The organism is Brevundimonas sp. CEF1 (assembly GCF_051353055.1).
Lineage (GTDB): Bacteria > Pseudomonadota > Alphaproteobacteria > Caulobacterales > Caulobacteraceae > Brevundimonas.
Map to the genome: position 1 here is coordinate 2,269,335 of NZ_CP195593.1, position 113,894 is coordinate 2,383,228.

Sequence of the window (113,894 nt, forward strand, 5' to 3'; positions counted from 1 at the left end):
CGCCGCCCCGCCAGAAACCGATGTTCCAAAGCGACCCCTCGGAAATCCGGCCGTCAGGGCCTGTAAACAGGGCGTCGTCGAAACCCGCCTGTCGCGCCAGGCGCCGCGCCCGCAACAAACCGAAGGTCGCGGCGTGCTTCAGGTGGGCGGCTTCTCGCCCATAGACCTGAGGCTGCAGCCGCACGCCGCCCGCCAAGGGCGCGGGAGGCGTGAAGACGCCGACCATGACCTTGGGCGCACCGATCCAGTGGGGCTCGCGGGTCCAGACCTCGGGCGAGAACAGGCTGACACGCAGCCACGCCTCCTGCCGATCTGCAAGGACCGAGCGGATCAGGTCGCGCAAACGGCCCTCGCCTACGCCCTCCCCGAACAGCTCCAGAGCCGAGGCCTCAAGCCGCGCGAGATGGAGGTCCAGACCGCGCACCGCGCCGCCCTCGACGCCGAAGGAGGTGAAGGCGCCATAGTTGAACAGTGCGTGATAGGTCAGATCCGCCTGTGAGGCGGGCTGGCCGTCGACCCAGAGTTCATGGACGACGGCCATGCGGGCTCAGCCCTCGCCGCCCTCATCGGCCACGGCGTCGTCCGCGCCGTCATCGTCGCCGCCCGAGTCGGGCAGGCGTTCGACCGAGACGACCTTCTCGTCCTTGCCGGTGCGGAAGATGGTCACGCCCTGGCTGGAACGGCCCACGATGCGGACCTGGCCGACCGGGGTGCGGATCATCTGGCCGCCGTCGGTAACCAGCATCAGATCGTCCGACTCCTCGACCGGGAAGGCCGCAGCCAGACGCGTGCCCGCGCGGCCGCCCAGGCCATGGGCCGTCAGCCCCTGTCCGCCACGACCGGTGCGGCGATACTCATAGGCCGAGGACCGCTTGCCGAAGCCGGTTTCGGTGACCGTCAGGATGAACTGCTCGGCCGCGCCCAGTTCGGCGATGCGCTCGACGGACAGGGCGGCGTCGCCCACCTCCTCGTCGTCCGCTTCGACCACGGCGACCTCTTCGTCCGCGTCCGCGCCGGCCAGGGCCTTGCGCATGGCGTTGGCGTGCTTGACGTAGGCGGCGCGTTCTTCCGGCGAGGCGTCCACCCGGCCCAGGACGGCCATCGAGATGACCTCGTCGTCGCCTTGCAGACGGATGCCGCGCACGCCGGTCGAATCCCGGCCCTTGAAGACGCGAACATCATCGGCCTTGAAGCGGATGGCCCGGCCCAGTTGGGTCGTCAGCAGGATGTCGTCGTCAGCGTTGCAGAGGGCCACCCCGACCATGCGGTCGCCGTCTTCCAGCTTCATGGCGATCTTGCCCGCGCGGTTCACCGTGGCGAAGTCGCTGAGCTTGTTACGCCGCACGTCGCCCGACTTGGTGGCGAACATGATGTCGTAGTTGTCCCACTCGGACTCGTTCTCGGGCAGCGGCAGCACGTTCATGATGCTGTCGCCCGGCTCGATGGGCAGCAGGTTGACGAAGGCCTTGCCGCGCGACTGCGGGTTGCCCAGCGGCAGACGCCAGGTCTTCAGCTTGTAGGCCTTGCCGTTGGTGGCGAAGAACAGAACCGGCGTATGGGTCGAGGCCGAGAACACGCCCGTGATGGCGTCCTCGTCCTTCATGGTCATGCCCGACTTGCCCTTGCCGCCGCGGTGCTGGGTCCGATAGGCGTTCAGGGCCACACGCTTGACGTAGCCGCCGTGGGTGACGGTGACGACCATGTCCTCGCGCGGGATCAGGTCCTCGTCCTCCATCTCGGCGTCGCCCTCCCCGATCAGGGTGCGGCGCGGCACGGCGAACTGATCGCGCACCACCAGCAGGTCTTCGCGGATGATGGCCAGGACGTTGGCGCGATCCGACAGGATGGTCAGGTGGCCCTGGATGGTGTCGGCCAGGCCGCGCGCCTCGCCGAAGATGTCGTCGCGGCCCAGGCCGGTCAGACGCGACAGGGTCAGGGCCAGGATGGCGCGGGCCTGTTCGTCGGTCAGGCGGATCTTGTCGCCCTCGACCAGGACCGTGCGCGGATCGGCGATCAGCTCGACCAGGGCCATCATGTCCCCGACGGGCCAGGCCTTGGCCTGCAACCGCTCGCGCGCCTCGGCCGGGTCGGCCGAGCTGCGGATGATGTGGATGACCTCGTCGATATTGGCGACGGCGACGGCCAGACCGACCAGGACGTGGCCGCGGTCGCGGGCCTTGGCCAGCTCGAACTTGACGCGGCGGACGATCACTTCCTCACGGAACTCGAGGAAGAGCTCCAGCAGCTTGCGCAGTCCCATCTGCTCGGGGCGGCCGTGGTTCAGCGCCAGCATGTTGACGCCAAACGAGCTTTGCAGCGCCGTATAGCGGAACAGCTGGTTCAGGATGACGTCGCCCGAAGCGTCGCGCTTCAGCTCGATGACGATCCGCATGCCCTGACGGTCGGACTCGTCGCGGACGTCGGAAATGCCTTCCAGACGCTTTTCGCGCACCATTTCGGCGATGCGTTCGATCAGGGTCTGCTTGTTCACCTGATAGGGCAGTTCGGTGATGACGATGGCGTCGCGATCCTTGCGGATCTCCTCGACCGAAGCCTTGCCGCGCACGATGACCGAGCCGCGTCCGTCACGCAGGGCGTTGCGCGGCGCGGTGCGGCCCATGATCTCGCCGCCCGTGGGGAAGTCGGGACCGGGCACGATGTCCAGCAGGGCCTCGTCGCCCATGTCGGGGTTGTCCAGCAGCGCCACGGCCGCATCGACGACTTCGCCCAGGTTGTGCGGCGGGATGTTGGTCGCCATGCCGACGGCGATGCCGCCCGCGCCGTTGACCAGTAGGTTGGGAATCCGCGCCGGCAGGACGACGGGCTCCAGCTCCTTCTCGTCGTAGTTCGGTTGGAAATCGACCGTGTCTTTTTCGATGTCGGTCAGCAGGGCCACCGCAGCCGGGGCCATCTTGGCCTCGGTGTAACGCATGGAGGCCGGCATATCGCCGTCGACCGAGCCGAAGTTGCCCTGACCGTCGACCAGCATCAGCCCCATCGAGAAGGGCTGCGCCATCCGCACCAAAGCCATGTAGACCGAGGCGTCGCCGTGCGGGTGGAAGCGACCCAGCACGTCGCCGACGACGCGCGCGCACTTCGAATACGACCGCTCGGGCGTCATGTTCAGGTCGTGCATCGAATAGAGGATGCGACGGTGAACCGGCTTCAGACCGTCGCGCGCGTCCGGCAGGGCGCGGCTGACGATGACGCTCATGGCGTAGTCGAGGTAGGAGCGTTTCAGCTCGTCCTCGATCGTGATGATGGAGATGTCGCCGGGCGCCGAAGGTGCGGCGTTGTCGTAGCTGTCGTCGGTCAAGGAAATCAGGCTTTAAATGGCCGGAATCGGAACGTGATCCGCTGTTCCGGTTTCTAGCATCCGGGGGCCGTTGTGGCAAAGAAACGCCGCTGATATCCCCATGCCCAAAAGGATAGGAAAACCATGCGTCTGACCCTCGCCGCACTTACCGCCGTCGCCGCGACTTCGCTGCTCGCCGCCAGCGCTTCCGCACAGAGCCATGATCATGCCGCCATGGGCCACGGCGCTCATGCTCAAGCGGCCGCCGTCGACCATTCCGCCATGATCCCGCGCGCCACGCCGGGCCAGACGGGACAGGCTGTGATTATCAACGGCGCCGGCGCGGAAATCGGCAAAGCGACGCTGACGCAAGGCGCCACCGGCTTGCTGATCAAGGTCGAGGCTGCGGGCCTGACGCCCGGCTGGCACGGCATCCACATCCACGCCACGGGCCAGTGCGCCGCCCCCTTCACCTCGGCCGGCGCCCACATCAACCACACGGACCCGAAGACGCCTCATGGCCTGCTGAACGCTCAAGGCCCGGACGACGGCGACCTGCCCAACCTCTTCGCCGCCGCTGACGGCTCGGCTCACGGCGAGTTCTTCACCACCAAGGCCCGCATCAGCCAGGACGGCCCCGGCCAGTGGCTGTGGGACGCGGACGGCTCGGCCCTGGTGATCCACGCCAACCCCGACGACCACAACAGCCAGCCCATCGGCGGCGCGGGCGACCGCGTGGCCTGCGCGGTTCTCAGCGCCCACTAAGCTCGGATCAGACCTTGGCGGGGGCGCCGGCGCGCAGGCCGCGCTCCCCCAGGGCGACCGTCACCACCCCGATCAGGGCGATGGCCACACCGGTCAGGATCTGCGGCGTCAGCACGTCGCCCATCCACAGCCAGCCGATCAGGATGGATACCAGGGGCGAGCCCAGCAGATAAGGCGTCACCCGCCCCGCCTCGCGCCTCTGCACCAGCCAGAAGACCAAGCTGGTCGCGAACACCGACGAAATCAGACCGGCCCAGACCAGGGTCCCCCAGACGACGGGCGGCGCGATCTGAGCCGCCTCCCACTGTCCCGTCTCGAACACCAGCGATCCAATCGTCAGCGCGGGGAAGGCCATCAAGGCCAGCAGCCCCTGCATCTTCAGCGGCGGGATAGAGGTCGTCCGCCGCGCGATCACCGTCGTCAGCGCCCAGGCCGAGGCGCCCAAGGCCCCGACCGCAATCGCCTTCCAATCCTGCAGGGCATGCGGGTCCAGCGTCATCCACGCCACCCCGACGAAGGCGATGACTAGGCCGATGGTCGCCATCCTCGAAATCCGCTCGCCCAGCAGCAGGAAGGCGAACAGCGAGGTCAGCGGAATCCACAACTGGGTCGCCACCGTCACCGGGCTGACGTCGTGGGCCAGCCAGAAGGCCAGATAGATCAGCCCATAGTGGATCGGACCGCCCACCACGGCGATGATCAGCAGGCTCTTCCAGTTCGGGAAGGGCGGCCGCACGAACCAGACCAGACAGGCGGCGGCGATCGCAAAGCGCAAGGCCCCCACCATCAACGGCGGCATGACCTCGGTGGCGATCTTGGCGGCGGCGTTGTTGATGCCCCAGATCAGCATCACCGCGATGATGGCGCCGATCTCGAGCAGGCTGAGCGGGGAATGACGTTGGCTGGACACCGCGACCTGATGCCACAGCCGGGCGCGAAAGGCCCGTCACGTTCGATGACCGCTCTTTTCCGTCGCGCCGGCCCTAGTCTTCGCCCGACGGGATGCTATGCCCCGCCCCTTCGCGAACTCGAGGCATATCGATGACCCGCACCCTGGCCGCCCTGATGATGACCGTCGCCGCCTTCAGCGCCGCGCCCGCGCTGGCGCAGGTTGGCCGGGGGCCGACCGCCGTGGTCTCGCCTCAGCCCCTGCCCATCGACAACAGCCGCCCGCGCGTCTTCCTGGGCGGCAGCATCGACATGGGCGGCGCGCCTGACTGGCAGGCGGCGATGACCTCGGCCCTGGCCGACATGGACGTGGTGATCCTCAATCCCCGCCGCCCCGACTGGAACCCCGAGTGGCGTCCCGAGGCCGACGAACCCGAGTTCCGCCGTCAGGTCGAGTGGGAACTGGCCGCGCTGGAATCCGCCGACGTCATCGTCATGTATTTCGCGCCCGGCACCCAGAGCCCCATCAGCCTGCTGGAAATGGGCCTGCACGCGCGCGGCGGTAAGCTGATCGTCTTGGCTCCCGAGGGCTTCTGGCGCAAAGGCAACGTCGACATCACGGCCCAGGCCTATGGCGCCAAACAGGTGCAGTCCCTGCCTGAACTGACCGCCGCCGTCCGCGAGGCCCTGAGCGCCGCCGCCGCGCAGGGCCGCTTCGCCCGCTAGAATACCGGCTTGCCCACCATCAGGGCGTAGATGCCGATCACGCCCGCAAAGGCCGGCCAACCCAGGATGAACCAGGCGCGGAACAGGCGATGATAGGCGGGCGGCAGGGGCGTGCCCGCCGCCGCCGCGCCCTCGGCCAGCTTGACCATCCGCCACTGAAACCAGACCACCGGCAGCCAGCAGGCGCCGATCAGGACATAGAGGGCGTAGGCCGCCATCAACCAGGGCTCGGTCAGGCTGTAACCTTGCAGATAAATCAGGGCCAAGCCGCTGATCGGCTGGACCACCACGGCGCTGGCGGTGAAGACGAAGTCGGCCAGGACCACGATCCGCCCGACTGAAGCCACGATGCGCGGATCTTTCGTGGCGTGGGCTCTCAGCATGAAGAAGGCGATGCCCGCCCCGGTGCCGAACAGGACCGCACCCGACAGGATGTGGACGATCTTGAGGATCAGATAGGTCATCAGCGCCGCGCGTCCGTGGCCGCCACGAACAGGCATAGGGCCATCATCGGCAGCACCTTCAGCCACGGCCCCAGCGGATCAATCCAGTAGTGCGGCAGGCTGAGCGTCCCGGCGATCAGATAGCCGACCGTCGACAGGCACATGAAGAGGGCCACGCGCGCTGTCCACGGCCGCACGAACAGGGCCAGCCCCAGCACCACGTCCAGCAGCGCGCCCCACCAGGCGATCGGCCCCGCCCAGCGCCCAAAACCGCCTTCGTGCAGGATGGCCAGAGCGCCGTTCCAGCCGGGGCCGAAGCTGATCAGGCCGGTGATCAGCCAGAACAGACCCAGCGTCAGGATCGAGATCGGGCGCACGAACCACAGCCGCGCATGCCAGACGTCCTGAACCGAGGCCGGCGTCTCGGCCAGAAAGCGCGAGAAGCCGCGAGCGCTGACGCCAAGTCGTTCAGCCCAGCCGCTATCCTGGCCCGAAACGTCAAAATCCATCTGGCGAATGGCCGTGGTGCGGATCGGCGAGGACCAGCCCAGCCGCCCCAGCAGGTCGCCGATCATCAGGGCCGGCGCCGCGAGCGCGCGCGGAACCCGGACCACCGGCGCGGGCGACAGGCCCAGCCAGCCGCGATAGAGGCCGACCGTCTCGGCCATGGTCACGGCCTCGGGTCCCGGCATGTCGAAGGTTTCTCGGCTGGGCGCGCCCGGCTTCAGCGCCGCGACGACGGCGGCGCCGAGGTCGCCCAGGGCGATGGGCCGGAAGGTCTGATCGCCGCCGACGACGGGGCTGAACAGGGGAAAGGCCGCCAGCGCCCGGATCAGGCCCGTGCCGCCAAAGGCCGCGCGATCCACCACCAGCGACGGGCGCAGGATCAGCCAGTCCAAGCTGCTGGCCTCGACCAGACGCTCGGTCTCGGCCTTGGTGCGGGCATAGGCCGTGCCCGCCGTCTCATCGGCGCCCACAGCCGAAATGTGGATCAGGCGCCGGACCCCGGCCCACTCGCAGGCCTGTATCAGGGCGCGCGGCCCCTCGACATGGGCCAGACGCGTGCTGTCCCCCGCCCCGTCCTGCAAGACGCCGACGCAGTTGATCACGGCGTCCACGCCCTCCAGCAGCGGCGCCCAGGCCTCGACCGTCGTCAGCTTGGCGAAATCGGCGGAGATCCAGTCGAACGTCGGCGCGCGCCGTGACGCCTCGACGGGACGCCGGGCGCCCGCGCGAACCGACCAGCCCGCGCGCGACAGGGCCGCGGCCAGATGCGAGCCGATGAAACCATTGGCTCCCAGAACGAGAACCCGTCCCGCGTCGCTCATCCGTCTATCCCAGAATACGGTCGTTGAGATCCGCCCCTGTGGGCGGCAGGGCGCACCAGGCCCGCCCCGGAAACCGCCGCCGATGTCGGGCTACCAAGCCATAGGCGAAGTCGCGGAGCGGTCGGGGGATCAGCCGGGCCGCCACGGCTGCGCGATAGGGAAACGGCAGAGAGGCCGCCAGATGCAGCACCCCGTCCGAACGGCTGATCGCGCGTCCGTCCTCGATCACCAGCATGGTCGAGGGGTCGTCAGGCGACAGGCCGTAGTGGACCAGCAAGGCCCGGCCCAGCACCGACTGCGTCGGCGCCAGACGAAAACGCGGACCATGCTTCAGCAGGGTCCGCGCGGAATGGGAGCAGAGGGCGCAATCGCCGTCGAACAGGACCAGCGGCCGGTCGTCCGGGAAGGACGGCACGGCCGGGTCGTCGCGATAGCTGTAAGCCCCCCGGCCCACGTCAGTCTTAGAACGGGATGTCGTCGTTCAGGTCGTAGCTTTCCTTGGGACCCGAGGGCTTGTTGGCGCCGCCGGTCGAGAAGCCCGACGAGTAGTCGTCGTCGTTGCGGCCGCCGCCGTAACCGCCGCCCTGGCTACCGCCCTGGCTGTCGTTACGACCGCCCAGCATGGTCAGCTGGCCGTTGAAGCGTTGCAGCACGATCTCGGTCGAGTATTTCTCGACGCCTTGCGCGTCCGTGTATTTGCGGGTCTGCAGCGAGCCTTCGATGTAAACGGTCGAGCCCTTCTTCAGGTAGTTCTCGGCCACCTTGACGATGTTCTCATTGAAGATGACGACCGCGTGCCACTCGGTCTTTTCCTTGCGCTCGCCGGTGGCCTTGTCGCGCCATTGCTCCGAGGTGGCGATGCGCAGGTTGGCGACGCGGTCGCCGCTATTCAGCGTGCGGATTTCCGGGTCGCGGCCCAGATTGCCGATGAGGATGACCTTGTTGACGCTGCCGGCCATGACCGATGTCCTTTTATGTTCTTGCCGTCGATCCCTAGCGGATACCGACGGAATGTTCCAGTTTTGTTCACACCCTTGCGGGCGAGAATTCTAGTTGGGGGCGACGGCGACGGGGCGGCCGTCGATCTCGCGCTGGATGGCGCCCGGAATGGCCAGACGGCCGTCCCCAGTGCGTGTCAGGGCGAAGAAGCGCTGCCCCGTCAGGGTCTTGCCGAACTTCACGCCGCCTCGGTCGATGAAGATGAACTGTCCCTGATAGGCGCCGATCATGTCGCGGTTGTTGCCGCCCATGCTGAGGAAGCGCAGGCGCATTTCCTCAAGGCGCGCGGCGCAAAACTCGATCTGCGGCTGGTCGCGAGCGACGACATTGACCAGGGGCGCGGACTTGCCGTCCTCGGCCAGGACGACATGGTAGCAGACGCCCGGTTCGGTCGGCGCCTCAAGACCCTTTTGGGCGCAGGCGGCGAGCCCCAGCCCCAGCAGACCCAGCGCGGCGACGGAAACGATCTTGCGGTTCATCGGCCCAGCTCCGGGAACTGACAGTTGCGGTCCTGCTGGGCCAGGGTGCGGAAGCGGGTGTTGTCGTTCGACTGCTCGACGCGACGCGGCACCAGACGCAGGGTGGTGTCGCCCCAGCGGCCATATTGGGCTTCGCCCGGACGGACGCAGGTGCCGGCGTAGAGGGCCTGAACACAGGCCCCCAGGCTCATGCCATTGGAAATGGCGCGCCATTCCGAACCGGTGTGACGAAGGCAGGCGGTAGCCGAGGTCGAAGCCGGCGCCTGACGGACGGGTTCGGCCGGCGAAGCGGCTTCATCGGCCGGGACGACCTCGACAGTCGGTGCGGCCGGCAGGGCCGGCGGCGGAGCGAAGGCGGCGGTCGGCGCAGCGGCCAGGGCGCCGGTGGCGTCCAGGCCCACGTCCAGGGCGCTGGTGGCCACGCCATTGCGTTTGGCGCAGTCGGCCAGGGTGGCCTGACCGACGAACTGCCCATCGACGAAGCAGCGCAGCTCGCGCGCGGGCTCCAGCGTCGGGGCTTCGGCCAGATCAATGGTCAGACCGCCTTGCGACGCCGGCGGGGCCTCGGTCGGCCCGTCGCGCCCGCCGCTGAACACCAGAGCAGCCGCCACGGCGGCGACGACGGCCAGGCCGCCCCCGACGATCAGGACTGTGCGATTGTCTTTTGGAAGGGCCATGCGGGACTCGACGCCAATGATGGCCCCAATAACCCCGGCGACGCCGCATGCGTCAACCTAAAGCGGGGATCGGCGTGATCAGGCTGTGAGTCGTGCGAGCGCGGCCTGATAATTGGCGAGCTGCGCCTGCAGATAGGCCGGCGCCTCGCCCGTAACCTTGGGCTTGGCGCTTTCCGGGTACAGCGCCCGGTAAGCGGCTCTCAACGTGACCAGCGCCTCTCCCAACTTTTCATGTGCGACCTTGACCGCCGCCGCGTCGCGCAGGTTCAGCGACTTGGGCAGATCCAGTCCGAAAGTCTTGAGGTCGTCGCTCTTGGGACCGATGTAGCCCGGCGTCAGCCCCAGACCGGCCAGGGCGTCCCGCCCCGTCTCGCCCGCTCGCAGGGTCGCGCCGCCGCGGCCGTCGGTGAAGGCGATGGACAGACGCTGCACGCCGCCCGCCGTCACCTTGGTGTCGCCGTCCATGCCGGTTGTATAGTCCATGTCGGTCTTGATCGTGACCTTGAGCGAACGACCCGACGCCGTCTCGATCTTGCGCGCCAGGGTCTGCAGCGTGTCCTTGGCGTCGATCGTCACCGCCACAGACCGACCTGTGGGCGAGGTCACATAGAAACGGTCGCCCGCGCGCAAGGCCGTGGCGTCAACCAGACGCTTGGAATCCGACTGGGGAATCTCGCCCTGCGGCAGGCCCAGCTTATCCAGGACGCTAGCGCCCCCGCTGGCGACGGCAATGGTCGTCGGCGCGGCCTGGCCGTCGGCCCCGGTCCAGGTCTGTTTCCACTCCACCGCGCCGCTCAGCGGGTCGAGGCGGGCCAGATAGCCCGAGGTCGGATCGGTCGCCTTGGCGCCGATGGGGCGGTCGGACACGCCGGTCAGCCAGACCTTGCCGTCCACGATCTTCACGTCGGCGGCGGAATCATCGCCCGCGCCCCCGTGATAGGTCAGGCGGTCGGCGGCGGAGGCCGTCAGATCCTCGGAGATCACCGCGACAAAGGCGTCCATGCCCCCGGCGTGGGCCGTGTTGATCTGACCGATATCCAAGGCGCCGTTGCGGGTCGCGCCGGCCAGGATGACCTGGCCGTCGACCACCGAAAGGCCGCTGATTTCTCCGCCGCTGGCGCTGCCTAGGTCGCGAGAGGACAACAGGGTCGGCGACCCCGTGGCGTCGATCTGGAACCGGCGCACGACCATGCGACCGTTCTCGATTCCGGCGGTGTAGAGCTTGTCGCCGTCCACGGTCATGGCCTGGACGCTGTCGTCGCCGGCCGTGCCGAATTGGCTGACGCCCGTGGCGACGGCCTTGACGGGGGCCAGGGCGTGAAGCTGGGTCTCGCTGAAGGCCTGGACATAGCCGTCCCAGCCGCCAGAAGCGGTCGCGCCCGACATGGCCGACTGCGAGCGCCCCGCCACATAGATGCGACCATCCGCGCCGAACGACACCGCCGTCGCCTCATCTGCCGCCTTTGCGCCGCGACGCTGGGTCCACTGCTCCACGCCCTTGGCGTCGAAGACGGTGACGAAACTGTCGGCCACGTTGGCGACCGCGCCCGAGGCGCCAGGCTCCAGCGCGCCGATGACCGATCCCGCCACGGCCACCCGGCCGTCGTCGCTCACCGAAATCGCATAGCCGCTGGCGGTGGATGCGGCGCCCAGGGCGCGACTGAGCACCACCTGCCCCGCCGAATCCAGCTTCATCAGGACGACGTCGCCCTGCCCTTTGATCGGCTGGTTCGCGGTGCCGGCGCTGACGTCGGCGACGATCCACATGGAGCCGTCAGGCCCGACGGCGCTGGCGCGGACGGTTTCGACGCCTTCGGGCAAGCCCGACTTGCCGATCTGACCGTTGACCGCAAAGAGCTCTCCGGTCGTGTTCCCGGCGCCCTCCTGGAATTTCAGGACGTCATGGCCGCCAGCCTTGCCCGAGCCCTGCACCACATAGACGGCGTCGGCCGTGGTGACCGGAACGAAGCTGATGGTTTCAGTCGAGACGCCTTTGAGGCTCAAGGCCCATTTATCGGGGCCCTTTGGCAGGGTGATGGTCTTGTCGCCCGACTTGATGACCTTGGGCTCCTGCGGCAACATTTCACGGCTCATCCGCGTCTGAACGCCCGCTGCCTCCAGCTTGCCGTTGATGTGGGCGACCACGGACTGCATCGTGCGCGGATCGGCGCCCATCTCGGCCAGATCGATCGCGACCGTCTTCGTGCCGCCGGTCGTCTTCACATTGATGTTGAACTTCACATCGCCCTGGAAGGCCTCGACAGGGGCGTATTCCGTGCCTGTGTGGACCGCTCCGGTGACATATTTGGCCGAATCCCGCGCCACGGCGGCGCCCGTCTGGGCCTTGGTGGCGGACTCGCCCTCCACCATGCGGATGCCTTCGAACTTGGCGTCCTTGAGATAGGCCGACAGCTCCGCCATGCCGGCGTCAAAGCGCTTGGCCAGCAGAGCCGTTTCCGACGCGCTGACGCCCTTCTGGCCCGCGCGGTTGGTGATGGATTCCAGCAGGGACAGGCCCTGGTTCAATGCAAACAGCTTGCGATAGTCGCCGGACGACTTCGTCTGCACGTCCAGCGTCGTCGCGGCTTCGTTGAAGAAACGTCGGCCGCTCAGCGCCGCACGCAGCAGATCCGACTGGGCCTGCGGCTTGACCGTCGTGCTCCACGGCGCGGTCGGCTGCTTCTTGACGGTCGAGGTCCCGACCGACGTGCCCGTGCTCGTCGGCGACAGGCCGTACATTCCAAGAAGATAGCTGTTGTCGATCACAGGCCTACGCGCTCCTCACGGCATCCTGCCACGCGCGCGGTAACGAAGTGTTTAAGATCGCCTCGGAACGGCGGGCAGCACTTCACGTTAGCCGACAGTCAAGCTCACAGGTCAGGGATCAGCCCTATGCCCTACGTGCGTTGGTTGCTCATGAAGTTGGCCAGCCTCTACGGGCTGACCCCACGCCCCGCGCAGCGCAAGCCGCCGCCGATTTCACTCGGCCACGGCGCGCCCCGCTACTTCAGATAGGTCAGCCCTTGAACAGCGACAGGATGATCTGCGGCGCCTGGTTGGCGATCGACAGGGCCTGCGCGCCCAATTGCTGCTGGACCTGAAGCGCCTGCAGGCGGGCGCTTTCCTTGGCCATGTCGGCGTCCACCAGGTTGCCGATGCCGACTTCCAGCGAGTCCATCAGCTTGCTGACGAAGGTGTTGTGCTTTTCGACCTGCTTGGACTGCGCGCCCAGCTCAGCCAGCTTGGCGTTGGCCGTATCCATGGCCGCGACGACGTCGGCCAGAGCCTTTTCGGCATTAGCCTCGGTCGTCAGGTCAAAGGCGGTCACCGGCGCCGTAAAGGTCGTCGGCGCGAGCCCCAGACCGATCAGCGACATGTCCTGACGGTTCACGGTGATGGTTTCGGTGGCGTTGACGTTAGCCAGGAAATCCAGACCGGTCAGCGTGGCGGGCGGAACGGGCCGAACGCCGCCGATCTTGCCGTTCAGGATGTTCTCGCCGTCGAAGGTGGCGTTGTCGGCAAAGGACTGCAGCGACTTGAGCAGCGACTGGAACTCGTCGTTGTAAGCCTTGCGCGTCGCCGCGGTCTGCGAGGGGTCGGCGGCGGCCGTCGCCTTTTCGCGCAGCTCGATCAACAGGTCCGAGATTTGCGCGCCGGCGGCCAGCGAAACATCGGCGAGGGACGTCGCCCGGTTCATGCTGGTCTTGACGGCGTCGAGCGCGCCCGTGTCCGCCCGCTGGTTCTGGGCGATGGCCCAGGTCGCGGCGTTGTCCTTGGCGCCCTGCACCTTCAGGCCGGTGTTCACCCGGCTCTGGGTCGCGGCCAGCTTGTTGTTCGTCGAATTCAGATTCTGGAGCGCTATGAGCGCCGAGGCATTGGTGAGAACGCTGTTAGACATGGCTTCTAGCCCCAGTTTCGATTCTGGGGGCCAGTAATGCGCATGATTCCTGAGCGTATGGTTAACGCCGCAGAAACCATGATAGCGCCGCGCGGCTAGCCGGCGGCGTTGGCGATTGAGCGACCCGGTCTCAGACCCTGGTCTTGATCAACTCCCCCGGACCATAGGCCGGGCTGTGGCGCATCTTGACGACGTCCTCGCGCGGCAACTGGCGGATCACCTCGCCCGTCACGCGGTCCAGCGTCTTGTAGATGAAGCCGTCCGGCCCCTCCTCGATCGTCAGACGGTAGCGCCCGGCGTCGTTGTCCTGGATCGGCCTTTTCGGCGGCTCGGCGCCCTGGCCCATGGCCTCGGGCGTGACGAGGGTTACGCTGGGTACTCTTGCGACATTGTCTGCCATTTCCCTGATGCGCGGTCAGGCCGCGCCCTCTGTGTCTGCCGACGTGCGAACGGGGACGAGCCGCGAGGCCCGCCCCCGACCACGTCTTGTTAGCGGAACAGGCCGAGCAGCACCGAGCTCGACTGGTTCGCGATCGACAGCGCCTGCACGCCCAGCTGTTGCTTGGTTTGCAGAGCGGTCAGCTTGGCGCTTTCCTTGGCCAGGTCGGCGTCCACCAGGTTGCCGATGCCGACTTCAAGGGCGTCCTGCATCTTGCTGGTGAAGGTCAGCTGACGGTCCAGGGACTTCGACTTGGTGCCCAGGTCCGCCAGGGTCGTGGCGAAGGCCTTGACCGCCGTGTCGACGTTCGCCGCCGTATAGGCCGTCTTCTTGGCCGCGTCGGTAGCGGCCGCCGTCCAGACGCCGGCGGCGACCGTGCCGCCGAATTCCAACGCCGTGCCAGCCGATCCACTCACGCCCTTCAGCATGAACTTACCGCCCGAGGTGTTGGTGCTGACTTGGACTTCATTGCCAGCAGTCACGGCGTCGAACAGATTGACGCCGTCGAACTTGGCGCCCGCGAGAGAGGTGTGAATCTCCTTCACGATCGCTTCGTAGTCGGCGACCAGCTTTTTGCCGTTGTCGGTAAAGGCCGTCGCGCCGCCGGCGTCGTCCTGAATCGCCACAGCCAGGCTCTTCAGTTCGTTCAGGGCGTTGGTCACGGTCTCGCCGGCCGCCAGGGCGACGTCGACGATGGATTGACCGCGTTGCAGCGACTGCTTCACCGCGTCCTGGGCGCCCATTTCTGCGCGCTGCGACGTGGCGATGGCGAAGATCGCGCCGTTGTCCTTGGCCGACGAGATCTTTTGGCCCGTGTTCACGCGGTTTTGCGTGATGCTCAGGTCGCGGCTCGTCTGGTTCAGGTTCTGCAGAGCAACCAGGGCGCCTGCGTTGGTATTGATGCTGTTAGCCATTTTGGCTTTCCTTTGTCTTTGACAATTTCCGACGCCGTTTTGGCTATCGGGAGCCTTCTGCTCGGTGTTATGAGGTGATCAGGCGGCGGCCGAAGCCGCCGCCTCCATGTTCGTTAGCGGAACAGGCCGAGCAGGATCGAGCTCGACTGGTTCGCGATCGACAGAGCCTGCACGCCTAGCTGTTGCTTGGTCTGCAGAGCCGTCAGCTTGGCGCTTTCCTTGGCCAGGTCGGCGTCCACCAGGTTGCCGATGCCGACTTCAAGGGCGTCCTGCATCTTGCTGGTGAAGGTCAGCTGACGATCCAGGGACTTCGACTTGGTGCCCAGGTCAGCAAGCACCGTCGAGAAGTTGGTGATCGCGTGCTCGACATACTGCGCCGTGCGATGGGCGGTGTTCGTAAGGTCGAACGCCACCAAGGCGCCGGCTCCGTCGGGGTCGGTGCCCGCCGTCGGGTCGATTTTACCACCGGCCGCATATGCGCCGGAAGCAGTGGCGACCGTAGATTTCAGCGTAAACTTGCCGCCCGACGTATTGGTGGTCACCTCGATCGCTGCGGCGTTAGCCTTGAACAGGTTGACGCCGTCGAAGTTGGCGCCGTCCAGTGCGGTCTTGATTTCGGAAACGATGGCGGTGAAGTCAGCGTTCAGCTTGGTGGCCGTATCGCTGCCCGTCGGCGCGTCCTGAATCGCCACAGCCAGGCTCTTCAGTTCGTTCAGGGCGTTGGTCACGGTCTCGCCGGCCGCCAGGGCGACGTCGACGATGGATTGACCGCGTTGCAGCGACTGCTTGACCGCGTCCTGGGCGCCCATTTCTGCGCGCTGAGCCGTGGCAATGGCGAAGATGGCGCCATTGTCCTTGGCCGACGAGATCTTCTGGCCCGTGTTCACGCGGTTCTGCGTGGTGGCCAGATCACGGCTGGTCTGATTCAGATTTTGCAGAGCGACAAGTGCGCCTGCATTGGTATTGATGCTGTTAGCCATTTTGGCTTTTCCTTTGTCTTTAGACATTATCCGACGCCGTTTTGGCTATCGGGAGCGTTCTGCTCGGGCCTTGAAGGTGATCAGGCGGCGGCCGAAGCCGCCGCCTCCATGTTCGTTAGCGGAACAGGCCGAGCAGGATCGAGCTCGACTGGTTCGCGATGCCCAGCGCCTGAACGCCGAGTTGTTGCTTGGTCTGCAGGGCGGTCAGCTTGGCGCTTTCCTTGGCCAGGTCGGCGTCCACCAGGTTGCCGATGCCGACTTCCAGGGCGTCCTGCATCTTGCTGGTGAAGGTCAGTTGACGATCCAGCGACTTCGACTTGGTGCCCAGGTCCGCCAGGGTCGAAGCGAAATCATTGATCGCCGTTTCGACATTGGCGGCGGTATAGCCGGCCTTCTTGGTGGCGTAGTCGGCCGTGGTCGACCAGGCCTTTGTCGTCGCATCCACCGTGCCGCCGAACAGCAGATCACTGCCGGCCGAAGCCGCGCCGTTCGCCTTCAACTCGAACTTGCCGCCCGAGGTGTTGGTGGTCACATCGACCGTAGCCGCGGCGGCGTCGAACAGGTTGACCCCGTCAAACTTGGCGCCCGCCAGCGAGACGTGGATTTCCTTGGCCAGCGCTTCGAAGTCAGCGATCAACTTCTTGCCGTTGTCGCTCCAGTCCGTCGGCGGCGAAGCATTGCCGGCGTCGTCCTGAATGGCGACCGCCAGGCTCTTCAGTTCGTTCAGGGCGCTGGTGACGGTCTCGCCGGCCGCCAGGGCGACATCGACGATGGACTGACCGCGTTGCAGCGACTGCTTCACCGCGTCCTGGGCGCCCATTTCGGCGCGCTGGGCCGTGGCGATGGCGAAGATGGCGCCATTGTCCTTAGCTGAAGAGATTTTCAGACCCGTATTGACCCGGTTCTGCGTGACGTTGAGATCACGGCTCGTCTGGTTCAGGTTCTGCAGGGCAACCAGGGCGCCTGCGTTTGTGTTGATGCTGTTAGCCATAATAGTAGTCCTTTGTCTTCGACATTTCCGACGCCGTTTTGGCTGCCGAGAGCTTTCGCTCATTTACTTGAGGTGATCAGACAACGGCCTAGACCGCGCCTTCGTGTTCGTCATTTCTTTAGCTGCGGAACAGGCCCAGCAGGATCGAACCCGACTGGTTCGCGATGCCCAGCGCCTGAACGCCGAGTTGTTGCTTGGTCTGCAGGGCGGTCAGCTTGGCGCTTTCCTTGGCCAGGTCGGCGTCCACCAGGTTGCCGATGCCGACTTCCAGCGAGTCCTGCATCTTGCTGGTGAAGGTCAGCTGACGATCCAGCGACTTCGACTTGGTGCCCAGGTCCGCCAGGACCGAAGAGAAGTTGGCGATCGCGCGCTCGACGTTGGCGGCGGTGCGATCCGTCAGCGTATCCAGATCAAAAGCGGCCGCGACCGGGGCTGTGGTCGCCGCCCCTTGGGTGGGATCAACCAGGCCGCCAGCCACATAGGCGCCCGAGGCCGTCGCAACAGTGGACTTCAGGGTGAACTTGCCGCCGGAGGTATTGGTCGTCACCTCGATCGCAGCGGCGTTCGCTGCATACAGGTTGACCCCGTCGAATTTGGCGTCGGCCAGCGAGGTCTTGATTTCAGCCACCAGGGCGGAAAAATCGGCGTTGAGCTTGTTGGCCGTGTCGCTGCCGGTCGGCGCGTCCTGAATGGCGACGGCCAGGCTCTTCAGCTCATTCATGGCGTTGGTGACGGTTTCGCCCGCCGCCAGGGCGACATCGACGATGGACTGACCGCGCTGCAGCGACTGCTTTACAGCATCCTGGGCGCCCATCTCGGCGCGCTGCGCGGTGGCGATGGCGAAGATCGCGCCATTGTCCTTGGCCGAGGAAATCTTCAGGCCTGTGTTCACGCGGTTTTGCGTGACGTTGAGGTCACGGCTGGTCGCGTTGAGATTTTGCAGGGCGACAAGAGCCCCGGCATTCGTATTGATGCTGTTAGCCATTTTGGCTGTCCTTGTGTCTTCGACATGTCCGACGCCATTTTGGCTGCCGGGAGCTTTCTGCTCGGGAAGATCAGGAGCAAGGACAGGGCCATGACGACGGCGTTATGCCGATTTCTAAATCACTGATTTTTATATGTTAGGTTTGGTAAACCATGTTCAGGACTAGGCAGATTTTGCCGGTCAGCCTCGAAATCGGCAAAATATGCCGACCGCCCGGCAAAAAATGCTGCCTTCAGGGCGCCGACATCCCTCGCCGCCCCCGTTTCTGCGCCTCCATCCAGCGGTCCTGCATCGCCCGTTCGGCGCTCAGGGCCTCGACCGCCAGTCGCCGCGCGCTGTCGCAGGCGACGATCTGGGCCCCGCGCGCCAGATAGGCGGCCTCAAGATCCGCCAGACTGGGCGCCTCTGGCAGGACCGCGAGGGCGCAAGGGCGCGTCGCCGCCTCAGCCAGGACCAGACGCGGCGGCGCAGCCGTCGAGATCGGCGGCGAGCCGGCACAGTTCGCGGTCATGAGCCCGCAGGCGATCAGACCGCACAGGGTCCAGAAAGTCGTTCGCATCCGGGGCGCTCCTCGCCTGGGTGACGGCCGCGACGGTCGCCCGTTCCACGGCCAGAATCTGTCGATGATGGGTTTCAAGACGGACCGCCTGCCGGGCCCGTCCCGCCGCTTCCAGGCGCCGCGCCTCGATGTCGGTCTCGGCCTGGATCGCCCGCGCCTGGACGGTCTCCAACCGCCTTTGTTGCAGGTCGAACGGGTCCCACCTCAGCCCGACCCCGCGCCCGGCGACGGTCACAAGCAGGACCCCCGCCCCGATCACGGCCAGCCAGCCCAGCGGCGTCAGGGTCCGTGCCAGATCTCGAGCCGTCATAGATAGGCCCTCCGATCCAGTTCGAAGTGCGGGCCGTCTTTCAGACGGGTCCAATCCCCGCCCCAGGTCAGCGGGACGCCCAGATCGCGCGCCGCCGTCTTGAAGGCCTCCGCGATGCGGCCATACAGCGGCCAGTCCCAACGCACCTGCCCTTCGATCAGGGCCGCCACATCGACCGCATGGCCGGTCAGGTGGCGCGAATTGAGGGTCCGACTGGCCCCCGCCTTCACCAGCAAGGCCTGACGGGCGGAGTCACGCAGGCCCTCGGTGACCATAAAGTCCACCTCGGTCCGAGGGATCGCCGCCTCGACCACCGCGACCAGGTCGGAATGGACGCCGCGCAAGCGGGTGCGCGAGCGTTGCGACAGATGATAGGTCATGGCCGACCTCCCGCCGCCAGACGCAGGCGAAGATTGGCCAGCATGGCGATCATCTGCTGGGCCGTGGGCGCCACCAGATAGAGGACCAGCATCAGGGCGATCAGCCCCATCAGCCCTTCGGCCACGCGCGGCAGATCGGCGGGCGCCGTCCGCCCCACGGCGCGCGCCAGCAAGCACCACAGCCCTGCGCTGGCGGCGAAGACATAGAGCCTGCGCCACAGCCATCGCCCCTCGGCCAGCCCGATCTCGCTCCGGTTGCTCTCGTTCATCCTTCATCCTCCTGATCATGGGGCGCGGCGGGCCTGCGCCAGTCGCTGCCCAGGTGGTCGAAACAGTCGTCGGGGGTCAGGCGCTCGGGCGCGGCCCAGGCCTCCTCGTCCAGCAGCTCGGGTTCCAGAATGCGGTCGAAGTATCGCGTCATGGCGCTCACCCGATCGCCGTCAGCCAGACGACGCCCGCGCCGCCCGCGCCGCCCGCGCCTGGCGTCGTGATCGCCGCCCCGCCTCCGCCGCCGCCCGCGCCATAGAGACCGCCGTCCGCGCCGGCCCGACCCGTGGTCGAGGCGACTCCGCCGCCGCCTCCGCCGCCGCCGCCCGCCCAGGACAAGGCCGCCAGCGGCGAAGGCTGGCCGACCAGCCCCGCCGTCGTCCGCCCCAGTCCGCCCGCCGCGCGCACATACAGAACCGCGCCGTCGCCGCCGTTTCCGCCGCTGAAAGCGACATTGGCCGCGCTGACCCCGCCGCCCGCGCCGCCGCCGCCGGCTCCATCCGGGCGGTTAAAGGCCTGCCCCGCGCCGGCCGTGGCTGTGAGCGACGAATTGCCGCCGGCATTGGACCCGATCAAACCAGCACCGCCGATCCCGCCCAGACCCGAGGCGGTATTGCCCGCCGCGCCGCCCCTGCCGCCCTCGCCCGTCAACAGCAGGACGCCGCCGAGCGACACTGTCGAGTTGCCGCCCGGCCCGCCGCTCGAGGCGACGCCGGCGCCCGCCGCGCCGCCCGCGCCAACGACCACCGCCAATCCGCCGGACAAGACCTCGGCCGGCCAACAGGCAGCGACCGCACCGCCCGCGCCCCCGCCTCCGCCGCCATGACGCGCGGTTCCGCCCGCCCCGACCGCGCCTGCGCCGCCGCCCCCGCCGCCGCCCACGCAGACCGCTTCGATCCAACGCGCCCAGGCGGGAGGAGTCCAACCGCCGCTGTTCGTCAGGACCGCAGTTTCACGACGTGTCGCCCCCTGTGGGAACCACAGACGCCCAGTCGCCCGGTCCGCCGCAAAGGCCTCGCGCCAGGTCCCACCGTCGGCGCTGACCTTCAGCCGCAAGTCGTCATCGCCGACCAGCCCCAGTTCGGCCCGACCGCCCCAGCCGCTCTGGAACAGCAGGGACAGAACGTCCGACGCCCCCTGCTTGTTGAAGGTGAAGCGCAGATCGCCGTCGCCGCCGCTTTCGCTTTCCAGCGCCGTCCACAGGGCCTTGTTCAGCCGAGCAGCCACGACATTCGCGGCGTCGGCTTCGGTGTTCACACCCAGACGGGTCAGATTCTGCAGGACCGTCGTCGTCTCGCTTCCGCCGCTCGACAGCGGCGACCAGACGCCCCCACGACGAACCAGCACCTCATCGCTGTCCAGCACCACCGCCAGCAGGCCGTCAGGTGTGTCGAACGACAGCCAGCCGCCCGTCTCGGCGCGCATCAGGCTGCCCGCCGGCCGTCCGGCCCAGTCCGCGCCCGTCGCACCGGGCGGAAGGATGTAGAGGGCGCCATCGGCGGGCGCAGCCGGCTGCTCAGTCGTCGTGCGGCTGACCACCGCCGTCTGCGTCAGGGCGTCCAGGCGCGTCAGCGCCTCGTTCAGGGTCACATGTTTCTGCAGTTGTCCGGCCGCCAGATAGGGCAGGCCCAGCCGCGCGCTGGCGTCGTCGCTCATCGAAGATCTCCAAGGATTGGAGGATCAGTCTGCCGAGGCCCGCTGCTACGGTGCGCTGAAGGGCGCGGCGACGCCGCAAACCCGGGAAATCAAAGGGATTGGCCCGCGTGATTGTGCGCGAGGTTCCTTCTCGAGCACGCAGCGCCCCTCGACATGCGCCGCCCCGGTCGGATAGGCCAAGCAGGCGGTCCGCCGCATCAGTCTGCAAGGAAGTCCGCTTGATCTCCCCCCTGAAGGCCGCGATCCATCTGGCGGCGTTGGGCCTTCTGGCCGCGCCCGCCGCCGTCGCCCTGTCCGCCTTGACGGGCATCGGGCACAGGTGGACCGATCTTCTGGCCCAGTTCACGGCCCCGGCCCTGGCCGCGACCCTGGCTCTGACCCTGCTTTACGCCTTGATGCGGCTGCGTCCGGGCATGATCGCGGGCCTCGGCGTCACCGTCCTGCTGATCCTGGCGGTCTGGCCTCAATGGCTGCCGCGGGGAGGCGCCCTGCCCCGCGAAGGCGCGCCGACGCTGACCCTCTACTCCGCCAATCTCTGGGCTCGAAACACCGACGTCGAGGCCATCACCCGTTCCATCGCCGAAGCCAAGGCCGACATCGTGGTTCTGGTCGAACTGGGCGACGCGCCTTCGGCCCAGTTGGATCGCGTGCTGGCGGGCTATCCCCACCGCGTCCTCAACGCCCGCGTGGATCGGCCCAGCGGCGCGGCCCGCGCCGCCATCGCCTCGCGCTATCCGCTGACCGCCATCGCCGACCGGCCCGACGGCCTGGTCTCCGTCGCCGCCGTGGCCCAGACGCCGCTTGGCCCCGTCAACATCATCGGCGCCCACCTGACTCGGCCCTGGCCCTTCCAGTATCAATGGGGGCAGATCAATCAGGCCACGGCCCTGGCCGCCATCCGCCGCGACATGACCGGCCCGGTCATCGCGGCGGGCGATTTCAACAGCGTGTCCAGCGCCCGCATCGGTCGTCAGGTTCAAACCGAAGCCGGCCTGATCCCCGCCCCCGGCTGGCCCGGCACCTGGCCCTCGGCTGCACCCTCGGCAGTCGGCATGACCATCGACCAGGTCTGGCGCTCGTCCGATCTGGCCCTGCTGGAACGCAGGCTGGGCCGCAAGACCGGCTCGGACCACCGCCCGGTCATCACCCGCTTCACGCTGGCGACACCAGCGCCCTGAGCCTGTCTTCATGGCCGTGATCGGGGAAGTCGTCCGCGATCCAACTCGCCTCGAAGGCCTTGAGCACCCGCCCTGTCTCCGGCCCCGGCTTCAGCCCCAGCCGCGCCAGGTCGCGCCCGCCAACTGGCAGGGACGGTCGCGACCAGTCCTGCGCCAGGGTTAGCAGACGCCGCGCCGCTTCCGGGTCGCCTCCCGCCGCCCAAGCCCGCATGACGCGATCCTCAAAGGCCTGTCGCCCATCGCGATAGATGACCGTGCGGGCCTGCCGGTCGGTCAGTCCTGGACTCGCTTTGCCGCTGACCGCCTCGACCAGCCGGTCGCGCTGAGCGTTGGACAGGCGCAGGCGCCGCGCGACCTCGGCCACCCGCGCCGGATCGGCGGGCAGCAGGGCTGACAGGCGCAGCACAGCGTCCCCGCTGACCGCCGTCATGGCCTCGAACAGCGTCAGATCGGTCGGCGGCACGACGCGCCCCAGCACCCCCGCCTCATCCATTAGCTGCACCGCCGGGCGCGGATCGGGCGCGGCCAGCAGCTTCAACAGTTCCTTGGACACCCGCTCGGCCGACAATCGCTCGACGCCCTCGGCCAGGGCCGCACAGGCCGCCACCGCCGCCGCGTCGGGCGCGCCGCGTCCATACCAGGCATAGAAGCGATAGAAGCGCAGGATGCGCAGGTAATCCTCGCGGATGCGCCCCTCGGGCTCGCCGACAAAGACAATCCGTCCCGCCATGGCGTCGTCATATCCCCGCCCCGTCGGATCCAGAATGACGCCGTCCGCGTCAGCGTAGAGGGCGTTCAGGCGAAAATCGCGCCGCCCCGCGTCCTCGACCCAGTCGATCGTGAAGGCCACGGTGGCGCGCCGCCCATCGGTGGAGACGTCACGGCGCAGGGTGGTGATCTCGAACGGCTGATGCTCGGACAGGCCCGTCACCGTGCCGTGCTCGATGCCGGTCGGGACCGAGCGCAGGCCGGCCGCCTTCAGCGCCGCCACCACGGCGTCGGGCGTCAGGACCGTAGCGATGTCGATGTCGTCGATGGGCGCACCGATCAGGGCGTTGCGCACGCAGCCGCCGACGAAGCGGGCGCAGTCCGGCCCGCCCGCCGCCGCCAGCGCCGCCATGACCGCCCGCGTCGCCGAAGCCGTCAGCCAGTCTTGCCCTTTTAGCCGATGGCTCACGCGGCGTCCTCGGCCGCCGCCGACAGGGGCTCGACCTCGTCGCCGTACAGCCGCCCGAACAGGCCCTTCAGAATGCCCGCCGTCACGCCCCAGATGTAGCGATCCTCGAACGGCATGGCCCAGAACCAGCGACGGGGCGCCCCCTCGGGATCATAGAAGTCGCGGCGGTGATTGACCGGGTCCATCAGGAAGTCCCACGGCACCTCGAACACCTCGGCCACCTCGTCCGGCGAGGGCGCGACCTGGGGCGGGGACCTCAGCCAACCGACCACCGGCGTCACCAGAAACCCGGTTCCCGTCTCATAGGGATCGCCCAGCCCCAGCAGTTCGACCACGCCAGGGTCCAGCGCCACCTCTTCAAACGCCTCGCGCAAAGCCGCCTGCCCCGCCGTCTCGCCGGGGTCCAGCCGTCCGCCGGGAAAGGCGATCTGGCCGGTATGGCTGGCCAGACTGTCCGACCGCCGCGTCATCAGCACCGTCGGGCCGTCATCGTGCATGATGATGGGGATCAGGACCGCTGCGGGCCGCAGTTCGCGCGCCGGACGCGCCGCGCCGGGGTTCAGGTCATAGTCGGAGCGAGTGGCCGTTCGCTCGGGCGTCCATGACGCCACCGGGTCCAGCCGCGCCTCCAGCCGCTTCCTCAGACTGTCGCAGCTCATTCCACGCTCCCCAGGCAGAAGGCTTCGCCGCCGGACCGCACCGCCAGCCGCCCGTCCGCCGCCTCGGCCCGCTCGACCAGTTCATAGAAGACCGAGCGCGCGATCCGCGCCCACAGGTCGGCCCGCACATGGACGCGCGGCGACGGCTCGCCGGTCACAGCGTCGGTTTCGACCACGATGGGATGGTCCGCGCCCGCCTCGACCACGTCCCCGACGTCGGTCGTGAAGCTCAGAAGGCCCTCGCTCGCCTGCATCGTCACGGCCCGGAAGGGCAGGTCCTCGACCTTGATCTTCAGTTTCTCGACCGGCGTGACCAGGTGATAGCCGTCCGGGTCCTTTCGCAGCACCGTCGAGAACAGCCGCACCAGTTCGGCCCGACCGATGGGCGAGCCTTCGTGCATCCACACTCCATCGGCGCGGATCAGGATATCGATGTCGCCGCAATGCTCGGGGCGCCACAGATGCACCGGCGGCAGGCCGCGTCCGGGCGCCTGGCGCGCGGCTTCGGCGACGCCGGACAGGCCGGGCGGTGTCGCGGAGTTCGTCATGGGCGAACTATGGGGCGCGTCGCCCGGCAAAGGAAGCGTCGTCCGCCCTCAGGCGACGGGACGAACCGCCCCGACCGGAGCAACCTCGGTGATCGGCAGCCACATGACCCGGCGACGATCCACCGGCCCCGACAGGACGGCGTCGGGCGCAGGCAGGAAGCCGAAGCGCGAGAAATAGGGCGGATCGCCCACCAGCAGCACCCCGTCCAGCTTCATCGCCTTGGCTTCCTCGATGCAGGCCTGCACCAGATCCGCGCCCAGCCCGCCGCGACGGCTGGCGACGTCCACGGCGATGGGGCCCAGGAAGACCGAACGCGCCGCGCCGACCGTGATCGACCACAGCCGCACCGAGCCGATCAGGCGCTCGCCTTCAAAGGCGCAAAAGCCGGCCGCCAAGGCCGCAGCCTCGCGCAGCCGCTCCGCCGTCTTGGCGAAACGGCCGGGACCGAAGGCCCCCAGCACCAGGGCGTCGATGGCCGCAACATCGCCCGATCGTTCTCGCAAAATGCGGACCGGCGTTACGGCATCAACAGGAACTGGGGCGGCGACGGCGTTCATGCGCGGCGCCTAGCCCCCCTGCCCCCTCGAATCAATCGCGATTGCGAGAAATCAGCCCGCTTTGGTGAAATCCGGCGCGCGTTTCTGGCTGAAGGCCATGAAGGCCTCCATCGCCTCGGGGCTGCGCATCTGCGAGCCGAAGGCGTGGGCCTCGCGCTGCATCAGGGACCACAGGGTCTCTGCGTCGCGCATCAGGGCCTTGGTCTTGCGGATCGAGTTGGGCGCCCGCGCCGCCAGCTTGTCGGCCAGTTGACGCGCCGTCGTCTCGACCTGATCGACCGAAACCGCGCGGTTGGCCAGGCCCCAGGCCAGGGCCGTACGGCCGTCGATGGCCTCGCCCAGGGCGAACAGCTCGAAGGCCCGCTGATGGCCGATCGTGGCCGGCAGCAGCAGCGACGATGCCGCCTCGGGCGCCAGGGCCAGGTTGACGAAGGGCACCGACAGCAGGGCGTCCTCGGCCACCACCACCATGTCGCAATGCAGCAGCAGGGTCAGGCCGATGCCCACCGCCCGACCGCGCACCGCCGCCACGGCGGGCTTGTCCAGATCGGCCAGGGCCTTGAGGAAGCGGAACACCCCCATCTCGACCAGATCGCCGCTGCTCTGCGAGCCCAGGGCGATGAAGTCGGCGATGTCGTTGCCCGCCGAGAAGGAGTCGCCCTCGCTGCGGAACAGGACCACGCGCACGGCGTCGTCGGCCTTGGCCCCTTCGACGGCCTCGGCCAGGGCCGAATACATGGCCTGGGTGATGGCGTTCTTCTTGTCCGCCCGATTGAAGGCGACGGTCAGGACGCCGCCGTCCAGTTCGATCTTGATGTGTTCGCTCATTGTCCCGCCTCCACAAGGGTCCACCAGTCGACGCCCGCTTCATCGCGGTTGCGCCGGGCCCGCCCTTCGCGGACCAGATAGTTCAGATGCGCGATGGCCTCGCCCGTCGCCATGCTCAGCACGTCGTCGCCTACCGGGCGCGCGAACAGCGCGGAAAACACATCGACAGCGCGCGAGGGCGTCTTCAACGTCCGTTCCAGCCGCTTCAGCGCCACCTCATGGCCCCGGATCAGGGCCTCCAGCCGGGTGGTGACGCCATAGAAGGGCTCGCCGTGCGACGGCAGGATGAACAGGTCGCCCGGCAGCCGCGCCTTCAGCGCCTCCAGCGAGCGCAGCCATTCGCCCAAGGGATCGCCCTCCGGCTCGGTTGGCCAGACGGAGACGTTGGAGGAAATGCGCGGCAAAATCTGATCGCCCGCCAAGAAGACCCCGTCGCGTTCACGCCACAGGCAGACATGTTCCGGAGAATGGCCCTCGCCGATCACCACCCGCCAGTCGTCGTCGCCGATGCGCAACACATCGTTTTCGGCCAGACGCAGATAGGCCGAGGGCAGAGGCGCCACCGCCTTACCGAATCCGCCGTATCCGGTGCGCCAGCGGGCGATCTGTTCGTCGTTCCACCCGGCGGCGCGATAGAAGACCTCGCCCTCGTCCGGGGCCGGCTGGCCCGTATCGGCCAGCAGCATCCGCCCGGTCACATATTCCAGCCGCGACATCATCAGCGGCGCCTTGAAACGCTCGCACAGCCAGCCAGCCAGGCCGATATGATCCGGGTGCATATGGGTGCAGATGACGCGCTTGATCGGCTTGCCGCCCAGCGGCCCGGCCAGCGCCGCCTCCCAGCCCGCCTGAGACGTGCCGGTCTTCAGCCCCGTGTCCACCAGGGTCCAGCCGTCGCCGTCCGCCAGGGCGTAAACATTGATATGGTTCAGGCTCAGCGGCAGGGGCAGGCGCATCCACAGCACGCCGGGCGCGACCTCGACCGCCTGACCGACCTCCGGCGCACCGCCCAGCGGATAGGTCAGCCCCCGCTCCACGCGGCTATCTGGTCCCGGGACGCCGTCGGCCAAGTCCGTCTCCTATCGAAACCATCTCTTTATGGGGCGAATGCCGATGCGTCCATCGCCTTGACCCGGCCTCTTTGGAACGGCAGGACGTTTCCTCCCTTTGACAGGAGCGTCACCCGTGGCTCTGTATCCCCGTATTATGGCCGTGCTCGCCGCGGTCGCCCTGACTTCGACGATGGCTGCGCCTGCATTTGCGCAGCGTACTTCCCCCCAAGATCCCAATCAGCCGGAAGTTCACGAAGGCTCCACTGGCCGCACCAGCCGCGGCCGCCAGCCGCGCGCCGCGCGCGCGCCCAGCGACGCCGAGGTCCGCGCCACGGTTCAGGGTTACCTGACCACCCTCGGCAACACCTGCCAGTTGACCGAAGCCAAGCTTCTGGGTCAGGCGCCGGACAAGACTTCGGCCTATGAAGTCGCCTGCGCCACCGGCCCAGGCTACATCGTCCTGAGCACGACCCCGCCGCAAGCGACTGACTGCCTGGTTCTCGCCAACTCGGCCGCCAACGCCCGCGCACGTGACCCGCAGGCCGACGTCGGCACGGTGTGCGCCATGCCCGCCAATGACAACGGCCCGGCCGTGTTTGAAGCCTATGCGCGGGAAGCCGGCATGGACTGCGTGATCGACGGCGCAGGCATCGCCGGCGCCGCCGCCGACGGCGCCATCGTCTATGAGATCGGCTGCACCAACGCCGACGGCGCTCGCATCCAGAAATCCGCTTCGGGCTGGACGCGTTCGTCCTGCTTCGAACTGGCCTCGATCAACGCCGCCTGCAAGTTCACCACCCCGGCTGAACAGGCCGCCACGCTGAAATCCTGGCTCACTGGCAGCGAAGCCGCCGCCTGCGACGTGCAACAGGCCCGTTTCATGGGCCAGAACGCCAACGGCGTCTTTTACGAAGCGACCTGCGCCGGCGCCGACGGCGTCATCGTCCGCTTCAACGCCGAAAAGGCTGTCGCCCAGGTCTATCCCTGCGCCACGGCCCAACAGATCGGCGGCGGTTGCAAGCTGACCACGACGCCTCCGGCGGCCGCGCCGCAAGCCTAAACGACGCACCATCGCCAACGAAGCGCCGCCGGAGCGATCCGGCGGCGTCTTTGTTTTCGGCGAGCCCTTTTCGCCGAACGCGACGCGCCTTAGCCTTGGGCCATGCGCATCGCCACCTGGAACGTGAACTCGGTCAACGCCCGCCTGCCCACCGTGCTGGCCTGGCTGGAAGCCGCCAATCCTGACGTCGTCTGCTTCCAGGAAATCAAATGCGTGGACGAGAAATTCCCGCGCGAGGCCTTCGAGAGCCTGGGATACAACGTCGAGACCCACGGTCAGAAGACCTATAACGGCGTCGCCATCCTGTCGAAGTTCCCGCTGTCCGACATCCGGCGCGGCCTGCCCGGCGACGACGCAGACGAACAGGCCCGCTATCTGGAGGCCCTGATCGAGGCCCCGGTTCCGGTGCGCGTGGCGTCGATCTATCTGCCCAACGGCAATCCGCTCGGCACCGAGAAATTCCCCTACAAGCTGGCCTGGTTCCAGCGTCTGCACGACCACGCCAAGGAACTTCTGGCCTTTGAAGAGCCGCTGGCCCTGTGCGGGGACTACAACTGCATCCTGACGCCCGACGACGCCGCCAAGCCCGAGGACTGGGTCAACGACGCCCTGTTCCAGCCGGAAACGCGCGCGGCGCTGAACGCCATGAAGTGGCTGGGCCTGTCCGACGCCCATGACCTGGGCGGCGAGCCCAAGGGCACCTATACCTTCTGGGACTATCAGGCCGGCGCCTGGCAGAGGAACAACGGCATCCGCATCGACTACGCCCTGCTGTCGCCCCAGGCCACGGACCGCTTCCGGGGCATCGAGACCCATCGCGAGGCCCGCGACATGGAAAAACCCAGCGACCACGTCCCCGTGGTGGTCGACCTCGATCTGGAGGCCTGACCCATGGGCGAGACGTTCAGGGTCATCCTGCTGATCGCCCTGACCGCCGCCTTCCTGACGACCGGCGCCTTGCTGCTGTCCTGGTGGATGGAGTCCGAACGACGGCTGAAGCGGGCTTTGGTGAAGACGCTGGGGGTCAAGGCTGACACCGAGGCCCTGTCGCCCGCCGAGGGCCGCGCCGCCGGCCTGGACTTCGACGGCGGCCAGGTGGTGGTGCTGTGGCAGCGCGGATCGCAAGGCCTAGTCTACGCCTTCGATGAGGTCGAGGGCGGCGAGATCATCGTCGACGGCCATGTCGTGGCCCGCGCCCGGCGCGGCGCCTTACGCAAGGATCTGGACGTCGTCGTGCCCGAGGCCGAACAGGTGGTGCTGCGCCTGATGTTCGCCGACGCGCGCAATCCCGAGTTCGAGATGGCCCTGTGGAACGCCGACCTGCCGGCCTCGACCGGCTCGCCCACCGAGGCCCTGCGACTGGGGCGCCGCTGGTTGTCGCACGTCGAAGCCCTGATGAAGCGCTGATCGCCCTTCCCGCCTCCCTCGCGGAAGGCTAGAACCCCCGCCTCTACTGTTTACCGTGTTTCTCAGGAGCCCGCCGTGGCCCGTCTCTTCGACGCCTACATCATCGCCGACTGGACCGCCGCCGAAGGCAAGAAGTTGGGCGAGCAGACCCTGTGGGTCGGCGTCGCCAAGCGCGACGTGCGCTTCCGCCTCTATACCGAGACCCACAACGTCGCCACGCGCGCCGAGGGCGAAGCCCTGATCGCCGACCTGCTGGCCGAACACCGCAAGCGCGGCGACCGCGTTCTGGTCGGCTTCGACTTCGACTTCGGCTTCCCCGCCGGCACGGCTGCACGGCTGAAGCTGGATGGTCGTCCGTGGGACGCCATGGGCAAGTTCCTGGCCGCCAACATCGTCGACAAGGCCGACAACACCAACAACCGCTATCAGGTCGCGGCCAAGATGAACCGCCTGATGACCGATCAGCCCTGGCCCTTCTGGGGCGCGCCCGCCAGCCAGGCCCAGCGCTGGCTGACCACGACCAAGCCGCCCGAGGGCGCCGGCGCCGACATCCCCGAGTTCCGCGCCACCGAACTGGCCGCGCGCAAGGACAAGCTGCCGCCCAAGAGCGTCTGGCAGATGCACGGCGCGGGCGCCGTCGGCGGCCTGACCCTGCTGGGCGTGCCCATGCTGCGCCGCCTGCTGGACAAGCTGGGCGCCTCCGCCGCCGTCTGGCCCTTCAACACCGGCTGGCGCGAGTTGACCGAAGCCGACATCGAGCCCCTGTCGGCCGTCGTGGTCGAGGTCTGGCCCGCCCTGTTCGACGCCAAGCGTCAGGTCAGCGCCGAGGGCGTCAAGGAATACAAGACCCAGGCCCAGGTCCGCACCGCCGCCGAAGCCTTCGCCCAGATGGACGACGCCGGCACGCTGCAAAAGGCCTTCGCCCCGCCGAAGACCGCGGACGAAGCCCTGGTGGCCCAGGTCGAGAACGAAGAAGGCTGGATTCTAGGGGTCTAGGCCTCCGCCTCCTTTTACTTCCTTATTCTTCCCTTCTCCCCTTGCGGGAGAAGGTGGCCCGTTAGGGCCGGATGAGGGGTTGCGGGACGTTCAACTCGCGCCCTTGATCTGATGTAGCGAGACCCCTCATCCGTCTGCCTTCGGCAGCCACCTTCTCCCGCAAGGGGAGAAGGAACAGACTCAACCGATCAGCACCCGCGCCGCCGCCCGCGCCTCGTCGGTGATCTCGGCGCCCGACAGCATGCGGGCGATTTCTTCCTGACGAGGATAAGGCTCTAGAACGTCGATGGAGGTGCGGGTATGGCCATCCACGTCGGCCTTGCGGACCTTCCAGTGGGCGTGGCCGCGTGAGGCGACCTGAGGGCTGTGGGTCACAACCAGGACCTGGGCGCCGTTCGACAGACGCTGCAGGCGCCCGCCCACAGCCTCGGCCACGGCGCCGCCGACACCCTGATCGACCTCGTCGAAGATCATGACGGGCTGGCGCTGATCTTCGCGACTGGCCAGAGCCGCCTTCATGGCCAGGGCGAACCGGGCCAGTTCCCCGCCCGAAGCCACGGTATCCAGCGGGCCGAAGGGCGTGCCCGCATTGGTGGCGACCTCGAAACGGACCGTCTCCACGCCCAGCGGCCCGCGACGGCCCTCGATGGGCTCCAGGGTCACGCGGAAACGGGCGCGATCCAGCTTGAGCGGCCCCAGTTCGCCCATGACGGCGGCGACCAGACGATCCCCCGCCGCCTCGCGCGCCGAGGTCAGCAGCATGGCGGCCACGTCATAGGCCTCGATCGCCACGGCGACGTCGCGGCGGGCGTTGGTCAGGGCCTCGGCCCCGTCCTCGATCAGGCGAAGTTGCTCGCGCAGGCGAATGCGCAGGCCCGGCAGGGCGTCGACCGTGGTGTTCAGCTTGCGGGCGGCCGCGCGCAGGCTGAACAGGCGCTCCTCGGCCTTGTCCAGACGACCCGGCTCGAAGTCGAAGGCGTCAGCGGCGGCGTCCACGGCGGCCACGGCCTCAGTCGCCTCGACCAAGGCGCGGTCCACGGCCTCGGCGGCCAGGCCCAGCTTGATGATGATGAGGTTGTCGCCCTCGGCGCCCGCCTGAACGGCGCGCTGGCGGGCGTGTTCAACGGCGCGAAGGGCCGAAGCCAGTCGCTGGCTCAGCTTGTCCCCGCCCAGCAGGTTGCGGGCGTCGGCCAGATCAGCCACGGCCTTTTCCGCCGCGCCCAGAATAGCGCGCTCGCCGGCCAGTTCGGTTTCCTCGTCCGGCTGCGGGTCCAAGGCGTCGAGTTCCGACAGGTTGAGCGCGATCTCCTCGGCCTTGGCGGCGGCCTCGGCGGCCGAGGCCTCCAACTGGTCCAGATGCGCTTGCGCCGCCTTCAGCCGTTCGGCGGCGGCGGCCACGCCCGACAGCTGGGGCTGCAGTCCGCCATAGTTGTCCAGAAGCGCGCGGTGGGTCTTCCAGTCCAACAGGCCGACCGTCTCGTGCTGGCCATGCACCTCGACCAGCAGGGCGCCGATCTCGCGCAGGGCGGTGACGCCCGCCGGCTGATCATTGACATAGGCCCGGCTGCGGCCGTCCGCCGAGACGACGCGGCGCAGGATCAGTTCCTCGCCCGGCGCGACCTCGAAGCCGCGCTCGGCCAGAAGGGCGATCAGGGCCTCGTCGTCGGGAGCGGTGAAGACGGCGGTGGCTACGGCCTGCTTGGCGCCGGAACGCACCAGGCCCGCGTCGCCGCGCGCCCCCAAGGCCAGACCCAGGGCGTCGAGAATGATGGACTTGCCGGCCCCGGTCTCGCCGGTCAGCACGGTCAGCCCCTGCCCGACCTCCAGGTCGAGGGCGTCGACGAGGACGACGTCACGGATCGAGAGAGTGGTCAGCATGGGCCAGCTTGATTCGACTTTACGCCCCACTGTAGCCGGAAACAGAAAGGGAACGCAGCGTCTTTCAGCATGCGTTCCCTCTATTGCCCCCTATGGCCCTGTCAGGCCAGCTTAGCCGGGGATGATGCGCTGCAGCCAGCTTTCGCGCTTGGCTTCCGGTTGGACATCGGGGCGGGCGCCGCGCTCGGTCAGCAGGGCGTAGGCCTCGGCGTACCAGGGGCTGCCCGGATAGTTGTGGCCCAGGACGGCGGCGTTGCGCGTGGCCTCTTCTGTCAGGCCCAGGGCGACGTTGACCTCGACCAGGCGATAGAGGGCCTCGGGCGTGTGCGAGCTGCGCTGGAAGGCTTCGTTGTTGATCACGGCCTTGTAGCGGTTCAACGCCGCCAGCGGCTGGTTGGCGCGCTGATAGAAGCGGCCCACGGCCATTTCCTTGCCGGCCAGCTGGTCGTTGACCATGTCGATCTTGACGCGGGCGTCGGTGGCGTAGGGCGTGTTGGGATAGCGCCGCGCCACGTCGCGCAGGCCAGCCAGGGCCGCCTCGGCATAGGCCTGGTCGCGGCCCACATCGACGATCTGCTCGAAGTTGCAGATGGCGCGCATGTAGAAGGCGTAGGCCGCCGACGGATTGCCGGGGAACAGGGCGATGAAACGGTCGGCCGCCGCGATCGCGTCCTGATAATTATTGTTCTGATAATAGGCGTAGACCTGCATCAGGATCGCGCGGCGCGACCACTCGGAATAGGGGTGCTGACGCTCCACTTCCTGGAAGTAGTCGACGGCGTCGGTCCAGCGCTTGGACTGCAGGCGCTGATAGCCGGTGTTATAGAGCATCTCCACCGGACGCTCTTCATAGGCCAGCTTCTGGCGCGGCTTGTTCCCGGCGCAGGCGGAAACCGTCAGGGCGGCGACGGCGACCGTCATCAGGATCAGGCCGGAACGGGACTTCGAAGCGGGCAAGGGCGACCTCTTAAGATGCCTTGGTCACAGCGCACCCCCGGTGCGCCGCTGTCGTTACGGGGACCTCTATAGCAGCGACAGCGACCATGCCAATGCAGCGAAATCCGTCATGACGGGTTGATGCAAAACGATCCGCTGCTAAAGAGCGCGTCCAGAAACGACTGCGCTCATTGGCGCAGCGATGACGGCAAAAGGATGACCGGTAATGAAGCTGCTCTCTGGCAATTCGAACCGGACTCTGTCCCAGGCCATCGCCAGCCACCTCGACATGCCTCTGACCAAGGCCCAGGTGAAACGATTCGCCGACAACGAGGTTTTCGCCGTCATCGAGGAGAATGTTCGCGGCGAGGACGTCTTCATCATCCAGTCGACCTCCTATCCGGCCAACGACAACCTGATGGAGCTGCTGATCATGACGGACGCCCTGGTGCGGGCGTCTGCGCGACGGATCACGGCGGTCATGCCCTACTTCGGCTATGCCCGTCAGGACCGGAAGACCGGCGGCCGCACGCCCATTTCGGCCAAGCTGGTCGCCAACCTGATCACGCGCGCCGGCGCCGACCGCGTCCTGACCATGGATCTGCACGCCGGTCAGATTCAGGGCTTCTTCGACATTCCGACCGATAACCTGGTGGCGACGCCGGTTCTGGCTCAGGACGTCAAGGACAACTATCCGCGCGGCGACGACCTGATGATCGTCTCGCCCGACGTCGGCGGCGTGGTGCGCGCCCGCTCCCTGGCCAAGCGCCTGGATGCCGACCTGGCCATCGTCGACAAGCGCCGCCCCAAGGCGGGCGAGAGCGAGGTCATGAACATCATCGGCGACGTCGAAGGTCGCCGCTGCATCCTGTTCGACGACATCGTCGATTCGGGCGGCACCCTGGTCAACGCGGCCCAGGCCCTGATCGACCGCGGCGCGACCGAGGTCTCGGCCTATATCAGCCACGGCGTCCTGTCGGGCCCGGCCGTCCAGCGCGTCACCAACGGCCCGCTGAAGGAGCTGGTGATCACCGATTCCATCGAGCAGCCTGACGAAGTTTTGAACTGCTCGAAGATCCGCACGGTTTCCGTGGCCCCGCTGATCGGCGAAGCTATCCGCCGCATCGCCAATGAGGAATCGGTCTCGAAGCTGTTCGATTAACCTTCGAATAACCATTCCCTCAGCGATATAAGACGCATCAGTTTCATGGGCGCGCCCGCCCTGGTTTCAGGGGCGCGCCCCGCGTTTGATTTGAGGGAAGCTCGCCGATGTCCCAGGCCTTCTTGCGCCGCGGCCTGACCGTCGCCGCCATCGCCGCCGCCGCCGTCCTGGCCAGTTGCTCGACGCCCGAACCGGAAGCGCCGCCTCCGCCGCCCCCGCCGCCCTTGCCCGCGGTCAGCCTGAACGAAGGCGTGGCCCAGGCCGCCTCGGTCTATGTCGCCTTTGTGCGCGAGGTCAGCACCATCCAGGGCGGCTTCACCGACGCGGAATCCATCCAGGCCGCCATCCGCAAGGGCGCCGCCTATGAGCCCGGTCAGCTGTCGCGCGGCATGATCGCCTACGGCTCCATCCTAGCGCTCCAGTCGCCGGAATATGTCGCCGGAGTGCGCCAGTTCGCCTCCACGCCCGCCCTGCGCCAACAGATGATCGCCAGCATCGTGGCCGACCCGGCCTATGCCGCCACCCTGCCCGGCGCCGATTCCGCCGCTGGCCTGATCACCGCGACCATGGGCAAGGATATCGCGACCCTGACCGCCATCGCCGAGGCCGTGGAAGGCGACGCCTATACGATCCAAGAACGCCGCGACCCGCGTCGCCGTTGGGCCGTGACCCCGATCCCTCATCGAGAGGCCCGCCTGGAGGGCGCCAAGACCCTTTCGGTGTCGCAACTGCCGTCAGCCGAGGAAAGCGCCCGCCTGTTCGCCGCCGCCAACAGCGGCGCCGGCCTGAACCTGACCCCGGCCCAGCGCGGCGCGCCCTTCACGCCCGCCGTGGTCAACTCCCTGGCCATCGCCGCCCTGGCCGCCCTGGGCGCCGCAGGCGACGACGCGCGGACCAATACCGAGGCCCTGTCGACCGAATCGAACAATGAGTTCTGCCTCAGCATGTCGAAGCTGATGCTGTTCCAGTGCCTCGCGGCGTCGCGCCCCAGCTATGAAGACATGTTCTGCACGGGCCGTCACATCGTGCGCGACCTGGCGACCTGCACGGCCCAGTATACAGGCCCTGTGCCGGTTTCGACGGTGCCGGCCGTCACCGTCGCCGAGACCCCTCCGCCCCCCGGAAGCGGCACGAGCTGACATCACGGCGGGCTGAAACGACCGGGGCGGTTGCGTCCTCCCCCTGATCCGTGTAATAGCCCGCCCTCTTGAATTCGAGGGTTCATGACCCCGCTGCGCGGGCCCCGGTTGGCGCGGCGTTACTGTTGTTATTGAGGCGAGCCCGATGGCCGAGATCATTCTGAACGTTGACGTCCGTGAAGGCGCAGGCACCGGCAGCGCACGCGCTGTCCGTCGCTCGGGCGCTGTGCCCGGCATCCTGTACGGTGGCGACAAGGCCCCCGTCTCGATCTCGGTGAACGAGAAGGACTTCCGCAAGTCGCTCTACACCGGCAAGCTGCTGGGGCACCTGGTGACCCTGAAGTACGGCGAAGAGACCCAGCCGGTCATCGCCAAGACTGTTCAGTTCGACCCGGTGTCGGACCGTCCGCTGCACTTCGACCTGATGCGCGTCGACGCCAAGGCTCCGCTCAAGATCGAAATCGCCGTTCACTTCAAGAACGCTGACGAAGCCCCCTTCTCGCGCGCCGGCGGCATGCTGGAAGTCGTCCGTCACTCGGTCGAGATCCTGGTCGCCGCCGACCAGATCCCGGAAGAGCTGGTCGTTGACCTGAAGGGTCGCGAAGTCGGCGAAACCATCCGCATGTCGGACATCGTCCTGCCGAAGGGCGCCTCGGCCACCATCACCGACCGCGACTTCGTGATCGCCACGATCAAGAACTCGGCTGCTGGCCAGTCGGACGCCGGTGACACCACCGCTGAAGCCGAAGCCTAAGAGGTTTCTTCTTCGGAAGATTTCAGCCCCGCCCGGTTCGCCGGCGCGGGGCTTTTCTTTGCCCGACGCCATTCGCGCTTCCACCCGCCGTCATCCTCGGGCTTGACCCGAGGATCAGGTTGTCCGCCTGCGCGACGTCGGCAAGGTTGAGCGCGCCTCCAGGCTCGATCCTCGGGTCAAGCCCGAGGATGACGGAGTGTGATGACGACATGAGAAGATGGCCGCCGCCGCTGGCCTTCCTCGCCTCCATCGGTCATTGAGAGCCGCATGATCATCATCGCAGGGCTCGGCAATCCGGGCGGCAAATACGAGAAGAACCGCCACAACATCGGCTTCATGGCCGTGGACGAGATCGCGCGCCGCTGGCGCTTCGGTCCCGAGCGGGCCAAGTATCAGTCCATCATCAGCGAGGGTGAGATCGAGGGGACCAAGGTCCTGTTGATGAAGCCCCAGACCTATATGAACGAGAGCGGCCGGGCCGTCGGCGAGGCGGCGCGCTTCTACAAGGTGAAGCCCGAGCACGTCATCGTCTTCCATGACGAGATCGACCTGGCCCCCGGCCGTTTCCGCATGAAGAAGGGCGGCGGCGCGGCGGGTCAGAACGGCGTCCGCAGCCTGATCAGCCACCTCGGCGCCGACTTCCGCCGCGCCCGCATGGGCATAGGCCATCCCGGCGAGCCGCAGCTGGTCCACGCCCACGTCCTGGGCGATTTCCACAAGGCCGACAGGCCCTGGCTGGACCCCATGCTGCAGGCCTGCGCCGACGCCCTGCCCTTCGCCGTGGCCGGCGACGACGAACGCTATCAGGGCGAGGTCATGCGCTTGGCCCCGGCGCCCAAGTTCAGCCCCAGGCAGGCGGCGCGGGGGGAGTAGGCGCCAAGTCACCCTCTCCCGATGGGAGAGGGCTTGAGCCTCCAAGAGCATAGCGATTGGTAAGGCAAAAGGGTGAGGGTTGACGGTCGATGTCGGCTGAAAGCCGTTACTGACTGCGGCTGCGCCGACTGAAGCCGCGAACCCTCACCCTTTCGCGCAGCCGATCGCCTTCGGCTCTCGGGCGCTCAAGCCCTCTCCCATCGGGAGAGGGAAGCCATTGATCAATCCGTCGTGGTCCAGGCCGCCGCCAGCGTCGCCGCGCCGTTGGCGGGCACGGTCAGGGTCCAGACAGGATAGCCGGTGTCGTCCACCCGGCTGCGGGTCGACTGGCTGCGGATGCGGAAGCCGCGCGACATGGCGGCGTCAGCCACCAGTTCGACCGTCACGGGTTCCGAGCGGGCGTTTGTCACCGTGGTCTCGATTTCCGAGCGGTCCGTCGTCACCGCCCCGCGCGTGGAGTTGCTCGACTTCACCAGCCGCGTCTGCACCCGCACGTCGGGCGACTGACCAAAGGTCAGCCGCACCGGCAGACCCACGCCCTTGTCCACAAAGCGGTCCTGCCCCGCCAGCAGGACGCCGCCCGCGCCGTCCGGCTGCATCACCGCCACCGATCCGCCCGGCAGGGCCACGCCGAGACCTGCGCTCGCCTCGTTCTTCAGCTTGAGCACGATGGCGGTCGGACGTGCTTCATCGTCGTCATCCAGCACATCGGCGCGATAAACCCGCTCATAGGCCACGCCCTCGCGTTCCAGGAAGCGCACCTGCTTGGTCTGGCGCGCAGCCACCGTGGTCGGCTCCGGCAAGGTGTAGATTTTATAGTCGCCCAATTCGCCCTGACGGGCCATCGCGGTGACGACGATATCGTCCATGGCGCTTTCGGCAACCATCCGCATCATCGGCGCGGCGGGTGCAGGCGGCGGAGGGGGCGGCGGAGGCGCGCCATATCCGTAACTAACCTCGCCCGACCCGAAGGTCGTCGTTCCCTGCGGCCAGCACTGGTTCTGCTGATAGCGAATCATGGGCTCGACCGGCACAGTCCCCTCGTCCTTACGCAGCGTCCCGGCCACCACCTGCACCGGTGCATCGGGGAAGCCCGTCCCGCCGAAGTTGGCCAGGGTCACCCAGCCCGTCAGGTCCAGCGTCCCGTCCGATGGGTCCAGACGGGCCACATAGTCCGCCGACCACTGCAGCCCCGTCGCCAGATAGGCCAGGGTGACGGTGTGCCGCCCCGCCCGCTCGGCCCGCGTGCGGACCGACAGCACCGGCTGATCGCCCAGCCCCTCGGGCACACGGTCGAAGATGACCCGCTCGGTCTGGCCCGAGCAGTCCAGGGCCTCGAAGCGGCCGTCGATCTCCAGCACCGTGCCCTGCGCCCCCGCGCGGATCACAGCGGCCTTCTCGACCTGTTCGCCGGTGGCGGGATTGGTGCGGACGACGCGCACCACCTCACCCACCGACTTCTCCATCAAGCTGGCGGGCGACAGCAGGTCGAAGTCGGCGTTGCGCTCGACCACATGGGCGGGCAGGCCCTCCAGCACCGCGCTCTGCGGCACGACGCCGGTGGCCAGACCCCGAAAGCGGATGATCCCTTCACCCGCCGGCAGGTCAACCGTCCGCGTCTCGACGATCAGGGCCAGACCCTCGCGGTCCAACCGGTTCCACGGCTGGCGCGACTGTTCCATCAAAGCGACCGTATCGACCGGCTGGTCGCGATAGATGACCACGGTCGCCGTGTCGGGGCGCGCGGAGACGCTTTCCGTCTGGGCCCAGGCGGTGGGCGCCAGAACGGTCAGAGCCGTGGTGATCGCCAGCAGGCGGCGCATGGATCAGCCGCCCGTGGTAATGGTCGCGGTCAGCTTGGTCTCGCCATTGGCGGGCACGGGCACGCGCCAGACGACGGTGCGGGCGTCGCGCATCTCGCCCTCGATGCTCTGCTCCGACAGCTCGGTGTCGCGGCCCAGACCGCGCTGGCGCACCTCGACCGTCACCGGCTCGGGCCGAGCGTTGCGAACCGTGTACTCCATCGCATAGCGGGTGCGGAAATAGTCCACCAGGCGCTTGGACGTGCGTTCCGACGAGACCAGACGCGGCTGCACCGTCACGTCAAAGGCGTCGCCGGTCGTGACCACGATCTCGGACCCGGCGGGGGAGTGATCGACCTGATCCTCGCCGATGAAGCGCGGCTCGCCCGCCTCGTCCTTCACATAGACGCGCATGACCCCGGCCGGCAGGGCGCGAGCGGCATTGCCCGAGCCGTTGCTGAAGATGACCCCGACCTCGGCCGCTACCGGCTCCTCGGCCGTGTAGAAGCCGTCGATGACGTTCAGATAGCGCTTGGTCGCGGGCACGCCCGCGGCGTCGATCAGGCCGACCTGCTTGGTCTGGTTGTTGGCGACGGTGACGGCTTCCGGCAGCGGATAGACATAGACGTCGGCCAGCGCCCCCTGCCCGCCCGTCTGCGTGCCGTTGCCGCGCGTCGGACGCGATGGCTGGCCATAGGGATTATAGCCGCCCTGATTGATCAGGTTGACGTCGCCCGCCACCACCCGCGTCTGGGCGTTGCTGAAGGTCGCGCCCGAGTTGTTGGTGATGGTCACCCACCCGGTCAGGTCCAGCTTGCCCGCCTTCTCGTCGAAGCGGGCGACATAGTCGGCCTTCCACGCCAGACCCGTCGTCAAATAGCTGAGCGTCGTCTCGCGACGGCCCGCCCCCTCGGCGTCCAGGGTGACGCTGAGCGTCGGACGCGGGCGCAGATTCTCCGGCACCCGGTCGAAAATGACTCGCGTCGGCACACCGTCGTCGCGCAGCACCTCGATGCGGTTGCCGATCTGCAGCACCACGCCCTGATTCGCCGCCAGCACACGCGCCCGCTCGGTCGTCTGGGCGCCCGAACCGGGATTGGTGCGGACGATGCCGATGTCGCCGCCGACGGCGCTTTCCATCAGCTTGCCCGGCGTCAGCAGGTCATAGTCGAAGTTCTGCTCCACCACCGACAGGCCGCGCCCCGACAGGCCGACCGTCTCGGGTCGGATGCTAGCGGAAACGCCCGGAAACTCCTGACGCGAGCGCCCGGCGGGCACGGTCAGGTTCCGCACATCCTCCACCAGGGCGATGTTCTGATTATAGACGGTCAGGGAGACGCGGTCGGGGCCGCCCGGCCCCTCCTCCACCTGTTGCGCCATAGCGGGCGCGGCCAGCAGCATGGCGACGGCGAAGGGTCCGAGAGCGCGGATCATAGGATATTCCCTGAGCTTGTCCGACGGCCACGCTGGCACGGCGAAACCGCTGTTGTCGAGGGCGCGCGGCGTCCGGTCGCTATAGCTTCACATTGCGGGAAGGTTTAAGCCCCGGCTCGTGACCCGGTCCCAGAGTGAAAACTGGTCGATTGCGCGTTCGCTGGCCTTCCTGGCCGCGACGTTCGCCATCGTGATCGGAACCCTGCTGCCGTTCGCGGCCCTGGCGGCCTCGGTTCCGGGCCAGCCCGTCGTCATCTGCTCGGCCGAGGGGCCGCAGACGATCCAGTCTGGCGGCGTCGACGGACCGATCAACAAGCATGTCGGAGCCAAGTGCGCCGCCTGCGTCATGCCGCTGCTGGCCGCCCTGCCCGAACCGCCTGCGCCCGCTCCGGCTCCGGTCGTCCGCATGGTCGCCCCGGTCGCCTATGCGCCCTTCCGCATCAGCCCCCCGCCGCCAGCCCGCGCCCCGCCGCGTCCGCCGTCCACCGCGCCGCCCCACGCCTGAAAACCAGAACCTCTGCCGCCTCGCGCGCGTCCAGGAACGACGCCCGCGACTGCACCTCTGTTCCAGGATTTGACCTTCCATGTCTTTCAAGACCACCGCGGCGCCGTGCGCGCTGCTCATCGGCGCCTGCCTGGCGCCCGCCCTTGCTCATGCCTCCGAGGCTGACGGCCCGGCGACCGTCGTCGACAGCATCATCGTCACCGGCCGCCGCAACGCCGAAGACCCCGCCGTCGTGGCCGAGGCCCGCGACCGCCTCAGCCGCACCCCCGGCGCCGTGGCCGTCATCTCGGCCGAGAGCTACGCCGACCGCTTCGCCCAGGGCTTTTCCGACACCCTGAGGAACGTCCCCGGCGTCCTGGCCCAGAAACGCTACGGCGAGGAAAGCCGCCTCTCCATCCGCGGTTCGGGCATCGCCCAGGGCTTCCACCAGCGCGGCGTCCTGCTGGCCCAGGACGGCGTGCCCTTCGCCGACGCCGACGGCTTTTCCGACTTTCAGGGCGTCGACGCCCTGAGCGCCCGCTACATCGAGGTGTGGAAGGGCTCAAACACGCTTCGCTTCGGCGGGGCGCAGCTGGGCGGGGCGATCAACCTGGTCACGCCGACCGGCCGCACCGCCCGACAGGAGAACCTGTGGCAGCTGGAGGGCGGCAGTTTCGGCGCCATGCGCGGCCACGCCGCCGTGGCCCGCACCCAGGGCGACTGGGACGTCTATGCCGCCGCCTCCGCCATGCAGAGCGACGGCTGGCGCGACCATAGCCAACAGTCGCAAGCCCGCCTGACCGTCAATGCCGGGCGTTCGTTCGGCGAGGACCGCGAGGTTCGCCTGATCGCCCAGGCGGCGGACATCAAACAGGACATCTCCGGCTCGCTGACCCTGGACCAGGCGCTGAAAACGCCCCGCATGGCCTCGACCTCAGCGCTGACGGGGGATCAGGCCCGCGACCTGACGGTGAAGCGGCTGACGCTGCAGACCCGCTGGCGCTTCAATGAAACCACCCTGTTCGAGGGCGCGGTCTGGGGCTGGGAGAAGTCCCTCTATCACCCGATCTTTCAGGTCATGGATCAGGACAGCGCCACGCGCGGCGCCTTCGGTCGCATCGACTGGACCGGTCAGGTCGCGGGCCTGCGCGCCGACGCCTTCTACGGCTTCTCGTGGCGGCACGGAGAAGTCGAGGCCCAGCGCTACGTCAATCTGAGCGGTCTGCGCGGCGCCAAGACCGCCGACGCGCGACAGCAGGCCTCAGGGCTGGACGTCTTCGCCGAGGGGCGGCTGTTCGTCACCGACCGGCTGGCCCTGGTCGCGGGCGGCTCCTGGGGCCGGGCCACGCGCGACTACGCCGACCGCCTGAACCCGGCCAATGACGACCGCATCGACTACGACTGGTTCTCGCCGCGCCTGGGCCTGCTGTGGGAAGCGGAAAGCGGCGCCCAGGTCTTCGCCAACCTCACCCGCTCGGTCGAGCCGCCAACCTATGGCGCCCTGGTGCAGGCCCCGCTGACCGGCTTCACCCCGGTTCAGGTTCAGGACGCCTGGACCGCCGAGGTCGGCACGCGCGGGCGGCGCGGCGCCTTCGCCTGGGACCTGACCGCCTATCGCAGCCAGATCGACGGCGAGATGCTGAACTTCACCACCGGCCCGGACATTCCCGCCGCCACCTTCAACGCCGACAAGACGATCCACCAAGGCATCGAGGCCGGTCTGGACTGGACCTTGCCGGTCGAGATCGCGGACGGCTCACTCCTATTGCGCCAGACCTGGAACTGGAGCGACTTCCGCTTCGACGGCGACGTGCGCTGGGGCGACAACCGCCTGCCGGTCGTGCCTGAGCACCAGTACCGCGCCGAACTGACCTGGCGCCATCCGTCCGGCGTCTTCGTCACCCCCTCGGTCGAGTGGCGGATAAGCCAGCCCTACGTCGACTACGCCAACACCATGAAGGCCCCCGACTACGCCCTGATGGGCCTGACGGCGGGCTTTGACGTGCGCGACGGCCTGTCAGTCTATGTCGATGCGCGAAACCTGACGAACGAGCGTTACGTCGGCGAGTTCTCAGCCGTGACCGACGCCCGCACGGTCTCCACCGCAGTCTTCTTCCCCGGCGAAGGCCGGTCCGTTTTCGCCGGCCTACGCCTCGCGTACTGAGAAATTGGCCTATTAAGGAACCCATGATGACCAAACACACCCTGATCCTCAGCGCCCTCGGCGCTCTCGCCCTGACCGCCTGCGGCCAGCCCGCCGACAAGGCCGCCGAGACCGCCGCCGCGCCCGGAACCGTCACGGTCGCCGACGCCTGGTGCCGCCCGACGCCCAACGGCGCCAAGGTCGGCGGCTGCTACGTCACCCTGACCGCCGGGTCCGACGACCGCCTGCTCAGCGTCTCTACCGCCCTGGCCGAAAGCGCCCAGATCCATGAGATGAAGATGGAGAACGGCGTCATGAGCATGGGCGAGCTGAAGGACGGCCTGCCCCTGCCCGCCGGTCAGAAGATCGAGCTGAAGCCCGGGTCGACGCACGTCATGCTGATGGGCCTGCGTGATCCTCTGATCGACGGCGGCGTGGCCTCCTTCACCCTGACGTTTGAGAAGGCCCCGGCCATCGGCGTCCACGCGGCCGTGAAGCAGCCGCCGGTGGTCGATTCCGAGGAGTAGTCCGGCCACATCTTTCCTCCCCACTCGTGGGGAGGGGGACCAAGAAGTGGTGGAGGGGGCGGCGCAGACATCAGCCGTCGAGACGCCCCCTCCGTCACGTCGGCTGCGCCGCCGCGCCACCTCCCCATGGAATGGGGAGGAAAGCTCGATATGCCGCCGCACCTGACAAACAGCCCCGAACCCGCTAAAGGCTCGCGCTCACGAGGAATCCCATGGCTCTTAAAGTCGCGATCGTCGGCCTGCCCAACGTCGGCAAGTCCACCCTGTTCAACGCCCTGACCAAGACGGCGGCGGCCCAGGCCGCCAACTATCCGTTCTGCACCATCGAGCCGAACACCGGCGACGTGGCGGTGCCGGAAGCCCGTCTGAACACCCTGGCGGCGATCGCCGGGTCGAAGGAAATCATCCCGGCGCGGATCACCTTCGTCGACGTGGCCGGCCTGGTGCGCGGCGCGTCCAAGGGCGAAGGTCTGGGCAATCAGTTCCTGGCCAATATCCGCGACTGCGACGCCGTGGCCTTCGTCGCCCGCTGCTTCGTCGATGACGACATCACCCACGTCGAGAACCGCATCGACCCGATCTCGGACCTCGAGATCATCGAGACCGAGCTGATGCTGGCCGACCTGGAAAGCCTGGAGCGCCGTCGCGTTCAGGTCGAGAAGCGCGCCAAAGGCGGCGACAAGGAATCCCAGCTGACGCTGAAGTTGATCGACGCCGCGCTGGAGAAGCTGCGTGACGGCAAGCCCGCGCGTCTGGCCGAGGTGTCCAAGGAGGACAAGAAGGCCTGGGACATGCTGCAACTGCTGACCGCCCTGCCCGCCCTCTACGTCGCCAACGTCGAGGAAGCCTCGGCCGACAAGGGCAACGACCTGTCGGACCTGGTGGCCAAGCGCGCCGCCGAGGACAACGCCAACTCGGTGGTCATCTCGGCCCAGATCGAGTCGGAAATCGCCGTCCTGGACGACGAGGAGCAGAAAGAGTTCCTCGAGACCCTGGGTCTGGAAGAGCCTGGCCTGAACCGCCTGATCCGCGAGGCCTACAAGCTGCTGGGCCTGCAAACCTACTTCACCGTCGGTCCCAAGGAAGCCCGCGCCTGGACCATCCCGGTCGGCGCCACCGCCCCGCAGGCCGCCGGCGTCATCCACACCGACTTCGAAAAGGGCTTCATCCGCGGCGAAACCATCGCCTTCGACGACTATGTCGCGCTGAAGGGCGAAGCGGGCGCGAAGGAAGCCGGCAAGATGCGGGCCGAAGGCAAGGCCTACGTCGTCAAGGACGGCGACGTCATGCACTTCCTGTTCAACAACTGATGCGCAAGGTCCATCGGCTGGTAATCCTCGCATTGCTGGTCGGTGGACCCGCCTTTGCTCAAAACGCTAACGAACAACCCGCTAGCGCACAGATCATTTTGCCCCAGCAAATCGGCATTGATCGTTTGCGGGCGGCCAGCAGAGGCTTCATCCCTGTCGGCGAACCCGTTGTCAGCGAGACCGCCCAACGTGGCGAAGCCATCCTGACCGCTCCCTACCGCCTTCGTCGCGAAGGCCGTCTGGCAGCAGATATAGCGACTTCGACCCTGCGTATGAAACAGGGCGCACCGGTCGCGTTCCTGTCGTTCCGCCCGTTTGGCCCCCAGCAATACGAACCGATCCGCGCCTGGTGTGGTCCCGGCGAAGTCAAGGCCATGTTCTCATGGTCGGCCCAGATCGTTTGCATGGTCGAAGCCGCAGACGGCAAGGCCGCCCTCGTGACCCCAGCATTTTACGCCGCGTCATGGTGGGCGGTAAGCAGCCTGAACACTACGCGTCGCGAGGACCAAGTTGATCGCGTCGAGGTGCTCCCCGCCGAAACGGCGTCCGAGTTCGAACTGGTCATCAGCTATCAACGCCAGCGCAATAATGGGTTGGCCATTCGTAGCCAGATTGTCGGTCCCGCTGTTCAACCGGACAAGACCGCGCGAGGCCTGAGCCACGATCGCGTCATGCCAGCCTCAGATACCGGCTACAGCCTGCCCTACGACGGTTTAAACCTGACCCTCAACCCGTCCGCTGAAGGCGCCAGCCTCGGCATCGTCTCCGAGCGTGTCGCCCCCGCGTTGGACCTGTCGCTCTTCGAGGAAGAGCCCATCGACATGACCGACGAAGAGACAGAACAGCCGGAACAGGCCGGTGGTATCGCACCCACACCTTATGTGATCGGCGCCCTGCGCTTTGATCCGACCCAGATGACAGCACATAACGGCATCATTCCCCGTGGCGGCACTATGCTGACGGGTAAGGCCTCCTATGCAGTAACAGGTCGTTTGACCAAACAACTGCAGATGACGGCCCCCCTGATCCGCGAGACTGCTGAAGCTGGCACGATCATGCATCAGCTGGAGATCATTCGCTCTACTGAGCTTGGCACACTGACATCCAACCATGTGTGGTGCGGTGCGATAGGCTCGGGAACGATCTGGTCGCGTAAGCCCACGATTAAATGCCTCGCTATGAGCATGCGAACCGGAGTGCTGGAAGCGAACTGGCCAAACGGTAGTACAGCTTGGCTGGCTACCACCGACCGATTCCCGGCAATAGTCGGTACCGAAGCGATCGATTTCGATGTTGAAGTCTCGCAAACTCCCATTCTGCCCCCAGTCGATGTTCATTTCCAACTACATCGCATCAATGCCAATGAGGCCATTGTGCGGGTGATGGCCAGCAAGGACGGCGAAGACGTTGTTGTTCTTCAGATCAACGCTCCATTTAACAATGGCACGGCCACGATCCCTCTTTGGTCACACAGACTGAAATTGATCCGAAGCGGTGAAGGCGTCAGTCTGGAGTTTACCCATGATGGAGACGGCATCAGCCCCGTTCTAATAGGATACTACCCAGCCTGATCTGCACACAGCACTCGGCAAGCTTTAGTTTGGCTGATTGGTGAATGAGTTTTTCTGCAGGGTTGCCCGTTGGGTGATCCTGTTACTCTCGATGGGCTACAACCTAATGGGGAGGTCCATTTGTCCTTTAAGTTCGACACGCTCGCCGTCCACGCTGGCTATTCGCCCGACCCGACGACCAGGTCGGTCGCGGTGCCCATCTATCAGACCACCAGCTACGCCTTCGACGACACCCAGCACGGGGCCGACCTGTTCGACCTGAAGGTGGCGGGCAATATCTACACCCGGATCATGAACCCGACGTCCGACGTGCTGGAACAGCGTCTGGCGGCGCTGGAGGGCGGGATCGCGGCCCTGACCGTGGCCTCGGGCCAGGCGGCCATCACCTATGCGATCCTGACCATTGCTGAATCTGGCGACAACATTATCGCCACGAGCACCCTCTATGGCGGCACCTACAACCTGTTCGCCCACACCCTGCCCCAGTACGGCATCACGGTGCGCTTCATCGACGCCGACGACGTGGCGGCGGTGGCGGCCAATACGGATGAGCGGACCAAGGCGGTCTTCTGCGAGTCCATCGGCAATCCGCTGGGCAATGTGGTGGACTTCGCCGCCCTGGCGGATGCAGCGCACGCGCAGGGCCTGCCGCTGATCGTCGACAACACAGTGCCGACCCCCTACCTGACCCGCCCGATCGAGCACGGCGCCGACATCGTGGTGCAATCGCTGACCAAGTATATCGGCGGCCACGGCACCAGCATCGGCGGGGCCATCATCGACAGCGGCAAATTTCCCTGGGCCGAGCACAAGGCGCGCTTCCGCCGCCTGAACGAGCCCGAGGTCTCCTATCACGGCGTGGTCTATACCGAGGCGCTTGGCCCGGCGGCCTATATCGGCCGGGTGCGGACCGTGCTGCTGCGGAACACCGGCGCGGCCATCTCGCCGTTCAACAGCTTCCTAATCCTGCAAGGGCTGGAGACCCTGGCACTGCGGATGGACCGGCACGTCGAGAACGCCGTCGCCGTGGCTGAGTATCTGAAGAGCCACCCCAAGGTGAAGTGGGTCAACTACGCCGGCCTGGCAGAACATCCCTCCAACCCGCTGATCCAGAAGTATTTCGGCGGCAAGGCCTCGGGTCTGCTGACCTTTGGCGTGGAGGGCGGGCGCGAGGCCGGCGGGCGGTTCCAGGACGCGGTCAAGCTGTTCACCCGCCTGGTCAACATCGGCGACGCCAAGTCCCTGGTCTGCCACCCCGCCTCGACCACCCACCGCCAGCTGTCGCCGGACGAGCTGAAGAAGGCGGGCGTGACCGAGGACACCGTGCGCCTGTCGGTCGGCATCGAGCATATCGACGACCTGATCGCGGACCTGGACCAGGCCCTGGCGGCAGTCTGACCGTCAGTACGCCAGGGTCGTGCACCGCAGCAGCCGCACCGGGCGGTCGCTGCGGTCCATCCAGGTGATGGCCAGGGTCTGGGCCGTGGCGGCGAAGCGCACCCGTTCGTAACGCGCCTGCCCCTCGGACTCGCACTTCAGCGCCGCCTCATAGCCGGTGCTGATCTCGGTGATGCGCTGGATCTCGCAGCGGTTCTCATAGCCGCGCAGTTCCGTCGTGGTGATCTCGATGGGCACGCGATCGCCGCGCGGATTGAAGCACCAATCCGCCTCGGCCGCCCATCGTCCGACAAAGCTGGCTGGCCCTGCCCCCGGAAGCATGGATTCGGCGCCGGGCGGCCGCTCGCTCGGCGGAGCGACGGTCGCCGCTCCCTGAATGGGCTGAGCGGGTTCCGTCGGCGGATTGACCCCGCCGTCCCGATCACACCCTGCCAAGACGAGGGCGACGACACAGGTCGCGACAAGACATCTCATGACGACGAAACGTCCGCTGCGGCGGCCCGGTTTCACCGCAACGCCACAATTGAGGTTGATTCTGATAATCGTTCGCAGTAATTGCGCACCCCTCTCCAACCGGGGCCGTAACCATGCGCTCGTTTCTGATGTTCTCCGCCGGGCTGACCGCCCTTTCGGCCGCCGCCTTCCCCGCCTTCGCCGAGGAGGTCGTGGACCTGGAACAGGCCGTCCCGGTCGCGCCGATCACCGTCGTCGGCACGCGCACCCAGCGCCGCGTGGACGACGTCCCAGCCAGCGTCAGCGTCATCACCGCCGAGACCATCGAGAACAATCTGGTCACCGACATCAAGGACCTGATCCGGTTCGAGCCGGGCGTCAGCGTCCCCACCAGCCCCGCCCGCTTCTCGGCCGCCCTCTCGGGCGCGGGTCGCGACGGCAACTCAGGCTTCACCATTCGCGGCATGGGCGGCAACCGGGTCCTGATCATCCAGGACGGCGTGCGCGTGCCGGACGGCTTCGCTTTCGGCGCCCAGAGCGTCGGACGGGGCGGCTACAACGACCTAGACCTGGTCAAGTCGGTCGAGATCCTGCGCGGCCCGGCCTCGGCCCTCTACGGCTCGGACGGCATCGCCGGCGCGGTCAGCTTCACCTCCAAGGACCCGTCCGACTTCATCGCCAGCGGTGAGAACTTCGGCGCTCGCGCCCGCGTCGGCTACAGCTCCGCCGACGAAGGCTGGACCGAGGGTCTGGCCCTGGCGGGCCGCGCCGGGACCCTGTCCGGCCTTCTGGCCTACACCCGCCGCGACGCCCATGAGACCGAGAACATGGCCGAGACCGGCGGTACGGGTTCGGCCCGCACCCAGCCCAACCCGCAAGAGTTCGCCTCGAACGCCGTCCTGGGCAAGCTGGTCTGGGATGCGAACGATAACCACTCCGTCCGCCTGACCTATGACCACTTCGACCAGGAGATGGATGGCGAGGCGTTGAGCAGCTATTCGGCCACGGTGATCGGCCTGACCGCCCACGACGAGACGCAGCGCGACCGCGTCAGCCTGGACTGGCGCTTCAGCGACGTCTTCGGTCTGGACGAGGGTTCGGTCGCCGCCCACTGGCAGGACGCCACGACGACCCAGTTCACGTTTGAAGACCGCACTCCGGCCGTGGACCGCACCCGCGACGTGACCTTCGACAACACGGTCTGGGGTCTGGCGGCGCAGGGGTCGAAGACCTTTGGCGGTCCCTCGGTCCAGCACCGCATCACCGTGGGCGGCGACTGGTCGCGCACCACACAGGAAGGCATCCGCGACGGCACCGTGCCGCCGATGGGCGAGCCCTTCCCCGCCCGCCCCTTCCCCAAGACCGAATATGATCTGGCGGGCCTGTTCGTGCAGGACGAGATCACCCTGATGGGGGGGCGCCTCAGCATCATCCCCGCCCTGCGCTACGACTGGTACGAACTGACGCCCAAGGCCGACGCCCTGTTCCCGGCCCCGGCCGAGGGCCAGAGCGACAGTCACCTGTCGCCCAAGATCGGCGTCATGTTCTGGGCCGACGACCACTTCGGCGTCTTCGCCAACTACGCCCAGGGCTTCAAGGCGCCCTCGCCGATGCAGGTGAACAACTTCTTCGCCAACCCGGTCTTCGGTTATGAATCCATTCCCAATCCCGACCTGACGCCGGAAACCAGCGAGAGCATCGAGGGCGGCTTCCGCTTCCGTAACCTCGACCTGTTCGGCGGCGCTCTATCGCTGTCGACCACGGCCTTCCACACCAACTACGACGACTTCATCAATCAGGTCGTGGTGCGCGGGACCGGCGTGCCGGGCGTCGATCCGCTGATCTATCAGTACGTCAACCTGACCGAAGTGAAGATCTGGGGTCTGGAAGCCCGCGGCGACATTCGCTGGGACAACGGCTTCTCGGCCATCGTCGCCGCCTCCTTCGCCGACGGCGAACAGGAAACCGACGGCGAGAAGGGCAAGCTGACCAGCGTCGATCCGATCAAGGTGGTCGCCGGCCTGAACTACGTCGCCCCGTCGGGCGTCTGGGGCGGCGGCGCGACCGTCACCTGGTCCGACGACAAGTCCAACTACGAGTGCGGCGGCGGCCTGTGCTGGCCGGGCGAGGAGTTCGCCATCCTGGACCTGACCGCCTTCTGGAACGTCACCGAAAAGGCCACCCTGCGCGCCGGCGTCTTCAACGTCTTCGACGAGAAATACGCCTGGTGGAGCGACGTGCGCGGTCTGAACCGCCCGGCCGTCGACGCCCGTCCCGCCACGCTGGACGCCTTCACCCAGCCCGGCCGCAACTTCGGCGTCTCCGTCAACTTGCGCTACTGAGACGGGCCCTTAAGATGCAAACGACTCTCATTATGGAAAAGCCCATGCGCGCCATTCTCATCGCCGCCGCCCTGCTGGCCGGCGCCGTTCCCGCGGCCGGCGCCCTGGCGCAGACGGCGCCCGCCGCGAACGCCGCAACGCCCGCCAGCCCGTTCGAGCGCGACCGGCAGTCGATCCTGGCCCAGGCCGGCCAGTTCCGCGTCCACTTCGACATGCGCGAGAACGTCAGCTTCAACACCGACTACGATCCGATGGAAGGCAAGCTGTCGGGGGGCAGCGAGATCGTGCGCGTCGTCTATGACAAGGGCGACCGCATCAGCCTGCAACACATCCTGGTCATGGAACACGAAGGCCAGGCCATCGTCGTCAAGCACTGGCGTCAGGACTGGGTCTATCAGCCGGAATCGGTCCTGACCTACGCCGGAGCCAACCAGTGGACGGTGACGCCGGTGTCCGCCGATCAGCGCGCCGGCGCCTGGTCGCAGACCGTGTGGCAGACGGACGATTCCCCCCGCTACGGCGGCGTCGGCCGCTGGACCTATGTCAACGGCCTGAGCGTCTGGACGTCCAACCCGACCTGGCGTCCGCTGGCGCGGCGCGACGCGGTGCTGAACCCCGTCTATGACCGCTATCTGGGCACGAACCGCCACGCCCTGACGCCCGCCGGCTGGGTCCATATCCAGGACAATGTGAAGATGAATGGTCGCGCCGGCGGCGAGCCCGTCGCCATCGTTCAGGAAGACGTGGTCAACACCTACGACCGCTCGACCAGCTATTCGCCCAAGGCCGGGGACGACTACTGGACGGCCACGAAAGACTACTGGGCCGCCGTGCGCGACACCTGGGACGCCGTCATCGCCCGCGACGGCGGCGTGCATGTCGAGGAAGAGGCCCAGACCGGCGTCGTCACCGGCACGCCGCTGATGGACCTGGCCCAGAAGATCCAGGACGGCGAGATCACGACCGAAGCCGCCGTCGTTCAGGCTCGCGCCATTATCGACGCCGCCACCAAGCGCTGACGAACGCTCGGCCAAGCCGATGCAAAAGGCCCTCCGCCCGACAAGGAGCGGAGGGCCTTTCATTTTTGTAGCATTCTCGTCCGCCGTCATCCTCGGGCTTGACCCGAGGATCGGGCGCAGGGGTGAACTCATGCCTTCCAGCGTCGCGCAGCCGGACAATCCGATCCTCGGGTCAAGCCCGAGGATGACGGACAAAGAGGGCTCTACCGCCGCGCCGCGTCGCTAAGCGTCCGCACCTGGCCGAACTCGGAGGTCGGCTTCCAGCTCGGCCATTCGTCGCTGTTGGCCAGTTCCAGGCCCAGACGATACAGCAAGGTCAGGTTCTCCACCGCCGAACGCAGGTCCCAATCCGCCGACCATTCGTCACTGGGGCGGTGATAGTCGGCGCTGAACTTGGCTTTCCACGCCGCCAGACCAGCCTCGCGCCCCCCATCGACCCAGTCCACGCCGTGCCACGGCATCAGGGCCGGAACGCCTGCCCGGGCGAAGGGGAAGTGGTCGGAGCGGTAGTAGAAGCCCTGCTCCGGCTGGCCGTCGTCGGAGACATAGCGGCCCTCCTTCTCGGCCAGAGCCTGCAGGTCGTCCTCCAGGCTGTTCTGGCCCTTGCCGAAGATCGGCACGTCACGCGTCGGGCCGGACAGGGGCAGCATGTCGATATTGATGTCGGCCACCGTCGTTTCCAGCGGATAGACCGGATCGGCGGCATAGGCGTAGGCGCCCAGCAGGCCCATTTCCTCGGCCGCCATGTGAGCGAAGACGATGGTGCGGTCAGGCGCGGGCGCGGCCTTCAGCTGACGCGCCATCTCGACCACGCCGACGGTGCCCGAGGCGTTGTCCCAGGCGCCGTTGAAGATCTTGTCGTCGCCGCCTGCATGGTTGTTGACGCCGACGTGGTCCCAGTGAGCCGAATAGATGATGGTCTCACTCGGGCGCTTGGTTCCCGGAATCCTGGCCAGCAGATTGTGGGTGCGCAGGGTGTCGATGGTCTCGGCCGTCTCGACCGACAGGGTCACGCCCGGCAGGGCAAAGGCGCGGAAGTCGCCCGTGCCGATGCGCGAGACCAGATTGGCCACGTCCAGCCCCAGGGCCTTGGCCGTATCCGCATTGATGGCGCCCGAGAACTCCAGATCCGCCGCGCCCGGCGTCAGGGTGCGGGTTCGGGCATTACCCTGGGCCATGCGGGTCCAGCCGGCGTCGGTCGCGGTCGCCTTGGACACCGTGATGACGCCCAGCGCGCCGCGGCGCTTGGCCTCGTCCGCCTTGTAGGCGCCCGACTGGTAGTTGGTCGCGTAAGGCCCGTTGAACAGGTCGCCGTCCGGCTCTCCGCCCACGACCAGAACAATCTTGCCCGTCACGTCGAGGTCGCCGTAGTCGTCCCACCCGCGCTCCGGCGCATGGATGCCGTAACCGACAAAGACCAGACCCGCATTGGCGATCGCCGCCTTGCCGTCGTTGCTGACCGCCCGCAGGGCGATGTCAGTTCCCGGCGTCAGGACGTGGACCTGGCCGTCAGCACCGGTCCAGCTGGCCTGGGTCGCGTCGGCGACGGGCGTATAGCGTTTCAGGTCGATGACCTGCAGCCACTGGCCGTTCGGACCGCCGGGCTGCAGGCCCATGGCCTCATACTGGGCCTGCAGCCAGTCCAGGGTCTTCTTCTCGCCCTCGGTGCCGGGATAGCGGCCCTGGAAGTCGTCGGCGCTGATGGTGCGGATCTCGTCCGACAGGCGCTGGGCCGAAAAGTCCTGAGCGGCGGCCGCGCCGGCGACGAACAGAAGGGCCGTAGCGGCGGCGCCGCTGATGAACCGACGATGCATGGAAGCTCCTTCGCCCTCCCCACGGGGCGTTCGCGCAAAGTAATAGGGCGGCCTCTCGCGAGACCGCCCCTTACATTTTTGTCATGTTCCGCGAAGGCGGATCAGCGACGACCTATTTGCGCTGGGCGTCGCTGACCGTGCGAGCCGGGCCGAACTCCGAACCCGGCTTCCACTGGGGCCAGTCCCGGCTGTTGGCCAGGGCCTGACCCGCGTCAAAGACCACCTCGAGGTCCTGGATCATGCCGCGATAGTCCCAGTTCGCCTCCCACTCGTCGGCGGCCTGGTGATAACGGTTGGCGCGATACTCGGCGGCCGCCGCCACGCGCGGCGCGATCGGTTCGTCCACGAAATCCCCGGTCGAGGACAGATAGCCCATCGGCACGCCGCGCTTGGCCAGGGGGAAGTGGTCCGAACGGAAGTAGATGCCGGCGCCCGCGCCCGCATCACCCTCGAAGCCGCGCCCCTGCGCCGCCGCCAGAGCGATGACGCGCTCATCCAGCTCGGACTGGCCATAGCCCGTCACGCCCAGCTTGCTCATTCGACCCAGAACGCTGGTCGCATCCAGGTTGAAGCCCGCCACCGTCGTCTCCAGCGGGTACAGCGGATTGGCGGCATAGAATTCCGATCCCAGCAGGCCGCTTTCCTCGCCGGTGAAGCTGATCATGACGATGGTGCGCTCCGGCTTCGGCCCCTTCGACCACTGACGCGCCAGCTCCAGCAAGCCCGCTGTGCCCGAGGCGTTGTCCACCGCGCCGTTGAAGATGCGGTCGCCCGAGGCGTCCGGCTCGCCCATGCCGATGTGGTCCCAGTGACCGGTGTAGAGAATGGTCTCGTTCGGGTGGGTCGTCCCCTCCAGCTTGGCCACCACGTTGTGGGTGGTGATCTGGTCGGTCTTCACGTCGAACTTGGCGTCGATGGTCGCGCCGGCCAGTTCGACCGGCTGGAAGTCGCGGCTGCGGGCCTTGATCTTCTCCTGCTCGAAGTCGAGGCCGGCGTGTCGGAACAGGTCCACGGCCACGTCGCGCTGGATCCAGGCCTCCATCGGCACGCGCTCGGCCGAGGGGTTGGCGCGCACGATGTCGAACTGCGGCACGGACCAGGAGTTGGCCACCGTGGTCCAGCCATAGGAGGCCGGGCGCGTCTCGTGGACGATCAGCACGCCCGCCGCCCCCTGCCGCGCCGCCTCTTCATACTTGTAGGTCCAGCGACCGTAATAGGTCATGGCCTCGCCGCCAAAGGTGTTCAACGCCGGCTCCTCGAAATCGGCGTCGTTGACCAGAACCACGATCACCTTGCCGCGCACGTCGGTCTTGAAGTCGTTCCAGCCCCGCTCGGGCGCGTTCGTGCCGTAGCCGACGAAGACCAGGGGCTTGCCGCGCAGATCGACGCCGTCGCTGGGCAGGCGGGTGGTGATGGTGGCCTGCTGCCCCTGGGCGAGCGGCTGGGTCCAGTCGCCGACCTTGATCTGGCCGCTGACGTTGGAGACGGTGAAGCGGTTCAGGCCCACGGCCTGGGTCCAGCCGCCGTTCTCGCCGCCGGGCGCGAACCCCGCCGCCGCATACTGCTGGCTCAGATAGTCGATGACTTTCTGCTCGGCCGGGGTGGCGATGCCGCGCCCTTCAAAGCTGTCGTCGGACAGGACCTTGATGTCGTTCGAGATGCGCCCCGCATCGAAGTCAGGAGCCTGGGCCGCGGTCTGGGCGACCGCGCCCGAAGCCATGGCGGCGGCGAACAACAGGACGGCGGCGGACGACATCAAACGCATGGAACAAGCCCCTCAACCAATAAAGAGCCCGGACCCTAGAGGGCGAAATCCGCCGAGTCGATGCGGCCGTTTTGGACGCCGGGCACGAAAAAACCCGCCGGATCGCTCCGGCGGGTCGTCTCGTTCGGGTCTGGAAGCCAAGCCCTTAGTGGGCGACGCCCTTCCAGATGCGACGGTAGCTGGCGTAGGTGATCCCTGCGAACAGCAGAAGGAAGATGATCACGCCAAAGCCCATCTGCTTGCGCTCGGTCGCCTTGGGCTCGGAGGTCCAGGCGATGAAGGCGGCTACGTCCTTGGCCATCTGGTCGACCGTGGCCTCGGTGCCGTCGTCATAGGTGACCTGACCGGCGCGCAACGGCGCGGGCATGGCGATGAAGCCGCCCGGAGGCACATGGCCCTCGCCTTCCCAGAACGGGGTCAGATCGCCCGCCATATAGGGGTTGTAGTGCTGGGCCGAGGTCATCTTCAGACCCGCCGGCGGCGTGCCGTAACCCGACAGCAGCGAGTAGATGTAGTTGGCGCCGTCGTGACGAGCCTTCGCCATGACCGACAGGTCCGGCGGAGCCGCGCCGCCGTTGGCGGCGGCCGCCGCCGTGGCGTTCGGATAGGGCGACGGGAACTTGTCGGCGGTGGTGGCGTCGCGCATCAGCGCCTCGCCCGTCTCGCTGTCGATGTCCGGGACTTGAACTTCCTTGGCCAGAGCCTTCACGACAGGGTTGTCGTTCGGGTTCGGGTATTCCGGGTTCCAGAACGGCCCGTGCTTGTCGCCCAGGTTACGGAAGTGCATCAGCTCCATGCCGTGGCACGAGGCGCAGACTTCCTTGTAGACCTTGTAGCCGCGCTGCAGCTGGCCCTGGTCATAGGTGCCGAACGGCCCCTCGAAGCTGAAGCCGCCGCTACGCGGATGCTTGGCGCCCCCAGCGGCCAGCGCCGGAGCGGCGGTGGCGGCCAGGCCCAGGGCGGCCGTCAGAACGACCAAGGTCTTGCGGAAGGACACGGTTTTCTTCTCGTTGGAAATCATCGCGCTCAGCCCTTCTGCTCGGCGTCGCCCGACAGGACCGGCTCGGAAATCGTCGCCGGGACCGGCAGCGGCTTCTCGCGCAGGCCGAGGAACGGCATCAGCACCAGGAAGAAGATGAAGTAGTAGGCCGTGAACAGACGCGTCAGCCACAGGTAGGAGTTCAGCTGACCGTCGATCAGGTTGAAGCTCGGCATGCCCGGAACGACCGGGGCGTCCGGCAGCTGACCACCGCACCAGCCGAGGCCGAAGCAGACGAACAGGAAGATGATGAAGCAGGTGCGCATCGTCGGGCGGTAGCGCATCGAGCGCACCTTGGACGTGTCCAGCCAGGGCAGGACGAACAGCACGCCGATGGCGCCGAACATGGCCACCACGCCGCCGAACTTGTCGGGGATGGCGCGCAGGATGGCGTAGAAGGGCAGCATGTACCATTCGGGCACGATGTGCGCCGGGGTCTGCAGCGGGTTGGCCGGGATGTAGTTGTCGGCGTGGCCCAGGGCGTTCGGCTGATAGAAGACGAAGACCGAGAACAGGATCAGGAAGAGGATGATCGCAAAGCCGTCCTTGACCGTGAAGTACGGGTGGAAGGGCAGCATGTCCTTCTTCTGGCGGTCCTTCGGGATCAGGATGCCGACCGGGTTGTTCTGACCGGCGGCGTGCAGGGCCCACAGGTGCAGCACCACGCAGCCGGCGATGACGAACGGCAGCAGGTAGTGCAGCGAGAAGAAGCGGTTCAGCGTGGCGTTGTCGATCGCCGGGCCGCCGCGCAGCCAGATCAAGATCGGCTCGCCGATGACCGGAATGGCGCCGATCAGGTTGGTGATGACCTCAGCGCCCCAGAAGGACATCTGACCCCAGGGCAGGACATAGCCCAGGAAGGCGGTGGCGATCATCAGGAAGAAGATGACGCAGCCGATGATCCAGATCATCTCGCGCGGCGCCTTGTAGGAGCCGTAATAGAGACCGCGCAGCATGTGCAGATAGACGGCGATGAAGAACATCGACGCGCCGTTGGCGTGCACATAGCGGATCAGCCAGCCGCCGTTGACGTCGCGCATGATGCGCTCGACCGAGGCGAAGGCCAGGGCCGTGTTCGGCGTATAGTGCATGGCCAGAACGATGCCGGTGATGATCTGCGTCATCAGGCACAGGGCCAGGATGCCGCCGAAGGTCCACCAGTAGTTCAGGTTACGGGGGGTCGGCAGGTTGGCGTAGTCCATGCCGAAACGGATGATCGGCAGGCGGGTGTCCATCCACCGCTCAACGGCGGTCTTCGGGACGTAGGTGGATTCGTGATCGCTCATGGGTCCTCTGTCCGTCCTCAGCCGATCTTCACGCGGGTGTCGGACACGTAGTCGTAGTTCGGCACCACCAGGTTCTTGGGCGCCGGACCCTTACGAATACGGCCCGAGGCGTCGTAGTGCGAACCGTGGCAGGGGCAGAACCAGCCGCCGTAATCGCCCGTGCCGAAGGTCGGGACGCAGCCCAGGTGGGTGCAGGAGCCGATGACGACGAGATACTTCTCGTGGCCGGGCTTGGTGCGCTCGGCGTCGGTCTGGGGTTCCTTCAGGTCCGAGGCGTGATCGTCGGCGATGACGCGCTTCAGCTCGGCCGGGGTGCGGTAACGCACGAAGACCGGCTTGCCCTGCCACTTGATGACGACCTGCTGGCCTTCCTGAACCTTGGTCAGATCGAATTCGATCGACGCCAGGGCCAGGGTGTCGGCGGCGGGGTTCATCTGGTTGATCAGCGGCCAGGCCACCATCACGCCTGCACCGACCGCGGCGGCGCCGGCGGCGATGTGGATGAAATCGCGGCGGGTGGCGTCGCCGCCCCCGTGTTGGCCCTCGGGCCCTTCAGCATTCACGACCGATTCGGCCACGCTCTCACCTCTGCACTCCCGATCGCCCGCCCCAAAAGGGGGATGGTCGTCGGCATGGATCGTCCCTGCGGAACGGCAGAAGATGCCTGCGGCCCTTGTTTTACCGCATTCGACGCAAGTTGCTGACACAACTTGCGAAACGGTCGCAACAAAGACCGCGACAAGACCCCGCCCCGCGCGTATGACGGCCTTAGAATGCGTCTCGCCCTTTTTCAACCTGACATCCCGCAGAATGTGGGCGCCTGCATCCGCCAGAGCGCCTGTTTCGGCGTCGAATTGCACGTCATCGAGCCCACGGGCTTCCGTTTCGACGACCGCGCCATGAAGCGCGCGGCCCTGGATTACGGCCCGCTCAGCCACATGACCCGCCATGCCGACTGGGACGCCTTCCAGCGCGACCGCGCGCCGGGGCGGCTGGTGCTGTTCACCACCAAGGGCGCCACGCCCTTGCCCGATTTCGAGTTCCGCCCCGACGATGTCTTGCTGTTCGGCAAGGAAAGCTCTGGCGCGCCCGACTACGTCCACGCCGCCGCCGACGCGCGGGTCTTCATCCCCATCCGCCCGGAAACGCGCTCGCTGAACCTGTCGGTCAGCGCCGGCATCGCCCTGTGGGAAGGCCTGAGGCAGTTGGGCGAGTTGCCGGTGCGCGCCTAAGGCCGACCTTAACCACGCCGATTCACCGAACGCCAAATGGTGAATGGCAGACTGGTCCCCTCACACGAGCGGAACCATGACTTTGCAAGCCTTCCTGCAGGAACTGACATCAGCCGATAACCAGCCGCTGTTGTTGGCCCTGGTCGCACTTCTGGGATTCCTGGCGGGACTGAAAGTCGGCGCTAAGAGCCGTTGGGGTCGCCGTTCCTCAAGCAAGGGACGGTGGCGCGCGGGAATGAAGCTCGTGAATCCTGACGCCTCGACAGCGCGTAACGACCGAACCGATCCCGCTGCACAACTCACCACCGTCATGAACGCCGAGTTTCGGCCCAAGCGACTGATGTCCAGGAGCGAGGCTCGCGCCTTTCTGCAGATTGAACGCCTGCTGCGCGGTCATCGCATGGGCTGGCGCGTGATGGCTCAGGTGTCTCTGGGCGAAGTCCTGACCTCGACCGACGCCAAGGCCTTCGCCGCCGTGAACAGCAAACGCGTCGATATGCTGGTCATCGCCAATAACGGACACCCGCTGGCGGCAGTCGAGTTCCAGGGCTCCGGCCACTATCTGGGCGCCGCCGCTGCTCGCGACGCAGTCAAGCGAGAGGCGCTGCGACGCGCCGGTGTCGATTTCATCGAAGTGAAACCAGATCACTCAGACGAGGACCTCGCGTTCGAGATCGCTCGTCTGGTTCGCCTGAAGACGCCGTCGGCGCCGCAGCCTGTTTGATCCCTACTCCGGCGCGCCGTCGTTCGGCAGTTGCGCCAGGTTCGGCCGCTCACCGCGCTGGACCGTGGCGGCGCGTTCGACCGCGCGCATGGTGCGCAGCAGGTTCTCGCCGGAAATCTTGCGGATGTCGGCCTCGGTCCAGCCGCGACGCATCAGCTCGGCCAGGATGCGCGGATAGGCCTCCACGCTCTCCACGCCCTCGGGCAGGCTGTCGACGCCGTCGAAGTCGCCCCCCAGGCCGACGTGGTCGATGCCGGCCACATCGCGCACGTGCTGAATGTGCGCCACCACGTCGTCCAGCGAGGCGCGCGGAGCGGGGTTGGCGGCGGTCCAGGCGTCGATGCCCGTCTTGACCGCATCGGGGGCGCCCTGGTTCAGGGCCGAGAGGCGCGAAAGCTCGGCCGAGCGCAGGGCACCCCACTGGCGCACCGGCTCGCTGATGAAGCCCGGCACGAAGGTCACCATGACGATGCCGCCGTTGGCCGACATCTGCCGCAGCACGGCGTCCGGCACATTGCGCGGATGCCCCGTCACGGCCCGCGCCGACGAGTGCGAGAAGATGACCGGGGCGGTCGAGACGCGGATGGCGTCGGTCATAGTCTCTTCCGAGACATGGCTCAGGTCCACCATCATGCCGATGCGGTTCATCTCCTTGACCACCTGCTCGCCGAAGGGCGACAGGCCGCCCCACTTGGGCGCGTCGGTGGCGCTGTCGGCCCAGGTCGTGGTCCTGGAGTGGGTCAGCGTCATGTAGCGGGCGCCGGAATCATAGAACTCGCGCAACAGGCCCAGGGAATCGTCGATCGAATAGCCGCCCTCCATGCCGATCAGGCTGGCGATGCGGCCGGCCTTGTGGATGCGGCTGATGTCATCGGCTGTGGTCGCGATCTCGAACACCGACGGATAGGCCGCGGCGATGCGCTTGACCGTGTCGATCTGCTCGAAGGTGGCCTTGGCCGCCTCGACCGGCTCCAGGCTGGCAGGGACATAGACGGACCAGAACTGAGCGCCCACGCCGCCCGCGCGCAGACGCGGAATGTCGGTATGCAGACGCGTCGTCGCGGCCAGGTTGGTCGCCAGATCAACGCGATAGGGGTCGTTGCCGAAGCCCTGACGCAGAGCCCAGGGTAGGTCGTTGTGGCCGTCGATCAGGGGGGTGCGACGCAGGATCTGCATCACCCGCTCCTGCCCTGCGGCGTTGTCGCCGGCCGGGGTTTGCGCCAGAGCGGGCCCGGTCAGGACGGCGAGCGATACGGCGGCGAGCAAGGCGGTGCGGATCATGGTTTCCCCCTGAATACTGAACGGCCACGCTGGCACAGGCGGCGGCCTATGGGAACTAGGTCTGATCTGGATCAAGGCCCGCTTTCGCCGCCGGGCGCATGAAGCGCGTATCCCGCCCTGTTCACAAAGGCCGTCCGTCATGGTTGAAGCCCTGATGATCCAAGAGACCCCCACATTGATGGTCGAGCATCGCGAGCGCGCCCGCGTCTGGTTCGAGACCCTGCGCGATCAAATTCACGCCGGTTTCGAGGCCCTGGAAGACGCCGCCCCCGCCGACCTCTTCCCCGGCGAGGCCGGCCGCTTCGTGCGCACGCCCTGGGACCGCAAGGAAGGCGGCGGCGGCGTCATGGGCATGATGCACGGCCGCCTGTTCGAAAAGGTCGGGGTCCACTGCTCGACCGTCCACGGCACCTTCCCCGCCGACTACGCCAAGAACGTGCCCGGCGCCGAGGAGGACCCGCGCTTCTACGCCACCGGCATCAGCCTGATCTGCCACCCGGTCAGCCCGCGCGTGCCGGCCGTGCACATGAACACCCGCCTGATCTCGACCACCAAGACCTGGTTCGGCGGCGGCGGCGACCTGACGCCTGTGCTGGACGCGGACCGTCGCGACGACCACCCCGACACCCTGGCCTTCCACGCTGCGATGAAGAGCGCCTGCGACGCCCACGACCCGTCATGGCATGCCAAGTACAAGCAGTGGTGCGACGAATACTTCTTCCTGCCGCATCGCAACGAACCGCGCGGCACCGGCGGCATCTTCTACGACCATCACGACAGCGGCGACTGGGAACGCGACTTCGCCTTCACCCAGGACGTCGGCAAGGCCTTCCTCGATGTCTATTCGAAGATCGTCGCAGGCCGCATGATCGAGGCCTGGACGCCCGAGGAGCGCGAGGAGCAGCTGATCCGTCGCGGCCGCTACGTCGAGTTCAACCTGCTCTACGACCGCGGCACCATGTTCGGACTGAAAACCGGCGGCAACGTCGAGTCGATCCTCAGCTCCATGCCGCCCGTGGTGAAGTGGCCCTGATAAGGGTCTAGGCGACCTCGGCGCGGGCGTTGTCGGCCATCGCCCGCCCGATCCCGTCGAACAGAGCGGCCAGGGTCAGCGGCTTGGTCAGATGGCCGTCCGCCCCCGCCGCCCGGCCCGCCTCGACGTGTTCGGCCATGGCGTTGGCGGTCAGCATCAGGATCGGCGTCCGGGCGCGGCCATCCTGCGCCTCGAAGGTGCGGATGGCGGCGGTGGCGGTCAGGCCGTCCATCACCGGCATCTGCATGTCCATCAGCACCAGGTCGAAGGCCTCGCGCTTGAACAGGTCCAGGGCCTGAGCCCCGTCCTCGACCGCAACCAGCTCCATCGCCGTCGCGCCCAGCATGATCTCGACCACCTTGCGATTGGCCGGATGGTCGTCGGCCAGCAGGACCCGCAACGGCTGCTCGCGCACGTCGCCGACCGGCTGAACCGTCTCGGCGGTCTCGACGGCCGCCTCGGCCGACCGCAGGGGAATCTCGAACCAGAAGCGCGAGCCCTGCCCCGGCGTACTGTCGCACTCCAGCCAGCCGCCCATCAGTTCGACCAGCTCGCGTGAGATGGCCAGGCCCAGACCGGTGCCGCCGAAGCGGCGTGTGATCGAGCCGTCCGCCTGCTGAAAGCGGCCAAAGATGCGGGCCTTCTGCTCCTCGTCGAAACCGACCCCGGTGTCGGCCACGACGAAGCGGACGTCGCCCTCCACGCCCGGCGCGACCGTCAGGCTGACCTCGCCTTCCGTCGTGAACTTCAGCGCGTTGCTGACCAGGTTGGTCAGAACCTGACGCACCCGCACGGCGTCGCCCTCGACCAGGCGGTCAAACGCGGGATCGACATGGGCCACGACCGCCACGCCCTTGGCCTCGGCCGGAATGCGCCACAGGGCCGCCACGTCCTGCACCGCCCGCCCCAGATGGAAGGGCGCCGTCTCGATCGTGACCTGGCCGGATTCGATTCGGGCGCTGTCCAGGATGTCGGACAGCAGACGCTCCAGCGTGGCGCCGGACGAACGAATGACCTCGACCATCTCGTGCTCGTCGGCGTTCAGGTCGCGCTGGCCCAGGGCGTCGGCCATGGCCACCACGCCGTTCAGGGGGGTGCGGATTTCATGGCTCATATTGGCCAGGAACTCGCTCTTGGCCCGACTGGCCTCCTCGGCGCGACTGCGCGCGCTGCGCAGCTCCGCCGCCTGACGCCACTGCCACAGCAGGGTCAACAAGGCCGACAGCATGAAGACCACGCCGATGCCGACGATCCAGTTCTGCCAGCGGATGACCGTGCGCTGCAGCTCGGTGTTGGCGCGCGCGGTCTCCAGTTGCTGGCGGCGGCGATCCAGCTGTTCCTGAATGTCGCCAGTGACCTGGCGGATGCCGGCGCTGAACCGTTGAGCGCCCTGAACGTCACGATCCCGCTGATAGGTGCGCAGAACCGTAAAGGCCTCCTCGGCGCGTCCCGAAGCGAACAGGATTTCCGCCTCGACCAGCCCCACGGCCGAATCCGCCCCGCCGTCGACGCTCAAGGCCCGCAACCGCTCAAGGTCACGCCTCGCGCCGTCCACATCCCCCGTCCGCGCCCGCGCCACCGCGCGCAGGGGCAGGATGTCCAGCAGAACAAAGGCCGCCGATCCCATGTCCTCGCCATAGGGCGCCAGGCAGGACAGCACCTCCAGCGGCTCGTCCCTGGCGCTGGCCACCTGAGCGCACAGGCCCGCGTCATAGACGAGCAGCGTCTCCAGCCCTGTCCGCAGGCTCAGGCGACGGTGCGCGGCGTAATAGGCCTGCGCCCGCGTCAGGTCCCCGACCTGAATGGCCATCTTGGTAAGGTTGTAGAGGCTGTCGAAGTCGGGCCGAGGATAATCCGGATTGGTGTAGTCGATCTCGAACCGGCGGAAGGCGATGGTGGCCCCCACCGTATCATTCAGCTTCATCAACCCCATGCCCGTCATTTCCCACAGGCCGCCGTGGGCCGTGGCGGCATAGGGGGCATTGTCAGGAATATCGGTCTCGGCCTGGCTCAGCAGCTTCAGCCCCTCGCCGACGCGTCCCTCGTCGATCAGGGTCAGAGCCGTCAGCCGCGCGGCATGCGCTCGGACGAACCAGTCGACACCGGCGGTCGTCATGCGGCTCATCTCGGCGGCGACGTCCAGATCGCCCTGATCATAGCGCGCCGTCAGGTCGTTCAACTGCGCGATCTGGATATAGCGTCGATCACGCTGAGCGCGAGCTTTCGCCTCCAGGCGCTTGTTCCAGAAGGCGGCCTTCTCGAACTCGCCTTGGTTCTGCATGATCCAGACGACGTGATAGAGACGGTTCAGGCCCTCCCGGTCGTGACGCCTGTAGGCGGCCTCGCCGAAGGCTTCCAGCTCAGCAAAGCTGCTCCCTCCCGCCCGCGTCTCCACCGCTCGCAGCAGATCGTCCGACGGTGCCGGCGCCTGCGCCAGAGCCAGGCTCGGCGACAGCAGGATGGCGATCGCGAGGACCGCAGCTTTGATTGGCGACATATCACTTCCAGACTGACGCCTCAGAATGGCACGCCAGAAGTTGCGCAAGGTTTAGCGTTCGGGGAACGCGCGAACCTCGTGATCAGATGCCGCTGCCGTCCGCCTCCACCGGCGGCGGCGTCAGCAGCAGATAGGCGCGTATCCAGGCCGTCAGCACGGCCCGGTCATTGGCGCCCTCCAGGCTCAGCAGGGCCTCGTCCGCCAGATCATGCGGAATGCGGTCGCCGCGCCGTCCCTCGATCAGGGCGGCGGCGTAGGCGGGCTGGAACTCGGGATGGCACTGGAAACTGATCGCGTCCTCGCCCCAGGCCAGACCGGCGTAGGGGGTGAAGTCGCACGAGGCGATCACTCGCGTATCCGGCGCCACCGCCACCACCTGATCCTGGTGCGACACCGGAATGGCGATGGTGCGGGCGCGCGGATGCATCCACGGCTCATGGCTGACCACGTCATAGCGATGCAGGCCGACGCCCCAGCCCTTGTGCGACTTCTCGACCTTGCCGCCAAAGGCGTGGGCGATGACCTGATGGCCGAAGCAGATGCCCAGCAGGCGCGTCTTGCCCCGCGCCGCCCTCAGCCAGTCCACCAGAGGCGAAATCCACGGCAGGTCGTCATAGACACCCGCCGCCGAGCCGGTGACGATAACGCCCGTATAGACCGAGGGGTCTTCCGGCAGGTGCCCCGACTGCACGTCGAACCGCGTCGTCGGCACGTTCTCGCCCAGCAGATAGCGGAAGCGAGCGGGATAGTCGTCGAAGGCGTCCCGCAGATGCTCGGGCGGGTGGCCGGTTTCCAGAATGGCGATACGGGTCATTTCGGCGTTTTCCAGCGGGGAGAAGGAAGCGTCTGTCTCTGGATTGGGGTAGAAGTCGGGCGATTGCAACGAGGCCGCCCTACATGACCGCCGACGCGACCGCCGATTCCCCCGTCGTCCTGATCAATATCTTCAAGTGCGACGCCCGGCGTCAGGAGGAGCTGATCGAGCATCTGGCGGCCCTGGCCCAGGTGCAGCGCGCCCTGCCCGGCTTTGTCTCCGGCACCCTGCATCGCGGCCTGAACGGGCGCGTCGTCGCCAATCATGCGGTCTGGAGCAGCGCCACGGACTGGAAGATCATGACCCGCCATCCCCAGGTGGTGGCGGCGATGGAGCCCATCCTGGCCCTCGCCACCTTCGAGCCCCACCTCTACGAACCCGGCGAGGTCGTCGAGGCCTGACCGACCCCTGACCGACCTTCCTCGCCTATCAGACCGCGCCACTTCCCATGTTTCATTGGGATTGAAGGTCTCTCGCGGCCTTTCTCACGACTCGGCGCCCGACCGTGCCATGCTGACGGGGCTCTTTCACACCGTCGCAAACCTACCCCCTCGGCCCTCAGCCGCCGCACATCGCCCTACCTGCCGTCATCCTCGGGCTTGACCCGAGGATCGAAGGATCGGGCGCGCTCGACCATGCCGACGTCGCGCAGACGGATAGCCCGATCCTCGGGTCAAGCCCGAGGATGACGGCGGACAAGGCAAGCGCTCCGTTTTTTCGGATCGCAGTGCAATCCACGACGTCAACCCGCGCGCCAAACCTCGGCTCGCGCCCCGGCCTCGCCCAGGGTCGTCGCCACCCAGCCGCAGATTTCAGCCGCCGCCGCCTCGGCGCCCGAGGGCGGATTGACCACCGTCATGGTGCAGCCGTTCATCTTCATCGGATTGTTCAGCGGCCGCAGACGGGCCTCGGCCACCAGCACCCGACCGACCCTGGCCTCCTCCAGACGGCGGATGAAGCCGTCGAAGGTCTCCATGTCCTTCAGCGGCGTCCAGACCGCCACCGTCGCCGTGCGGTCGTGGCGCAGGATGGCCGCGGCGCTCTCGGCCGAACGCACATAGTCGTCGGGCCGCTCGAACGGCGGGTCGATCAGGACCAGCGGCCCCTTGGTCGCCCTGGCCGCCTTCAGCGCCTCGACATAGCCGTCGCCCGCGCGCCCTTCGGCGGCGGGCTGGTCGGCCAGGGCCTCGGCCAGCATTTCTTGAACCGGCGGATGGAACTCGAAGCCCAGGTAGCGGTCGCCGTCCTTCAGCGCCCGCGCGATCAGCAGCGGCGAGCCCGGATAGAAGCGCGCGCCGCCGTCGGGGTTCAGCGCCGCGACCTCGGCCGCCAGGGCCTCGATCAGCGGCGGCCGGTCCTCGGCGGTCATCAGCCGCGCCACGCCCGCCTCGGCCTCTCTCGACCGCGCGCCGTCGCCCGACAGATCATAGAGGCCCGCGCCCGCATGTGTGTCGATGACCGTGACCGGCCCTCGCTCTTGCCGCTCCTTCAGCAGCCACAGCACCAGGGCGTGCTTGACCAGGTCCGCGAAGTTTCCGGCGTGAAAGCTGTGGCGATAATTCATGCCCGCTCCGTCCCCCGGTCCGAGCCTGCGGTCAAGAGCCGACCTGCGCTCAGAAATGACGCTTGTTTCATTTTGACACACCATCGTTATGCGTCATTGGCCGCCCTCGCGCAGTCCCGCGCTCACCTGAGGACATGTCGATGGACTATCGCCTCTCCAACCGCTTCCTCCGACTGGCGGTCCTGTTCGCCCTGGTCGGCATGAGTTTGGGCTACTGGATGGGGGCGACCGAGCAGTTCGCGGCGGCGCCGGTCCACGCCCACATCAACCTGCTGGGATGGGTGTCCATGGCCCTCTACGGCCTGTTTTACCGGGTCCAGCCGAGCGCCGCTCAGGGCTGGCTGCCGCAGACCCACTTCTGGGTGGCGCTGATCGGCCTGCTGATCTTCATGCCGGCGCTGGCGGCCAAGCTGCTGGGCGGCGCGGGTCTGCAGGCGGCGGCCAACCTGGGCCTGATCGTCGGGCCAAGCCTGACCCTTCTGTCGATGATCCTCTTCGTGGCGGTGGTCTTCCGCGCGACCGGCCCGCGCGCGGCCCTCGCCTGATACGACAAGGCCCCCTGCCTTGCGGTCAGGGGGCCTGTTTTTTACGGCGTCGTCAGAAGCCTCAGTCGGCCCAGTTCAGGACGACCTTGCCCGACTGGCCGGACTTCATGGCCTCAAAGCCCTGCTGGAAGTCCTGATAGGGCATCTGATGGGTGATCAGGGGGGTCAGGTCCAGACCCGCCTTCAGCAGGCCCAGCATCTTGCGCCAGGTGGTGAACATCTCACGCCCATAGACGCCCTTGATGGTCAGGGCCTTCAGGATGATCGCGCCCCAGTCCGTCTCCATCGGCTTGGACGGAATGCCCAGCAGGGCCATGCCGCCGCCCATGATCAAAGTGTCGACGCACTGCTTGAAGGCGATGGGCGAACCCGACATCTCCAGCGCCACGTCGAAGCCGACCTTCAGGCCCAGCTCGTGCATGACGTCGCGCAGGTCTTCCTTGGTGGTGTTGACCGTGCGCACGCCCGGCGCAACCTTTTGCGCAAGTTCCAGGCGGAAGTCATTGATATCGGTCAGGACCACGGTGCGAGCGCCTGCGTGACGGGCGACCGCAGCGGCCATCATGCCGATGGGGCCGGCGCCCGTGACCAGGACGTCCTCGCCCAGCAGGTCGAACTGCTGGGCCGTGTGCACGGCGTTGCCGAACGGGTCCAGGATCGAACCGATCTCATAGGGGACGTCGTCGGGCAGCTCGATGACGTTGAAGGCCGGGGCCACCACGAACTCGGCGAAGGCGCCCTGACGGTTCACGCCGATGCCGCGCGTATCGGGGTCCAGGTGGAAGTGACCGGCGCGGGCCGCTTCGGAGTTCAGGTCGATGACGTGACCCTCGGCCGAGACGCGCTGACCGACCTTGAGGCGACGATCCACATCCTTGCCGATGGCGACGATCTCGCCGGCGAACTCGTGGCCGGTGATCATCGGGACCGGCACGTTCTTGCGGGACCACTCGTCCCAGTTCCAGATGTGGATGTCGGTGCCGCAGACGGCGGTGCGGTGCACCTTGATCAGCACGTCCTCGTCGCCCGCGACGGGGATGGGGGCGTCGATCAGTTCCAGCCCTTCGGCCGGTTTGGTCTTGGCCAAGGCCTTCATGGTGTCGGTCATGGTGGGTGCTCCCGTTGCTTGGATGCAGCCGCTAGGCCGCCTTGGCCGGGATCGCAAGCGGTCCCGGCGAAAACTTCCGTCAGCCCCGCCCGCCAATCCGTCGCATAACACTGAGACGGATAGAGCTGTGCGGGAAACCGTGAATCAGCTAGCGACAAAGCTTCCAGACGCTGGCCCCTGCCCGGCGGCCCCGATAGTGGACGTTTCGCCAGCCCATGCCGCGCTTCTTCAAATCCCCCGCCGTGCAGTATCTGGGCCTTTTCGCCCTACTGGCCATCACCCTCTTCAGCGTCCTGGCGACGCCCTGGGCCGAGCGGCTGTTCGTCCAGCCCTTCACCCAGTTGCTGGTCGACATCTGCGCCCTGGTGCTGGCGCCGTTCGACAGCCGGGTCCTGGCTCAGGGCGACATCCTGCGCTTTTCCGACGGGCATGGCGCGGTTCAGGTTCTGGCCGGCTGTAATGCGGTCGAGGTCTGCGCCCTGTTGATCGCCGCCATCCTGGCCTTCCCGGGCCGTCTGCGCGACGGCTTGATCGGCGCGGCGGTCGGCGTGATCGCCCTGCAACTGGTCAACCTGCTGCGGATCATCAGCCTGCTCTATCTGTCGCGCGGGTCGGAATCGATGTTCGAGTTCTTCCACCACTATGTCTGGGACGCGATGATCGGGCTGGAAGGCCTGCTGGTCTTCTTCTTCTGGACCCGCTGGCAAAGCCGCCAGCCTGGCAAGTCCTCCAAGCCCGCCGCCGAGGAGGCCGCCTGATGGCCCGCTGGTTTGAAACCCTCGGCGCCAGGACGCCGGAAGAGACCGCGCGCCGCCGCTTCGGCCTGTGGTCCCTGGGGATGTTCATCCTGCTGCTGCCGCCCTGGTGGCTTTGGGGCGCGGATCTGGCCGCGATGGGTCTGCGGCCGCTGGCCGGACTGGTCTTCCGTCTGTTCGGGCTGACCGGCGAGGTCGGCGTGTCCGCCGACGGGGGCTGGAGCGTCGGCACCCGCCTGACCAGCGGCGGCGTTCCCACGACCTATGAGGTGACTCAGTCGGCGTTGCGGCGGCTGTTGCTGGGCTTCCCCCTGGCCCTGGCCTTCCTGACCGCGCCTCCGCGCACGCCGCGCCCGATCCGGGCGGCAGTCATCGCGGTCGCGGCCCTGACCCTGCTATTCATCCTATCGGTGACGTCGCTGATCTGGGGCGATCTGGCGGCGCAGTTGAACCCCGCCCTGGCTCCGCCGAGCGCCGGCGTGCGGCAGGCGCTGGATCAACCGCCCCTGCCCGCCGTCGTGGCCCAGATCGCCATCATCGGCCGCTACATCGGCATGTCGGTGGCGCCGCTGGTCGCCGCCGTCGTGCTGTGGGGCGCGCTCAATCCGGCAGGCCGGTCGGTTGTCATGGCCGACGACACTCTGAAGTCGTAAGTGTGCAGGGGGTCAGATGACCCCCAGCTCCTTGCCTGCCTGGGTGAAGGCGGCCACGGCCGCGTCGATCTGCTCAAACGTATGGGCCGCCGACATCTGGGTGCGGATGCGCGCCTGGCCGCGCGGCACCACCGGGAAACTGAAGCCGATCACATAGACGCCCAGTTCCAGCATCCGCGCCGCCATGTCCTGCGCCAGCTTGGCGTCACCCAGCATGACGGGGATGATGGGGTGCTCGCCCGGTTGCAGGGTGAAGCCCGCCTCAGTCATGGCCGAGCGGAAGCGCGCGGCGTTGGCGAACAACTGGGCGCGCAGGGCGTCGCCCTCCTCGCCCGCGGCGATGCGGATGGCCTCCAGCGACGAGCCGCAGACGGCGGGCGCCAGGGCGTTGGAGAAGAGGTAGGGCCGCGCCCGCTGCTTCAGCAGGGCCACCACGTTCGACTTGGCGCAGATGAAGCCGCCCATGGCGCCGCCCAGGGCCTTGCCGAAGGTGCCGGTGACGAAGTCCACCTCGACCTCGTTCCAGGCGTAGGAGCCACGCCCCTTGTCGCCCAGGAAGCCGGTGGCGTGGCAATCGTCGACCATGATCAGGGCGCCGTACTGGTCAGCCAGGGCGCGGATGTCCTTCAGCCTGGCGATGTAGCCGTCCATCGAGAAGGCGCCGTCGGTGGCGATGATGATCTCGCGCGCGCCGTCGGCCCGAGCCTGCTTCAGCTGGGCCTCCAGATCGGCCATGTCCGAGGTGGCGAAGCGATAACGCTTGGCCTTGCACAGGCGCACGCCGTCGATGATCGAGGCGTGGTTCAGGCTGTCCGAAACGATGGCGTCCTCGGCGCCGAACAGGGGCTCGAAGATGCCGCCGTTGGCGTCAAAGGCGGCGGCGAACAGGATGGTGTCCTCAAAGCCGAGATAGTCGGCGATGGCGCGTTCCAGTTCCTTGTGGATTTCCAGGGTGCCGCAGATGAAGCGGACCGAGGCCGTGCCCGCGCCCCACTTCTGCTGCGCCCTGATGCCGGCCTGGGTGACGCGCTCGTCGCCGGCGAGGCCCAGATAGTTGTTGGCGCAGAAGTTCAGGACCTCGCGGCCGTTCACCGAAATCACCGGCCCCTGACGCGAGGCGATGACGCGCTCGGGCTTGGTCAGGCCCTGGGCGTCGATGTCAGCCAGTTCGGCGGAGATTCGGTCATAGAAGGCCATGTTCGTATCCTGGGTCATGTCTGCTCCGCTACGCTGAATCCCGGTCCGTTTGAACCCCCGATCTCAAGCCGCGGGGGCAGTTCCCGCCGAGGCGTCGGCGACCGGACGAACGGGACTGACGCGCACCTGGCGCCCGCAAGGCGTCAGAGTCAGGGGCAGACTGATCTGAGCAGCGTCGCCGGGCAGAGTCAGACGCAGGGTCTTGGCCTCGGGGCAGACCTTTTCGCCCTCGGCTTCATGCGGCACGACGTTCCAGGCCAGATCGAAGAAGGCCTTGGCCTGAGGCTCCAGCGAAAACGGCGTCGGCGCCGTCCCCTTGGCGAAATAGCTGCCCGGCTCCTGCACCGCCCTGACCGTGGTCAGGACGCCGCCGCTCGCGTCGGCCAGGGTCACACTGGGGTAGCCGCCCAGGCTGCAAGCCCGCGCCCCAGTGTTCTGCAAGCCCAGGGTGGTCACGCGATTGCCCATGCCCGCGTCGCCGCCCTCGACCGACAGCTTCAGGTCCGTGCCTGTGCAGGGACCGACGGGCGCCGGAGCCAGGGCCGCGACCGGGCGGCTGCAGTGCTCGATCACCGCCCCGCCCGCCTGATCGTTCGGCCCCAGGCGGCTGAGCGTCCCGCTTTCCTGGCCGTTGCGGCTGGCGGTCCACCATTCCAGACCCTGCCCGGCGTAGCGCGCGCCGCTGGCTGAGACCGCGCTGGTCAGGACGTAGTCGCGTCCGTCGTAGGACACCCGCGCCGTTTCCGTGTCGGGATAGGTCACCGCGATGGTCTTGCCGCTCTCGCAGGCATAGCCGACGGCTGCGGCGGTCTGGGCCGTCGGCGCTTCGACCGGCGACGTCGGCGCGGGCGGCGCCTCCTGCGAACAGGCGGCCACGGTCAGGCCAAGACAGGACAGCAGCGCAACGGCGGAACGGGTCATGGGCGTCTCTCTGAGTGAGTCCGATCCCAACGTTACACCCGGCCAAAGGCTCCGCTTGCAAAGAAATCGAGCGGAGCGGTTGCGTAGTGATATACTATAACATATCAAGTTCGCGACATTGTAACGGGGATGCGTGCCTTGCGACTTCAAACCTTCCTGCTGACCGCCGCCGGGGCCGCCGCCCTTTCGACTTCCGCCTTCGCCGCTGACGACGTGATCCAGACCGCGCAGCAGGACGAGCCGACCGAGATCGCCGACGTCGTGGTCCGCGCCCTGCCCCTGGGTCGCGCCGGCGACGACGTCGGCTCGCACGTCGCCCTGCTGAGCGGCGACGAACTGGTTCATCGCCGCCAGTCGACTCTGGGCGACACCCTCAGCGGCATTCCCGGCGTCAACTCCGACACCTTCGGCGGCGGCGCCAGCCGCCCGGTGGTGCGCGGTCAGGCCGCCCCGCGCGTCAAGGTCCTGAGCGAGGGCGCGGGCCTGATGGACGCCTCGGAAGTCTCGCCTGACCACGCTATTTCCGGCGAGCCCCTGCTGCTGGAAGGCATCGAGATCCTGCGCGGCCCCTCGGCCCTTCTCTATGGCGGCGGCGCCATCGGCGGGGCGGTCAATCTGCTGGACAAGAAGATCCCGACGCGCGTCCCGGCCAACGGCGGCGAGGCCGTGATCGAATACCGTCGCGGCTCGGTCGACAACGAGGAAGCCGGCGTGGTCGGCGCCACGGTCGGCGCCGGAAACTTCGCCGTCCGCATCGAGGCGGCGGCGCGCAAGGCCGACGACTACAAGGTACCCGACTGGGACGAACCGCGTCTGGACGGCTCCTATAACGAGACCTCGACCGCGACGCTCGGCGCCTCATACATCGGCTCGCGCGGCTATCTGGGCGCGGCCTATACCGAACAGACCAGCCGTTATGGCCTGGCCGGACACACCCATGAGTACGAGGGCTGCCACCCGCACGGTGACCATCTGCACTGCGGCGGTCACGATGATCACGACCACGACGACCATGATCATGAGGAAGGCGAGGAGCACGATCACGACCACGGCGTGCCCGAGGTCCGGCTGAAGAGCCGCCGCTTCGATCTGCGCGGCGAGCTGCGCGCCCCCCTGCCCGGCATCGAGAATGTCCGCCTGCGCGCCGGCTATACCGACTATCAGCATCAGGAGTTGGAGGAAGGCGTCGTCTCGACCACCTTCACCAACGAGGGTTATGACGGCCGCATCGAGGCCCAGCATCGCGAGATCGCCGGCTTCAAAGGCGTGGTCGGCCTGCAACTGAGCAAAAGCGACTTCGCCGCCGTCGGCGAGGAGAGCTTCCTGGCCCCCAGCACGACCAAGAACACCGGCCTGTTCGTGATGGAGGAATACGAACTGGGCGACTGGCATTTCGAGGGCGCCCTGCGTCAGGAGTGGCAGGAGGCCTCGGCCCTGGGTCTGGCCGACACGGAGCACAAGCCCTTCTCGATCTCGGGCTCGGCCGTCTGGCACTTCATGCCCGGCTGGACGGGCGCGGTCTCGCTGTCGCGTTCGCAACGCGCCCCCTCGGCGCAGGAGATGTATGCCGACGGCGTCCACCTGGCCACCAACACCTATGAGATGGGCGACAGCGGTCTGGATGTCGAAACGGCCAACGCCCTGGAACTGACCCTGCGCAAGACGGCGGGGTCCACCACGGCCTCGGTCAGCGCCTATCACTATGTCTATGACGACTACATCTTCGCCCGGACCCTGGATCAATTCGAGGACTTCCGCCTGATCCAGTACAGTCAGGCCGACGCGACTTTCACGGGTGTGGAAGGCGAGGTGCGCCAGCAATTGACGCCCTGGCTGTCGGCCACGGTCTTCGGCGACTATGTGCGCGGCGAACTGAAGGGCGACGGCGGCAATCTGCCGCGCATCCCCGCCGCCCGCCTCGGCCTCCGCGCCGAGGCCTTCGCCGGCCCCTGGTCGGGCGACGTCGAATACAGCCGCACCTTCAAGCAGAACGACATCGCCGCCTTCGAAAGCGAGACGCCGGGCTACAACATGGTCAACGCCACCGTGGCCTATGACGTCGCTCTGGCGGGGGTGAAGTCGCAGGTCTTCCTGCGCGGGACCAATCTGCTGGACGAGCTCGCGCTGAACCACGCCTCCTTCCTGGCGGAAACCGCGCCGCAACGGGGCCGGAACCTGGTCGTGGGCGTACGCGCCCGCTTCTGATTTCGCCAGAGATGAAAAATAAGGGGCGGCGTTCGACGGACGCCGCCCCTTCGTTCGTTAGATCACTGTCGAGCCTGCTGTGACATTTCCGCGTCATTACAGGCTGTTAATCTGACAGAGACACGGACGCCATTTTTCGGCAACCATCAGTCTCCAAGCAGGTCGACGCCCTAAGCTTTCGGTCTAGCCAGGACTCCTCATGTCGCCCGTCGTTCTGCTTCTTGCTCTTGCCTCGCTCGATCCCAATGCGGACACGGCGACGACAGCGCCCGTCGCGGCGCCGCAGACCCAGACCCCCGCCGTCCCGGCCATCGAGGATCAGGAAGCCTATGACCTGGGCGAGATCCAGGCCGTTTCGACCAAGCGGCGCGGTGCGGCGCTGGGCGACTATGAGCCCGAACTGGTGCTGGATGAGGAACAACTCAAGGCCTATGGCGCCAGCAGCATCCAGGAGCTGATGACCCTGCTGGAGCCGGTGACGCGTAGCTCGCGCGGCGGCTCGCCGGTCTTCCTGGTCAATGGACGGCGCATCTCGGGCTTCCAGGAAATCCGCGGCATCCCGCCCGAGGCCATCGAACGCACCGAGATCCTGCCGGAAGAAACCGCCCTCTCCTACGGCTACAGCGCCGACCAGCGGGTGGTTAACTTCGTCCTCAAGGCCAACTTCCGCTCCCTGACCATGCAGGCCAGCGTCCGTCGCCCGGACGAGGGCGGCCGCACGGTCAGCGATCTGGAAAGCAACATCCTGCGCATCGCCGGCAAGCAGCGCACGACGCTGGACCTCGAGTACGAAAACGACACCCCCCTGTTCGAGACTGAGCGCGACATCCGGCGCGAGGACGGCGATCCCACCGACTACCGCACCCTGCTGGCCAAGCAGGAACAGGCGTCGGTGGCCGGCTCGGTGGTGCGCGATCTGAACGACACCACCGCCCTGACGCTGAGCGCCAGCCTGGAGGACACCTCGCGGCTGTCCTATCAAGGCCTGCCGAGCGTCCAACTGGCCCTGCCCCCGTCCACGATCGCGGAAGGCCTCTATCTGAACGCGCCGGACGCCCTGTCGCGCACCACCGACACCCTGGAGGGCAAGGTCGGGGCCTTGATCGACGGCTATCTGGGCGACTGGCGCTGGACGCTGACCGGCGGCTATGACCGCACCGAGACCAAGACCCGCACCGGGCGCGGGCTGGACCAGGACGCCTTGCAGGCAGGGGTGACGGCCGGAACCATCGATCCGTTCGGCGACGCCGGCCAGTTGCCGCGCCTGCCCTTCGACACGGCTCGATCCGTGTCCAGCAACGCCAATATCGAGGGCGTCATCAACGGCACCGCCTGGGAGGCGCCCGCAGGCGCCCTGACCTCGACCTTCAAGGTCGGCTTCGACACCCAGTCGCTGGATTCCGAGAGCGTGCGATCCGGCGTCTTTTCCGAACGCTCCCTGTCGCGCGACCGGACCAGCGCCTCAGGCAATTTCAACCTGCCCATCGCCAGCCGCGACCGCGAGGTTCTCGGCGTGCTGGGCGACCTCTCGGCCAACCTGAACCTGGCCTATCAGGACCTGTCCGACTTTGGCGGTCTGTCAGCCTACACCCTGGGTTTGAACTGGTCGCCGTGGACGCCCGTCAGCTTCACCGCCAGTTGGTCGGACGAGCAGAACGCCCCGTCGATGTCGCAGTTGAACGACCCGACCATCTCGACGCCCAATGTGCCGGTCTATGACTTCGCCACCGGCCAGTCGGTCAACATCACCCGCATCGAGGGCGGCAACGCGGGCCTGTCCGAGGAAACCAAGCGCATCCTCAAGCTGGGCTTCAACTTCACGCCGCTGAAGGACAAGGACCTGCGGCTGACGGCCAACTACAGCCGCACCGAGGTCGAGGGCTCCATCGCCGCCTTCCCGACCATCACATCGGAACTGGAAGCGGCCCTGCCCGAGCGTTTCACGCGCGACACGGACGGCAACCTGTTGTCCATCGACGCCCGTCCGCTGAACTTCCAGAAGGCCGAGCAGCAGGAAATCCGTTGGGGCCTGAACTTCTCGACCCCGTTCGGCAAGCCTGATCCGGCGGCGGCGGCGCGCATGGGCCAACGAGGTCCGGGCGGCGGCGGCACGATGCGCGTCGAAGGCGGCCCCCCTCCGGGTGGCGGCGCAGGCGCGGGCGGACCTCCGCCCGGCGGCGGCATGCGGATGCAGATGGGCGGCGGGGGTCGCGGCAATCGCGGCGCGGCGATGCAGCCCGGTCAGGGCCGTTTCAACGTCTCGCTCTACCACACCTATCGCATCCAGGATGAGATCACGATCCGCGACGGCCTGCCGGTGCTGGACCTGCTGGACGGCGCGGCTACGGGCTCGCGCGGCGGACAGTCGCGCAACGAGGTCCAACTCCAGATGGGCCTGTTCAAGAGCGGCATGGGCGGCTTCCTGAACGCCAACTGGAAGGAATCCACCCGGGTCAGCGGGGGCACGGACTCGACCGACGACCTGACCTTCTCGGACCTGACGACGGTGAATCTGAACCTGTTCGCCGACCTGTCGTCGCGTCAGACCTGGGTGGCGAAATATCCATGGCTGAAGGGCGCGCGGGTCAGCTTCGGGGTCGAAAACCTGTTCGATCAGAAGATGGACGTGCGCAACGGCCTGGGCGAAACGCCCCTGTCCTATCAGCCCGACTACCTGGACCCGCTGGGCCGGACCTTCCGGGTCAGCCTGCGCAAGATCCTGTTCTGACCCCTCCCCGTCCCCCTCGGGCTTGACCCGAAGGTCGAGCGTGGCGGCGCACTCGACTTAGGCAACGTCGCCCAGGCGGATAGGCCGATCCTCGGATCAAGTCCGAGGATGACGGAAGTGCGGAGACAAAGGAAAAGGCCCGGTCAGCGACCGGGCCTTTTGATTTCAGTGCGCCTCTTTCGGCGTTTCCATCAGTTCGATCAGAACCCCGCCCATCTCCTTAGGATGCAGGAAGACGACGGGCGTGCCGTGGGCGCCGATGCGAGGCTCGCCGGTGCCCAGGATGGTCATGCCCTTGGCGCGCATCTCGGCGATGGCGTCATGGATGTCCGCCACCTCGAAGCAGACATGGTGCTGGCCGCCCTTGGGATTCTTGGCCAGGAAGCCGGTGATGGGGCTGGTCTCGTCATAGGGCTCGATCAGTTCGATCTGGGCCGTCGGCGTGTCGATGAAGCAGACCTTCACCCCTTGCGACGGCAGATCGAACGGCTCGCCGATCTTCGTCGCCCCCAGGATATCGCGATACAGCTTGATCGAATCCGCGATCGAGGGCGTGGCGACGCCGACGTGGTTCAGATTGCCGATCATTACTTGGTCTCCCCCAAATCCTGGGCAGGCGTCGGCTGGGCGTAACCCAGACGCTGGTTCAGTTTCTCGATCAGGTCCGCAGCCGTGTCGGCGATCACCGAGCCGGGCGGATAGACGGCCGCCGCGCCCATATCGAGCAGGGGCTGCACGTCCGAGGGCGGGATGACGCCGCCGACCACGATCATGATGTCCTCGCGTCCCAACCTGGCCAGTTCGGCGCGCAGTTCGGGCACGAGCGTCAGGTGCCCCGCCGCCAGCGACGAGGCGCCGACCGCATGGACGTTCTTCTCGACCGCGTCCCTGGCGGCCTCGGCGGGCGTCTGGAACAGCGACCCGGCGGTGACGTCGAAGCCGATGTCGCCATAGCCGGTGGCGACGACCTTCTGGCCCCGGTCGTGGCCGTCCTGACCCAGCTTGGCGATCAGGATGCGCGGCGGACCTCCGTCGTTCTCCACGAAGGTCGCGACCATGTCGCGGGCGCGGACGACCTTGGGATCATCGCCGGCCTCCTTGCCATAGACGCCCGAGACAGTTTTCACCGTGGCCACGTGGCGGCCAAAGGCGGCCTCCAGCGCGTCGGAAATCTCGCCCACCGTGGCCTTGGCGCGGGCGGCCTGGACCGCCAGTTCCAGCAGGTTGGCGTTTCCGCGCGCGCCAGCGGTCAGGGCTTCCAGAGCCGCGTCGGTCGCGGCCTGATCGCGCTCGGCGCGCAGTTTCTTCAGCTTGTCGATCTGGGCGGCCAGCACGGCGGCGTTGTCGACCTTCAGCATCGGAATGTCGTCGGGTGTATCGTTCAGATAGCGGTTCACGCCGACCACGGTCTGCTGGCCGGTGTCGATGCGGGCCTGGGTCTTGGCCGCCGCCTCCTCGATGCGCAGCTTGGGAATGCCGGCCTCGATGGCCTTGGCCATGCCGCCCGCCGCCTCGACCTCGGCCATCAGGGCGCGGGCGCGGTTCGCCAGATCATGGGTCAGGCGCTCGACGTAGAAGCTGCCGCCCCAGGGGTCGATGGTGCGGGTCAGGCCCGTCTCCATCTGCAGCAGGATCTGGGTGTTGCGCGCGATCCGGGCCGAGAAGTCGGTCGGCAGGGCCAGGGCTTCGTCCAGGGCGTTGGTGTGCAGGCTCTGGGTCTGACCGCCCGCCGCCGCCATGGCCTCGACCATGGTGCGCGACACGTTGTTGAACACGTCCTGCGCCGCCAGCGACCAACCCGAGGTCTGGCAGTGGGTGCGCAGCGACAGGGAGCGCTGGTCCTTCGGCGAGAACTTCTCGGCGACCTTTTCGGCCCACAACAGGCGGCCGGCCCGCATCTTGGCCACCTCCATGAAGTAGTTCATGCCGATGGCCCAGAAGAAGCTGAGGCGCGGCGCGAACCGGTCCACGTCCATCCCGGCGTCGACGCCCGCCTTGATGTATTCCAGACCGTCCGACAGCGTATAGGCCAGCTCGATCTCGGCCGAGGCCCCCGCCTCCTGCATGTGGTAGCCGGAGATGGAGATGGAGTTGAACTTCGGCGTCTCCTGCGCGGTCCACGCAAAGATGTCCGAGATGATCCGCATCGAGGGTTCGGGCGGATAGATGTAGGTGTTGCGGACCATGAACTCTTTCAGAATGTCGTTCTGAATGGTTCCGGTCAGAGCCGCGTGCGGCACGCCCTGTTCTTCGGCGGCGACGACATAGAGGGCCAGGATCGGCAGGACGGCGCCGTTCATGGTCATGGACACCGACATCTGATCCAGCGGAATGCCGTCGAACAGGGTCCGCATGTCCAGGATGCTGTCGATGGCCACGCCGGCCATGCCGACGTCGCCCTTTACCCTGGGATGGTCGCTGTCATAGCCCCGGTGGGTGGCCAGATCGAAGGCGATCGACAGGCCCTTCTGACCCGCCGCCAGGTTGCGACGATAGAAGGCGTTGGATTCCTCGGCGGTCGAGAAGCCCGCATACTGGCGGATCGTCCACGGGTTGCCGGCGTACATGGTCGGGTACGGCCCGCGCATATAGGGGGCGAAGCCCGGCAGGCCGTGGATGGCGTCCAGACCGTCCAGCGCCTCGGGACCGTAGGCCGTCTCGACCGTCAGACCCTCGGGCGTCAGCCAGGGATCACGGCTCGGGCCTTCGCCCGTCGCGGTCAGGTCCAGATCAATCTTGGAGAAGTCGGGGAAGCTGCTCATTGGGCGGCCTCCTCGGACGCGATCTCAAAGGGCGCGGCGAAGCGCACCGGGGTCAGGGCGCCGTGGCGCACCGGGACGAAGGCGGGATCAGCGGCCTCTACGGGGGCCGGTCGCGGATCGGGATCGACGTATTTGGTCACGCCGACCATGTGGCGCGCGCCGTCCTTCAGCGCGGCTTCCAGCTGACCGCGCGCGCGTTCGACACGCGGCTGGATCAGATGGTGCTTCAGGGCGTCGACCACGCCGCCTTCGGCTTCGATCGACTGGAATTCCTTCCAGCCGGCCTCGGCCAGATCGCGGGTGCGGCTGTCCAGGAACCAGGACCCGGCGGCGGGATCATCGACCCGGCCCAGATTGGCTTCTTCCATCAGCACCAGCTGGGTGTTGCGGGCCTGACGGCGGGCAAAGGCGTCGGGACGGCCCTCGCCGCGGGTGAAGGCGTCCAGCACCACCACATCGGCCCCGCCGACAGCCCCGGCGAAACCGGCGGCGGTCAGGCGCAGCAGGTTGGGCCAGGGATCGCGCGCCGACAGCATCCGCCGCGACGAGCGGGCCTCGATGATGGCCGGCGTTTCATGGCCGAAGGCCTTGCTGACGCTGGCCCAGATCAGGCGCATGGCCCGCACCTTGGCCAGGGCGTCGAAATATTCGGCGTCAACCGAGACGCCAAGAACCACGCCCTTCAGCGCCTGCTCGACGGTCAGTCCGGCCAGCACAGCGGCCTTGACGTAGGCGACGGCGCTGGCAGCGGCGAAGGCCAGCTCCTGCCCCGCCGAACCGCCCGCTTCGTGCACCACGCGGCCCGAGGCGAGGAAGAGTTTGGCGTCAGGATAGGTGCCAGCCAGACGCGCAGCGGCCTCGGCCGCCTCGGTCACGGCGGCGTCGATGTCGCCTTCGGCGGCCTCGGCATAGGCCGAGATCGGGTCGAGGTGGAATTGCAACTGGGCGCGGGGCGAACCCTTGGCCACAGCCGCCAGAGCCTCGGCGGCCTTCACGCCATCGAAGCCCGCATCCAGCGCCACCGGCGCCAGTTCCAGAGCCACACCGTCGAGGGCGGCGGCCAGCGTCGTCTCGTCGGTGGTGAAGGCACCCTTCAGCACCACCGAGGCGGCGCCGTTCTCAAGGTCGGTCAGGACGGCAGCGTTGATCGCCGCCGCCTCGTCGCCCTCGACCAGGGTGCGCAGGTCCCACGCCCGCCCCTCGGCGTCCGTGGTGCGCGGCGCGCGAAGCGCCTGCACCCCGGTCGCCTCGGCATAGAGCGGCCGGATGACCAGACCGTCGGCGTCGAGGTGGAGCAGGCTTTCGATCGCCCGCCCCTTCAGCGCCTTCTCGGCCTGTTCCCGCCATTCCAGCGGCGTCGGCGTGGGAAAGGTCGTCATCTACGCAAACTCCACCAGCACGTCGTCGGCGGCGACCGGATCACCGGCCTTGGCGCCGACCGCCTTCACCACGCCGTCACGCTCGGCCTTGAGGATGTTCTGCATCTTCATGGCTTCGATGATGGCGACGGTTTCGCCTGACTTGACCTCCTGACCGACCGTCACGGGGATGTCGACGACCAGACCCGGCATGGGCGACAGCACCAGCTTGGAGGTGTCGGCGGCGACCTTTTCAGGCAGGCGCTGATACATCTCGGCGGCGCGCGGCGTCAGGACGCGAACGCGGGCCTTCGCCGCCCGGTGACGGATGTCGAAACCGTCGGGCGCGCGCTTGACCTCGGCGGTGAAGGGCTCGTCATCCAGCACGGCGCGGAACTGGGCCATGCCCGGACGCCAGTCGATTTCCGAAAGGGTCAGGTCGCGCTCGTCCAGCGAGATGACCAGGTCCTCGGCCTCGTCATAGGACAGCGACACCGCGTGGGCCTCGCGGTCGATCAGGACGGTCCAGTCGGTGCGTTCCGACGGATCGCCCGCCTGCTCAGCCAGGACCTCGTTCATCGCCGCAGCCACGGTGATGAAGATGTCCTTCTGCGCCTCGCTGGGCTCCAGACCGCGGAAGCCGTCGGGGAACTCGTCCTTGATGTAGCTGGTCGACAGCTGGCCGGACTTGAAGCGGGCCTGATCCATCACCGCCGACAGGAAGGGCACGTTGTGGCCGACGCCCGACAGGTGGGTGTCCTCCAGCGCGCGGGCCATGCCCTCGACGGCGGCGTCGCGCGTCTCGCCCCAGGCGCACAGCTTGGCGATCATGGGGTCGTAGAACATGGAGATCTCGTCGCCCTCGCGGACGCCGGAATCGTTGCGGACGGTGTAGTCGCCCTGATCGCCTTCCTCGGGCTGCTCATAGCGCACCAGACGGCCGATCGACGGCAGGAAGCCGCGATAGGGGTCCTCGGCGTAGATGCGGCTCTCGATGGCCCAGCCGTTGATCGACAGGTCTTCCTGCTTGAAGCCCATGGTCTCGCCCGCCGCCGACCGGATCATCTGTTCAACCAGATCGACGCCGGTGATCAGCTCCGTCACCGGATGCTCGACCTGCAGACGGGTGTTCATCTCCAGGAAGTAGAAGCTGCGGTCCTGCCCGGCCACGAACTCGACCGTGCCGGCCGAGTCGTAGTTCACGGCGCGGGCCAGAGCCACGGCCTGGTCGCCCATGGCCTTGCGAGTCGCGTCGTCCAGCAGGGGCGACGGTGCCTCTTCGATGACCTTCTGGTTGCGGCGCTGGATCGAGCATTCGCGGTCGAACAACGAGACGATGTTGCCGTGCTTGTCGCCCAGCACCTGAATCTCGATGTGGCGCGGATTGACGATGAACTTCTCGAGGAAGACGCGGTCGTCGCCGAACGCGGTCAGGGCCTCGGCCTTCACCGCCGCAAAGCCCTCGGCCATGTCGGCGTCGGAATGGGCGACGCGGATGCCCTTGCCGCCGCCGCCGGCGCTGGCCTTGATCATGACCGGATAGCCGATCTCATTGGCGATCTTCACCGCCGCTTCGGTCGTCGCGATCAGGCCCATGTGGCCCGGCACGGTCGAGACGCCCGCTTCAGCCGCGAACTTCTTGGACGTGATCTTGTCGCCCATGGCCTCGATGGCGTGCGGGTTCGGGCCAATGAAGGTGATGCCCTCGGCCTCCAGACGACGCGCGAAGACCGGGTTTTCCGACAGGAAGCCGAAACCGGGGTGGACCGCCTCGGCGCCCGACTGACGCACCGCGTCGACGATCTTGTCCTGGATCAGATAGGACTGGGCGGCGGGCGACGGCCCGATGTGGATGGTCTCGTCGGCCATCTCGCAGGCCAGCGAACCGGCGTCGGCGTCCGAGTAAACGAGCACCGTCTTGATGCCCATCTTGCGGCAGGTCTTGATGATGCGAACCGCGATCTCGCCCCGGTTGGCGATGAGGATTTTGGAGAACATGGTCAGATCCTGAAGGCGTTTACTTTCGTCATCCTAGGCCTTGTGCCTAGGATCCAGACACGCGAGGCCGATAGTGCATTCTCGTCGGCGGATCTGGACCCTCGCCGCAAGGGCGAGGGTGACGGTGAAAAGGGGTGTTTGGAATGGTCAGTCGAGACGGCCTGATCGGCGTCTATATGATGGCGAACCGGATGCACGGGGCGATCTATATCGGCGTGACCAGCGACCTGATCATGCGAACCGATCAGCACCGACGCGGCGCCGTTGAAGGCTTCACCCGACGATACGGATTGAAGCGACTGGTTTGGTACGAGGCCCACGAGACCATCGTTAACGCCATCCAGCGCGAGAAGTCGCTGAAGCGCTACCCTCGCGACTGGAAGACCAACCTGATCGAGCGGATGAACCCGGACTGGTCCGACCTGTTTCCTGCCCTGATGTCTGGTGGAGCCGAAGCCGCGCCGGACATGGAGGCCTATCGCGACTGGACGCCCGCCGAGCAGGCGACGCCCCAGCTGCGACCGCTGCCGAAGAACTGGTGAACAGGCGAAGACTGAAGGCGCAGCACTTGCTTCCGTCATCCTCGCCCTCGTGGCGAGGATCCAGACACGTGACGTCGAGCGAGGCCCGCCGACGGCGGAGTCTCTGGATCCTCGGGACAAGCCCGAGGATGACGCGAGAAGGGAGCAGAACAGAGCCACGATCAACCTACAGCGGAATGTTGTCGTGCTTCTTCCAGGGATTGTCCTGGGTCTTGTTCTTCAGCGTGCGCAGGGCCTTGATCAGGCGGCGGCGGGTGCCGTGGGGCATGATGACGTCGTCGATGTAGCCGAGGCCCGCCGCCACGAAGGGGTTGGCGAAGCGTTCCTTGTACTCGGCTTCCCGCGCCGCCAGGGCCTCGGGGTCGCCGGCCTCCTTGCGGAAGATGATCTCGACCGCGCCCTTGGCGCCCATGACCGCGATCTCGGCGGTGGGCCAGGCGTAGTTGACGTCGCCGCGCAGGTGCTTGGAGCTCATGACGTCATAGGCGCCGCCATAGGCCTTGCGCGTGATGACGGTCAGCTTGGGCACGGTGGCCTCGGCATAGGCGAACAGCAGCTTGGCGCCGTGTTTGATCAGGGCGCCGTACTCCTGCTTGGTGCCCGGCATGAAGCCCGGCACGTCCACCAGGGTCACCAGCGGGATGTGGAAGGCATCGCAGAAGCGGACGAAGCGCGCGGCCTTGCGGCTGCTGTCGATGTCCAGAACGCCCGCCAGAACCTGAGGCTGGTTGGCGACGATGCCGACGGTTTGGCCATCGAGGCGGCCGAAGCCGCAGACGATGTTTTTGGCGAAGTCGGCACCGATCTCGAAGAAGTCAGCCTCGTCGACCGTCTTCAGGATCAGCTCCTTCATGTCATAGGGCTGGTTCGGATTGGTCGGGACCAGGGTGTCCAGCGAGGCTTCGTCACGATCCGCCTCGTCATAGCTGTCGCGCACCGGGGGCTTTTCGCGGTTCGACAGGGGCAGGAAGCCGATCAGGCGGCGGACCTCGGACAGGGCCTCCAGATCGTTTTCGAAGGCGCCGTCTGCGACCCCCGACTTGCCGGCGTGAACGCGGGCGCCGCCCAGGTCCTCGTGGCTGACGACCTCGTTGGTGACGGTCTTCACCACGTCCGGGCCAGTCACGTACATGTAGGACGTGTCCTTCACCATGAAGATGAAGTCGGTGATGGCGGGCGAATAGACGTCGCCGCCCGCGCACGGGCCCATGATGACCGAAATCTGCGGGATGACGCCCGAGGCCAGGGTGTTCTGCAGGAAGATGTCAGCGTAGCCGGCCAGGGATTCCACGCCTTCCTGAATACGGGCGCCGCCCGCGTCGAACAGGCCGATGATCGGCGCGCCGGCGGTCAGGGCCATCTTCTGGATCTTGACGATCTTGGCCGCGTGGGCCCCCGACAGAGAGCCGCCGAAGACGGTGAAGTCCTTGGAGAAGACATAGACCAGACGACCGCCGATGGTGCCGCGCCCGGTGACGACGCCGTCGCCCGGGATGCGCTGCTGGTCCATGCCGAAGTCGTGGCTGCGATGCTCCACGAACATGTCGGTCTCTTCGAAGCTGCCTTCGTCCAGCAGGACTTCGATCCGTTCGCGCGCGGTCAGCTTGCCCTTGGCGTGCTGGCTCTCGATGCGCTTTTGCCCCCCGCCCAGTTTGGCGGCGGCGCGACGGCGCTCGAGTTCCTCGAGGATGGCCTGGCTCATGGTTTGGGCTGCTCCCTGCAATCTTTGATGATCACCAAGCCGCTTCGTTGCAAAAAGGCAATCGCAACTTTGCAAAAGGGGCGTAAGTGCGTAAGCCTGCCAAGGTTCACGGGCTATTTTGCAAAGTTGCGATGGCGGAAAAACTCTATCTCGGGGCCAAGGTGCGCAAGCTGCGCGAGGCGCGCGGCTGGACGCTGGAAGCCTGCGCCGGGCGGCTGGCCCTGTCGCCCAGCTACCTGTCGCAGATCGAGACCAATCAACGCCCGGCGACGGCGCGGGTTCTGATCGCCCTGACGCGGGCCTTCGACGTGGACGCCAGCCTGTTCGATCTGGACGGCGACGCCCGCCTGATCGCCGACTTGCGCGAGGCCGTCACCGACGTCGCCGGTCACGCCGAGGCGCCGTCCGCCGTCGAGCTGAAGCAGGCGGTGACCAACACCCCCCGTCTGGCGCGCCAATTCCTGGCCCTGCATCAGGACTATCGCCGTCTGGACGAACGGCTGAAGACGCTGAACGAGACCCTGGGCCGGGACGAGCGGGCGCAAGGCTCCCCCGCCCTGCCCTATGAGGCCGTCCGCGACTTCTTCCACTATCGCGACAACTACATCGACGTTCTGGATCAGGCGGCCGAGGCCCTGGCGGAACAGTTGGGCCTCGGCGCGGGCGGCCATCCCGAGCGCGATCTGGAGGCGGCGCTGAACGACCTGTGCGGCGTGCGTCTGGCGACCGGCGAGGGGCGCGGCACCATGCGGCGTTTCGATCCGGCTGCGCGCATCCTCTATGTCGACGCCAGCCTGCCCGGCGCGACGCGGTCCTTCCTGATGGCGCACCAACTGGTGCTGTTGCGCTTCCACGACCTGATCGAGCATGAGCTGGACCGCGCCGCCTTCGACATTCCCGCCGCGCGCGACGTCTGCCGGGTCGGTCTGGCCAATTATGCGGCAGGGGCTTTGCTGCTGCCCTATCGTCGCTTCCTCGAGGCCGCGCGCGAACTGCGGCACGACGTGGACCGTTTGCGGAACCGCTTCCACGTCAGCTTCGAGCAGGTCTGCCACCGGCTGAGCACCCTGCAACGCCCCGGCTGGCGTGGCGTGCCGTTTTACTTCGCGCGGGTGGACATGGCCGGGAACATCACCAAGCGGCACAGCGCCACCCGGTTCCAGTTCGCCCGCTTCGGCGGCGCCTGCCCCCTGTGGAACGTGCACGAGGCCTTCGGCGCCCCGGACCGCATCCTGGTCAATCTATCGGAAATGCCCGACGGTTCGCGCTACATCTGCATCGCCAAGAGCGTGTCCAAGCCGGGCGGGTCCTACCTGGAGCCTGACCGCCGCTATGCTCTGGGTCTGGGGTGCGAGATCGAGCACGCCGATCAACTGGTCTATGCGGCGGGGCTGGACCTGAACGGCCCGCCGACGCGCATGGGCGTCAGCTGCCGCATCTGCGAGCGCACCGACTGCGCCCAGCGGGCCTTCCCGCCCATCGACCGGACGCTGCGCGTGCCGGACCATGAGCGGGGGGTGATCCCTTACACGCTGAGCTAGCGCTCAAAGGAAAACCCCGCCGGGCGAACCGGCGGGGCTTCAGTTTTTCCGGGGCTGGAAACCCTAGAAGGTGGCGGTCACGCTCAGCGTCACGGTGCGCGGAGCGCCGTAGAAGCCGATGACGGAATCCCCGGTGATCGCCGCCGGGAAGTTGTAGCCGCCGGCGCGATACCGTTCGTCCGACAGGTTTCTGCCTGCCAGGCTGACGCGATAACGGGCATCCGGCGCGGTCCACATCAAGGTCGCGTCGTAGAGCCAGTAAGCGCCCTGATCGAGCAGCGGGATCGGCGTCTCGAACATCTGAGTCGCCCCGCGATACGAGGCCATAGGCGTAAAGATGAGCGAGCCGCGATCACCCAGGTCGACGCTGTAGGGCAGAGCGATGTTGGCGGTCCAATCCGGCGTATTCTGGAAGTGACGTTCGTCCGCCATGTTCTCGCGCAGGCCGGTCAGCGGGTTGAAGGTGACGAACTCGTTGAACTTGGCGTCCAGGTAGCCGAGCGTCAGGCGCGGGATGAAGCTGTCGGTGATCCGCGCGCTGGCTTCCAGCTCCCAGCCCCAGATCTCGCTGGACCCGGCGTTGTCGACGAAGCTGACCACCGAGGTCGGCGGGATGAAGAACTGCGAGGTGATCTGCTGGTCGGTGTATTCCGACTTGAACAGGGCCGTGGCGAAGTTGATCCGGCGGTCCAGCAGCGAGCCCTTCAGCCCGATCTCGTAGGTGTCGACCAGTTCCGGCTGATAGCCGTTGACCGTCTCGGGATAGAGGCTGGCGTCGCCGCGCATGTCGAATCCGCCCGACTTGAAGCCTCGCCCGAAGGAGGCGTAGCCCGTCAGTTCCGGCGTGAACTTGTAACTGGCGCTGATCCGAGGGGTGAACTCCGAATAGTCATCCGAATTGGTGTAGTCGGTCAGGGCCGCGCCCAGCGGAATGGCCGTGGCGTTGCCGAAGAATGGACTCTTGATGCCCAGATAGTTCTGACGCAGTTGATCGACGCTCTTCTTGTCCTTGGTCCAGCGGCCGCCGACCGACAGCGACAGCTGGTCCGTCAGGTCGTAGCTGAAGTCGGCGAAGACCGCGAAGCTCTCGGTGTCCACCTTGCCGCCGGTGAAGGTGGTTAGATTGGCCAGACCGACCACGGTGTCGAAGGCGCCCTCGGCCGAGGCGTCCATGTAGAAGACGCCCGCCACGCCCTGCCAGCGCTCGCCCTCGAACAGCAGCTGGAATTCCTGGGTGAACTGGCTGTCGGCGTAGTAGCCGGGGATGTCGAGGATGGGCTGGGGCAGGCCGTCGAAGTCGATGCCGTCGCCCTTGGTGTCGCCGTCGCGCCAGGCCGTGACGGACTTGAAGGTCAGGGCGTCGTTGACGTTCCACTCGCCGGTAAAGGACAGGCCGCGCGTGCGGACATAGCCCTCGTCGCCGATGCCGGCGCGGGTGTCATAGATGCCGTCGGTCATCGGCGCCTTCAGGCGATAGCCGTGACGCGCGTTCGACTCGTCCTCGGTGATGTCCCCCGCCAGACGGAAGAAGAGGTCGTCGGTCGGGGTCCATTCGACGCTAAGACGACCCGCCGTGACGTCCTTGTTGTAGTGTTCGGCCCCGGTGGTCAGGTTCGTGCCGTAGCCGTCGCGGGTGTAGCGGGCGACCGCGCCGCCGATGCGCAGGGTGTCGGTCAGGGGCGCCGAGCCCGAGGCGATCAGGTCGACCTGATTATAGCTGCCATAGGCGCCCTTCAGCGTCAGTTCCGGGTCCTGACCCAGGCGCTTGGTGACGTATTTGATCGCGCCGCCGATGGTGTTGCGGCCATAGAGGGTGCCCTGCGGCCCCCGCAGAACCTCCAGCCGCTCGATGTCGAAGATGTCCAGCACCGCGCCCTGGGGACGGGCCACATAGACGTCGTCGACGTAGAGGCCGACGCCCGGCTCGAAGCCCCACAACGGGTCCTGCTGGCCGACGCCGCGGATGAAGCTGGTCAGGGTCGAGTTGGTGCCGCGCGCGATCTGGACCGTGGCGTTCGGGGTCTGCTGCTGCAAGGTGGTGATGTCGGCGGCGCCGGTCTGTTCCAGACGCTCGGCGCTGACGGCGGTGACGGCGACCGGCACGTCCTTCAGGCTTTCCTCGCGGCGGCGGGCGGTGACGACGATGTCGTCGACGCTGGAGGCCTGCTCGGTGTCCGTCGCCTGCTGGGCGAAGCTCGGCGCCGCGCAGAGCGAGGCCGTGATGAAGACGCTGGTCATCAGCGCCAGACGCAACTGTCCTGTCGTTCGCATTCTCGTTTCCTCTCCAGGCGCGGTCGTTTGGTCGCCGCTGATCTGTGTTGGACTGACGGTGGTCCGCGAACGGCCCCGCTGTCAACATCATTCATTCTTGGATGAATGAAACTTCATCCAGCCGCTCGACAGTCGGGCAAGCCTTGTTCATTCTGAAATGAACGAGCGCGGCGAAGATTGCGCCTCAAGGGACGGAACATGGACCAGATCAATCGCGCCGAGACGCAGCCTGTCGCGAGCACCCCATCCGGCGATCTGCGCGGCCGTCGTGAAGGCCCGGCCAATGTGTTTCGCGGCGTGCCCTATGCCGCCCCCCCGGTCGGCTCCTTGCGCTGGACGCCGCCGCAGCCTTTCCCCGCCTGGGATGACGTGCGCGAGGCGGCGGACTTCGGCCCGTCCGCGCCTCAGGCCGGTCCCGCTGACGTGGCCGACATCGTCTCCATCGGCGGCGCGCCGGAACCGACTAGTGAAGACTGCCTGACGCTGAATGTCTGGGCGCCCGCTGCACCCGGCGCGGCTGCGCCGGTCATGGTCTGGCTGCATGGCGGTTCGAACCGCATGGGGGCCGGCTCCCTGCCCTTCTATGACGGCGGCGCCTTCGCCCGCGACGGGGTGGTGCTGGTCAGCGTCAACTATCGCCTGGGCCAGCTCGGCTTCTTCGCCCATCCGGCGCTGACGGCAGAGGCCGGGCCTGACGCGCCCCTGGGCAATCAGGCCCTGCTGGATCAGATCGCGGCCCTGGAATGGGTGCGCGACCATATCGGCGCCTTCGGCGGCGACCCGGCCAATGTCACCCTGTTCGGAGAATCCGCCGGGGGCCTCGACATCCTGGCCCTGATGACGGCCAAGCGAGCGCGGGGTCTGTTCCACAAGGCGATTGTCCAGTCCGGCGGCGGCTGGCTGCCCGCCACGCCGCTGAAAACGGCGCAGGAACGCGGCGTATCGGCGGCCACAGCGCTCGGTCTCGACACCACCGACGTCGCCGCCCTGCGCGCCATTGCGCCCGAGCATCTGACCTCCGTTGAGGGCGCCTTTGGTCCGGTCATCGACGGGCGGCTGCTGGATTGCGACCCCATCAGCGCCTTCGCACGCGGCGACTTCGCCGACGTACCGCTGATGATCGGGGTCAACAGCGGCGAGGATTCCCTGCTCAACTACGGCGGCGGACTGAAACGCTTTGGCCAGTTGATCAAGCCGAACGCCAAACTGGCCCGCCTGTATCCAGAAGCGAACGGCGACGAGGAACAACTGATCCGCCTCGGCTTCCGCGACTTCGCCTTCGCCGCCCCGGCACGCTGGGTGGCGTCGCGTCCGCGTCGGTCGAAGGCCTGGCTCTACGCCTTTGACTATGTGGAGGAAGCCCGGCGCAAAACCATGCCGCGCGCCGCCCACGCCGCCGAGATCTTCCACGTCTTCGAGACCCTGGATCACCGTCCCGACGGCGCCCCGGCCGCGACCGATACCGACCTCGCGATCAGCGCCGGCAGGCACGCCCGCTGGGTCGACTTCGCCAAATCAGGCGCGCCGGGCGCCGACTGGCCCGCCTATGTCCCCGCCGATGACGTCTGGATGGTGTTCAACGACACGCCCGGCGGCGAAGTGAAGCGCGGCTGGTGGAAGGCGGCGCTGGACCACCACGGCCGCAAGGGCGGGCTGCTGATCCTCTTGCTGCGGACGCGGGATCGCCTGCGAGGCCTGTTCTCGGCTAAAGTGACTCGATGACCGCCACCGAGACCAAGTCGCGCCCCAAGGCGAAAGCCAAGGCCCCGCCCAAGCCCAAGGCCCAGCGGCGCGAGGAGACGACGACCCGCATCCTGGACGTGGCCGAAGCCCTGTTCGCGCGTGACGGCTTGCACGGCGTCACCTTGAAGGCCGTGGCCAAGGAGGCGGGCGTCGATACGGCCCTGCTGCACTATTATTTCGACGACAAGAACCGGCTGTTCTCGACCGTCTTCGGTCGCCGCGCCGAGGTGGTGAACCGGCTGCGCCTCGACAGTCTGGACCGGTACGAGGCCGAGCACGGCGACGCCATGACCGTGCGCGGCGCCATCGACGCCTTCCTGCGCCCGCTGTTCATCCTGTTCGATAACGGCGACAAGGCCTGGCTGAACTATGCTGCCCTGGTGGCCCAAGTGAATAACACCCCGGTCTGGGGCGGCGACACCATGCACCAGCATTTCGACCCGGTGATCGACCGCTTCATCGGCGTGCTGAGACGCATCGCGCCCGAGACGCCGCCGCGTCAGATCTACTGGTTCTATCACCTGCTATCAGGGTCGCTGACCCTGTCGCTGGCCCAGACGGGCCGTATCGACGTCCTGTCCGGCGGCCTGTGCAAGTCCTCGGAAATGGGCGCCATCTGCGACGCCATGGAGGCCGTCTTCACCGGCGGCTTCGAGGCCATCCGGCGATAGAGCGAAATCGGTTCAGATGCGACCGCATCTGAACTCAGATCTTCGCTTCAGTATCATGCCCAAAGAAAAACCCGACCTCAGCAGCTGAGGTCGGGTTCCGGTCTCATCAGCCCATCGTCGGGATGACGAAGGAGCTGTCCGCGTGCTCCAGTTCGCTGTCAGGCCAGCGGGCCGTGACGGTCTTGGTCTTGGTCCAGAAGCGCAGACCTTCCATGCCGTGCTGGTTGATGTCGCCAAAGGCCGAACGCTTCCAGCCGCCGAACGAGTGATAGGCCACCGGCACCGGGATCGGCACGTTGATGCCGACCATGCCGACGTTGACACGGGCGGCGAAGTCGCGGGCCGCGCGGCCGTTCTGGGTGAAGATGGCGACGCCGTTGCCGTACTGGTGCTTGCTCGGCAGGCTCAGCGCCTCCTCGAAGCTGGCGGCGCGCATGATCTGCAGCACCGGGCCGAAGATCTCTTCCTTGTAGGATTCCATCTCGGGCTTGACGTGGTCGAACAGCGACGGGCCGATGAAGAAGCCCTTCTCGTGGCCCTGCAGGCTGAACTCGCGGCCGTCGACGACCAGCTCGGCGCCTTCCTCGACGCCCTTGTTGATCCAGCCCAGAACCTTGTCCTTGTGGGTCTGGGTGACGACCGGGCCATAGTGGGCCTCGGCGTCGGTCGAGACGCCGACGCGCAGGTTGGGGATTTCCGAGACCAGACGCTCGCGCAGCTCGTCAGCGGTGCGCTGACCGACCGGCACCACGACCGGCAGGGCCATGCAGCGCTCGCCGGCCGAGCCATAGGCCGCACCGGTCAGATCCTTGATCACCTGATCCATGTCGGCGTCGGGCAGGACGATGCCGTGGTTCTTGGCGCCGCCCATGGCCTGGACGCGTTTCCCGTGCTGAGCCCCCATCTGATAGACGTAGTGGGCGATGTCCGACGAGCCGACGAAGCTGACAGCATGGATGTCGGGGTGGGTCAGGATGGCGTCGACCGCCACCTTGTCGCCGTGGACGACGTTCAGCACGCCCTTGGGCGCGCCGGCTTCCATCATCAGTTCGCCCAGACGCACCGGCAGCGAGGGATCACGCTCCGACGGCTTCAGGATGAAGGTGTTGCCGGCGGCGATCGCCATGCCGAACATCCACATCGGGATCATGCCGGGGAAGTTGAACGGGGTAATGCCCGCCACCACGCCCAGCGGCTGGCGCATGGAATAGACGTCGATGCCGGGGCCGGCGCCTTGCGTGTATTCGCCCTTCAGGGCGTGGGGGATGCCGCAAGCGAATTCAATGACTTCCAGGCCGCGCTGAATGTCGCCCTTGGAGTCGGCGATGACCTTGCCGTGTTCCGAGGACAGCAGTTCGGCCAGCTCGTTCATATTGGCCTCGACCAGGCGCTTGAACTCGAACATGACGCGGGCGCGGCGCTGCGGGTTGGTGCTGGACCAGCCCTCGAACGCCGCCTGCGCGGCCTGAACCGCGCGGTCCAGTTCAGACGGAGTCGCCAGTTGGACGCGGGCCTGGACCTCGCCGGTGTTGGGGTTGAAGACGTCGCCGAAACGGCCCGACGCGCCGTCGAAGGCCGCACCGTCGATGAAGTGGCGAATGTCGCGCATGGAGGCGTTTCCCTGTGATGTCGTTGTTCGTTTCATCATGGCCTAGCAGACGGACGCCAAACCACCCATTGCAATCTTGCATCCTATGCTGTGCATTCGTGCAATGTTCGACTGGGACGATGTTCGCATCTTCATCGCCGCCGCGCGGGCCGGCTCGCTGGCGACGGCGGCGCAGCGGCTGGGCATAGACGCGGCCACGGTCGGGCGACGCGTGGCGCGTCTGGAGACGGCGTTGAAGTCGACCCTGGTGGTGCGCTCGGCGTCGGGCCTGCTGCTGACGGCGGCGGGGGCGCAGTTGCTGGAGACAGCGCTGGACGCCGAAAGCGCCATGGAGGCGGCCGAGCGGGTGACGCGGCCCGACCTGATCGCCGGCACGGTGCGGATCAGCGCCTCCGAAGGCTTCGGCGGCGCGGTCCTGGCCCCCGCCCTGCCCGGCCTGCTCGCGGCGCATCCAGGGCTGAACATCGAACTGGCGGCCAGTTCCGGCTTCCTGTCGCCCAGCCGCCGCGAGGTGGACATGGCCATCACTCTCAGCCCCGCCGCCAGCCCGCGCCTGATCGTCGAGCCGCTGACGCCCTATCAACTGGCGCTCTATGCTTCGCCCGAATATCTGGCCCAGCGTGGCGCGCCCGAGCGCGTGGACGACCTGCCGGACTGCGACATCGTCGGCTATGTCGACGACCTGATCTATGCGCCGGAACTGCACTATCTGGACGAGATCCGTCCCAATCTGCGCCCGCGCCTGGCGTCTTCGTCGATCCGGGCGCAGCGGGACATGATTGCGGCGGGCGGGGGCATCGGCGTCCTGCCCTGCTTTCTGGCCGAGGGGCTGACGCGCATCCTGCCCGACACCGTCCTGATCGAACGCCGCTTCTGGCTCAGCACCCACCGCGAGGTCCACGGCACGGCCCGACTGAAGGCGGCGAGGCGCTGGATCAAGGGTCTTTGCCGTGAAGCGGCTGAGCGTCTGTCGCCATTTGGCGTCTAGGGCGCATTTCCGCCCTCGATCATGGTTATGTGATCAAGCTTCACTTGATGGTCGGAAGTGACGCAATTTTACATTCTGACCGGCTGACTTTGGCCACAACCCAGAAATGGCGGGCTATGGTCAAGCCGACTGCGGAGCGTAAAGTAAAATGAAGATCGCCCTTCTCGACGACGATCCAGTTCAATTAGAGACCATGGCCACGGCGGCTGAAGGGCTGGGTTATCGGGCCGTGCTCTTCTCTCGCGCCCAGGCGCTGATCTCGGCGCTGCGCAAGGACACTTTCGACCTCCTCATCGTGGACTGGAACCTGCCGGACCGCTCCGGACTTGAGGTCCTGGCCTGGGCGCGCACCAATCTGCGCCCGCCGCCGCCGATGCTGCTGGTCACCAGCCGCGCCGAGGACGAGGACATCGTGGCGGGCCTGAACGCCGGCGCCGACGACTACCTGCCCAAGCCCCTGTCCCCGTCGGTTCTGGCCGCCCGCATCAACGCCCTGATGCGCCGCGCCTATGCCCAGCCTTCCGCGCCGGGCGCCGAGATCCTGGGCGACACCGTCTTCCATGAATCCGCCGGCGCCGTGACGCGCGACGGCCAGACCGTGGTGCTGACCGCCAAGGAGTTCGCCCTGGCGCGCCTGCTGTTCCGCAACCTGCACCGCGCCCTGTCCCGGACCTATATTCTGGAGACGGTCTGGGGTAACGAACCCAATCTGAACAGCCGTTCGCTGGACATGCACATCTCGCGCATTCGCACCAAGCTGAACCTGCGGCCCGAGCGGGGCTTTCGTCTGACGCCCATTTACAGCTACGGATACCGTCTGGAGCGCGCCGGCGCGGCGGACGAAGCCGTCGCAGCGGCCGCGAACACGATTGCGAACGCGGAAGAGACGTCGGGATGATGCAAAAGCGGGCGATGGCGGCCGGGGTTCTGGCGCTGCTTGTATCCACCTCGCCCGCCTACGCCCAATCTCGGGCGCCCGCCGCGCCCGATGACGCCATCGACTATCGGGTCCAGCGCGGCGACACCCTGATCGATCTGGCCGTCGCCTATCTCAATCGCCCCGCCGACTATCGCCAACTCCAGCGCCGCAACCGGGTCGCCAACCCGCACCGCATGGCGACCGGGCGCAACCTGGCCTTTCCCGTCAGCCTGCTGCGCGCCGACCCGGATCAGGCCCGGATCGCCAGCTTCCGCGGCGCCGTCACCCTGTCGCAAGGGCCTGCGACCGGTGCGCCCAGCCAGGGACAGACCGTGTCCGAGGGCGCGGTTCTGACCACCGGCGCCAACGCCTTCGTTCGACTGGCCCTGTCCGACGGCAGCCATGTGGTCGTGCCCTCCAACAGCCGGGTGCGCCTGACCCGTCTGCGTCGCTACGCGCTCAACGGCGCCGTGGATCACGCCATGACGGTCGAGGCCGGTCGCGCCGAGTCCCGCGTCACGCCGCGCCAACGGCCCGGCGGCTTCGTCGTCCGCACCCCTGTCTCGGTCTCCGCCGTGCGCGGCACCGAGTTCCGCGTCGCCTTCAACGACGCCGCAGACCGCTCCGCCACCGAGGTCATCGAAGGCCGGGTCGAGGTCGAATCCGGTGACGGCCTGGTCGAAACCGTCGCAACGGCCACAGAAGGCGTGGCCGCCAGCGCGACCGGCGCCATCCTCGTTCCGCTTCTGCTCGTGCCCGCCCTGGCCCGCCCCGACGAGGTCCAATCGGGGCGCGAGGCCGTCTTCGACATCGACGCCCTGTCTGGCGCGGACCGCTATCGCGGGCGACTGGCGACGGATGCGGGCATGATCGACGCCTTCGCCGAGACGGATTCCGCGTCGGGCGACGCGCGCCTGACCTTCGCTGACCTGACGGACGGCGCCTATTTCCTGCGCCTCAGCGCCCTGTCGCCCGATGGGGTCGAGGGTCGTAGCACCACCTACAGCTTCATTCGGGCCCGCAACGGCGTCGGCGGCCTGGCGTCCAGCAATTCGGCCCTCGACGGTCGGCGCTTCTACCGCTTCCGCTGGGAGGCCCAGGGCGAAGGCGAGGCCCAGTTCCGCTTCCAACTGTCTCGAGAAGGCGCCGACGGCGCGCCCGAGGGATCGCCGCTGATCGATCACCCCGGCCTAACCGACCAGGCCTTTACCCTGACCGACCTGCCGCCCGGTGTTTACACCTGGCGGGTCCAGGGCACGCGCCATCGCTTCGGCCGGCTCTTGCAGGTCTGGTCAGAGCCACAGCAACTACGCGTCGGACGCTGATCCATGGCGGATGTCCGGCTGCGGGGCGCCAGGCTTTCGGGTCGCCGGGCCCTGATCGAGTGGGGCCTGGTCGCCATCCTCACCTCCCTGGTCGTCGGCTGGCTTGCGCTCGGTTCGGCTGCCGACCGTGCGAACAACCTAGTCTATGACGCCCTGATCCGGCTTCAGGACGGCCCTGCCGACGAGGCCGTCGTCATCGTCGCCATCGATGACCGCAGCCTGCAGGCCCTCGGCCGCTGGCCATGGCCGCGCACGCTCCACGCCGACCTCATCGATCGTCTGGCCCAGGCTCGCCCTCGCGCCGTCGCCTACGACGTGCTGTTCACCGAACCGGAAGCCGGCGACCCGGCCCTGGCCGCGGCGCTGGCGCGGGCGAAGAACGTCTATCTGCCCCTGCTGGTCGATGCGCCGGGCGAGGACGGCGCCCCCTGGCGGGTCGGCGAGCCGGCGGCGCCCCTGACCCAGGCCGCCGCCGGTCTCGGCCATGTCAATCTGACGGTGGACGGCGACGGCGTGGTCCGCCGCCTGCCGCTCTACATGCAGGGCGGGGATCAGGCCTGGCCGCAACTGATCCTGCCGCTGGCCCGAACCCGCGTCGCCACGCCATCGCCTGACCCCGACGCCGCCTTGCCCGACGCCCTGATCGCCGCCCGTCCCGAGGCCATCGCCTATCGCGGCCCGCCGGGACGGTTCCGCACCCTGTCCTTCGCCGACGTGCTGAGCGGCGAAGTCCCCCCCGCCTTTCTGAAGGACAAGCTGGTCCTGGTCGGAGCGACCGCACCGGGCCTGGGCGACCGCTACGCCACCCCGGCCGCGCCGCACGGCGAACTGAGCCCCGGCGTCGAGATCCAGGCCGCCCTGCTGCAAACCCTGCTGGAGGGCGGCGGCCCGCGCACCCTGTCCCCACCCTGGGTGCTGGCGCTGTCGCTGGCGCCCCTGACCCTGCTGGTGGGCGGCTTCCTGTTCCTGCGCCCCTTCGCCAACATGGTGCTGGGCGCGGGGCTGATCGTCCTGACCCTGGCCGCCAGCCTGACGGCCTTTCTGAGCGCGAACCTGTGGTTCCCGCCGGCCGCCGCCGTCGCGGGTCTGGCCCTGGCCTACCCTTTCTGGAGTTGGCGCCGCCTGGCCGCCGCCTCGGCCTATATGCAGAGCGAGGTCGAGACCTTCGAGCGCGACGCCCCGTCCCTGCCCGGCGCGACTCTGTCCTCGTTCCGCCCCCAGGGCGACGTGGTGGCCAAGCAGGTGGACGCCCTGCGCGCGGCCCTGAAACAGCTTCGCGACCTGGACCGCTTCATCTCTGACGCCCTGCGCAGCCTGCCCGACGCCACTGTAGTCGCCGATCCGACAGGTCGCGTCCTGCTGTCCAACGACCGGGCGCGCCATCTGTTCAACCCCGCGCTGGACGGGCAAGCCGACCTGGCGGCCCTGTTCCAGTCCTTGGGCGAGCCGTCATGGCGCCGCTTCCTAGTGGCCGAAGACGCCGATCCGGGCGACATCCAGACCCCCGGCGGCCGCACCATGAAGGTCGCCGCCGCCGCCCTGACCGACGCCTTGGGCCAGCCCATCGGCCACATCGTCCGCTTCGCCGACATGACCCTGTTCCGCGTCGCCGAACGTCAGCGCGAACAGGCGCTGCAACTGCTCAGCCATGACATGCGCGCGCCCCAGGTCTCGATCCTGACCCTGCTGGAAGGAAGCCAGAGCCGGACCGACCCCGCCTTCGAGCGCCGTATCGGCGACTATGCCCGCCAGACGCTAGATCTGGCCGAAGGCTATGTGCAACTGGCCCGCGCCGAGTCCCAACCCTATCGCACCGTGGTCCTCGACCTCGGCCAGGTGTTGATGGACGCCGCCGACACCCTTTGGCCCCAGGCCTCGGCCAAGGGCGTGACGATCCAGACACCGACGGGCGACGAAGAATACCTGGTCGAGGGCGACCCCGCCCTCCTGCGCCGGCTGCTGACCAATCTTCTGGACAATGCGCTGAAATACGGTCCGCCAAAGGGCGTCATCGCCTGCACCCTGGACATCGAGACGTCCGACGACGGCGACCTCTGCAAGGTCCGCATCAGCGATCAGGGACCGGGCCTCTCGGTCGAGGCGGCGCGGCGGCTGTTCCAGCCCTTCGGCCACGGCGACGCCGACCACAGGGGCGCGGGTCTGGGTCTGGCCTTCGTCCGCACCGTGGCCGAGCGTCACGGCGGCCATGTCCGCTATGAGGCCGGGGCGGTCGGCGCGACCTTCGTCCTGACCCTGCCCCGCCTGATCGAGACCGACTAGGGCTTCAGCTCGGCCACCGCGGCGGCGGCCAGAAGGTCCAGCGCCTCATCGGCCCGGCGCGGCCCGACCGTGGTCACGGCGCTGGCCTGATAGGCCCCCGGCTCGGCCTCGGGGCCATGCAGCGTCAGGGTCAGACTGTGGGTCAGGCGCTTGGCGCCCCACCACTGCGGCACGATCGGCGCATCCAGCCAATCGCCCGCTCGCGCCGAAACATCGGAATAGGCGCCGGTCTTCTGCGGTCGCACGGCATAGGCCGCCTCGATCCGCCAGGCCGGAGCCTCGCGTGTTTCGCGCCAGCCCTGGGCGTCCAGTTGGGCGCGAACCGCCGCCTGCACTGCCTGATCCGCCACGGATGCAGGATCGGACGCAACCAGACGATAGGTCGGCGCCGTGCTCGGCAGGGCCGTCGGCGGGGTGGCGACGACCTTGGGGCCAGACGCGCAGGCCGACAGGGAAATCACAGCGACGGCGGACAGGATCAGGAAACAGCGGGCCATGCCCCAGCCTATCGCCCCGTCCGCTCGCGAGCCATAGGCGAAAGCTCTGCCGTGCGACGCGCGCCTCACGACAGAGCTTTTGCCTCTAGGCACAACTAGGCGGGCTCTTTCGCCCGCGCGGCCAGTTCTTCCGCCCGACGATCCAGGTCAGCGGCCTGCTCCACCAGTTTCGGGCTGAGGGCGATCAGTTCGGCGTCGGTGACGATGTTGCCCTGCTCGCGGTTGCGGGCGATCTGCTCGGCGCGATAGGCGGGATCGCGCAGGCGGACCGCTTCCCGGCGCATGTTGTCCGCGCCGCGATGCATGTTTTCCGCGCCGCGCCCCATCTGTTCGCGCGCCTGGACACGCGCCCGCGCCGCGATGACGCGGGCTTCATTGCCCTGTCGGCGGGCGACGGCCGCCTGGACGCGCGCCTGTTCGGCCTGTTGGCGAGCGACGGCGGCCTGGGCGCGGACCTGGACCGCCTGACGGCGAGCCTCCTCGCCTTGCTGGCGCGCGACCGCCGCCTGGGCGCGGGCTTCGACCGCCTGTTGGCGCGCTGCTTCCCCCTGACGACGGGCGTCGGCGGCCAGAGCCCGAGCCTCGCGAGCGGCAGCCTGCGCGGCGTCTGCCTCGGCGCGTTGTTCCGGCGTGGCGTTCTCGAAGTAGAAGCCGTTCGACGAATAATAGGTCGTCACACGCCCGGGCGGCGGAGGCGGCGGCGCGGGGGGCGCCGGCGGTGCGGGCGGCGCGACCGGCGGGGGGGCCGGAGGCGCAGGCGGAGCCTGAACCGTCAGAGACGCGGGGGGCGCCGGCGGGGCCGGAGGTGCAGGCGGCGGCGGAGGCGGCGGGGCATAGGCGGACGCCTGCTCCCGCAGTTCCAGGGCCGCCAGCGGCGTGGCGACGACGGCGAGTGCGGCGACGGTCAGGGCGACCGCCAGTGGGCGACGGCGAGCAGAGGCGTTCGTCATGATGCAGGCGATCCTTTTCTCAAGCGTGTGGGCGTCGGCGGCCATGGCCGTCGCGGGGTAAGGGGTGGAATGAGCGGCCAGTCGGACCAGGACGCGGGCGTAGTCGCGGCGATCGACGGTCCGCACGGCTTCGGCGTCGGCGGCTTCTTCCGAAGTCTCGGCCAGGACGGCGGACAGACGCCAGACCAGGGGGTTGAACCAGAATAGAGCCAGGGCCAGCCGCGACAGGATCAGGAACACCCAGTCCTTGCGCCGCAGGTGGGCCAGTTCGTGCGCCAGAACGGCGGAGGCGGTGTGCGGCTCGGCCAGACTGGCGGGGTCGAGGACGATGACGCCGGGCGCCACGCCCCAGCTCAGCGGGCTGGACACCCGCTCGCTGCTGACCAGACGCGGACGGGCGGCGGGGGCCAGGGGCTCCAGCGGCGAACGCCAGGCGGGGCATTTGACCGCCCTGCCCTGCTCGGTCCAGCGGCTCAGGGTGTTCAGGCCCAGCAGCAGCCGCCCCACGACCGCCGCCGCGCCCAGCAGCCACAGGCCGACGGCCACGGTCGCCAGCGATGGCCAGGGCAGACTGGCCGAGACGGCGACGCCCGCGACGGGACCGACCTCGCCTGACCACAGCGGGGTCATTGGCTGACTGGCGGCTTCGACCGACGAGGCGGGCAGCAATCCCAGCTCAAGCGTCGGCAGCACGGCCGCCAGAAGCGGCAGGACCAGCAAGAGGGCAACAGTGGCGCGCAGGATGTCTACCCGGTCGGCGGCGCGGCGCGCGACGAAACGGGCGACGATCAGGCCGGCCGCTGCGATCAGGCTGGACTTGACCAGCAGGGATGCAAACAGGGCCAGGGTCATGGCTGACGCTCCACCGCTTCGTCGATGGCGCGTTCCAGGGCGGCGGCTTCATCGGGCGTCAGGCGCTGGCCCATGCCCAGCAGGGCGGTGGCGGCGCTGGCGGCGGACCCGGCGAAGAAGGTGTCGATCATGCGCTGCAGGGCGCCGGCGGCGACGGTCTCGGTGCGCGGCACGGGGCGATAGACAAAGCCCTCGGCCCCCGCTTCGCGCTCAACCAGACCCTTGGCCTCCAGTCGAGCCAGCAGTGTGCGGATGGCGGAATCGCTGAGCGTGTCGGTCAGGGCGTTGCGCACCCCTGCAGCGGTGCCGGTCTCCAGTCGACACAGGGTCTCGAACACTTCGCGTTCGCGTCTGGGCAGGGACTCGATCACTGGGGACTCTCCGCATCGGTTGACGCTACATTTGTAGCGCTACATGCGTAGCGGATCGAGTCTAAAATGAGGCAGAGAGATTAACTCGCCGTAGGCCCCTCCTCCCGCCATGCAGCGGGAGGAGAAGGCGCAGGCGTCAGCCGACCGGCTTGACGTTGTCGTCCGAGTTGCGGTCGATCCAGCGGTTGTAGGGGTCGATCCCCGCAAAGGCCGGCTTCTGGTCCGTGACGAAGCGGAAGACCTGGGTTCCGCTGCGCAGGGGACGGCGCTCCATCAGGATGACCGACTTGCGGTCGAACGCCCCCTTGCCCGGCTCGGCCGAGAACAGGCCGACGTCAAAGGTCTCGTTCAGCGGGGCCTCGGTCTCCTCGCCCTTGCCGTCGGCGTAGAGCTTGCGGGCCTCGACCGTCAGGGCGACGTCCCACTTGCCGTCGGCGCGCTTGGTCGCCGTGACCGACTTGGTCTTCACGTCATACAGGGTGATCTTCTCGAACAGGTCGGTGATCAGGGCCTGCTTGTCCGCCGGCGCCTCGGCGCGCAGCGCCGCCACCAGGTCCAGCGAGCGCGGATAGGGCGCGGACTTGAAGGCGTACTGCGCCAGCACCCGACGCAGGGCGCGGTTCACCGCCTCCTCGCCGATCTGATCTCGCAGCAGGTACATGACCAGGCCGCCCTTCTGATAGTGGATGTACTGCTGGTTCTCGATGCGCAGCAGCGGCATCTCCTCCAACCGCTCCATGCCGCGCGAACGCAGGTAGCGGTCGAGCTCATACTTGAGGAAGCGACGGATCTTGTCGGGTCCGTAGAGCTTCTCCATCACCATCAGCGCCGAATATTGCGCCAGGGATTCCGACAGCAGGGTCGAGCCCTGCTGGTCCGAACCGACCACCTGGTGCGCCCACCACTGGTGTCCGACCTCGTGGGCGGTGATGTAGGTGACGTAGTCGATCTTCTCCTCGTCGGTCAGGTCGGCGATGAAGCCGAGCCCTTCCGAATAGGGCATGGTGTTGGCGAAGGCCTGGGCGAAGCTGGCGTAGGCCGGGAACTCAATGATCCGGGCCTGACGGAACTGGTACGGGCTGAAGGCCGTGCCGTAATAGTCCAGCGAGGCTTTCATCCCCGCCAGCATCCGCGCCACGTTCCGCTCGTGACCCTTGTGGTAATAGACAGCCAGTTCGATCGGGCCGTGCTGCTCCTTGGCCACCTGATAGTCGGCCGACTGCACCGAGAAGAAGTTCAACACCGGCGCCTCGGTGACAAAGCGGGCCGTGCGACGGCCGTCCTTCGTCACGTCCGACACCTTGTAGCCCGGTGCGATCGGCGTCTGATCGGCGACCGTGGTCACAGTGATGTCGGCATTGACCCAGTCGGAGCCGATATAGTTGTGCGCCCGCGCGCTTTCGTCCTCCAGCTTGGCCATCCGCAGCTCGGCCGGCAGACCGTGCTTGCGGCGTTTGGCCCGATCAGACAGCAGCCCGTCGCGACCCATGCCGATGGTCAGGCCGAACTCGCCGTTGTTGACGAAGGTGCCGTTGTCGACGATCCGCGTGGTGTCGCCGCTGTTCTTGAAGCCGCGTTGCTCCAGAACGGTTTCAAAGGCGATGGTGCGCTTCTCACCCGGCTGCATGGGCGTGGCGAAGCGATAGATGCGGTACTCGAACTGCGGCCACTCCTTGGCCACCGTCGCGCCCTGGACGTCCAGCTTCTCGATCTTCAGACCGTGGTTCCAGCGCAGGTGCACCTCGTTGAGCGGCGCCCCCGTGCGGTTCTCGATGACATAGCTGCCCTTGGTCGTCAGACGCGGCTGGTGCGGATAGAGGTCCAGATCCAGCTTGACGTCGGTGATCGCGGGTTGCGGCGTCTTCTCATACTTCAGCAGGGTCTTCTCGTAGTCCGCCATCAGCTGCTCCTGCTGATCGCGGCTGCGGTACTCGTTCCAGACGTTGGTGTTGATGTAGGTATAGACGCCCAGGGCCACGAAGGCGGTCAGGGCGACGCCCCCGATCACGCCCGCCGGTCCCATCAGGCGACGCGGCAGACGCTTGAGCCGCGGCATGAAGCGCGTCTCCGCCCCCCGCCGCCACAGGCCATAGGCGACGACCAGGAGGACAATGGCGAAGGCCGACCAGTAGGCCTGCATCCAGGCGGCATAGCCGGCGAACTTGCCCAGGCCGTTCATGTCCGACAGCGGCATCCCCGTCCCCGAGCCGTAGCGATAGAGGACGTGGTCGAAGCCCAGGTTGGACAGGACGATGGTCGAGATCAGATAGACCACCATGACGGCCCAGCCGACGAACTTGTTGGGCGACAGGGCCTGCACGAAGATGGCCAGCACCGCCATCAGCGAGAAGCTGATCGCCTGGGGCACGACATACCAGAACAGATACTTGCCGACCTCGTAGTTCGTATAACCCTTGAAGGTCTGGACGATCATGCCCGCCAGCGCGGCCGCCAGGAGCGTCGACGCCAGCACCAGCACCAGGGCCAGGGTCTTGGGCAGCAGGAAGGTCCAGTCAGGCGTCGAAGTGGAATCGATGATCTCATGCGTGCGCCGCTCGCGGTCACGCCAGACCAGTTCGCCGGAGTAGTAGATGGCGATGATGATGATGACCAAGCCGAAGGCGCCGCCCAGCGTCTCGATCACCACCCGCGTCACGGGAAGGACCGGCGCGCCGTAAAGCTCACCGGCGAACAACAGGGTCATGATGCTGAAGGCGAAGCCCAGGGCCAGCAGAACGAAATAGGCCGGGCTCTTGAACACGGCCTTCATCTCGAAGCCGGTGCGCGAGACCAGTTGCGCCCATCCCGCCTTGAAGCCGTAGGTCGGCGCGGCCAGCGGCGCGACGGGCGCGGACGCCTCGGGCGCGGCGTCGGCCAAGGCCCGCAGCTTCTCCTGCTTGCGCAGCTTGGCCCCGCGCGGCGACGGACGATACAGGGGGAAGGCGGCGGCCAGGAAGGCCAGGCTGATCCCCAGCCACAGAAGCTTGTTGCCCAGCAGGACGCCGGTCAGGGGCGCATTGATCGTATTCCGCTCAGCCGCCGTCCAGTATTTGGTCGCCAGGCCATAGGCGCCGGCGCCGAACGGCTCCAGCCAGGCCACCAGGGTCTCAAGCTCCGGCTTGGAGCCGAAGACCGAGGTGGTAGTGAAATAGAGGACCACGATCGCGACCACGCCGACATAGGTGGCCATCATCGAGCGCGTCACCGTCGCCAGGGTGAAGAAGACCGCCGAGCTGAACAGCAGCCCCGGCAGGCCCAGGACGACGAAGCCGTAAAGATAGTCCAGCGGCCGGAAGGGACCGACCGTCTCCTTGTCCACCCAGGGCATCAACGTGCCGATCAGAATGCCCAGCGCGACGCTCAGGAAGGCCAGGGCCACCACGGCGAAGGCGCCGAGGAAGCGGCCATAGAGGTAGTCGAACTTCGACAACCGGCTGGACTGGATCATGGGACCGAAGCCCGTCGTGGTGTCGCGCACCACGACATTGGCGACGATGGCCGTCGTCGCCAGCATGAAGAAGATGTTGAAGATCAGATGCGCGTTGGCGATCGCATAGGGGGCGTTCTTGAAGACATTACCGCCCGACCCGACGCTGATGTTCGGGCTGGCGACCGAGCCGAAGCTCAGCAAGAAGAAGAGGATGGAAATGACCCAGAAGGCGGGCTGGCGAAGCTGATAGCGGAACTCGAAGGCCGCGACTTTCCCGAACATGATCCGGGGCCTCAGGCGGCTTGAGCGGCGGCGGGACGACGCGAGGCGGCCAGCGTCGAGAAATAGACGTCCTCCAGACCGCCCGAGGCCGGCTCGAAGCCTTCGCCGGGCTTGGCGTCGGCCAGGACGTGGATCACGGTTTGACCGGCGAACAGGCGCGTCGAGATGACCTCGAAACGGGCGCGGTGTTCCGGCAGCGCCTCCTTGGCGATGGCCTTCTTCCAGACGCGGCCGGACATCTGCTTCATCAGCTCCAGCGGCGCGCCTTCTAGCTGGATCTTGCCGCCCGCCAGCACCGCCATGCGCGGGCACAGGTCGGCCACGTCCTCGACGATGTGGGTCGACAGGATGACCACCACGTTCTCGCCGATCTCGGCCAGCAGGTTGAGGAAGCGGTTGCGCTCCTCCGGGTCCAGACCGGCGGTCGGCTCATCGACGATGATCAGGCGCGGATTGCCGATCAGGGCCTGGGCGATGCCGAAGCGCTGGCGCATCCCGCCCGAGAAGCCGGCCAGGGCCTTCTTGCGGACGCTCCACAGATTGACCTGATTCAGCAGGGCCTCGACCGTCTGCTTGCGCTCCTTGCCGTCGGCGATGCCCTTCAGCACCGCCATGTGATCCAGCATGTCGTAGGCCGAGACGCGCGGATAGACGCCGAAGTCCTGGGGCAGATAGCCCAGGGTGCGGCGCAGTTGCTCCGGCTGGCGGATCACGTCGATGTCGCCGAAGCGGATCTCGCCCGAGGTCGGGCTCTGCAGGGTGGCGATGGTCCGCATCAGCGTAGACTTGCCCGCCCCGTTCGGACCCAGCAGGCCGAACATTCCGGTGGGGATCGTCAGGCTGACGTCGTCCAGAGCCCGTGTCCCGTTGCCGTAGACATGGACCAGATTGTTGATCGTCAGCATGAAGCGCCCCCGCGATATGTAAAAGAGACTTCACACTGACGGTTTCCCCTCCCCCTCGACAAGTTACAGATTGGACAGGTTTGGTCGCCTGACGCGTTGCACGGCCCCTATGGAACCCGCTCAGGATCACCTGCTACAGAGATGACACCGGTTTCTTGGGAGGGATGACCATGATGACGCGACGCGCCGCCGTTCTGGCCGGTTTGGCCGCCAGCGCCACCGCCGCCGCCAGCCACGCCAAGCCCTCCGACCCGCGCGCCGTCACGACCGCCGGGCCGATCATCGGTCGGCGTCAGGACGGGATCGCCGTCTTCAAGGGCGTCCGGTACGGCGCGCCGACGCAGCGTTTCCAGCCGCCCCAGCCCCCGACGCCCTGGCGTGACCCGGCCCCCGCCTTCGACTATGGCGCCGCCAGCCCGCAAAGGGGCGATGAGCCAAACCAGAGCGAGGACTGCCTGTTCCTCAACCTCTGGACGCCGGGTCTCGATGCGGGGCGTCGGCCGGTCATGGTCTATATCCACGGTGGAGCCTATTCGAGCGGATCGGGGTCGGATCCCCTTTATGACGGGACGCGGCTGGCGGCGCGCGGCGATGTAGTCGTGGTGTCGCTGAACCACCGGCTGAACGCCCTTGGCTACGCCTATCTGGCGCGGCTGACGCCGGGGTTCGAGGACTCGGGCAATGTCGGCCAACTGGACCTGATCCTGGCCCTGCGCTGGGTGCGCGACAATGTGGCGGCCTTCGGCGGCGATCCCGACCGGGTCATGGTCTTCGGCCAGTCCGGCGGGGGAGCCAAGATCGCCACCCTGATGGCCATGCCCGAAGCGAAAGGCCTGTTCCACCGCGCCGCCACCATGAGCGGCCAACAGGTCACGGCATCCGGCCCGATCAACGCCACGACCCGCGCGACCGCTTGGCTGAAGGCGCTGGGCCTGACGCCGGATCGCGCCCACGAAGCCATTAACCTGCCGGTCGAGCGCCTGCTGGCGGCCCAAGGCGTCGAGGACCCCCTCCTCGGCTACGGCGGGCTCTATTTCGGGCCGGTGCTGGATTTCCGCAGCCTGCCGCGCCACCCCTTCTATCCCGACGCCGCGCCGCAGGGCCTGACCATCCCCATGATCATCGGCAATACGCGCGAGGAAACCTTGGGCTTCATGGGCAATGATCCCAAGAATGTCGGGCTGACGTGGGACACCCTGCCCGCGCGTCTGTCGCCCGGCGTCATGCGTATCGACATCACGCCCGAGGCCGTGATCGCGGGCTACCGCCGGATGCATCCTGACTGGTCGCCGGATCAGGTCCTGATCGCCGCCACCACGGCCGGACGCTCCTGGCGCGGCGCCGTGATCGAGGCCGAGGCGCGCGCCATGGCCGGCGCGCCTGCCTGGGTCTATCAACTGGATTTCCCCGGTGAAATGACCTCCGGGCGGAAGGGCGCCTTCCACACCGCCGACATCCCCCTGGTGTTCGACAATGTGAATGCGCCGGGATCACGCACCAACGGACCGGGTGCCCAAGGGGTCTCGGACATGATGAGCGACGCCTTCATCGCCCTGGCCCGCACCGGCGATCCCAACCACGCGGGCGTGCCACGCTGGGACCGCTATGAGCTGCCGACGCGCCAGACTCTGCTGTTCGACGTCGAGCCTAGGATGGCCAACGACCCGCGCGGCGACGAGCGGGCCTTCTTCTCGACCATTCCCTACATCCAGCCCGGAACCTAGAGCGGAAAGCCCAGACGCGCCGCCCATGCCCGCGCCAGTTCAGGCCAGACCGCAGCCGGCCGCCCCTGGATCAGGCGAATGCCGAAACCATGCCCGCCCTCCTGGAACAGGTGGGCCTCGGACTTCACCGACGCCGCCTTCAGCGTGGCGAGCAGCATCAGGCTGTTCTCGACCGGCACCGAGGCGTCGTCCATGGCGTGCAGCAGGAAGACGGGCGCCGCGCCCGCCCAATTCATCCGCTCCAGCGAATAGGCGGCGATGCGCGCCTCGCTCGGCGCCTCGCCCAGCAGATGGGTCCGCGATCCGGCATGGACGTGCGGATCAGCCATCGTCGTCACCGGATACATCAGCACCGTCAGATCGGGCCGCAGCGACGCCGCATCCGCTTCATCCGTCGGGGTATAGGCCGCATCCGTCCGCGCGCTGGCCAGCCCCGCCAGATGCCCGCCCGCCGAGGCCCCCAGCACCGCGATCCGGTCGGGCCGCACGCCGAACTCGGCCGCGCGGCTGCGGATCAGGCGGATGGCGCGCTGGGCGTCCTGAAGCGGCGCGTCCGCCCCCGCCGCCCAGCCGTCTGCGGGCAATCGATAGCGCAGAACGAAACAGGTCGTGCCGCTGGCGGCGAAGACTCGCGCGACGTCAAAGCCCTCCTTGTCCAGCACCGCCCAGCGATAGCCGCCGCCAGGGATCAGCAGCATGGCCGAGCCGTTCGGCTTCTCGGGCCGCATCACCGTCATGATCGGGTCGGTCGTGTATTGAGCGTAGCGGTCGCGATAGGCGGGATCGGTCGAGCGCTCAGGGACGATGGGAACCACCGTCACCCCCTCCCCGCCCGGCGCGCCCTGGGGCCACAGGCGGACGATCTCGGTCGGATCGGGCGGCGCGACGGTCTGAGCCTCCGCAACAGCCGGCAAGGCCGCAGCCAGAGCCGGAAGCGCCGCGCCCATTGTCAGCAAACCACGTCGATGCAGATCCACGTCGGCCTCCTCCAGAATTGAAGAGGGACGCTCGCCCCCTCAGACGAGCGCCCCTCTCGGCGTCAGATCATCCGATCTTGGCCGGTTCGTAGCGTGGCGAGATGATGTGAACCACCAGCAGCGCCACCAGATAGGCCGAGGCCGCGACCACGAAGATGGGCGTATAGGTGCCGATCTTGTCGAGAACGAAGCCCGCGTACTTGGCCATGATCATGCCGCCGATACCACCCAGCATCCCGCCGATGCCGACGACCGAGCCCACCGCCGAGCGCGGGAAGACGTCGCCGGGGAAGGCGTAGAGGTTGGCCGAGAAGCCCTGGTGCGCCGCGGTCGCCAGACCGATGATCAGCACCGCCACCCACAGGTTGGAGGCAAAGGCGGCGAAGGCCACCGGCACGGCGCACAGGGCGCAGATCAGCATGGTCAGCTTGCGCGCCTTGTTCAGGCTCATACCCATCTTCATGAACCGCCCTGACAGCCAGCCGCCGCCGACCGAACCGACATCCGACAGCAGATAGATGGCCACGATCGGCGGACCAAAGGTCTTCAGGTCAAGGCCGTAGCTCTTGCCGAGGAAGTCGGGCAGCCAGAACAGGAACATCCACCAGATCGGATCGATCAGGAACTTGCCGGCGGCATAGGCCCAGGTTTCCTTGACCGTCAGCAGCTTCTTCCAGCCGATCTTCTCGACGGTGTCAGCCGGGTCCTGCTCGATCCATTCCAGCTCGGCCGAGGACAGCTTCTTCACTTCACGCGGACGGCGATAGACCAGCAGCCAGATCGGCAGCCAGATCAGGCCCAGCAGACCGGTGACGACGAAGGCCATCTGCCAGCCGAAGCTGAGCACCAGAACCGGCACGACCAGGGGCGTGACGATGGCGCCGATATTGGTGCCGGCGTTGAACAGGCCGGTGGCGAAGGCGCGTTCCTTCTTGGGGAACCACTCGGCCACGGCCTTGATCCCGCCGGGGAAGCCGCCGGCCTCGCCGACGCCCAGCAGCATCCGAGCCATGATGAAGTGCGACAGGTCGCGCGCGGCGCCGTGCATCATGTGGCCGATCTGCCAGATCAGGAAGGCGATCCCCAGACCCCAGCGCGCCCCGATCTTGTCCATCACCCGCCCGAAGATCAGGTAGAAGACAGCGTAGGACGCCTGGAACCAGAAGACGATGTCCGCATAGTCCGTCTCGGACCAGCCGAACTCGGTCGACAGCGTCGGCTTCAGGAAGCCGATCATCTGACGATCGACGTAGTTGATGACCATGGCGGCGAACAGCAGCCACATCACGATCCAGCGGTACTTGCCCGCCGGCGGAGCCTTCACGCGGATCGGCCCCTCCCCGGCGGGTGCGGCTTTCGAAGCGTCACTCATGGTACGAGACCCATTCCCTTGGTTTCCTCGCGCGCCCCGTCTTCTTGACCGCCCTGAACGGCGGACGGGTTCGCGCTGATGTTGATACTAGTCTTGCGTCGGATGCGGCGCGGCCTTGACGACCGTGCAGCGGATTTCTCCCACGCCTTCAAACACGCACGTCGATTCACTGCCGGCGTAGATGCGGTGAACCCCGGTCACGGCGCCGGTCGAAACCAGCGTCCCTGCGGTCAGGGGACGGCCCCAACGCGCACAGTGCTCCAGCAGGAAGCGCACCGATTCCAGCGCCCCCCCGGCCAGCGACAGCGAGCCGCCCTTGCCGACGCTGACGCCGTCGATGACCGTTTCGACCTGGATCGCATCCATGCGCTCGCGCCAGTCGGTCAGTTCCGGCCCGATCACCAGACCGCCGTTGTTGCCAAAGTCGGACGCGACCACCGCCGAGCCCAGGTCGTTGATGGCCGACAGCGGGCTGCCCGCCAGTTCCACGCCGAGGAAGACGGCGTCGATCTGATCGGCGGCCTCTTCGACGGTCCAGTCGGTCTTGGCCGGGTCCGTATCGGCGCCGATGCGAGCGATGAACTCGGCTTCAACAGCGGCGAAACCGCCCTCGATGGCCGGCAGAGGCGTCGGCGCCTCGCCGGCGGTCCAGACGTTGCCCGCGAAGATGGCGCCCGCCAGGCGGTGGATGCCCAGCACCGGCTGCTGCGCCGGAGGCACGCCGCCGACCTTCCAGCCGACGACCCGGTCGGGGTAAAGGGCGATGGCGGCGTCCTGAATGGCGTAGGACCGCGCCATCTGCTCGGGCCTCTCGCCCGGATAGTCCGTCACGGCGCGCGCGGCGAGGCGCGCGCTGACGAAGGTCTCGGCGACGCCCTGATCGGCGTCCGGCGTCTGAACGGGAGCCGCCGTCATGCGTGGCGCTCCGAAGAAATGATCTGGTCGGTCAAATGACGCCCCATTGGAAAACGCCAGATAATGGTCGGGTTAGGAAACCGGTGTCAATCCGCGTTTAAAACAGCCCATGGCGCGCGACGCCGAGCGGGGCTATGCCTTAAGGCAGAATAAGAACACGAAGGGGAACGCTGTTGTCGGAAGACGATTCGCGGCCGACCAAGACGGGCAAGCGCGCCACCATCAACGACGTCGCCCGTGTGGCCGAGGTCTCCAAGAAGACGGTTTCGCGCGTCATCAACCAGTCGCCCTTCGTGCGCGAGGACACGCGTGAGCGGGTTCAGGCCGCCATCGACGAGTTGGGCTTCATTCCCGACCCTCAGGCGCGCGGCCTGGCCTTTCGCCGGTCCTTCCTGGTCGGGATGATCTACGATCAGCCTAGCCCCACCTATGTCGTCAACATGCAGCAGGGCATCCTCGACGCACTGAAGGGATCGGGCTTCGAACTGGTCGTCCATCCGTGCAGCCGCAACTCCCCCACCCTGCTCAAGGACATTCGCGGCTTCATCGAGCGTCAGCGCCTGTTCGGCGTCATCATGCCGCCCTCGGTGTCAGAAGATGATTCGGTGATCGCGCTGCTGCGCGAACTGGACTGCCCCTATGTCCGCATCGCCTCGCTGACGCTGGACGAACCGCAGAATATGGTCGTGACCAACGACTGGATCGGCGCCGCCGAAGCCGCCCAGCATCTGGCCGACCTGGGCCACCGCCGCATCGCCCTGGTGCGCGGCCTGGCCTCGTTCCGGTCCTCGGTCGTCCGGGGTCAGGGCTTCATCGACGCCCTGGCCGAACGCGGCATCGCCCTGCCGCCAGAATACGACCGGCAAGGCGCCTATACCTACGAATCCGGCGTCGAGGCGGGCCATGCCCTGCTCTCCCTGCCCGAACCGCCGACCGCCATCTTCACCCTGAACGACGACATGGCCTTGGGCGTCATGCAGGCGGCGCGCGAGCGCGGGATGGAGCTGCCGCGCGACCTCTCCATCGTGGGCTTTGATGACCTGCCCATGGCGGCGCGGGCCTGGCCCAACCTCACCTCTGTTCGCCTGCCCATTCGCGACATGGGGCGGATGGCCGCCGAGAAGCTTCTGGCGCCGACACGCGGCGTCGATCCGGCCAAGCTGGAGCAGCCCGAGGTCCGTCCCGCCCTGGTCGTGCGCCACTCCGCCACCCCCCTGGAAAACTGACCCCGCTTACAACGACAAAGGCGGTCGACGCCTGCGCGCCGACCGCCCTGTTTTCATGGCCGTTTCGAGCGCGAATTATGCGCTGAGAACGCCCTTCAGATACTCGCGAATGCCCTCGTCGGTGGCGTTGGCGAAGAAGTATTCCTGGAACTTTTCACCGGCCACGGTCGCCTTGAGCAGGTCCTGGTCCATGGATTTCAGGACGGTCAGCATGTCGTTGCAGGTGACGGCCTTCAGGTCCTTCAGGATGCTGCGGTTCTTGGCCATGAACACGGCGCGCTCCTTGGGATAGCCCAGACCGCGCTCGCCCTCGAACAGCTTGCGATAAACGTCCTGCAGGTTCAGCTCGGCCGCCCAGCCGAAGCCCTTGGCGTAGGGCATGGAGATGGCGTTGCCGTCGTTGATCTGACCGAACAGGAAGGCGTCGGTGGGATCGATCACCAGGCCGCAGAAGACGCCCGGCATGGAGTTGGCGGCCAGCATGGAGCCCATGCCCGTGCCGCAGCCGGTGACGACGAAATCGGCGGCGCCCGAGTTCAGCAGGATGCCGGCCAGAAGCCCGTTCATGACATAGGTCAGCGAGGCCTTATCCTCGGGCGTGTACATCCCATAGTGGAAGACCTCATGGCCAAGGGGCTCGGCCACGGCGGTCAGGGCGGCATGGACCACTTCGCTCTTCGCGGCCTGGCTGTTTTCGATGATGAGAGCGATCTTCATGGGCGTGTCCTCAAGACGAAGCGATGCCGGACGGATGTCGGCGATTATGGTCTAAGCGATTGCATCCTTATATGACACCGGTTACCTAGTCCACCGAAGGACGGACGCAAGATCCGCCGCGAGTTCCCAGGGAGCCCCGCATGTACGATCCCATGTACGACAAGGTCTATCAGGCCACCCATCCTGACATGATGGACGGCGCGACGAACCAGCAGCTGCGGGATCGCTACCTGATCCAGGGCCTGTTCGTTCCGGGCAAGATCAGCCTGAACTATTCGCACCACGAGCGGATGATCATGGGCGGCGCGACCCCGACACAAAGCCCGCTGACCCTGCCGACCCATTCCGTGCCGGAATCCCTGGCCGGCGCCCCCTTCCTGCAAGGCCGCGAACTGGGCATCGTCAACGTCGGCGGCGCCGGAACGGTCACCGTCGACCGCGAAGTGCTCGAACTGGATTTCCGCGACGGCGCCTATGTGCCGATGGGCTCGGTGGATGTCTGGTTCACATCGAAGGACGCGGCCAATCCCGCCAAATTCTATCTGGTCGCCACCCCGGCCCATACGCGCCACGACCTGACCAAGATCTCGATCGCCGACGCCGTGCCGCTGGAGATGGGCGCGCTGGAGACGTCCAACGAGCGGACCATCTATCAGTATATCGTCCCCGCCAAGGTGAAGTCCTGTCAGCTGCTGCTGGGGGTGACGGTGCTCAAGCCCGGCTCGGTGTGGAACACCATGCCGCCGCACATTCACGACCGCCGCTCGGAAGCCTACCTCTACTTCGGCCTGGGCGAGGACGACCGCGTCTTCCACTTCATGGGAGAGCCGGACAAGTCACGCAACATCGTCGTCGCCGACGGCGAGGCCGTCATCTGCCCGCCGTGGTCGATCCACATGGGCGCGGGGACGTCGAACTATACCTTCATCTGGGGCATGGGCGGCGAGAACCTGGACTACACAGACATGGATAAGCTCGACATCTGTCAGCTGAAATAAGGGGCGCGAAGCATGGCCAATCCTTTTGATCTGACCGGCAAGGTCGCGCTGGTCACCGGCGGCAATACGGGCATCGGTCAGGGCATCGCCCTGGCCCTGGCCGCGGCGGGCGCCGATGTCGCCTCGGTCGCGCGCCGCGCC

The 113,894-nt window shown here is 67.3% G+C and carries 101 protein-coding genes (2 of these 101 cut by a window edge); 40 read left to right on the forward strand and 61 right to left on the reverse strand.

The annotated features are described in order from the left end of the window. A protein-coding gene (locus ACR9FL_RS11680) for an aminotransferase class IV (protein WP_436355705.1) crosses the window boundary here: on the reverse strand, positions 1-541 show its 5' portion. The gene continues 263 nt to the left of window position 1, outside the view; the window shows 541 of its 804 coding nt (coding positions 1-541); the start codon lies at positions 539-541; the stop codon falls past the left edge of the window. A gap of 6 nt (positions 542-547) precedes the next feature. Further along, positions 548-3,316 carry a DNA gyrase subunit A gene (gyrA, locus tag ACR9FL_RS11685; protein WP_436355706.1) on the reverse strand — a complete coding sequence of 923 codons (2,769 nt, stop codon included), beginning with the start codon at positions 3,314-3,316 and terminating at the stop codon, positions 548-550. A 123-nt stretch (positions 3,317-3,439) separates the two neighbouring features. On the opposite strand from gyrA, the gene ACR9FL_RS11690 reads away from it, so the two are divergent. After that, positions 3,440-4,060 carry a superoxide dismutase family protein gene (locus ACR9FL_RS11690; RefSeq protein WP_436355707.1) on the forward strand — a complete coding sequence of 207 codons (621 nt, stop codon included), beginning with the start codon at positions 3,440-3,442 and terminating at the stop codon, positions 4,058-4,060. A gap of 7 nt (positions 4,061-4,067) precedes the next feature. On the opposite strand, the gene ACR9FL_RS11695 is transcribed toward ACR9FL_RS11690, so the two are convergent. Continuing rightward, a complete protein-coding gene (locus tag ACR9FL_RS11695; RefSeq protein ID WP_436358152.1) occupies positions 4,068-4,910 on the reverse strand; it encodes a DMT family transporter in 843 nt (280 codons plus the stop codon). A gap of 191 nt (positions 4,911-5,101) precedes the next feature. Between ACR9FL_RS11695 and ACR9FL_RS11700 the strand changes: the two genes are divergently transcribed. Beyond that, complete coding sequence (locus tag ACR9FL_RS11700; protein ID WP_436355708.1) at positions 5,102-5,674, forward strand: nucleoside 2-deoxyribosyltransferase domain-containing protein; 573 nt, start codon at positions 5,102-5,104, stop codon at positions 5,672-5,674. Here ACR9FL_RS11700 and ACR9FL_RS11705 read toward each other — a convergent pair. From ACR9FL_RS11705 to ACR9FL_RS11795, 19 genes are all read right to left on the reverse strand, one after another. Next, complete coding sequence (locus ACR9FL_RS11705) at positions 5,671-6,138, reverse strand: DUF2269 family protein (RefSeq protein WP_436355709.1); 468 nt, start codon at positions 6,136-6,138, stop codon at positions 5,671-5,673. The two genes, ACR9FL_RS11700 and ACR9FL_RS11705, sit on opposite strands and share 4 nt — an antisense overlap. Further along, positions 6,138-7,445 (reverse strand): SDR family oxidoreductase, encoded by a 1,308-nt coding sequence (locus ACR9FL_RS11710; RefSeq protein ID WP_436355710.1) that lies wholly within the window; start codon positions 7,443-7,445, stop codon positions 6,138-6,140. The genes ACR9FL_RS11705 and ACR9FL_RS11710 overlap by 1 nt, the downstream gene beginning before the upstream one ends. A gap of 4 nt (positions 7,446-7,449) precedes the next feature. Continuing rightward, positions 7,450-7,899, reverse strand: a complete 450-nt coding sequence (locus tag ACR9FL_RS11715; protein WP_296175964.1) for a thiol-disulfide oxidoreductase DCC family protein — start codon at positions 7,897-7,899, stop codon at positions 7,450-7,452. Positions 7,900-7,906: 7 nt separating this feature from the next. Further along, positions 7,907-8,404, reverse strand: a complete 498-nt coding sequence (gene ssb, locus ACR9FL_RS11720) for a single-stranded DNA-binding protein (RefSeq protein ID WP_296175966.1) — start codon at positions 8,402-8,404, stop codon at positions 7,907-7,909. Positions 8,405-8,494: 90 nt separating this feature from the next. Next, entirely contained in the window at positions 8,495-8,923 is a 429-nt protein-coding gene (locus tag ACR9FL_RS11725; RefSeq protein WP_436355711.1) for a hypothetical protein, read from the reverse strand. Next, positions 8,920-9,600, reverse strand: a complete 681-nt coding sequence (locus tag ACR9FL_RS11730) for a hypothetical protein (RefSeq protein WP_296175968.1) — start codon at positions 9,598-9,600, stop codon at positions 8,920-8,922. Before ACR9FL_RS11730 ends, ACR9FL_RS11725 begins: the two co-directional genes overlap by 4 nt. 78 nt (positions 9,601-9,678) lie before the next feature. Next, entirely contained in the window at positions 9,679-12,366 is a 2,688-nt protein-coding gene (locus ACR9FL_RS11735) for a transcriptional regulator (protein WP_436355712.1), read from the reverse strand. A 250-nt stretch (positions 12,367-12,616) separates the two neighbouring features. After that, positions 12,617-13,498, reverse strand: coding sequence for a flagellin (locus ACR9FL_RS11740; protein WP_105563337.1), 882 nt, complete (start codon positions 13,496-13,498; stop codon positions 12,617-12,619). Positions 13,499-13,628: 130 nt separating this feature from the next. Further along, positions 13,629-13,898 (reverse strand): flagellar protein FlaG, encoded by a 270-nt coding sequence (locus tag ACR9FL_RS11745; protein WP_436355713.1) that lies wholly within the window; start codon positions 13,896-13,898, stop codon positions 13,629-13,631. Positions 13,899-13,987: 89 nt separating this feature from the next. Next, complete coding sequence (locus ACR9FL_RS11750) at positions 13,988-14,851, reverse strand: flagellin (RefSeq protein WP_105563339.1); 864 nt, start codon at positions 14,849-14,851, stop codon at positions 13,988-13,990. Between the two features lie 113 nt (positions 14,852-14,964). After that, entirely contained in the window at positions 14,965-15,831 is an 867-nt protein-coding gene (locus tag ACR9FL_RS11755; RefSeq protein ID WP_297934226.1) for a flagellin, read from the reverse strand. 115 nt (positions 15,832-15,946) lie between these two features. Next, the gene (locus ACR9FL_RS11760) at positions 15,947-16,822 is read right to left on the reverse strand and encodes a flagellin (protein WP_297934144.1); all 876 of its coding nucleotides are present in this window, start codon (positions 16,820-16,822) and stop codon (positions 15,947-15,949) included. A gap of 118 nt (positions 16,823-16,940) precedes the next feature. Further along, complete coding sequence (locus ACR9FL_RS11765) at positions 16,941-17,807, reverse strand: flagellin (protein WP_436355714.1); 867 nt, start codon at positions 17,805-17,807, stop codon at positions 16,941-16,943. 232 nt (positions 17,808-18,039) lie between these two features. Beyond that, positions 18,040-18,318 (reverse strand): hypothetical protein, encoded by a 279-nt coding sequence (locus ACR9FL_RS11770; protein ID WP_436355715.1) that lies wholly within the window; start codon positions 18,316-18,318, stop codon positions 18,040-18,042. Further along, complete coding sequence (locus ACR9FL_RS11775; RefSeq protein ID WP_436355716.1) at positions 18,251-18,676, reverse strand: hypothetical protein; 426 nt, start codon at positions 18,674-18,676, stop codon at positions 18,251-18,253. Before ACR9FL_RS11775 ends, ACR9FL_RS11770 begins: the two co-directional genes overlap by 68 nt. After that, complete coding sequence (locus ACR9FL_RS11780) at positions 18,673-19,056, reverse strand: M15 family metallopeptidase (RefSeq protein ID WP_436355717.1); 384 nt, start codon at positions 19,054-19,056, stop codon at positions 18,673-18,675. The genes ACR9FL_RS11775 and ACR9FL_RS11780 overlap by 4 nt, the downstream gene beginning before the upstream one ends. Beyond that, the gene (locus tag ACR9FL_RS11785) at positions 19,053-19,325 is read right to left on the reverse strand and encodes a hypothetical protein (RefSeq protein WP_296173840.1); all 273 of its coding nucleotides are present in this window, start codon (positions 19,323-19,325) and stop codon (positions 19,053-19,055) included. The genes ACR9FL_RS11780 and ACR9FL_RS11785 overlap by 4 nt, the downstream gene beginning before the upstream one ends. After that, a complete protein-coding gene (locus ACR9FL_RS11790) occupies positions 19,322-19,477 on the reverse strand; it encodes a hypothetical protein (RefSeq protein ID WP_296173844.1) in 156 nt (51 codons plus the stop codon). The genes ACR9FL_RS11785 and ACR9FL_RS11790 overlap by 4 nt, the downstream gene beginning before the upstream one ends. A 5-nt stretch (positions 19,478-19,482) precedes the next feature. After that, on the reverse strand, positions 19,483-20,979 hold the full coding sequence (locus ACR9FL_RS11795) for a DUF2793 domain-containing protein (protein WP_436355718.1): 1,497 nt from the start codon (positions 20,977-20,979) through the stop codon (positions 19,483-19,485). 218 nt (positions 20,980-21,197) lie between these two features. On the opposite strand from ACR9FL_RS11795, the gene ACR9FL_RS11800 reads away from it, so the two are divergent. Continuing rightward, on the forward strand, positions 21,198-22,157 hold the full coding sequence (locus tag ACR9FL_RS11800; RefSeq protein ID WP_436355719.1) for an endonuclease/exonuclease/phosphatase family protein: 960 nt from the start codon (positions 21,198-21,200) through the stop codon (positions 22,155-22,157). Here the strand turns inward: ACR9FL_RS11800 and ACR9FL_RS11805 are convergent. Genes ACR9FL_RS11805 through ACR9FL_RS11830 form a run of 6 tightly spaced genes read right to left on the reverse strand, consistent with a single transcriptional unit; the run spans position 22,132 to position 26,997 of the window. Continuing rightward, entirely contained in the window at positions 22,132-23,334 is a 1,203-nt protein-coding gene (locus tag ACR9FL_RS11805) for a CCA tRNA nucleotidyltransferase (RefSeq protein WP_436355720.1), read from the reverse strand. The genes ACR9FL_RS11800 and ACR9FL_RS11805 overlap by 26 nt on opposite strands. Beyond that, the gene (locus ACR9FL_RS11810) at positions 23,331-23,993 is read right to left on the reverse strand and encodes a CoA pyrophosphatase (RefSeq protein WP_296173852.1); all 663 of its coding nucleotides are present in this window, start codon (positions 23,991-23,993) and stop codon (positions 23,331-23,333) included. Before ACR9FL_RS11810 ends, ACR9FL_RS11805 begins: the two co-directional genes overlap by 4 nt. Next, positions 23,990-24,541: a DUF1285 domain-containing protein gene (locus ACR9FL_RS11815; protein ID WP_436355721.1), complete on the reverse strand. Its 552-nt coding sequence runs from the start codon at positions 24,539-24,541 to the stop codon at positions 23,990-23,992. The genes ACR9FL_RS11810 and ACR9FL_RS11815 overlap by 4 nt, the downstream gene beginning before the upstream one ends. Positions 24,542-24,589: 48 nt before the next feature. Then, positions 24,590-25,099 carry a GNAT family N-acetyltransferase gene (locus tag ACR9FL_RS11820; RefSeq protein WP_436355722.1) on the reverse strand — a complete coding sequence of 170 codons (510 nt, stop codon included), beginning with the start codon at positions 25,097-25,099 and terminating at the stop codon, positions 24,590-24,592. A gap of 51 nt (positions 25,100-25,150) precedes the next feature. Beyond that, positions 25,151-25,927, reverse strand: coding sequence for an enoyl-CoA hydratase (locus ACR9FL_RS11825; RefSeq protein ID WP_436355723.1), 777 nt, complete (start codon positions 25,925-25,927; stop codon positions 25,151-25,153). Next, the gene (locus ACR9FL_RS11830) at positions 25,924-26,997 is read right to left on the reverse strand and encodes an MBL fold metallo-hydrolase (protein ID WP_436355724.1); all 1,074 of its coding nucleotides are present in this window, start codon (positions 26,995-26,997) and stop codon (positions 25,924-25,926) included. Before ACR9FL_RS11830 ends, ACR9FL_RS11825 begins: the two co-directional genes overlap by 4 nt. 115 nt (positions 26,998-27,112) lie before the next feature. Here ACR9FL_RS11830 and ACR9FL_RS11835 point away from each other — a divergent pair, with 115 nt between their 5' ends. From ACR9FL_RS11835 to ACR9FL_RS11850, 4 genes are all read left to right on the forward strand, one after another. Beyond that, positions 27,113-28,039 carry a hypothetical protein gene (locus ACR9FL_RS11835; protein ID WP_436355725.1) on the forward strand — a complete coding sequence of 309 codons (927 nt, stop codon included), beginning with the start codon at positions 27,113-27,115 and terminating at the stop codon, positions 28,037-28,039. Between the two features lie 102 nt (positions 28,040-28,141). After that, complete coding sequence (locus tag ACR9FL_RS11840) at positions 28,142-28,927, forward strand: exodeoxyribonuclease III (protein WP_436355726.1); 786 nt, start codon at positions 28,142-28,144, stop codon at positions 28,925-28,927. A gap of 3 nt (positions 28,928-28,930) precedes the next feature. After that, positions 28,931-29,446, forward strand: coding sequence for a hypothetical protein (locus tag ACR9FL_RS11845; RefSeq protein ID WP_436355727.1), 516 nt, complete (start codon positions 28,931-28,933; stop codon positions 29,444-29,446). A gap of 75 nt (positions 29,447-29,521) precedes the next feature. Continuing rightward, complete coding sequence (locus tag ACR9FL_RS11850) at positions 29,522-30,442, forward strand: cobalamin biosynthesis protein CbiG (RefSeq protein ID WP_436355728.1); 921 nt, start codon at positions 29,522-29,524, stop codon at positions 30,440-30,442. A gap of 180 nt (positions 30,443-30,622) precedes the next feature. Here the strand turns inward: ACR9FL_RS11850 and recN are convergent, their stop codons facing one another. Beyond that, positions 30,623-32,320, reverse strand: a complete 1,698-nt coding sequence (gene recN / locus ACR9FL_RS11855) for a DNA repair protein RecN (protein ID WP_436355729.1) — start codon at positions 32,318-32,320, stop codon at positions 30,623-30,625. A gap of 111 nt (positions 32,321-32,431) precedes the next feature. After that, the gene (locus tag ACR9FL_RS11860) at positions 32,432-33,241 is read right to left on the reverse strand and encodes an outer membrane protein assembly factor BamD (protein ID WP_296173914.1); all 810 of its coding nucleotides are present in this window, start codon (positions 33,239-33,241) and stop codon (positions 32,432-32,434) included. Positions 33,242-33,482: 241 nt separating this feature from the next. Here ACR9FL_RS11860 and ACR9FL_RS11865 point away from each other — a divergent pair, with 241 nt between their 5' ends. The 4 genes from ACR9FL_RS11865 to pth all read left to right on the forward strand — a co-directional run bounded on the left by ACR9FL_RS11865 (position 33,483) and on the right by pth (position 37,184). Further along, complete coding sequence (locus ACR9FL_RS11865; RefSeq protein ID WP_296173871.1) at positions 33,483-34,418, forward strand: ribose-phosphate pyrophosphokinase; 936 nt, start codon at positions 33,483-33,485, stop codon at positions 34,416-34,418. Between the two features lie 107 nt (positions 34,419-34,525). Beyond that, entirely contained in the window at positions 34,526-35,557 is a 1,032-nt protein-coding gene (locus ACR9FL_RS11870) for a hypothetical protein (RefSeq protein WP_436355730.1), read from the forward strand. Between the two features lie 145 nt (positions 35,558-35,702). Next, a complete protein-coding gene (locus ACR9FL_RS11875) occupies positions 35,703-36,311 on the forward strand; it encodes a 50S ribosomal protein L25/general stress protein Ctc (RefSeq protein ID WP_296173876.1) in 609 nt (202 codons plus the stop codon). 267 nt (positions 36,312-36,578) lie between these two features. Then, entirely contained in the window at positions 36,579-37,184 is a 606-nt protein-coding gene (pth, locus tag ACR9FL_RS11880; RefSeq protein WP_436355731.1) for an aminoacyl-tRNA hydrolase, read from the forward strand. 221 nt (positions 37,185-37,405) lie between these two features. On the opposite strand, the gene ACR9FL_RS11885 is transcribed toward pth, so the two are convergent. Then, positions 37,406-39,007 (reverse strand): DUF4139 domain-containing protein, encoded by a 1,602-nt coding sequence (locus tag ACR9FL_RS11885; RefSeq protein WP_436355732.1) that lies wholly within the window; start codon positions 39,005-39,007, stop codon positions 37,406-37,408. A 3-nt stretch (positions 39,008-39,010) separates the two neighbouring features. Next, entirely contained in the window at positions 39,011-40,420 is a 1,410-nt protein-coding gene (locus tag ACR9FL_RS11890; protein WP_436355733.1) for a DUF4139 domain-containing protein, read from the reverse strand. A gap of 118 nt (positions 40,421-40,538) precedes the next feature. Here ACR9FL_RS11890 and ACR9FL_RS11895 point away from each other — a divergent pair, with 118 nt between their 5' ends. From ACR9FL_RS11895 to ACR9FL_RS11920, 6 genes are all read left to right on the forward strand, one after another. Then, positions 40,539-40,925, forward strand: coding sequence for a hypothetical protein (locus tag ACR9FL_RS11895; protein WP_436355734.1), 387 nt, complete (start codon positions 40,539-40,541; stop codon positions 40,923-40,925). Between the two features lie 79 nt (positions 40,926-41,004). After that, on the forward strand, positions 41,005-43,068 hold the full coding sequence (locus tag ACR9FL_RS11900; RefSeq protein WP_436355735.1) for a TonB-dependent receptor family protein: 2,064 nt from the start codon (positions 41,005-41,007) through the stop codon (positions 43,066-43,068). A gap of 26 nt (positions 43,069-43,094) precedes the next feature. Continuing rightward, positions 43,095-43,574, forward strand: coding sequence for a copper chaperone PCu(A)C (locus ACR9FL_RS11905; RefSeq protein WP_436355736.1), 480 nt, complete (start codon positions 43,095-43,097; stop codon positions 43,572-43,574). Between the two features lie 212 nt (positions 43,575-43,786). After that, positions 43,787-44,884, forward strand: coding sequence for a redox-regulated ATPase YchF (gene ychF / locus ACR9FL_RS11910; protein WP_436355737.1), 1,098 nt, complete (start codon positions 43,787-43,789; stop codon positions 44,882-44,884). Next, the gene (locus ACR9FL_RS11915; RefSeq protein ID WP_436355738.1) at positions 44,884-46,455 is read left to right on the forward strand and encodes a hypothetical protein; all 1,572 of its coding nucleotides are present in this window, start codon (positions 44,884-44,886) and stop codon (positions 46,453-46,455) included. The genes ychF and ACR9FL_RS11915 overlap by 1 nt, the downstream gene beginning before the upstream one ends. A 120-nt stretch (positions 46,456-46,575) precedes the next feature. Then, complete coding sequence (locus ACR9FL_RS11920; protein WP_436355739.1) at positions 46,576-47,853, forward strand: O-acetylhomoserine aminocarboxypropyltransferase/cysteine synthase family protein; 1,278 nt, start codon at positions 46,576-46,578, stop codon at positions 47,851-47,853. A 3-nt stretch (positions 47,854-47,856) separates the two neighbouring features. On the opposite strand, the gene ACR9FL_RS11925 is transcribed toward ACR9FL_RS11920, so the two are convergent. Further along, entirely contained in the window at positions 47,857-48,174 is a 318-nt protein-coding gene (locus ACR9FL_RS11925) for a hypothetical protein (protein WP_436355740.1), read from the reverse strand. Positions 48,175-48,440: 266 nt separating this feature from the next. Here ACR9FL_RS11925 and ACR9FL_RS11930 point away from each other — a divergent pair, with 266 nt between their 5' ends. Next, positions 48,441-50,648, forward strand: a complete 2,208-nt coding sequence (locus tag ACR9FL_RS11930; RefSeq protein ID WP_436355741.1) for a TonB-dependent hemoglobin/transferrin/lactoferrin family receptor — start codon at positions 48,441-48,443, stop codon at positions 50,646-50,648. A gap of 44 nt (positions 50,649-50,692) precedes the next feature. After that, positions 50,693-51,667, forward strand: coding sequence for a DUF6607 family protein (locus ACR9FL_RS11935; protein ID WP_296173907.1), 975 nt, complete (start codon positions 50,693-50,695; stop codon positions 51,665-51,667). 203 nt (positions 51,668-51,870) lie between these two features. Here the strand turns inward: ACR9FL_RS11935 and ACR9FL_RS11940 are convergent, their stop codons facing one another. The 5 genes from ACR9FL_RS11940 to petA all read right to left on the reverse strand — a co-directional run bounded on the left by ACR9FL_RS11940 (position 51,871) and on the right by petA (position 58,149). Further along, the gene (locus ACR9FL_RS11940) at positions 51,871-53,481 is read right to left on the reverse strand and encodes a M28 family peptidase (protein WP_436355742.1); all 1,611 of its coding nucleotides are present in this window, start codon (positions 53,479-53,481) and stop codon (positions 51,871-51,873) included. 112 nt (positions 53,482-53,593) lie between these two features. Beyond that, positions 53,594-55,246, reverse strand: coding sequence for a M28 family metallopeptidase (locus tag ACR9FL_RS11945; protein WP_436355743.1), 1,653 nt, complete (start codon positions 55,244-55,246; stop codon positions 53,594-53,596). Between the two features lie 145 nt (positions 55,247-55,391). Continuing rightward, positions 55,392-56,267 (reverse strand): cytochrome c1, encoded by an 876-nt coding sequence (locus ACR9FL_RS11950; protein WP_105561851.1) that lies wholly within the window; start codon positions 56,265-56,267, stop codon positions 55,392-55,394. A gap of 5 nt (positions 56,268-56,272) precedes the next feature. After that, positions 56,273-57,571: a cytochrome b gene (locus ACR9FL_RS11955; RefSeq protein ID WP_297934163.1), complete on the reverse strand. Its 1,299-nt coding sequence runs from the start codon at positions 57,569-57,571 to the stop codon at positions 56,273-56,275. A gap of 17 nt (positions 57,572-57,588) precedes the next feature. Next, entirely contained in the window at positions 57,589-58,149 is a 561-nt protein-coding gene (gene petA / locus ACR9FL_RS11960; protein WP_296175505.1) for a ubiquinol-cytochrome c reductase iron-sulfur subunit, read from the reverse strand. Between the two features lie 195 nt (positions 58,150-58,344). Here petA and ACR9FL_RS11965 point away from each other — a divergent pair, with 195 nt between their 5' ends. After that, positions 58,345-58,803: a tRNA (cytidine(34)-2'-O)-methyltransferase gene (locus tag ACR9FL_RS11965; RefSeq protein WP_296175507.1), complete on the forward strand. Its 459-nt coding sequence runs from the start codon at positions 58,345-58,347 to the stop codon at positions 58,801-58,803. A 76-nt stretch (positions 58,804-58,879) separates the two neighbouring features. After that, positions 58,880-59,527, forward strand: a complete 648-nt coding sequence (locus ACR9FL_RS11970) for a DUF2726 domain-containing protein (RefSeq protein WP_296175509.1) — start codon at positions 58,880-58,882, stop codon at positions 59,525-59,527. Between the two features lie 3 nt (positions 59,528-59,530). Here the strand turns inward: ACR9FL_RS11970 and ACR9FL_RS11975 are convergent, their stop codons facing one another. Further along, a complete protein-coding gene (locus tag ACR9FL_RS11975; RefSeq protein WP_436355744.1) occupies positions 59,531-60,808 on the reverse strand; it encodes a dipeptidase in 1,278 nt (425 codons plus the stop codon). A gap of 178 nt (positions 60,809-60,986) precedes the next feature. On the opposite strand from ACR9FL_RS11975, the gene hemF reads away from it, so the two are divergent. Then, positions 60,987-61,841 (forward strand): oxygen-dependent coproporphyrinogen oxidase, encoded by an 855-nt coding sequence (gene hemF / locus ACR9FL_RS11980; protein ID WP_436358153.1) that lies wholly within the window; start codon positions 60,987-60,989, stop codon positions 61,839-61,841. A gap of 7 nt (positions 61,842-61,848) precedes the next feature. On the opposite strand, the gene ACR9FL_RS11985 is transcribed toward hemF, so the two are convergent. Together ACR9FL_RS11985 and ACR9FL_RS11990 are read right to left on the reverse strand one after the other, a co-directional pair. Next, entirely contained in the window at positions 61,849-64,338 is a 2,490-nt protein-coding gene (locus ACR9FL_RS11985; protein ID WP_436355745.1) for an ATP-binding protein, read from the reverse strand. Between the two features lie 82 nt (positions 64,339-64,420). After that, on the reverse strand, positions 64,421-65,152 hold the full coding sequence (locus ACR9FL_RS11990) for a type 1 glutamine amidotransferase (protein ID WP_436355747.1): 732 nt from the start codon (positions 65,150-65,152) through the stop codon (positions 64,421-64,423). A gap of 83 nt (positions 65,153-65,235) precedes the next feature. Here ACR9FL_RS11990 and ACR9FL_RS11995 point away from each other — a divergent pair, with 83 nt between their 5' ends. Next, a complete protein-coding gene (locus ACR9FL_RS11995) occupies positions 65,236-65,553 on the forward strand; it encodes an antibiotic biosynthesis monooxygenase family protein (protein WP_436355748.1) in 318 nt (105 codons plus the stop codon). Between the two features lie 341 nt (positions 65,554-65,894). Here ACR9FL_RS11995 and rlmJ read toward each other — a convergent pair whose 3' ends face one another. Beyond that, complete coding sequence (gene rlmJ / locus ACR9FL_RS12000; RefSeq protein ID WP_436355749.1) at positions 65,895-66,716, reverse strand: 23S rRNA (adenine(2030)-N(6))-methyltransferase RlmJ; 822 nt, start codon at positions 66,714-66,716, stop codon at positions 65,895-65,897. Between the two features lie 140 nt (positions 66,717-66,856). Here rlmJ and ACR9FL_RS12005 point away from each other — a divergent pair, with 140 nt between their 5' ends. Further along, positions 66,857-67,261, forward strand: coding sequence for a hypothetical protein (locus tag ACR9FL_RS12005; RefSeq protein WP_296175522.1), 405 nt, complete (start codon positions 66,857-66,859; stop codon positions 67,259-67,261). Positions 67,262-67,322: 61 nt separating this feature from the next. On the opposite strand, the gene tdh is transcribed toward ACR9FL_RS12005, so the two are convergent. Then, complete coding sequence (tdh, locus tag ACR9FL_RS12010; RefSeq protein WP_436355750.1) at positions 67,323-68,369, reverse strand: L-threonine 3-dehydrogenase; 1,047 nt, start codon at positions 68,367-68,369, stop codon at positions 67,323-67,325. 215 nt (positions 68,370-68,584) lie between these two features. Between tdh and xrtH the strand changes: the two genes are divergently transcribed. Together xrtH and ACR9FL_RS12020 are read left to right on the forward strand one after the other, a co-directional pair. Beyond that, a complete protein-coding gene (xrtH, locus tag ACR9FL_RS12015; protein WP_296175526.1) occupies positions 68,585-69,127 on the forward strand; it encodes an exosortase H in 543 nt (180 codons plus the stop codon). Beyond that, on the forward strand, positions 69,127-69,777 hold the full coding sequence (locus ACR9FL_RS12020) for an exosortase H-associated membrane protein (protein WP_436355751.1): 651 nt from the start codon (positions 69,127-69,129) through the stop codon (positions 69,775-69,777). The genes xrtH and ACR9FL_RS12020 overlap by 1 nt, the downstream gene beginning before the upstream one ends. A 12-nt stretch (positions 69,778-69,789) precedes the next feature. Here the strand turns inward: ACR9FL_RS12020 and ACR9FL_RS12025 are convergent, their stop codons facing one another. Together ACR9FL_RS12025 and ACR9FL_RS12030 are read right to left on the reverse strand one after the other, a co-directional pair. Beyond that, on the reverse strand, positions 69,790-70,992 hold the full coding sequence (locus ACR9FL_RS12025) for a glycine C-acetyltransferase (RefSeq protein WP_296175529.1): 1,203 nt from the start codon (positions 70,990-70,992) through the stop codon (positions 69,790-69,792). Positions 70,993-71,037: 45 nt separating this feature from the next. Beyond that, positions 71,038-71,895, reverse strand: coding sequence for a DUF4232 domain-containing protein (locus tag ACR9FL_RS12030; protein WP_436355753.1), 858 nt, complete (start codon positions 71,893-71,895; stop codon positions 71,038-71,040). A 129-nt stretch (positions 71,896-72,024) separates the two neighbouring features. Between ACR9FL_RS12030 and ACR9FL_RS12035 the strand changes: the two genes are divergently transcribed. Beyond that, positions 72,025-74,100, forward strand: a complete 2,076-nt coding sequence (locus ACR9FL_RS12035; RefSeq protein ID WP_436355754.1) for a TonB-dependent receptor domain-containing protein — start codon at positions 72,025-72,027, stop codon at positions 74,098-74,100. Positions 74,101-74,299: 199 nt separating this feature from the next. Continuing rightward, positions 74,300-76,828, forward strand: a complete 2,529-nt coding sequence (locus ACR9FL_RS12040; RefSeq protein WP_436355755.1) for a TonB-dependent receptor — start codon at positions 74,300-74,302, stop codon at positions 76,826-76,828. A gap of 165 nt (positions 76,829-76,993) precedes the next feature. Here ACR9FL_RS12040 and mce read toward each other — a convergent pair whose 3' ends face one another. The 4 genes from mce to ACR9FL_RS12060 are packed head-to-tail and all read right to left on the reverse strand — an operon-like array spanning position 76,994 to position 82,946. Then, positions 76,994-77,416 (reverse strand): methylmalonyl-CoA epimerase, encoded by a 423-nt coding sequence (gene mce / locus ACR9FL_RS12045; protein WP_296175534.1) that lies wholly within the window; start codon positions 77,414-77,416, stop codon positions 76,994-76,996. Continuing rightward, positions 77,416-79,590 (reverse strand): methylmalonyl-CoA mutase, encoded by a 2,175-nt coding sequence (scpA, locus tag ACR9FL_RS12050; RefSeq protein ID WP_436355756.1) that lies wholly within the window; start codon positions 79,588-79,590, stop codon positions 77,416-77,418. Before scpA ends, mce begins: the two co-directional genes overlap by 1 nt. After that, entirely contained in the window at positions 79,587-80,969 is a 1,383-nt protein-coding gene (locus tag ACR9FL_RS12055; protein ID WP_436355757.1) for a methylmalonyl-CoA mutase family protein, read from the reverse strand. Before ACR9FL_RS12055 ends, scpA begins: the two co-directional genes overlap by 4 nt. After that, positions 80,970-82,946: an acetyl-CoA carboxylase biotin carboxylase subunit gene (locus tag ACR9FL_RS12060; protein ID WP_436355758.1), complete on the reverse strand. Its 1,977-nt coding sequence runs from the start codon at positions 82,944-82,946 to the stop codon at positions 80,970-80,972. 143 nt (positions 82,947-83,089) lie between these two features. Here ACR9FL_RS12060 and ACR9FL_RS12065 point away from each other — a divergent pair, with 143 nt between their 5' ends. Continuing rightward, complete coding sequence (locus ACR9FL_RS12065) at positions 83,090-83,488, forward strand: GIY-YIG nuclease family protein (protein ID WP_436355759.1); 399 nt, start codon at positions 83,090-83,092, stop codon at positions 83,486-83,488. Positions 83,489-83,654: 166 nt separating this feature from the next. On the opposite strand, the gene ACR9FL_RS12070 is transcribed toward ACR9FL_RS12065, so the two are convergent. Continuing rightward, entirely contained in the window at positions 83,655-85,190 is a 1,536-nt protein-coding gene (locus ACR9FL_RS12070) for an acyl-CoA carboxylase subunit beta (RefSeq protein WP_436355760.1), read from the reverse strand. A gap of 131 nt (positions 85,191-85,321) precedes the next feature. On the opposite strand from ACR9FL_RS12070, the gene ACR9FL_RS12075 reads away from it, so the two are divergent. Continuing rightward, positions 85,322-86,731 (forward strand): short-chain fatty acyl-CoA regulator family protein, encoded by a 1,410-nt coding sequence (locus ACR9FL_RS12075; RefSeq protein WP_436355761.1) that lies wholly within the window; start codon positions 85,322-85,324, stop codon positions 86,729-86,731. 63 nt (positions 86,732-86,794) lie between these two features. On the opposite strand, the gene ACR9FL_RS12080 is transcribed toward ACR9FL_RS12075, so the two are convergent. After that, complete coding sequence (locus tag ACR9FL_RS12080; protein WP_436355762.1) at positions 86,795-89,002, reverse strand: TonB-dependent receptor; 2,208 nt, start codon at positions 89,000-89,002, stop codon at positions 86,795-86,797. A 198-nt stretch (positions 89,003-89,200) separates the two neighbouring features. Between ACR9FL_RS12080 and ACR9FL_RS12085 the strand changes: the two genes are divergently transcribed. Continuing rightward, positions 89,201-90,724, forward strand: coding sequence for a carboxylesterase/lipase family protein (locus ACR9FL_RS12085; protein WP_436355763.1), 1,524 nt, complete (start codon positions 89,201-89,203; stop codon positions 90,722-90,724). After that, on the forward strand, positions 90,721-91,416 hold the full coding sequence (locus tag ACR9FL_RS12090) for a TetR/AcrR family transcriptional regulator (protein WP_436355764.1): 696 nt from the start codon (positions 90,721-90,723) through the stop codon (positions 91,414-91,416). The genes ACR9FL_RS12085 and ACR9FL_RS12090 overlap by 4 nt, the downstream gene beginning before the upstream one ends. 106 nt (positions 91,417-91,522) lie before the next feature. Here ACR9FL_RS12090 and ACR9FL_RS12095 read toward each other — a convergent pair whose 3' ends face one another. Continuing rightward, a complete protein-coding gene (locus ACR9FL_RS12095) occupies positions 91,523-93,025 on the reverse strand; it encodes a CoA-acylating methylmalonate-semialdehyde dehydrogenase (protein ID WP_436355765.1) in 1,503 nt (500 codons plus the stop codon). A gap of 103 nt (positions 93,026-93,128) precedes the next feature. On the opposite strand from ACR9FL_RS12095, the gene ACR9FL_RS12100 reads away from it, so the two are divergent. The 4 genes from ACR9FL_RS12100 to ACR9FL_RS12115 all read left to right on the forward strand — a co-directional run bounded on the left by ACR9FL_RS12100 (position 93,129) and on the right by ACR9FL_RS12115 (position 98,537). Next, on the forward strand, positions 93,129-94,013 hold the full coding sequence (locus ACR9FL_RS12100) for a LysR family transcriptional regulator (protein ID WP_436355766.1): 885 nt from the start codon (positions 93,129-93,131) through the stop codon (positions 94,011-94,013). Positions 94,014-94,161: 148 nt separating this feature from the next. Continuing rightward, positions 94,162-94,911 carry a response regulator transcription factor gene (locus ACR9FL_RS12105; RefSeq protein WP_105561877.1) on the forward strand — a complete coding sequence of 250 codons (750 nt, stop codon included), beginning with the start codon at positions 94,162-94,164 and terminating at the stop codon, positions 94,909-94,911. Next, entirely contained in the window at positions 94,908-96,257 is a 1,350-nt protein-coding gene (locus ACR9FL_RS12110; protein ID WP_436355767.1) for a FecR domain-containing protein, read from the forward strand. The genes ACR9FL_RS12105 and ACR9FL_RS12110 overlap by 4 nt, the downstream gene beginning before the upstream one ends. 3 nt (positions 96,258-96,260) lie before the next feature. After that, positions 96,261-98,537: a CHASE2 domain-containing protein gene (locus ACR9FL_RS12115; protein WP_436355768.1), complete on the forward strand. Its 2,277-nt coding sequence runs from the start codon at positions 96,261-96,263 to the stop codon at positions 98,535-98,537. On the opposite strand, the gene ACR9FL_RS12120 is transcribed toward ACR9FL_RS12115, so the two are convergent. The 5 genes from ACR9FL_RS12120 to ACR9FL_RS12140 all read right to left on the reverse strand — a co-directional run bounded on the left by ACR9FL_RS12120 (position 98,534) and on the right by ACR9FL_RS12140 (position 105,824). Then, positions 98,534-99,034, reverse strand: coding sequence for a hypothetical protein (locus ACR9FL_RS12120; RefSeq protein ID WP_436355769.1), 501 nt, complete (start codon positions 99,032-99,034; stop codon positions 98,534-98,536). The genes ACR9FL_RS12115 and ACR9FL_RS12120 overlap by 4 nt on opposite strands. Positions 99,035-99,129: 95 nt before the next feature. After that, positions 99,130-100,836 carry a M56 family metallopeptidase gene (locus ACR9FL_RS12125; protein WP_436355770.1) on the reverse strand — a complete coding sequence of 569 codons (1,707 nt, stop codon included), beginning with the start codon at positions 100,834-100,836 and terminating at the stop codon, positions 99,130-99,132. Continuing rightward, complete coding sequence (locus ACR9FL_RS12130) at positions 100,833-101,207, reverse strand: BlaI/MecI/CopY family transcriptional regulator (RefSeq protein WP_296172970.1); 375 nt, start codon at positions 101,205-101,207, stop codon at positions 100,833-100,835. Before ACR9FL_RS12130 ends, ACR9FL_RS12125 begins: the two co-directional genes overlap by 4 nt. A 136-nt stretch (positions 101,208-101,343) precedes the next feature. Then, positions 101,344-104,919, reverse strand: a complete 3,576-nt coding sequence (locus ACR9FL_RS12135; protein ID WP_436355771.1) for an ABC transporter permease/M1 family aminopeptidase — start codon at positions 104,917-104,919, stop codon at positions 101,344-101,346. An 11-nt stretch (positions 104,920-104,930) separates the two neighbouring features. Then, the gene (locus ACR9FL_RS12140) at positions 104,931-105,824 is read right to left on the reverse strand and encodes an ABC transporter ATP-binding protein (protein ID WP_436355772.1); all 894 of its coding nucleotides are present in this window, start codon (positions 105,822-105,824) and stop codon (positions 104,931-104,933) included. A 170-nt stretch (positions 105,825-105,994) separates the two neighbouring features. Between ACR9FL_RS12140 and ACR9FL_RS12145 the strand changes: the two genes are divergently transcribed. Next, the gene (locus ACR9FL_RS12145) at positions 105,995-107,548 is read left to right on the forward strand and encodes a carboxylesterase/lipase family protein (protein WP_436355773.1); all 1,554 of its coding nucleotides are present in this window, start codon (positions 105,995-105,997) and stop codon (positions 107,546-107,548) included. On the opposite strand, the gene ACR9FL_RS12150 is transcribed toward ACR9FL_RS12145, so the two are convergent. The 3 genes from ACR9FL_RS12150 to ACR9FL_RS12160 all read right to left on the reverse strand — a co-directional run bounded on the left by ACR9FL_RS12150 (position 107,545) and on the right by ACR9FL_RS12160 (position 110,812). Beyond that, on the reverse strand, positions 107,545-108,525 hold the full coding sequence (locus ACR9FL_RS12150) for an alpha/beta hydrolase (protein WP_436355774.1): 981 nt from the start codon (positions 108,523-108,525) through the stop codon (positions 107,545-107,547). The genes ACR9FL_RS12145 and ACR9FL_RS12150 overlap by 4 nt on opposite strands. A 67-nt stretch (positions 108,526-108,592) precedes the next feature. Then, positions 108,593-109,810, reverse strand: coding sequence for an MFS transporter (locus ACR9FL_RS12155; RefSeq protein ID WP_436358154.1), 1,218 nt, complete (start codon positions 109,808-109,810; stop codon positions 108,593-108,595). Positions 109,811-109,984: 174 nt separating this feature from the next. Beyond that, the gene (locus ACR9FL_RS12160) at positions 109,985-110,812 is read right to left on the reverse strand and encodes a 2-keto-4-pentenoate hydratase (protein WP_436355775.1); all 828 of its coding nucleotides are present in this window, start codon (positions 110,810-110,812) and stop codon (positions 109,985-109,987) included. 173 nt (positions 110,813-110,985) lie between these two features. Here ACR9FL_RS12160 and ACR9FL_RS12165 point away from each other — a divergent pair, with 173 nt between their 5' ends. Then, the gene (locus tag ACR9FL_RS12165) at positions 110,986-112,038 is read left to right on the forward strand and encodes a LacI family DNA-binding transcriptional regulator (protein ID WP_436355776.1); all 1,053 of its coding nucleotides are present in this window, start codon (positions 110,986-110,988) and stop codon (positions 112,036-112,038) included. A 75-nt stretch (positions 112,039-112,113) separates the two neighbouring features. Here the strand turns inward: ACR9FL_RS12165 and ACR9FL_RS12170 are convergent, their stop codons facing one another. Next, positions 112,114-112,755: an RpiB/LacA/LacB family sugar-phosphate isomerase gene (locus ACR9FL_RS12170; RefSeq protein ID WP_436355777.1), complete on the reverse strand. Its 642-nt coding sequence runs from the start codon at positions 112,753-112,755 to the stop codon at positions 112,114-112,116. 152 nt (positions 112,756-112,907) lie between these two features. Between ACR9FL_RS12170 and kduI the strand changes: the two genes are divergently transcribed. Continuing rightward, entirely contained in the window at positions 112,908-113,753 is an 846-nt protein-coding gene (gene kduI / locus ACR9FL_RS12175) for a 5-dehydro-4-deoxy-D-glucuronate isomerase (protein WP_436358155.1), read from the forward strand. 12 nt (positions 113,754-113,765) lie between these two features. Beyond that, positions 113,766-113,894, forward strand: the 5' end (the start) of a protein-coding gene (gene kduD / locus ACR9FL_RS12180) for a 2-dehydro-3-deoxy-D-gluconate 5-dehydrogenase KduD (protein ID WP_296172956.1). 630 nt of this gene lie beyond the right edge of the window; only the first 129 of its 759 coding nucleotides appear in the window; it begins with the start codon at positions 113,766-113,768; its stop codon lies beyond the right edge, outside the window.

Coding starts and splice junctions, on each gene's coding strand:
- ACR9FL_RS11690 (WP_436355707.1), top strand. CDS start 3,440: ATGCGTCTGACCCTCGCCGCACTTACCGCCGTCGCCGCGACTTCGCTG.
- ACR9FL_RS11695 (WP_436358152.1), bottom strand. CDS start 4,910: ATGCTGATCTGGGGCATCAACAACGCCGCCGCCAAGATCGCCACCGAG.
- ACR9FL_RS11700 (WP_436355708.1), top strand. CDS start 5,102: ATGACCCGCACCCTGGCCGCCCTGATGATGACCGTCGCCGCCTTCAGC.
- ACR9FL_RS11705 (WP_436355709.1), bottom strand. CDS start 6,138: ATGACCTATCTGATCCTCAAGATCGTCCACATCCTGTCGGGTGCGGTC.
- ACR9FL_RS11710 (WP_436355710.1), bottom strand. CDS start 7,445: ATGAGCGACGCGGGACGGGTTCTCGTTCTGGGAGCCAATGGTTTCATC.
- ssb (WP_296175966.1), bottom strand. CDS start 8,404: ATGGCCGGCAGCGTCAACAAGGTCATCCTCATCGGCAATCTGGGCCGC.
- ACR9FL_RS11725 (WP_436355711.1), bottom strand. CDS start 8,923: ATGAACCGCAAGATCGTTTCCGTCGCCGCGCTGGGTCTGCTGGGGCTG.
- ACR9FL_RS11730 (WP_296175968.1), bottom strand. CDS start 9,600: ATGGCCCTTCCAAAAGACAATCGCACAGTCCTGATCGTCGGGGGCGGC.
- ACR9FL_RS11740 (WP_105563337.1), bottom strand. CDS start 13,498: ATGTCTAACAGCGTTCTCACCAATGCCTCGGCGCTCATAGCGCTCCAG.
- ACR9FL_RS11745 (WP_436355713.1), bottom strand. CDS start 13,898: ATGGCAGACAATGTCGCAAGAGTACCCAGCGTAACCCTCGTCACGCCC.
- ACR9FL_RS11750 (WP_105563339.1), bottom strand. CDS start 14,851: ATGGCTAACAGCATCAATACCAACGCAGGCGCCCTGGTTGCTCTGCAG.
- ACR9FL_RS11755 (WP_297934226.1), bottom strand. CDS start 15,831: ATGGCTAACAGCATCAATACCAATGCAGGCGCACTTGTCGCTCTGCAA.
- ACR9FL_RS11760 (WP_297934144.1), bottom strand. CDS start 16,822: ATGGCTAACAGCATCAACACAAACGCAGGCGCCCTGGTTGCCCTGCAG.
- ACR9FL_RS11765 (WP_436355714.1), bottom strand. CDS start 17,807: ATGGCTAACAGCATCAATACGAATGCCGGGGCTCTTGTCGCCCTGCAA.
- ACR9FL_RS11770 (WP_436355715.1), bottom strand. CDS start 18,318: ATGACCGCGAACTGTGCCGGCTCGCCGCCGATCTCGACGGCTGCGCCG.
- ACR9FL_RS11775 (WP_436355716.1), bottom strand. CDS start 18,676: ATGACGGCTCGAGATCTGGCACGGACCCTGACGCCGCTGGGCTGGCTG.
- ACR9FL_RS11780 (WP_436355717.1), bottom strand. CDS start 19,056: ATGACCTATCATCTGTCGCAACGCTCGCGCACCCGCTTGCGCGGCGTC.
- ACR9FL_RS11785 (WP_296173840.1), bottom strand. CDS start 19,325: ATGAACGAGAGCAACCGGAGCGAGATCGGGCTGGCCGAGGGGCGATGG.
- ACR9FL_RS11790 (WP_296173844.1), bottom strand. CDS start 19,477: ATGACGCGATACTTCGACCGCATTCTGGAACCCGAGCTGCTGGACGAG.
- ACR9FL_RS11795 (WP_436355718.1), bottom strand. CDS start 20,979: ATGAGCGACGACGCCAGCGCGCGGCTGGGCCTGCCCTATCTGGCGGCC.
- ACR9FL_RS11810 (WP_296173852.1), bottom strand. CDS start 23,993: ATGAGCTGCGACAGTCTGAGGAAGCGGCTGGAGGCGCGGCTGGACCCG.
- ACR9FL_RS11815 (WP_436355721.1), bottom strand. CDS start 24,541: ATGACGAACTCCGCGACACCGCCCGGCCTGTCCGGCGTCGCCGAAGCC.
- ACR9FL_RS11820 (WP_436355722.1), bottom strand. CDS start 25,099: ATGAACGCCGTCGCCGCCCCAGTTCCTGTTGATGCCGTAACGCCGGTC.
- ACR9FL_RS11825 (WP_436355723.1), bottom strand. CDS start 25,927: ATGAGCGAACACATCAAGATCGAACTGGACGGCGGCGTCCTGACCGTC.
- ACR9FL_RS11840 (WP_436355726.1), top strand. CDS start 28,142: ATGCGCATCGCCACCTGGAACGTGAACTCGGTCAACGCCCGCCTGCCC.
- ACR9FL_RS11845 (WP_436355727.1), top strand. CDS start 28,931: ATGGGCGAGACGTTCAGGGTCATCCTGCTGATCGCCCTGACCGCCGCC.
- recN (WP_436355729.1), bottom strand. CDS start 32,320: ATGCTGACCACTCTCTCGATCCGTGACGTCGTCCTCGTCGACGCCCTC.
- ACR9FL_RS11860 (WP_296173914.1), bottom strand. CDS start 33,241: ATGACGGTCGCCGTCGCCGCCCTGACGGTTTCCGCCTGCGCCGGGAAC.
- ACR9FL_RS11865 (WP_296173871.1), top strand. CDS start 33,483: ATGAAGCTGCTCTCTGGCAATTCGAACCGGACTCTGTCCCAGGCCATC.
- ACR9FL_RS11870 (WP_436355730.1), top strand. CDS start 34,526: ATGTCCCAGGCCTTCTTGCGCCGCGGCCTGACCGTCGCCGCCATCGCC.
- ACR9FL_RS11875 (WP_296173876.1), top strand. CDS start 35,703: ATGGCCGAGATCATTCTGAACGTTGACGTCCGTGAAGGCGCAGGCACC.
- pth (WP_436355731.1), top strand. CDS start 36,579: ATGATCATCATCGCAGGGCTCGGCAATCCGGGCGGCAAATACGAGAAG.
- ACR9FL_RS11885 (WP_436355732.1), bottom strand. CDS start 39,007: ATGCGCCGCCTGCTGGCGATCACCACGGCTCTGACCGTTCTGGCGCCC.
- ACR9FL_RS11890 (WP_436355733.1), bottom strand. CDS start 40,420: ATGATCCGCGCTCTCGGACCCTTCGCCGTCGCCATGCTGCTGGCCGCG.
- ACR9FL_RS11900 (WP_436355735.1), top strand. CDS start 41,005: ATGTCTTTCAAGACCACCGCGGCGCCGTGCGCGCTGCTCATCGGCGCC.
- ACR9FL_RS11905 (WP_436355736.1), top strand. CDS start 43,095: ATGACCAAACACACCCTGATCCTCAGCGCCCTCGGCGCTCTCGCCCTG.
- ychF (WP_436355737.1), top strand. CDS start 43,787: ATGGCTCTTAAAGTCGCGATCGTCGGCCTGCCCAACGTCGGCAAGTCC.
- ACR9FL_RS11915 (WP_436355738.1), top strand. CDS start 44,884: ATGCGCAAGGTCCATCGGCTGGTAATCCTCGCATTGCTGGTCGGTGGA.
- ACR9FL_RS11925 (WP_436355740.1), bottom strand. CDS start 48,174: ATGCTTCCGGGGGCAGGGCCAGCCAGCTTTGTCGGACGATGGGCGGCC.
- ACR9FL_RS11930 (WP_436355741.1), top strand. CDS start 48,441: ATGCGCTCGTTTCTGATGTTCTCCGCCGGGCTGACCGCCCTTTCGGCC.
- ACR9FL_RS11935 (WP_296173907.1), top strand. CDS start 50,693: ATGCGCGCCATTCTCATCGCCGCCGCCCTGCTGGCCGGCGCCGTTCCC.
- ACR9FL_RS11940 (WP_436355742.1), bottom strand. CDS start 53,481: ATGCATCGTCGGTTCATCAGCGGCGCCGCCGCTACGGCCCTTCTGTTC.
- ACR9FL_RS11945 (WP_436355743.1), bottom strand. CDS start 55,246: ATGCGTTTGATGTCGTCCGCCGCCGTCCTGTTGTTCGCCGCCGCCATG.
- ACR9FL_RS11950 (WP_105561851.1), bottom strand. CDS start 56,267: ATGATTTCCAACGAGAAGAAAACCGTGTCCTTCCGCAAGACCTTGGTC.
- ACR9FL_RS11955 (WP_297934163.1), bottom strand. CDS start 57,571: ATGAGCGATCACGAATCCACCTACGTCCCGAAGACCGCCGTTGAGCGG.
- ACR9FL_RS11965 (WP_296175507.1), top strand. CDS start 58,345: ATGCGTCTCGCCCTTTTTCAACCTGACATCCCGCAGAATGTGGGCGCC.
- ACR9FL_RS11970 (WP_296175509.1), top strand. CDS start 58,880: ATGACTTTGCAAGCCTTCCTGCAGGAACTGACATCAGCCGATAACCAG.
- ACR9FL_RS11975 (WP_436355744.1), bottom strand. CDS start 60,808: ATGATCCGCACCGCCTTGCTCGCCGCCGTATCGCTCGCCGTCCTGACC.
- hemF (WP_436358153.1), top strand. CDS start 60,987: ATGGTCGAGCATCGCGAGCGCGCCCGCGTCTGGTTCGAGACCCTGCGC.
- ACR9FL_RS11985 (WP_436355745.1), bottom strand. CDS start 64,338: ATGTCGCCAATCAAAGCTGCGGTCCTCGCGATCGCCATCCTGCTGTCG.
- ACR9FL_RS11990 (WP_436355747.1), bottom strand. CDS start 65,152: ATGACCCGTATCGCCATTCTGGAAACCGGCCACCCGCCCGAGCATCTG.
- ACR9FL_RS11995 (WP_436355748.1), top strand. CDS start 65,236: ATGACCGCCGACGCGACCGCCGATTCCCCCGTCGTCCTGATCAATATC.
- rlmJ (WP_436355749.1), bottom strand. CDS start 66,716: ATGAATTATCGCCACAGCTTTCACGCCGGAAACTTCGCGGACCTGGTC.
- ACR9FL_RS12005 (WP_296175522.1), top strand. CDS start 66,857: ATGGACTATCGCCTCTCCAACCGCTTCCTCCGACTGGCGGTCCTGTTC.
- tdh (WP_436355750.1), bottom strand. CDS start 68,369: ATGACCGACACCATGAAGGCCTTGGCCAAGACCAAACCGGCCGAAGGG.
- xrtH (WP_296175526.1), top strand. CDS start 68,585: ATGCCGCGCTTCTTCAAATCCCCCGCCGTGCAGTATCTGGGCCTTTTC.
- ACR9FL_RS12020 (WP_436355751.1), top strand. CDS start 69,127: ATGGCCCGCTGGTTTGAAACCCTCGGCGCCAGGACGCCGGAAGAGACC.
- ACR9FL_RS12025 (WP_296175529.1), bottom strand. CDS start 70,992: ATGACCCAGGATACGAACATGGCCTTCTATGACCGAATCTCCGCCGAA.
- ACR9FL_RS12030 (WP_436355753.1), bottom strand. CDS start 71,895: ATGACCCGTTCCGCCGTTGCGCTGCTGTCCTGTCTTGGCCTGACCGTG.
- ACR9FL_RS12035 (WP_436355754.1), top strand. CDS start 72,025: ATGCGTGCCTTGCGACTTCAAACCTTCCTGCTGACCGCCGCCGGGGCC.
- ACR9FL_RS12040 (WP_436355755.1), top strand. CDS start 74,300: ATGTCGCCCGTCGTTCTGCTTCTTGCTCTTGCCTCGCTCGATCCCAAT.
- mce (WP_296175534.1), bottom strand. CDS start 77,416: ATGATCGGCAATCTGAACCACGTCGGCGTCGCCACGCCCTCGATCGCG.
- scpA (WP_436355756.1), bottom strand. CDS start 79,590: ATGAGCAGCTTCCCCGACTTCTCCAAGATTGATCTGGACCTGACCGCG.
- ACR9FL_RS12055 (WP_436355757.1), bottom strand. CDS start 80,969: ATGACGACCTTTCCCACGCCGACGCCGCTGGAATGGCGGGAACAGGCC.
- ACR9FL_RS12060 (WP_436355758.1), bottom strand. CDS start 82,946: ATGTTCTCCAAAATCCTCATCGCCAACCGGGGCGAGATCGCGGTTCGC.
- ACR9FL_RS12065 (WP_436355759.1), top strand. CDS start 83,090: ATGGTCAGTCGAGACGGCCTGATCGGCGTCTATATGATGGCGAACCGG.
- ACR9FL_RS12070 (WP_436355760.1), bottom strand. CDS start 85,190: ATGAGCCAGGCCATCCTCGAGGAACTCGAGCGCCGTCGCGCCGCCGCC.
- ACR9FL_RS12075 (WP_436355761.1), top strand. CDS start 85,322: ATGGCGGAAAAACTCTATCTCGGGGCCAAGGTGCGCAAGCTGCGCGAG.
- ACR9FL_RS12080 (WP_436355762.1), bottom strand. CDS start 89,002: ATGCGAACGACAGGACAGTTGCGTCTGGCGCTGATGACCAGCGTCTTC.
- ACR9FL_RS12085 (WP_436355763.1), top strand. CDS start 89,201: ATGGACCAGATCAATCGCGCCGAGACGCAGCCTGTCGCGAGCACCCCA.
- ACR9FL_RS12090 (WP_436355764.1), top strand. CDS start 90,721: ATGACCGCCACCGAGACCAAGTCGCGCCCCAAGGCGAAAGCCAAGGCC.
- ACR9FL_RS12095 (WP_436355765.1), bottom strand. CDS start 93,025: ATGCGCGACATTCGCCACTTCATCGACGGTGCGGCCTTCGACGGCGCG.
- ACR9FL_RS12100 (WP_436355766.1), top strand. CDS start 93,129: ATGTTCGACTGGGACGATGTTCGCATCTTCATCGCCGCCGCGCGGGCC.
- ACR9FL_RS12105 (WP_105561877.1), top strand. CDS start 94,162: ATGAAGATCGCCCTTCTCGACGACGATCCAGTTCAATTAGAGACCATG.
- ACR9FL_RS12110 (WP_436355767.1), top strand. CDS start 94,908: ATGATGCAAAAGCGGGCGATGGCGGCCGGGGTTCTGGCGCTGCTTGTA.
- ACR9FL_RS12115 (WP_436355768.1), top strand. CDS start 96,261: ATGGCGGATGTCCGGCTGCGGGGCGCCAGGCTTTCGGGTCGCCGGGCC.
- ACR9FL_RS12120 (WP_436355769.1), bottom strand. CDS start 99,034: ATGGCCCGCTGTTTCCTGATCCTGTCCGCCGTCGCTGTGATTTCCCTG.
- ACR9FL_RS12125 (WP_436355770.1), bottom strand. CDS start 100,836: ATGACCCTGGCCCTGTTTGCATCCCTGCTGGTCAAGTCCAGCCTGATC.
- ACR9FL_RS12135 (WP_436355771.1), bottom strand. CDS start 104,919: ATGTTCGGGAAAGTCGCGGCCTTCGAGTTCCGCTATCAGCTTCGCCAG.
- ACR9FL_RS12140 (WP_436355772.1), bottom strand. CDS start 105,824: ATGCTGACGATCAACAATCTGGTCCATGTCTACGGCAACGGGACACGG.
- ACR9FL_RS12145 (WP_436355773.1), top strand. CDS start 105,995: ATGATGACGCGACGCGCCGCCGTTCTGGCCGGTTTGGCCGCCAGCGCC.
- ACR9FL_RS12155 (WP_436358154.1), bottom strand. CDS start 109,810: ATGTGGCTGCTGTTCGCCGCCATGGTCATCAACTACGTCGATCGTCAG.
- ACR9FL_RS12160 (WP_436355775.1), bottom strand. CDS start 110,812: ATGACGGCGGCTCCCGTTCAGACGCCGGACGCCGATCAGGGCGTCGCC.
- ACR9FL_RS12170 (WP_436355777.1), bottom strand. CDS start 112,755: ATGAAGATCGCTCTCATCATCGAAAACAGCCAGGCCGCGAAGAGCGAA.
- kduI (WP_436358155.1), top strand. CDS start 112,908: ATGTACGACAAGGTCTATCAGGCCACCCATCCTGACATGATGGACGGC.